General features: G+C 56.6%; 97 protein-coding genes, 1 tRNA gene and 3 pseudogenes. 54 read left to right on the top strand and 47 right to left on the bottom strand.

All coding sequences use genetic code 11. The features are described from left to right. Positions 1-87: 87 nt before the first annotated feature. Complete coding sequence (locus O77CONTIG1_RS17505) at positions 88-756, top strand: response regulator transcription factor (RefSeq protein WP_068513157.1); 669 nt, start codon at positions 88-90, stop codon at positions 754-756. A 70-nt stretch (positions 757-826) separates the two neighbouring features. Here O77CONTIG1_RS17505 and O77CONTIG1_RS24810 read toward each other — a convergent pair whose 3' ends face one another. Next, positions 827-1,045: a hypothetical protein gene (locus O77CONTIG1_RS24810; RefSeq protein ID WP_156435424.1), complete on the bottom strand. Its 219-nt coding sequence runs from the start codon at positions 1,043-1,045 to the stop codon at positions 827-829. A gap of 86 nt (positions 1,046-1,131) precedes the next feature. Beyond that, entirely contained in the window at positions 1,132-1,692 is a 561-nt protein-coding gene (locus tag O77CONTIG1_RS17510) for a hypothetical protein (RefSeq protein WP_068513160.1), read from the bottom strand. Positions 1,693-1,888: 196 nt separating this feature from the next. Between O77CONTIG1_RS17510 and O77CONTIG1_RS17515 the strand changes: the two genes are divergently transcribed. Continuing rightward, a complete protein-coding gene (locus tag O77CONTIG1_RS17515; RefSeq protein ID WP_068513163.1) occupies positions 1,889-3,190 on the top strand; it encodes an FAD-binding oxidoreductase in 1,302 nt (433 codons plus the stop codon). A 12-nt stretch (positions 3,191-3,202) separates the two neighbouring features. Here O77CONTIG1_RS17515 and O77CONTIG1_RS17520 read toward each other — a convergent pair whose 3' ends face one another. Further along, complete coding sequence (locus tag O77CONTIG1_RS17520; RefSeq protein WP_068513166.1) at positions 3,203-5,410, bottom strand: CHASE2 domain-containing protein; 2,208 nt, start codon at positions 5,408-5,410, stop codon at positions 3,203-3,205. Positions 5,411-6,349: 939 nt separating this feature from the next. Here O77CONTIG1_RS17520 and O77CONTIG1_RS17530 point away from each other — a divergent pair. Next, a complete protein-coding gene (locus O77CONTIG1_RS17530) occupies positions 6,350-9,022 on the top strand; it encodes a M1 family metallopeptidase (protein WP_084782803.1) in 2,673 nt (890 codons plus the stop codon). A gap of 144 nt (positions 9,023-9,166) precedes the next feature. Beyond that, a complete protein-coding gene (locus tag O77CONTIG1_RS24815) occupies positions 9,167-9,313 on the top strand; it encodes a hypothetical protein (protein ID WP_156435426.1) in 147 nt (48 codons plus the stop codon). 154 nt (positions 9,314-9,467) lie between these two features. Here the strand turns inward: O77CONTIG1_RS24815 and O77CONTIG1_RS17535 are convergent, their stop codons facing one another. The 3 genes from O77CONTIG1_RS17535 to O77CONTIG1_RS17545 all read right to left on the bottom strand — a co-directional run bounded on the left by O77CONTIG1_RS17535 (position 9,468) and on the right by O77CONTIG1_RS17545 (position 14,047). After that, positions 9,468-11,231, bottom strand: coding sequence for a ribonuclease J (locus O77CONTIG1_RS17535; protein ID WP_068513171.1), 1,764 nt, complete (start codon positions 11,229-11,231; stop codon positions 9,468-9,470). Between the two features lie 831 nt (positions 11,232-12,062). Then, positions 12,063-12,956: a 4-hydroxy-tetrahydrodipicolinate synthase gene (gene dapA, locus O77CONTIG1_RS17540; protein WP_068513174.1), complete on the bottom strand. Its 894-nt coding sequence runs from the start codon at positions 12,954-12,956 to the stop codon at positions 12,063-12,065. 32 nt (positions 12,957-12,988) lie between these two features. After that, entirely contained in the window at positions 12,989-14,047 is a 1,059-nt protein-coding gene (locus O77CONTIG1_RS17545; RefSeq protein ID WP_197673222.1) for an aspartate-semialdehyde dehydrogenase, read from the bottom strand. 356 nt (positions 14,048-14,403) lie between these two features. Here O77CONTIG1_RS17545 and tig point away from each other — a divergent pair, with 356 nt between their 5' ends. The 4 genes from tig (at position 14,404) to O77CONTIG1_RS17565 (ending at position 19,698) form a co-directional block, all read left to right on the top strand. Continuing rightward, on the top strand, positions 14,404-16,068 hold the full coding sequence (gene tig / locus O77CONTIG1_RS17550) for a trigger factor (protein ID WP_084782804.1): 1,665 nt from the start codon (positions 14,404-14,406) through the stop codon (positions 16,066-16,068). A gap of 740 nt (positions 16,069-16,808) precedes the next feature. Beyond that, positions 16,809-17,429 carry an ATP-dependent Clp endopeptidase proteolytic subunit ClpP gene (clpP, locus tag O77CONTIG1_RS17555; protein ID WP_197673223.1) on the top strand — a complete coding sequence of 207 codons (621 nt, stop codon included), beginning with the start codon at positions 16,809-16,811 and terminating at the stop codon, positions 17,427-17,429. A 9-nt stretch (positions 17,430-17,438) separates the two neighbouring features. Beyond that, entirely contained in the window at positions 17,439-18,785 is a 1,347-nt protein-coding gene (gene clpX, locus O77CONTIG1_RS17560; protein ID WP_068513176.1) for an ATP-dependent protease ATP-binding subunit ClpX, read from the top strand. 40 nt (positions 18,786-18,825) lie between these two features. Further along, positions 18,826-19,698: an alpha/beta fold hydrolase gene (locus O77CONTIG1_RS17565; RefSeq protein WP_068513180.1), complete on the top strand. Its 873-nt coding sequence runs from the start codon at positions 18,826-18,828 to the stop codon at positions 19,696-19,698. Between the two features lie 22 nt (positions 19,699-19,720). Here the strand turns inward: O77CONTIG1_RS17565 and O77CONTIG1_RS17570 are convergent, their stop codons facing one another. Further along, the gene (locus tag O77CONTIG1_RS17570) at positions 19,721-20,563 is read right to left on the bottom strand and encodes an SWIM zinc finger family protein (protein ID WP_068513183.1); all 843 of its coding nucleotides are present in this window, start codon (positions 20,561-20,563) and stop codon (positions 19,721-19,723) included. A 102-nt stretch (positions 20,564-20,665) separates the two neighbouring features. Between O77CONTIG1_RS17570 and O77CONTIG1_RS17575 the strand changes: the two genes are divergently transcribed. Beyond that, a complete protein-coding gene (locus tag O77CONTIG1_RS17575) occupies positions 20,666-21,031 on the top strand; it encodes a DUF760 domain-containing protein (protein ID WP_068513186.1) in 366 nt (121 codons plus the stop codon). Positions 21,032-21,099: 68 nt separating this feature from the next. Here the strand turns inward: O77CONTIG1_RS17575 and O77CONTIG1_RS17580 are convergent, their stop codons facing one another. Then, complete coding sequence (locus tag O77CONTIG1_RS17580) at positions 21,100-22,335, bottom strand: HhoA/HhoB/HtrA family serine endopeptidase (RefSeq protein ID WP_068513189.1); 1,236 nt, start codon at positions 22,333-22,335, stop codon at positions 21,100-21,102. Between the two features lie 393 nt (positions 22,336-22,728). On the opposite strand from O77CONTIG1_RS17580, the gene O77CONTIG1_RS17585 reads away from it, so the two are divergent. The 3 genes from O77CONTIG1_RS17585 to O77CONTIG1_RS17595 all read left to right on the top strand — a co-directional run bounded on the left by O77CONTIG1_RS17585 (position 22,729) and on the right by O77CONTIG1_RS17595 (position 25,811). Further along, positions 22,729-23,745, top strand: coding sequence for a LysM peptidoglycan-binding domain-containing M23 family metallopeptidase (locus O77CONTIG1_RS17585; protein ID WP_068513191.1), 1,017 nt, complete (start codon positions 22,729-22,731; stop codon positions 23,743-23,745). Between the two features lie 148 nt (positions 23,746-23,893). Next, positions 23,894-24,892: a Sll0314/Alr1548 family TPR repeat-containing protein gene (locus O77CONTIG1_RS17590; protein WP_225894608.1), complete on the top strand. Its 999-nt coding sequence runs from the start codon at positions 23,894-23,896 to the stop codon at positions 24,890-24,892. 160 nt (positions 24,893-25,052) lie between these two features. After that, positions 25,053-25,811, top strand: a complete 759-nt coding sequence (locus O77CONTIG1_RS17595) for a class I SAM-dependent methyltransferase (RefSeq protein ID WP_172799719.1) — start codon at positions 25,053-25,055, stop codon at positions 25,809-25,811. Between the two features lie 141 nt (positions 25,812-25,952). Here the strand turns inward: O77CONTIG1_RS17595 and O77CONTIG1_RS27130 are convergent, their stop codons facing one another. The 4 genes from O77CONTIG1_RS27130 to moaC form a co-directional block, all read right to left on the bottom strand. Further along, a complete protein-coding gene (locus O77CONTIG1_RS27130) occupies positions 25,953-26,120 on the bottom strand; it encodes a DUF3181 family protein (RefSeq protein WP_286132381.1) in 168 nt (55 codons plus the stop codon). Further along, positions 26,081-26,263 (bottom strand): DUF3181 family protein, encoded by a 183-nt coding sequence (locus tag O77CONTIG1_RS28440; protein ID WP_410503472.1) that lies wholly within the window; start codon positions 26,261-26,263, stop codon positions 26,081-26,083. Before O77CONTIG1_RS28440 ends, O77CONTIG1_RS27130 begins: the two co-directional genes overlap by 40 nt. A gap of 81 nt (positions 26,264-26,344) precedes the next feature. Beyond that, the gene (locus O77CONTIG1_RS17605) at positions 26,345-26,614 is read right to left on the bottom strand and encodes a 2TM domain-containing protein (protein ID WP_068513199.1); all 270 of its coding nucleotides are present in this window, start codon (positions 26,612-26,614) and stop codon (positions 26,345-26,347) included. Positions 26,615-26,774: 160 nt separating this feature from the next. Then, entirely contained in the window at positions 26,775-27,281 is a 507-nt protein-coding gene (gene moaC / locus O77CONTIG1_RS17610; RefSeq protein WP_068513202.1) for a cyclic pyranopterin monophosphate synthase MoaC, read from the bottom strand. Positions 27,282-27,328: 47 nt separating this feature from the next. Here moaC and O77CONTIG1_RS17615 point away from each other — a divergent pair. Beyond that, positions 27,329-27,402, top strand: a tRNA-Arg gene (locus O77CONTIG1_RS17615). Between the two features lie 162 nt (positions 27,403-27,564). Here O77CONTIG1_RS17615 and O77CONTIG1_RS17620 read toward each other — a convergent pair. The 4 genes from O77CONTIG1_RS17620 to O77CONTIG1_RS17635 all read right to left on the bottom strand — a co-directional run bounded on the left by O77CONTIG1_RS17620 (position 27,565) and on the right by O77CONTIG1_RS17635 (position 31,185). Then, positions 27,565-27,990 carry a hypothetical protein gene (locus O77CONTIG1_RS17620; protein WP_068513205.1) on the bottom strand — a complete coding sequence of 142 codons (426 nt, stop codon included), beginning with the start codon at positions 27,988-27,990 and terminating at the stop codon, positions 27,565-27,567. After that, a complete protein-coding gene (locus tag O77CONTIG1_RS17625; protein ID WP_068513208.1) occupies positions 27,957-29,243 on the bottom strand; it encodes a hypothetical protein in 1,287 nt (428 codons plus the stop codon). The genes O77CONTIG1_RS17620 and O77CONTIG1_RS17625 overlap by 34 nt, the downstream gene beginning before the upstream one ends. 167 nt (positions 29,244-29,410) lie before the next feature. After that, the gene (locus O77CONTIG1_RS17630; protein ID WP_286132382.1) at positions 29,411-30,655 is read right to left on the bottom strand and encodes a HetZ-related protein 2; all 1,245 of its coding nucleotides are present in this window, start codon (positions 30,653-30,655) and stop codon (positions 29,411-29,413) included. Positions 30,656-30,915: 260 nt separating this feature from the next. Continuing rightward, a complete protein-coding gene (locus O77CONTIG1_RS17635) occupies positions 30,916-31,185 on the bottom strand; it encodes a hypothetical protein (protein ID WP_084782807.1) in 270 nt (89 codons plus the stop codon). 398 nt (positions 31,186-31,583) lie between these two features. On the opposite strand from O77CONTIG1_RS17635, the gene gatB reads away from it, so the two are divergent. From gatB to O77CONTIG1_RS26325, 5 genes are all read left to right on the top strand, one after another. Then, complete coding sequence (gene gatB, locus O77CONTIG1_RS17640) at positions 31,584-33,062, top strand: Asp-tRNA(Asn)/Glu-tRNA(Gln) amidotransferase subunit GatB (RefSeq protein WP_068513213.1); 1,479 nt, start codon at positions 31,584-31,586, stop codon at positions 33,060-33,062. After that, positions 33,055-35,724 (top strand): chloride channel protein, encoded by a 2,670-nt coding sequence (locus O77CONTIG1_RS17645; protein ID WP_286132383.1) that lies wholly within the window; start codon positions 33,055-33,057, stop codon positions 35,722-35,724. The genes gatB and O77CONTIG1_RS17645 overlap by 8 nt, the downstream gene beginning before the upstream one ends. A 207-nt stretch (positions 35,725-35,931) precedes the next feature. Continuing rightward, the gene (locus O77CONTIG1_RS26315; protein WP_225894609.1) at positions 35,932-36,444 is read left to right on the top strand and encodes a CHASE2 domain-containing protein; all 513 of its coding nucleotides are present in this window, start codon (positions 35,932-35,934) and stop codon (positions 36,442-36,444) included. A gap of 123 nt (positions 36,445-36,567) precedes the next feature. Beyond that, a complete protein-coding gene (locus O77CONTIG1_RS26320) occupies positions 36,568-37,398 on the top strand; it encodes a CHASE2 domain-containing protein (RefSeq protein ID WP_286132716.1) in 831 nt (276 codons plus the stop codon). After that, complete coding sequence (locus tag O77CONTIG1_RS26325) at positions 37,323-37,904, top strand: adenylate/guanylate cyclase domain-containing protein (protein ID WP_156435431.1); 582 nt, start codon at positions 37,323-37,325, stop codon at positions 37,902-37,904. The genes O77CONTIG1_RS26320 and O77CONTIG1_RS26325 overlap by 76 nt, the downstream gene beginning before the upstream one ends. Before the next feature lie 89 nt (positions 37,905-37,993). Here the strand turns inward: O77CONTIG1_RS26325 and O77CONTIG1_RS28095 are convergent, their stop codons facing one another. The 4 genes from O77CONTIG1_RS28095 to O77CONTIG1_RS27135 form a co-directional block, all read right to left on the bottom strand. After that, positions 37,994-38,332, bottom strand: coding sequence for a hypothetical protein (locus O77CONTIG1_RS28095; RefSeq protein ID WP_317134131.1), 339 nt, complete (start codon positions 38,330-38,332; stop codon positions 37,994-37,996). Then, positions 38,263-38,973, bottom strand: coding sequence for a methyltransferase domain-containing protein (locus tag O77CONTIG1_RS17655; RefSeq protein WP_317134132.1), 711 nt, complete (start codon positions 38,971-38,973; stop codon positions 38,263-38,265). The genes O77CONTIG1_RS28095 and O77CONTIG1_RS17655 overlap by 70 nt, the downstream gene beginning before the upstream one ends. Before the next feature lie 241 nt (positions 38,974-39,214). After that, positions 39,215-39,541, bottom strand: a complete 327-nt coding sequence (locus tag O77CONTIG1_RS17660; protein WP_068513220.1) for a hypothetical protein — start codon at positions 39,539-39,541, stop codon at positions 39,215-39,217. Between the two features lie 302 nt (positions 39,542-39,843). Further along, a complete protein-coding gene (locus tag O77CONTIG1_RS27135; RefSeq protein ID WP_286132384.1) occupies positions 39,844-39,966 on the bottom strand; it encodes a hypothetical protein in 123 nt (40 codons plus the stop codon). 63 nt (positions 39,967-40,029) lie between these two features. On the opposite strand from O77CONTIG1_RS27135, the gene O77CONTIG1_RS27140 reads away from it, so the two are divergent. The 3 genes from O77CONTIG1_RS27140 to O77CONTIG1_RS17670 all read left to right on the top strand — a co-directional run bounded on the left by O77CONTIG1_RS27140 (position 40,030) and on the right by O77CONTIG1_RS17670 (position 43,473). Beyond that, entirely contained in the window at positions 40,030-40,161 is a 132-nt protein-coding gene (locus O77CONTIG1_RS27140; RefSeq protein WP_286132385.1) for a hypothetical protein, read from the top strand. Positions 40,162-40,419: 258 nt separating this feature from the next. Further along, complete coding sequence (locus O77CONTIG1_RS17665; protein ID WP_286132386.1) at positions 40,420-40,887, top strand: phycobilisome protein; 468 nt, start codon at positions 40,420-40,422, stop codon at positions 40,885-40,887. Between the two features lie 396 nt (positions 40,888-41,283). Further along, positions 41,284-43,473, top strand: a complete 2,190-nt coding sequence (locus O77CONTIG1_RS17670; RefSeq protein ID WP_068513225.1) for a hypothetical protein — start codon at positions 41,284-41,286, stop codon at positions 43,471-43,473. Between the two features lie 60 nt (positions 43,474-43,533). Here O77CONTIG1_RS17670 and selD read toward each other — a convergent pair whose 3' ends face one another. Together selD and lepA are read right to left on the bottom strand one after the other, a co-directional pair. Further along, positions 43,534-45,897, bottom strand: a complete 2,364-nt coding sequence (gene selD / locus O77CONTIG1_RS17675) for a selenide, water dikinase SelD (protein WP_068513228.1) — start codon at positions 45,895-45,897, stop codon at positions 43,534-43,536. A gap of 2 nt (positions 45,898-45,899) precedes the next feature. Then, entirely contained in the window at positions 45,900-47,705 is a 1,806-nt protein-coding gene (gene lepA / locus O77CONTIG1_RS17680; RefSeq protein ID WP_068513232.1) for a translation elongation factor 4, read from the bottom strand. A gap of 800 nt (positions 47,706-48,505) precedes the next feature. Here lepA and O77CONTIG1_RS28100 point away from each other — a divergent pair. From O77CONTIG1_RS28100 to O77CONTIG1_RS17700, 4 genes are all read left to right on the top strand, one after another. Next, positions 48,506-48,898 carry a hypothetical protein gene (locus O77CONTIG1_RS28100; protein WP_286132387.1) on the top strand — a complete coding sequence of 131 codons (393 nt, stop codon included), beginning with the start codon at positions 48,506-48,508 and terminating at the stop codon, positions 48,896-48,898. A 153-nt stretch (positions 48,899-49,051) separates the two neighbouring features. Beyond that, positions 49,052-50,893: an ATP-binding protein gene (locus O77CONTIG1_RS17690; RefSeq protein ID WP_068513235.1), complete on the top strand. Its 1,842-nt coding sequence runs from the start codon at positions 49,052-49,054 to the stop codon at positions 50,891-50,893. Positions 50,894-50,974: 81 nt separating this feature from the next. Continuing rightward, on the top strand, positions 50,975-51,181 hold the full coding sequence (gene thiS, locus O77CONTIG1_RS17695; protein WP_068513238.1) for a sulfur carrier protein ThiS: 207 nt from the start codon (positions 50,975-50,977) through the stop codon (positions 51,179-51,181). Between the two features lie 267 nt (positions 51,182-51,448). After that, positions 51,449-52,429, top strand: a complete 981-nt coding sequence (locus tag O77CONTIG1_RS17700; protein ID WP_315874827.1) for a DUF1517 domain-containing protein — start codon at positions 51,449-51,451, stop codon at positions 52,427-52,429. A 39-nt stretch (positions 52,430-52,468) separates the two neighbouring features. Here O77CONTIG1_RS17700 and O77CONTIG1_RS23760 read toward each other — a convergent pair whose 3' ends face one another. Then, positions 52,469-53,830: a TIGR04283 family arsenosugar biosynthesis glycosyltransferase gene (locus O77CONTIG1_RS23760; RefSeq protein ID WP_172799720.1), complete on the bottom strand. Its 1,362-nt coding sequence runs from the start codon at positions 53,828-53,830 to the stop codon at positions 52,469-52,471. Between the two features lie 226 nt (positions 53,831-54,056). Here O77CONTIG1_RS23760 and O77CONTIG1_RS17710 point away from each other — a divergent pair, with 226 nt between their 5' ends. Both O77CONTIG1_RS17710 and O77CONTIG1_RS28105 read left to right on the top strand, forming a co-directional pair. Next, positions 54,057-54,539, top strand: a complete 483-nt coding sequence (locus tag O77CONTIG1_RS17710; RefSeq protein WP_156435433.1) for a hypothetical protein — start codon at positions 54,057-54,059, stop codon at positions 54,537-54,539. Positions 54,540-55,205: 666 nt separating this feature from the next. Further along, positions 55,206-58,799 carry a DUF4912 domain-containing protein gene (locus O77CONTIG1_RS28105; RefSeq protein WP_068513249.1) on the top strand — a complete coding sequence of 1,198 codons (3,594 nt, stop codon included), beginning with the start codon at positions 55,206-55,208 and terminating at the stop codon, positions 58,797-58,799. A 15-nt stretch (positions 58,800-58,814) separates the two neighbouring features. Here O77CONTIG1_RS28105 and O77CONTIG1_RS17720 read toward each other — a convergent pair whose 3' ends face one another. Together O77CONTIG1_RS17720 and O77CONTIG1_RS17725 are read right to left on the bottom strand one after the other, a co-directional pair. Beyond that, entirely contained in the window at positions 58,815-59,408 is a 594-nt protein-coding gene (locus O77CONTIG1_RS17720) for a hypothetical protein (protein WP_068513252.1), read from the bottom strand. A gap of 136 nt (positions 59,409-59,544) precedes the next feature. Continuing rightward, complete coding sequence (locus O77CONTIG1_RS17725) at positions 59,545-59,739, bottom strand: PCP reductase family protein (protein WP_286132389.1); 195 nt, start codon at positions 59,737-59,739, stop codon at positions 59,545-59,547. Positions 59,740-59,902: 163 nt separating this feature from the next. On the opposite strand from O77CONTIG1_RS17725, the gene glpX reads away from it, so the two are divergent. Both glpX and O77CONTIG1_RS17735 read left to right on the top strand, forming a co-directional pair. Next, on the top strand, positions 59,903-60,943 hold the full coding sequence (gene glpX, locus O77CONTIG1_RS17730; protein ID WP_068513255.1) for a class II fructose-bisphosphatase: 1,041 nt from the start codon (positions 59,903-59,905) through the stop codon (positions 60,941-60,943). A gap of 162 nt (positions 60,944-61,105) precedes the next feature. After that, positions 61,106-61,867, top strand: a complete 762-nt coding sequence (locus O77CONTIG1_RS17735; protein WP_068513259.1) for a cobalt-precorrin-6A reductase — start codon at positions 61,106-61,108, stop codon at positions 61,865-61,867. Between the two features lie 51 nt (positions 61,868-61,918). On the opposite strand, the gene O77CONTIG1_RS17740 is transcribed toward O77CONTIG1_RS17735, so the two are convergent. From O77CONTIG1_RS17740 to O77CONTIG1_RS17750, 3 genes are all read right to left on the bottom strand, one after another. Further along, a complete protein-coding gene (locus O77CONTIG1_RS17740) occupies positions 61,919-63,169 on the bottom strand; it encodes an ABC transporter substrate-binding protein (protein WP_068513260.1) in 1,251 nt (416 codons plus the stop codon). Positions 63,170-63,293: 124 nt separating this feature from the next. Continuing rightward, complete coding sequence (locus O77CONTIG1_RS17745) at positions 63,294-64,553, bottom strand: GNAT family N-acetyltransferase (protein WP_317134133.1); 1,260 nt, start codon at positions 64,551-64,553, stop codon at positions 63,294-63,296. A 63-nt stretch (positions 64,554-64,616) separates the two neighbouring features. Continuing rightward, positions 64,617-65,270, bottom strand: a complete 654-nt coding sequence (locus O77CONTIG1_RS17750) for a RibD family protein (RefSeq protein ID WP_286132390.1) — start codon at positions 65,268-65,270, stop codon at positions 64,617-64,619. A gap of 499 nt (positions 65,271-65,769) precedes the next feature. Here O77CONTIG1_RS17750 and O77CONTIG1_RS17755 point away from each other — a divergent pair, with 499 nt between their 5' ends. After that, positions 65,770-67,779, top strand: a complete 2,010-nt coding sequence (locus O77CONTIG1_RS17755; protein ID WP_197673224.1) for a sensor histidine kinase — start codon at positions 65,770-65,772, stop codon at positions 67,777-67,779. An 88-nt stretch (positions 67,780-67,867) separates the two neighbouring features. On the opposite strand, the gene O77CONTIG1_RS17760 is transcribed toward O77CONTIG1_RS17755, so the two are convergent. After that, positions 67,868-68,572 carry an ROK family protein gene (locus O77CONTIG1_RS17760; RefSeq protein WP_068513269.1) on the bottom strand — a complete coding sequence of 235 codons (705 nt, stop codon included), beginning with the start codon at positions 68,570-68,572 and terminating at the stop codon, positions 67,868-67,870. Between the two features lie 618 nt (positions 68,573-69,190). Here O77CONTIG1_RS17760 and lnt point away from each other — a divergent pair. Further along, the gene (gene lnt / locus O77CONTIG1_RS17770; protein ID WP_084782808.1) at positions 69,191-71,011 is read left to right on the top strand and encodes an apolipoprotein N-acyltransferase; all 1,821 of its coding nucleotides are present in this window, start codon (positions 69,191-69,193) and stop codon (positions 71,009-71,011) included. Here the strand turns inward: lnt and O77CONTIG1_RS17775 are convergent. Further along, positions 70,956-71,372, bottom strand: a complete 417-nt coding sequence (locus O77CONTIG1_RS17775) for a DUF4359 domain-containing protein (protein WP_068513275.1) — start codon at positions 71,370-71,372, stop codon at positions 70,956-70,958. The genes lnt and O77CONTIG1_RS17775 overlap by 56 nt on opposite strands. 347 nt (positions 71,373-71,719) lie before the next feature. On the opposite strand from O77CONTIG1_RS17775, the gene O77CONTIG1_RS17780 reads away from it, so the two are divergent. The 5 genes and pseudogenes from O77CONTIG1_RS17780 to O77CONTIG1_RS17800 all read left to right on the top strand — a co-directional run bounded on the left by O77CONTIG1_RS17780 (position 71,720) and on the right by O77CONTIG1_RS17800 (position 77,314). After that, positions 71,720-73,468 carry an ABC transporter ATP-binding protein gene (locus O77CONTIG1_RS17780; RefSeq protein WP_068513277.1) on the top strand — a complete coding sequence of 583 codons (1,749 nt, stop codon included), beginning with the start codon at positions 71,720-71,722 and terminating at the stop codon, positions 73,466-73,468. 90 nt (positions 73,469-73,558) lie between these two features. Then, the gene (locus tag O77CONTIG1_RS17785) at positions 73,559-73,951 is read left to right on the top strand and encodes a hypothetical protein (RefSeq protein ID WP_068516800.1); all 393 of its coding nucleotides are present in this window, start codon (positions 73,559-73,561) and stop codon (positions 73,949-73,951) included. Between the two features lie 464 nt (positions 73,952-74,415). Next, positions 74,416-74,994, top strand: coding sequence for a hypothetical protein (locus O77CONTIG1_RS24835; RefSeq protein WP_156435435.1), 579 nt, complete (start codon positions 74,416-74,418; stop codon positions 74,992-74,994). Positions 74,995-75,047: 53 nt separating this feature from the next. Then, positions 75,048-76,152: pseudogene (locus O77CONTIG1_RS28445) on the top strand (ISAs1 family transposase). A 196-nt stretch (positions 76,153-76,348) separates the two neighbouring features. Then, positions 76,349-77,314 (top strand): transposase, encoded by a 966-nt coding sequence (locus tag O77CONTIG1_RS17800; RefSeq protein WP_084781952.1) that lies wholly within the window; start codon positions 76,349-76,351, stop codon positions 77,312-77,314. A 201-nt stretch (positions 77,315-77,515) separates the two neighbouring features. On the opposite strand, the gene O77CONTIG1_RS17805 is transcribed toward O77CONTIG1_RS17800, so the two are convergent. The 5 genes from O77CONTIG1_RS17805 to O77CONTIG1_RS28120 form a co-directional block, all read right to left on the bottom strand. Beyond that, the gene (locus O77CONTIG1_RS17805) at positions 77,516-79,033 is read right to left on the bottom strand and encodes a cryptochrome/photolyase family protein (RefSeq protein ID WP_068513283.1); all 1,518 of its coding nucleotides are present in this window, start codon (positions 79,031-79,033) and stop codon (positions 77,516-77,518) included. 15 nt (positions 79,034-79,048) lie between these two features. Continuing rightward, positions 79,049-79,333: a DUF3082 domain-containing protein gene (locus O77CONTIG1_RS17810; protein ID WP_225894610.1), complete on the bottom strand. Its 285-nt coding sequence runs from the start codon at positions 79,331-79,333 to the stop codon at positions 79,049-79,051. Positions 79,334-79,614: 281 nt separating this feature from the next. Continuing rightward, complete coding sequence (locus O77CONTIG1_RS17815; RefSeq protein WP_068513288.1) at positions 79,615-81,744, bottom strand: patatin-like phospholipase family protein; 2,130 nt, start codon at positions 81,742-81,744, stop codon at positions 79,615-79,617. An 80-nt stretch (positions 81,745-81,824) separates the two neighbouring features. After that, positions 81,825-82,544 (bottom strand): 4-(cytidine 5'-diphospho)-2-C-methyl-D-erythritol kinase, encoded by a 720-nt coding sequence (gene ispE / locus O77CONTIG1_RS17820; protein ID WP_317134134.1) that lies wholly within the window; start codon positions 82,542-82,544, stop codon positions 81,825-81,827. Next, positions 82,544-82,750 carry a hypothetical protein gene (locus O77CONTIG1_RS28120; protein WP_317134135.1) on the bottom strand — a complete coding sequence of 69 codons (207 nt, stop codon included), beginning with the start codon at positions 82,748-82,750 and terminating at the stop codon, positions 82,544-82,546. Before O77CONTIG1_RS28120 ends, ispE begins: the two co-directional genes overlap by 1 nt. 393 nt (positions 82,751-83,143) lie before the next feature. Between O77CONTIG1_RS28120 and O77CONTIG1_RS17830 the strand changes: the two genes are divergently transcribed. From O77CONTIG1_RS17830 to minE, 6 genes are all read left to right on the top strand, one after another. Then, positions 83,144-85,909, top strand: a complete 2,766-nt coding sequence (locus tag O77CONTIG1_RS17830) for an AAA family ATPase (protein WP_156435437.1) — start codon at positions 83,144-83,146, stop codon at positions 85,907-85,909. Between the two features lie 476 nt (positions 85,910-86,385). Next, a complete protein-coding gene (locus tag O77CONTIG1_RS27160) occupies positions 86,386-88,311 on the top strand; it encodes a CHAT domain-containing protein (RefSeq protein ID WP_084782809.1) in 1,926 nt (641 codons plus the stop codon). A 56-nt stretch (positions 88,312-88,367) separates the two neighbouring features. Then, positions 88,368-89,507, top strand: a complete 1,140-nt coding sequence (locus O77CONTIG1_RS17840) for a hypothetical protein (RefSeq protein ID WP_068513300.1) — start codon at positions 88,368-88,370, stop codon at positions 89,505-89,507. A 302-nt stretch (positions 89,508-89,809) separates the two neighbouring features. Next, on the top strand, positions 89,810-90,607 hold the full coding sequence (gene minC, locus O77CONTIG1_RS17845) for a septum site-determining protein MinC (RefSeq protein ID WP_068513302.1): 798 nt from the start codon (positions 89,810-89,812) through the stop codon (positions 90,605-90,607). A gap of 191 nt (positions 90,608-90,798) precedes the next feature. Beyond that, positions 90,799-91,605, top strand: coding sequence for a septum site-determining protein MinD (gene minD / locus O77CONTIG1_RS17850; RefSeq protein ID WP_068513305.1), 807 nt, complete (start codon positions 90,799-90,801; stop codon positions 91,603-91,605). A gap of 65 nt (positions 91,606-91,670) precedes the next feature. Beyond that, a complete protein-coding gene (gene minE, locus O77CONTIG1_RS17855; protein ID WP_068513308.1) occupies positions 91,671-91,943 on the top strand; it encodes a cell division topological specificity factor MinE in 273 nt (90 codons plus the stop codon). A 561-nt stretch (positions 91,944-92,504) separates the two neighbouring features. On the opposite strand, the gene O77CONTIG1_RS17860 is transcribed toward minE, so the two are convergent. Further along, the gene (locus O77CONTIG1_RS17860) at positions 92,505-93,437 is read right to left on the bottom strand and encodes a YihY/virulence factor BrkB family protein (protein ID WP_068513310.1); all 933 of its coding nucleotides are present in this window, start codon (positions 93,435-93,437) and stop codon (positions 92,505-92,507) included. A 261-nt stretch (positions 93,438-93,698) separates the two neighbouring features. Between O77CONTIG1_RS17860 and O77CONTIG1_RS17865 the strand changes: the two genes are divergently transcribed. Then, positions 93,699-94,466: a hypothetical protein gene (locus O77CONTIG1_RS17865; RefSeq protein WP_068513313.1), complete on the top strand. Its 768-nt coding sequence runs from the start codon at positions 93,699-93,701 to the stop codon at positions 94,464-94,466. Between the two features lie 81 nt (positions 94,467-94,547). Here O77CONTIG1_RS17865 and O77CONTIG1_RS17870 read toward each other — a convergent pair whose 3' ends face one another. The 4 genes and pseudogenes from O77CONTIG1_RS17870 to ndhC all read right to left on the bottom strand — a co-directional run bounded on the left by O77CONTIG1_RS17870 (position 94,548) and on the right by ndhC (position 97,360). Next, positions 94,548-95,453, bottom strand: a complete 906-nt coding sequence (locus tag O77CONTIG1_RS17870) for an SPOR domain-containing protein (RefSeq protein WP_068513315.1) — start codon at positions 95,451-95,453, stop codon at positions 94,548-94,550. 289 nt (positions 95,454-95,742) lie between these two features. After that, complete coding sequence (locus O77CONTIG1_RS17875; protein WP_068513318.1) at positions 95,743-96,276, bottom strand: NAD(P)H-quinone oxidoreductase subunit J; 534 nt, start codon at positions 96,274-96,276, stop codon at positions 95,743-95,745. Then, positions 96,269-97,003, bottom strand: coding sequence for an NADH dehydrogenase subunit K (locus O77CONTIG1_RS17880; RefSeq protein WP_068513321.1), 735 nt, complete (start codon positions 97,001-97,003; stop codon positions 96,269-96,271). The genes O77CONTIG1_RS17875 and O77CONTIG1_RS17880 overlap by 8 nt, the downstream gene beginning before the upstream one ends. Then, positions 96,994-97,360, bottom strand: a pseudogene (gene ndhC / locus O77CONTIG1_RS17885) (photosynthetic/respiratory NAD(P)H-quinone oxidoreductase subunit C). Before ndhC ends, O77CONTIG1_RS17880 begins: the two are co-directional and overlap by 10 nt. A gap of 241 nt (positions 97,361-97,601) precedes the next feature. On the opposite strand from ndhC, the gene O77CONTIG1_RS17890 reads away from it, so the two are divergent. Then, entirely contained in the window at positions 97,602-98,243 is a 642-nt protein-coding gene (locus tag O77CONTIG1_RS17890; protein WP_068513328.1) for a hypothetical protein, read from the top strand. Positions 98,244-98,398: 155 nt separating this feature from the next. Here O77CONTIG1_RS17890 and O77CONTIG1_RS17895 read toward each other — a convergent pair whose 3' ends face one another. Next, a complete protein-coding gene (locus tag O77CONTIG1_RS17895; protein ID WP_068513331.1) occupies positions 98,399-98,647 on the bottom strand; it encodes a hypothetical protein in 249 nt (82 codons plus the stop codon). Positions 98,648-98,761: 114 nt separating this feature from the next. On the opposite strand from O77CONTIG1_RS17895, the gene O77CONTIG1_RS28125 reads away from it, so the two are divergent. Then, positions 98,762-100,378 (top strand): AAA family ATPase, encoded by a 1,617-nt coding sequence (locus tag O77CONTIG1_RS28125; protein WP_197673225.1) that lies wholly within the window; start codon positions 98,762-98,764, stop codon positions 100,376-100,378. Positions 100,379-100,408: 30 nt separating this feature from the next. On the opposite strand, the gene O77CONTIG1_RS17905 is transcribed toward O77CONTIG1_RS28125, so the two are convergent. Beyond that, positions 100,409-100,729: a DUF1825 family protein gene (locus O77CONTIG1_RS17905; protein WP_068513336.1), complete on the bottom strand. Its 321-nt coding sequence runs from the start codon at positions 100,727-100,729 to the stop codon at positions 100,409-100,411. Between the two features lie 346 nt (positions 100,730-101,075). On the opposite strand from O77CONTIG1_RS17905, the gene hpsU reads away from it, so the two are divergent. Together hpsU and O77CONTIG1_RS17915 are read left to right on the top strand one after the other, a co-directional pair. After that, the gene (hpsU, locus tag O77CONTIG1_RS17910; RefSeq protein WP_084782810.1) at positions 101,076-101,759 is read left to right on the top strand and encodes a hormogonium polysaccharide biosynthesis acetyltransferase HpsU; all 684 of its coding nucleotides are present in this window, start codon (positions 101,076-101,078) and stop codon (positions 101,757-101,759) included. Positions 101,760-101,939: 180 nt separating this feature from the next. Then, positions 101,940-103,277 carry an SLC13 family permease gene (locus O77CONTIG1_RS17915; RefSeq protein ID WP_068513339.1) on the top strand — a complete coding sequence of 446 codons (1,338 nt, stop codon included), beginning with the start codon at positions 101,940-101,942 and terminating at the stop codon, positions 103,275-103,277. A gap of 16 nt (positions 103,278-103,293) precedes the next feature. Here the strand turns inward: O77CONTIG1_RS17915 and O77CONTIG1_RS17920 are convergent, their stop codons facing one another. From O77CONTIG1_RS17920 to O77CONTIG1_RS17935, 4 genes and pseudogenes are all read right to left on the bottom strand, one after another. Next, complete coding sequence (locus O77CONTIG1_RS17920; protein ID WP_068513342.1) at positions 103,294-104,529, bottom strand: protein kinase domain-containing protein; 1,236 nt, start codon at positions 104,527-104,529, stop codon at positions 103,294-103,296. A 67-nt stretch (positions 104,530-104,596) separates the two neighbouring features. Continuing rightward, positions 104,597-105,612 (bottom strand): annotated as a pseudogene (locus O77CONTIG1_RS17925) (IS4 family transposase). A gap of 79 nt (positions 105,613-105,691) precedes the next feature. Beyond that, complete coding sequence (locus O77CONTIG1_RS17930) at positions 105,692-106,138, bottom strand: protein kinase domain-containing protein (RefSeq protein WP_317134136.1); 447 nt, start codon at positions 106,136-106,138, stop codon at positions 105,692-105,694. Between the two features lie 457 nt (positions 106,139-106,595). Beyond that, on the bottom strand, positions 106,596-107,126 hold the full coding sequence (locus O77CONTIG1_RS17935) for a 2TM domain-containing protein (RefSeq protein WP_084782811.1): 531 nt from the start codon (positions 107,124-107,126) through the stop codon (positions 106,596-106,598). Positions 107,127-107,161: 35 nt separating this feature from the next. Between O77CONTIG1_RS17935 and O77CONTIG1_RS28450 the strand changes: the two genes are divergently transcribed. Together O77CONTIG1_RS28450 and O77CONTIG1_RS17940 are read left to right on the top strand one after the other, a co-directional pair. After that, positions 107,162-107,548, top strand: coding sequence for a pentapeptide repeat-containing protein (locus O77CONTIG1_RS28450; RefSeq protein ID WP_084782812.1), 387 nt, complete (start codon positions 107,162-107,164; stop codon positions 107,546-107,548). Positions 107,549-108,001: 453 nt separating this feature from the next. After that, a complete protein-coding gene (locus O77CONTIG1_RS17940; RefSeq protein WP_156435439.1) occupies positions 108,002-108,469 on the top strand; it encodes a hypothetical protein in 468 nt (155 codons plus the stop codon). Positions 108,470-108,907: 438 nt separating this feature from the next. Here the strand turns inward: O77CONTIG1_RS17940 and O77CONTIG1_RS17945 are convergent, their stop codons facing one another. Beyond that, complete coding sequence (locus O77CONTIG1_RS17945) at positions 108,908-109,966, bottom strand: peptidoglycan-binding domain-containing protein (RefSeq protein WP_084782813.1); 1,059 nt, start codon at positions 109,964-109,966, stop codon at positions 108,908-108,910. Positions 109,967-110,299: 333 nt separating this feature from the next. Here O77CONTIG1_RS17945 and O77CONTIG1_RS17950 point away from each other — a divergent pair, with 333 nt between their 5' ends. The 5 genes from O77CONTIG1_RS17950 to O77CONTIG1_RS28135 all read left to right on the top strand — a co-directional run bounded on the left by O77CONTIG1_RS17950 (position 110,300) and on the right by O77CONTIG1_RS28135 (position 115,237). Continuing rightward, on the top strand, positions 110,300-112,027 hold the full coding sequence (locus tag O77CONTIG1_RS17950) for a diflavin flavoprotein (RefSeq protein WP_068513359.1): 1,728 nt from the start codon (positions 110,300-110,302) through the stop codon (positions 112,025-112,027). A 54-nt stretch (positions 112,028-112,081) separates the two neighbouring features. After that, entirely contained in the window at positions 112,082-112,663 is a 582-nt protein-coding gene (locus O77CONTIG1_RS17955; RefSeq protein WP_068513362.1) for a Uma2 family endonuclease, read from the top strand. A gap of 106 nt (positions 112,664-112,769) precedes the next feature. Continuing rightward, positions 112,770-113,315 (top strand): phosphate-starvation-inducible PsiE family protein, encoded by a 546-nt coding sequence (locus O77CONTIG1_RS17960; protein ID WP_068513364.1) that lies wholly within the window; start codon positions 112,770-112,772, stop codon positions 113,313-113,315. Positions 113,316-113,501: 186 nt separating this feature from the next. Beyond that, on the top strand, positions 113,502-114,545 hold the full coding sequence (locus tag O77CONTIG1_RS28130; protein WP_317134137.1) for an FprA family A-type flavoprotein: 1,044 nt from the start codon (positions 113,502-113,504) through the stop codon (positions 114,543-114,545). 38 nt (positions 114,546-114,583) lie between these two features. Beyond that, positions 114,584-115,237 (top strand): flavin reductase family protein, encoded by a 654-nt coding sequence (locus O77CONTIG1_RS28135; RefSeq protein WP_317134138.1) that lies wholly within the window; start codon positions 114,584-114,586, stop codon positions 115,235-115,237. The last annotated feature ends 106 nt before the right edge of the window (positions 115,238-115,343 follow it).

The following is a 115,343-nucleotide window of genomic DNA, read 5'->3' on the forward strand; positions in this document are numbered from 1 at the left end:
AAATCTCTCAATACACGTAGATCTCCGCAAAAGATACGCAAAAGGAACTTGTGATGCTGTTGGCAGGGTTGGAACTGGGTAGATGACATGAAACGCATTTTGATCGTAGATGACGACGTAACGTTGCGGACAGCGCTCACCCGATACCTGCAAAATCAGGGCTACTTGGTGCAGGAAGCCCGTTCTGGGCTGGAAGGGTTGACCTTGTTTGAGCAGCATCCGCCCGATCTGGTGGTGTCGGATGTGCTAATGCCAGAAATGGACGGGCTAGAGTTTTGCCGCCGCTTGCGGGCCAGCCGCACGGGTCAACTTGTTCCTTTTATCTTTCTCTCTAGCCGCAAGGAAGTGGACGACCGGGTGCAGGGTCACCAGATGGGCGCAGACGACTATCTGGCAAAACCCTTTGAGCCGAAGGAGCTAGTCGCAAAGATTGAGGCGCAACTGGAGCGATCGCGCCGGATTCACTCCGAAATTGTGCGGCTGATGCAGCAGTCGGTCAGTGTTAGCGCTGCGGGGGGCGATCGCCCTGCCACGCCGACCCCCCTTCCCCTCACGCCAGCGGAGGAAAAGGTGTTTGCCGAAGTGATCCAGGGCTATACCAACAAGCAAATTGGCGAGCGCCTCTTTGTCAGCCCGCGCACGGTGCAAACTCATCTCAGCAATATTCTCAGCAAGCTGGAGCTAGAAAACCGTTCGCAGCTCATCCGCTATGCCTACGAGCGGGGGTATCAGCCGCCGGAGTCCGCAGAAGAGTGATGGAGTTAGTCCTGAGAGCCATCCTGCAAAGCCAGTTGCTCTATCGCCTCATTCCTGAATCACGTCTTGCTCACAGCCGTAACACGATTTGACGGGCGATCGCCCATTGCAGCATTCGCCTGGGAGTACTGGCTTTGCGGAAAAATCTTGGGGTCGGAGGGAAGCGTCCCAGTAGGAGTCGCCCAATCCCTTTGAGGCGGGCCTTGAGGCGAATCCCAAAATAGCGCGATCGCCAGAGGTGTCCGGTTCTCGCGTAGAGGGGGCGAAAGGCCAGGGGGCCCGCCAGCACATCGGCGCGGTGGATGCCGCTGATACCGTGCTGGCGATGCTCTGGGTTGGGGGGATACCGCCGTGTTTCGCCGTAGTTGCGAAAAGCTAATGTAGTTTTTTGAAGCCGTGCGATCGCAGGTATTTATCCACCTCAGAGTCGAAATTGAAATAGCCCGTGCCGTGATGCTTGTGCACCCAGTCAGCCAGGCCACAAAGGCAGCGGGCGGCAGCAGGCGTGACGACGTAGGCCACCAGCGAGGTCGAAAATCCCTCGGCAAAGCCGTCAGGACTGAGGCTATAGATCTGTGCCGCGCAGGTGTAAAGCCAGCAGAGTCCGGTGGAGGGCTGAGACAGATCCATCGGCAGCGGCAGAGACGACATCCCAACCACGGGCACAAAATCTGCTTCCACAATCAAGGTCGGGTGGGGTTCCGCTGCTGCCTGCACCCACGCCCGACGGTGGTTCATCATGCAGCAATAGATGGCGGCGTAGGAATGGGTATCGGGCGATCGTTCATTGCGAAATAGCTTGACCTGCCAGCCTTCATTGGCCAGCGCTTGCTCTAGCAGCTCAGTCTCTTCCCGATACGCAATAATAAAAGCTTGCTGAATCTCATCTTTGAGCAGGGGCGGCTGAGTCACTGGGCTGGCAACATCATGAGTCATGGCACGAGTCATCGTCAGAATTACGCTCTCAGTCCTGGATGACAAACCTGTAGACGCAATTCATAAGAAAAGGAGCGGGGTTAGACTTGCCCTAAAAAACCAACGCTGCAAAAACGACCCCTCATGGGAGGATGGTCAGCGGGTCGTTTGCATGGCCTGATCATGAAGCATTTCCTGGATCTGTTACCTGGATTTTATGAGCAAATTTGTCCCCAGTCTCCAATCTCTGGTCGGCGCTGAGCAACTCTCGGTTTGGGAAACGGTCGCGCCAGCACTGAAGGCGCAACTGTCTCAGGCGATCGCCCCTGGTGGCATACCCGAATGCATTGTGGAGCCAGATTCGCCCGCCCAGCTTGCCGCTGTGGTGAAAGCATTGCACGCGCAAAAAGGGCGATCGCTCCCCTTCGGCGCGGGCACCAAGCTGCACTGGGGCGGCGTATCAGACAGCATACAGGTCGGCATCAGCACGGCCCGGATGAGCCAGCTCATCGACCACGCCGCCGGAGATCTCACCGTCACCGCGCAGGCCGGAATGCGGCTGTCCGACTTGCAGGCGCACCTGGCGCAGCAAAATCAGTTTTTGCCACTCAACCCGTCCTACAGCGACGCAGCCACCCTCGGCGGCATCATCGCTACTGCCGACAGCGGCTCCCTGCGCCATCGCTACGGCGGCGTGCGAGATTTACTGATTGGCATAACCTTTGTGCGGGCGGATGGCGAAATCGCTAGGGCGGGCGGGCGCGTGGTCAAAAACGTGGCGGGCTATGACCTGATGAAGCTGTTTACCGGTTCCTGGGGCACGCTGGGCATCCTTACAGAAGTCACCTTTCGCGTCTATCCCTTGCCCGAAGCCTCGAAAACGCTGGTGTTGACCGGAGAACGAGAGGCGATCGCCCGCGTCACCCAGGCACTCCTCTCCTCAGCGCTTACCCCAGTTGCGGTGGAACTGGTTGCCCCAGTCACGATGCAGCACCTGGGTCACACCGGGCTGGGACTGGTCGTGCAGTTTCAGGGTCTTGCCGTTTCGCTAGATGCCCAGGCCACCCAGTTCCGCCAGTTTGCCCAGGCCGCCGCTCTCATCGAGTCCACCTACACCGACGCTGCTGAGGCATCCTTGTGGCAAACATTGCAAGCTCTGTGGGAGACCGCTCCTTCCCTTACCTGCAAAATTGGAGTCTTGCCCAATCAGGCCGCCGCAACCCTGGAAAAAATTGCCGACCAGTTTCCCTCGCTGTCCTACGGCACGATTTACGCAGGCAGCGGACTGGGGCTGCTGCGGTTCGCTGACCCGCCCAGCACCAGCCACCTGCTTGATCTGCGCCGTCTCTGCGAAGCCCAGGGTGGCTTCCTCTCCCTCCTGTCCGCCCCCGTTGACCTGAAACAGCAGATCGACGGGTGGGGCTATCCTGGCAATGCCCTTGAACTGATGCGCGGCATTAAGCAGCAGTTCGATCCAGACAGGCTGCTGAGTCCGGGGCGGTTTGTCGGCGGTATTTGATTTCTCACAACCTTACGACGCTCTCTTCTCCACCTCTACAGGCAGCGCATACTGCCGCTTGCCAGCCTGCTTAGCCTGATACATGGCCAGGTCTGCTTGCTTGAGCAGGGTTTCGGGGTCGTCGCCGTGGGTGGGGTAGAGGCTGATGCCGATGCTCGTGGTGACTAGAATTGACTCGCCTTCTAGCGCAAAGCTTTGGGATAGCGTATCGAGAATCTTTTCGGCAACGCGGGTCACGTCTTGCATATTGGGAATGGCCGGTAGCAGCACCACAAATTCGTCGCCGCCAAACCGGGCTACGGTGTCGCTATTTCGCAGGCAGCGCGAGAGGCGCTGAGCCACGGCTTTGAGCAGCAAATTGCCCATTGCGTGGCCGTAGGTATCGTTGATGTGCTTGAAGCCGTCCAGATCCAGGAACAGAACTGCCACAAGCTGGTCATGTTCTTGGGCCCAAAGGAGTGATTGCAAGAGGCGATCGCACAGTAGTTGGCGATTGGGCAATCCTGTCAGGCTATCGTGGTAAGCCAGATGTTGCAGGTGATATTGCGCCTGCTTTAGCTCGGCGTTAGAGCGCACCAATTCCGCAGCGGTGCGGCGCAGTTCTTCTTCCATCTGCTTGCGCTGGGTGATGTCTCGAATCACGCCCACCAGGAAGGTATTGCCCGCAGCGTCTTTGTGGAGCGATCGCTTCGTCGCCGTCAGATAATGCGCCCCGTCAGCGCTGGTAAATTCCTCCTCGCTCTCGCTGTCGATGCCCGTTTCAAATACCCGCTCATCGTGCTGCCGCAGGAAATTGGCCTGGTGAGGCGGGAAAATGTCGTGGTCGGTTTTGTCGAGCAGCGTTTCAAGCGGATAGCCCACAAAGCGGCAGAAGGCCTCATTTAGCACAATCCACCGCCCTTGGCGATCTTTGACAAACACCGGGTCGGGAATCGTGTGGATAACAGAACTGAGAAACTCTTTAGATTTTTTCAGTTCCTCTTTGAGGTAGGCAATGTAGCTGGTCATCACACTGCCAGACCCCACCAGCGCCAGCAGGGGCGGCACCAGCGGAATCCACCAGCCCTGAAGAAATGCGAGGTAGCAACTGCCCAATAAAAGGCTGCTGGCACCCAGGAAGGAAAGGGCCAGCTTGGCGGGGTGGCGAAATCGCCAGCTCATCCCTGCACCCATCAGCGACCAGCCCAAAATCCAGATCCATTCCAATGGGGAGATCCAAACCTGTAAGGGCGATCGCCCCTTTAGCGCTGCATCCAACAGTTGGCTGACGAAGTTAGCATGGAGCGCTACTCCAGGAATGCGCTGCACGGTGCCGTTCATTTCCCGGCTATAGGAGTTAAAAAAGAAATCATTCAGGCTTTCGGCGGTGGAGCCAATCAGCACGATGCGATCGCGCATCAGCGCCGGATCGACCTTGCCGTTTAGCACTTCAGTCAGCGACACCGTGCGGTAGCTAGAGCTGCGCGTATTCGCCAGAATTTGATAGCCCCCATCGTCGGCCCGCACATAGCCGCCATCGTTGCGCCCCAGCCGTCGCAACACCGACTGCCCCAGTTGCACCTCGGCAGGGTTGTCGGGCGCGGGCTGGGTGCTGATGCCCCAGTCTTGCAGATACAGTAGCGCCAGCTTCAGCGCAAAGCTGCGGCGCAGTTCACCGTTCACGCCCCAATACAAAATCACCCGCCGCACCCGGTTGTCGATATCGGTTACGACATTGTTAAACCCTACTTGCCCCGCTTGCTTTAGCAGTTTGGGCGGCTCTACACCCGGACTCGTCGAGTCAGCGATTTTCTCAATGCCGATGAGATTTGGCGTGGTGCGAAACACTGCCTTGAGTTCGTCGCCGCCTTCGCCAACCGAAAATTCGCGGTAGATGTCCAGTCCAATGGCGCGGGGCTGGTAAGACTGAATTTGCCGCAGCAGATTGGCCATGACCCGATCGGAAATGGGCCAGTCACGCAGGTTTTGGATATCGGTATCGCTGATGCCAACGATGACGATGCGCTCATCCACGGGATCGGCTGGACGCAGGCGAAAGGCGCGATCCAGCGCTGCCAGTTCCAAAAATTGCAGCCCACCCAGCCAGCGCAGCCCCAGCACGCCACCTGCCACGGCGATCGCCGTCAGCCAGATACGCCGCTCTCGCCACAGCCGATGGCTGCCCCGCTGGAGGTTAGACAACGATTTTGACTTCAGACGGTTTGCTTGACGCAGCAACATTGCACTTAGATCAGCAGATGGGGCAGAATGCAGGCTGATTGCGGGGGATGCACCATTCCAGACTTTAAAGTGCCCTGCGATCCCCTGGAAATTGCCAGAATTTTGGTAAAAAATTTGTCAGCATTCGCAGAAAAATGTGAAGGATCAATGAAGGGCGATCGCCCCCTTGACAAATCAACAGCTATACTCTTTGGCTACGAAACGATCTCATCACTGGTTTCCCGCGCTAATCTAAGCAATAGACCGGACGAGCCTGAAGACATTTCGGGTTAGGCAAGGGCGTGGAAACTACGGACACTGCCTGCCGCCAATCTGTGCCAATGGCTTTCGCTGACCTCCGTATCAACCCATACGGACTTCATCTGTGCGTAATCTGTGCGTAATCTGTGCGTAATCTGTGCGTAATCTGTGCGTAATCTGTGCGTAGGGCTGCCTTGCGGGATTTGCCTCCCCAATCTGCCTTGCCAATGGGTTTCCCTGATCTGTTTTTCAGATTTGAGCTTCTAGACTTGCCTTCCAAGCTGCGATCGCTCGTCTTGTTGGCAAAGGTCTGGCAGAGCTTCAGCAGAAGGGGTGCAGAGCCTCAGCAGAGCGTCAGCAGGGGGATGCCAGGTGGGGCGATCGCAAGGGGTGCATCCAACTTTTGTAACCCTCACTCTAAAGTCCTATCCCAAAGCGGCAGAGGGACTTCCAATCCGGCTCCCCTTCTCCCGTTTTGGGAGAAGGGGCTGGGGGATGAGGGCAAACTTGCAGAACTGGGATGCGCCCGATCGCAAGCGCTTCTGTTCCTCCCATTGCTTCCTCCTATTGCCACGTCAGATGCCATCCTGATAGTCTGTCTCGAATTAAATTTGCCCCGAATTTGCCTCAAATTTGCCTCGTCCTTACCCAGACCCGATTCCCTCACACCCTCGTCGTTGCATTTTCCAGGTTGATTGCATGTCTCAGTCCTTTCGCCGCACGATCCATCAGTCTGTCTACCAATCTGTCTACGCCACCGCCCTAGATAATAATGGCTACCGCTCTTTCGAGTTGCCCGGTGCCCGACCCCACTACAACCCCGATCGCCCTGGACAGGTCGAGCATATTGCGCTAGATCTGGATCTCGATCTCGCCCACCAACGCTATGGCGGCACCTGCGCCATTCGGCTCAACCCAGTGCGAAACGGCATTGAGCGGCTGGCGCTGGATGCGGTCAAGCTAGACATTCATTCCGTCAAAGCAGGCAAGCACAAGCTGCACTTTGATTACGATGGCGAACAACTCCAAGTCTCCCTCAAAGACCCCACTCGCTCCGGCAAGCCCATCACACTAGAAATCACCTACAGCAACGACCACCCCCAGCGCGGACTTTACTTCATCGCACCCGACCAGCACTACCCCCAAAAGCCTGTGCAGGTATGGACTCAGGGCGAAGATGAAGACTCACGCTTCTGGTTTCCCTGTTTCGACTATCCGGGGCAACTCGCCACCAGCGAAATCCGCGTGCGTGTACCAAAACACCTGTTGGCAATTTCCAACGGCGAACTGCTGGAGACGATTGAAGACGGAGACAGCAAAATTTACCACTGGTTCCAAAAAGAGGTGCATCCCACCTATCTGATGACGCTGGCGGTGGGCGACTTTGCCGAGCTGCGCGACGAGTGGCACGGCAAACCCGTCACCTATTACGTCGAAAAAGGTCGGGAGGACGATGCCCGCCGCAGCATGGGCAAAACGCCCCAGATGATCGAGTTCTTTAGCCAGACCTTTGGCTATGCCTACCCCTTTCCCAAATATGCCCAGGTCTGCGTTGATGACTTTATCTTTGGCGGCATGGAAAATACATCCACCACGCTGCTCACCGACCGCTGCCTGATCGACGAACGCGCCGCCATCGACAACCGCAGCACCGAGGCGCTCGTGGCTCACGAACTGGCGCACCAGTGGTTTGGCGATTTGGTGGTGATTAAGCACTGGAGCCACGCCTGGATCAAAGAGGGCATGGCCTCCTATTCCGAAGTGCTGTGGACGGAGCATGAATACACCGCCGACGATGCCGCCTATTACCGGCTGAACGAAGCCCGCAGCTACATTTCTGAAGACAGCGGCCGCTATCGTCGTCCGATTGTGACCCACGTTTATCGGGAGGCGATCGAGCTATACGATCGCCATCTTTATGAAAAAGGCTCCTGTGTATATCACATGATCCGTCGGGAGTTGGGGGATGAAGAATTCTTCGATGCAGTTCGCACCTTTGTCAACGACAATGCCCACAAGACTGTGGAAACGGTTGACCTGCTGCGGGCAATCGAGAAGGCGACCGGGCGCAATTTGCAATTTTTGTTCGATCAATATGTCTATCGCGGCGGACATCCCAATTATAAGGTGTCCTATAGCTGGGATAGCGACAGCAAGCTGGCAAAGGTAACGGTGGTGCAAACCCAGGCAACCGACGGCGACACCGATCTCAAGAGCGACTTGTTTGACCTAAAAATCCCCATTGGCTTTGGCTATGCCAAAGAGGAAGAGGACAAAGGTAAGGACAAGGCGGCCAAACCCTTGGCGACGCTCAAAACCTTCACCGTGCGGATTCATGAGCGGGAACAGTCCTTCTATTTTCCGCTCGACGAAAAGCCGCAGTTCGTCAGCTTTGATGTCGGCAACCACGTTTTGAAAGAGGTGACGCTGGACTATGGCGTGGCAGAGCTAAAGGCGCAGTTGAAGCATGATCCTGACCCGGTTTCTCGGATCTATGCGGCGATCGCCCTTGCCAAAAAAGGCAATCTGGAAGCCGTGAAAGCCCTGGGTCACGCCTTGGCGCACGATCCGTTTTGGGGCGTGCGGGCAGAGGTGGCCGCAGAACTGGCTTCAATCAAGCTGGATCAATCGCTAGAGGCACTGCTAGAAGGGCTAAAGGATGCCGATGCGCGAGTGCGACGGTCGGTCGTCGAAGCGTTAGCCCAGATAAAAACCCAGGAGAGCTATAAGGCAATTAAAACCGTAGCCGAGAGGGGCGACCCCAGCTACTACGTAGAGGCCGCAGCGCTGCGATCGCTCGGCACGGTGGCTGCCAGCCCGCTCAACGGCAAGTCCAAAGAAGAAAAGGTAATCAAACTGTTTCGAGAGGTGCTGGACACCCGTGCCGGGTGGAACGAAACGGTTCGCAGTGGGGCAATCGGCGGCTTGAGCAAGCTGAAAGAATCGACAGCGGCGCTGGAGCTAATTTTGGACTACACGGCGATGGGCACACCCCAGGCGCTCCGACTGGCCGCAATTCGGGCGCTGGGGCAGGTATCCCTTGGGCAAGAAAAGCCCCAAGTCGAGCGTATTCTCGATCGGCTGGGGGAACTCTCGGACGAGTCCTTCTTCTTGACTCAGGTGTCCGTAGTCATGGCCCTGGGGCAAATGCAAACCACCCGCGCCGCCACAGTGCTGCAATCGCTGGCAGACCGCACCCCCGATGGTCGCGTCCGCCGTATTGCCGAAGAAGCCGTGCAGCGGGTGATGAAAAATGCGGGTCAGGATCAGGCTGTAAAGAAACTTCAACAAGAGCTGGATCAGCTCAAGAAGGACAATCAAACGCTCAAGAGCCGTTTGGAAAGTTTGGAGGCAAAGGCGGCGAAGGGATAGTCTCGGTTTTCACTCTGAAGCCACTGTCCGGAATTTCAAAAGTATGGGGTTTTCCCCTGCTTCCATCTGCAAAGTGGGCTGCCTATAATGGCGTTTATCTAGGTTAAGAGTCCCACCTAAATAAGCCTTCTGGGGTGCGTCGTTATGGAGAACCAGAACCCACCGTTTGCACAGCCCGCTACGCTGATCGATCCGTCGGGCGATCGCCCAAAAAGCCTGAAAACCAACCCGTTCACAACCTACCGCGATCCACAGACGGGTCGCTGGATCGTCGTTAAGCCCACTGGCTAGAGCGCTCAAGATTTTTGAGTTAAGCGCATCTGCCTAAGTCACTGGGGTTGATCTCTGTCAAGCAAAAGAGGGACACAGTTGATAGGTGATAGGCTGCGTCCCTCTTCGTCTTGCTTTATCTGACGAACTGATCCGCCGTCTAATCGCTTGTCGTCTAAGAAGCCACCTTTTCTGCCTCTAGCCGGCGAGTGCCGTTGGACACAGAAACGGGCTTAATTGGCGTTTGCATCAAAAACACCAGTAGCGGACTCCGTTGAAACTCGCGGCGCAACTGTCGGCGCAGTTCGGCTTCCAGCGTCGCCTGTAGCTTCGTCCAGTCCACGTCAATTTCGCCATCGCCAAAGTTGTGCGTTACTTCTTTCCAGCGATCGCTCAGCACGGTTTCTAAGGTTTGCACCACAGAGCGCTCCAGTCGAGATTTCTCGACGGAGGTCACTACCCCCCGCAAGTGGATTGCAGGCACAGACACCAGCTCGCCATTCCAGCCAATCGTCGCGGCGATGGTCACCACGCCATCTTCCGCAAGCTGCTGCCGCTCCTTCAGCACGCGCTGATGCACCACACCAGAGCGTGAAGAATCCACCAGTTCAATTCCCGACGGCACTTTACCCGCTACTCGAATGCTGTCCTGGGTCAGTTCCACCACGTCCCCATTGTCAATAATCACCATATTCTCGGCGGGAATGCCCATGCTCTGGGCGGTTTCCGCGTGCTTGACGAGCATTCGATGTTCGCCATGAACGGGCAGGAAGAATTTCGGTCGGGTCAGCGCCAGCATGAGCTTCTGGTCTTCCTGTGCGCCGTGTCCCGAAACGTGGATGCCCTTGTCACGGCCATAAATCACGTTTGCCCCCTGCATCATCAGCTTGTCGATCGTGTTGACGACAGCGATGGTGTTGCCAGGAATCGGGTTCGCCGAAAAGATCACCGTATCCCCTTTTCGGATCTGGATCTGCTTGTGCTCCCGATTAGCAATCCGGGTCATCGCAGCCATCGGTTCACCCTGGGACCCCGTACTCAAAATCAGCACGTTCTCATCGGGCATTTTGTTGGCCATATTGAGCGGCACAAACAAATCGTCCTCGCACTGGATGTAGCCCAGTTTTCGGGCGTGGGCAATGACGTTGAGCATCGAACGCCCCAACACCGACACGACGCGCCCATGTTTTTTCGCCAGTTCCAAAATCATGTTAACCCGATGCACCGACGAAGCAAAGGTGGTGACAATCAGCCGTCCCTTTGCCTGACTAAAGTGGCGATCGAGATTGGGAAAAACGGAGCGCTCAGATGGCGTGTGTCCGGGTACCTCTGAGTTGGTCGAGTCGCTAATTAGGCACAGGACACCCTTCTCGCCATGCTCTGCAAGACGCTGAATATCGAAGTATTCGCCATCCACAGGCGTATGATCAAATTTGAAGTCTCCGGTATGAATCACAACGCCCAAGGGGGTGTGGATTGCCACGCTGAAACTATCCGCAATGGAGTGGGTATTGCGGATATACTCTACCAGGAAATATTTGCCAATCCGCACCATTTCACGGGGGCGAACGGTGCGTAGTTCCGTGCGATCGGCAACCCCTGCTTCTTCCAGCTTGTCTTCTAGCAGCGCCATTGCCAGACGTGGCCCGTACATTACCGGAATGTCAAACTGCTTGAGATGAAAGGGAATGCCGCCGATGTGATCTTCGTGTCCATGCGTGACAATCATGCCCTTGATTTTCTGGCGATTTTCGCGCAGGTACGTGGTGTCAGGTAGCACGATATTTACGCCGTGCATCCCGTCTGTGGGAAACGCTAGACCCGCATCTAGCAGCACAATTTCATCGGCATACTCAAACACACAGGTGTTTTTACCAATTTCATGAAGCCCTCCCAAAGGAATAATTTTGAGGGCGGAGTTTTGGTCGTTTTGACTCATGTAGGTCCTTGATCTAGATTTGGATTTGAAACTTTGAAAAGTTGAAGAAAGAGCGGCAGCAGTCAATGTATTTGTCTTTGGTGTGTCCCTTTTTTGATGGATTCCTTAAGTTCTGAGATTTTCTGAAACCAAAAGTGAGGCTGCGCTTGGGCGATCGCACGTCACTGAACGGGCGCTTTAGCCTTTCTCAAGAAGAGCAAAAAGGTGGGTAGAAATATCGAAAAGATTGGAACATTTCAAGGCTAGGGGCATTTTCTTTTTCGACTGGAGCTTTTATCAAAGTAGCTTTTAATGATCGTTTCAATGCGGTTTCTTGACTTAATCTTTAACCTGAATAGCTGAAGCGAGAAAATCTAATTTGAGATGGTAAAAGAGATGGTAAAAGGCACTAGTGGGGGCACCTAATAAGCCTGCAAGCTATCAATAGAGAGCCTTGTTGGGGCTTCTCCTGAAAGACATTAATTTCAGCAGCTATAGCCTGATGTTAGAGGCGTGGGACAATCCTCAGCTTGTGAGACTGTAAAGCTCTTAGCTAATTGATATTCAGTTTTCAAGAAATCTGAGGAAAATGGCTTGGGCGATCGCCCACAAGTCAAGGCTGACTAGGTGCGGTTGCAAGGGGTAATCGGACTATCAATCAATGGCAGAATCCTGCTGCAAGCTCTGTCCCAGTTTCCTAGCCCCACATCTCCACTTAAGCCTAAATTCGTCCTTAAACCCTTTGCCTAGGTGCCGCCCTGTAATAAGAATCTGCGATTAGTCGGGCAATGCCAATTCGCTACTATCAACTGTCTCGACTATCACTCGCCTACAACCCACTTCTCGCAATGGTTATGCTTTTGGAACTAGATGCAAGTCTGACATCACCTGGCTCAGCAAAAACTCCGTTGCCTCTAGGTCATCCGCCAATGGTAACCGAGCATCGCCAACTTTCCAACCCTGGAGCCTGAGTGCAGCCTTGATCGGAATTGGGTTTGTAGTCACAAACAGCGCCTTAAACAGTGGAAAGAGTTTGAGATGGAGCTGGATTGCGTGCTGAACCTGCCCTTGCTCGTAGGATTGAATCATCTCTTGGAGACTCAGACCCACTAAATGGCTAGCAACGCTGACCACACCCTGCCCCCCTATCGACAGCATAGGCAATGTTAGAGAATCATCGCCAGCGTAAATACCGAAGGACATCGGGGTAGAGCGCCGAATCTGGCTCACTTGGTCAAGATTACCACTTGCCTCCTTAACTGCAACCACGTTAGGCAGTTCGGAAAGCCGAACAATGGTTTCAGCAGAGAGATTTTGCCCTGTTCGTCCCGGAATGTTGTACAACATGATTGCCAGATCGGGGCAGGCCTCGGCAATTGCCCGAAAGTGCTGATACAACCCTTCCTGGGGCGGCTTGTTGTAGTACGGGACGACTTGGAGCGACCCATCTAAACCGAGCTTTTCAGCTTTCTGAGTGGCGGCGATCGCCTCTTTGGTAGAGTTCGATCCGGTTCCCGCTAATATCTTAGCGCGTCCAGCCGCCGCTTTCTGCACGACTTGAAACAGTTGATACTCTTCATCCCAGCTTAATGTTGGCGATTCGCCCGTGGTGCCGCACACAACCAGCCCATCGCTGCCGTGGGTGACGAGGTAATCAGTCAGGGCTTCGGCGGCGGCATAGTCTACCTCGTCATCCGAGGTAAAGGGTGTCACCATGGCCGTAATGACTCGTCCAAACATGGTCATAATCGAGTGTCTAGCTCCAGGATTCAGAAATGCTAGCTCTGTGGCGTGGCGATCGCCCGTTCCGCCGGACGCAGCCAGTTTTTCTCAATCAGCAACTCGGCAATTTGCACCGCATTGAGCGCCGCTCCTTTGCGGATCTGGTCGCCACAGATCCAGAGTTCTAGCCCGTTGGGATGGGAAATATCCTGACGGATGCGTCCGACCAGCACCTCATCTCGCCCAGTTGCGTCCATCGGCATCGGGAAATAGTTTGCCTGCCAGTCTTCCACCAGCTTCACGCCAGGAGCCTGGGATAGAATTTCTCGTGCCTGATCGGAGCTGAAGGGTGCGGCAAACTCTAAGTTGATTGCTTCGGAATGGGCCCGCAAGACCGGCACCCGCACACAGGTCGCAGAAATCCGCAACCCTGGCTCTGAAAAGATCTTGCGGGTTTCGTTTACCATTTTCATTTCCTCCTCGCAGTACCCGTTTTGGGTCATGGGCGAGTTGTGAGGAAACAGATTAAACGCCAGCGGATAGGGCAAAACTTCTGGCACAGGCGCTTTGCCGTCTAAAATGGCTTGGCTCTGAAGCCGCACCTCTTCCATCGCCCGCGCTCCGGCTCCACTGGCGGATTGGTAGGTCGCCGCTATGATGCGCTGGACGGGCTGCACACGATGCAGTGGGTAGACCGCCACATTCATCAAGATGGTCGTGCAATTGGGATTGGCAATGATGCCAGAATGCTCGGCCGCAGCACCGGGGTTGACCTCTGGTACCACAAGGGGAACCGTTGGGTGCATCCGAAAGGCGCTGGAGTTGTCGATCATCACTGCGCCAGCAGTCACAATCCGATCTGCCCAAGCTTTGGAGGTGGAGCCGCCGGCCGAGGCCAGCACGATGTCGATATTGTCGAACGCGCGATCGCCCACCGCTTCTACAATCAGAGGCTCTCCCTGAAACGTGAGCGGCTGTCCAGCCGAGCGGGGAGATGCCAGCAGCTTCAAATCAGCCAGCGGAAAGCGGCGCTCCTCTAGCAGGCTCAGCAGTTCTGTTCCGACGGCTCCTGTCGCCCCCAAAATGGCAACTCGATAGGATTGCGACAAACTCATTTCCTCCAGTTTTCGGTCGTGTAAACCATCTCAAAAAGCGCACCTGGTTCAGTGAGTGCAATGACTTCAGTTCGTGCAATTAGAAGATTCACTGTTGAGTATGCCTTAAGCCAATGCCCTAGCGATAGACGCTTATAGAATTTCAAGACAATTCACAGCAAGAAAAGCAACCATATTAACCTAATCTGCTTTTTCAGCTTGCTCAAGACAAGGCACTCCAGCATGACCTGAGAGACAGGTGTGAATGTCAAGGGGGTGTCAACAGCAAGATGCAGATTGAGACAGAATCCGCTACGATAGCTAATTGCGACGATACCGAACGGGCTGCTCTGAACAACGCTGCGAGAAATTATCGAATGAAAGTTACCCAGGAAAAACTCCCGGCCAGTCGGCTTGGGCTAGAAATTGAAATTCCCTCCGAGTCTACTTTGCAGGCCTACGAAAAGACCCTGCAACAGCTGATCCGCAATGCCAATATTCCTGGGTTCCGCAAGGGGAAAGTGCCGCGTCAGGTTGTTTTGCAGCGCTATGGCAGCCGCAGTATCAAGGCGACTGCCATCGATGAGCTGATTGAAGATGCGCTTCGTCAGGTGATTGAGCAAGAGAAAATCGATGCGTTGGGAAATGCTGAGCTGCGATCGCCCATCGAAGACCTGGTAGAGCAATATGAACCGGGTCAACCGCTGACGGTTTCGCTGGCAATTGACGTTGCACCAACCGCAAAGCTAGAGAATTACAAAGGGCTAACGACTCAAGCCGAAGAAATCCTCTACAAACCGGAAAAAGTTGACGAGGTTCTTGAACGCTATCGAGAGCGATCGGCAACGCGAGTGCCTGTCGAAGGTCGTCCGGCTCAAGCGCAAGACATCGCCGTGATTGACTTTACAGGTCAACTTGTGGGCGATGAGCCTAAGGAGATTCCAGGCGGTAGCGCTACCGATTTTGAATTAGAACTGTCTGAAGGACGCTTCATTCCTGGATTTGTGGAAGGCATCATCGGAATGTCGGTCGGAGAGACCAAGGAAATCGAGACGACGTTTCCTGAAGACTATTCGCAGGCAGAACTGTCTGGCCAGCCTGCGGTGTTTACAGTGACGCTGAAGGACTTGAAAGAAAAGGAACTGCCGGAACTAGATGACGATTTCGCGCAGGACATCAGCGAGTTTGAGACCTTGGCGGAACTGCGGGAGTCGCTGGAAAAGCGCTTCCAGGACGAGGCCAATGACAAAACCAAGGCAAACAAACAAGAAGCATTGCTCGAAGCGCTGGTTGCCAATCTAGAGGTTGAATTACCAGAAACCCTGATTCGCCGCGAGGTGGATCACATGATTACCCAGACCGCAATGCGCTTCAGCGAACAGGGCATGGACATTAAGCAAATGTTTACACCCGAAGTGGTGAACATGATGCGACAGCGATCCCGCCCTGAGGCGATCGCCCGTCTCCGGCGCACGATGGCTCTGGGCGAGGTAGCCAAGCAAGAGTCCATCACAGTAGACGCTGCTGAAGTCGAAGCAAAAGTTGAAGAAGTCTTAAAGGAGCTGGACGGGCAGTCTATCGACCGCAATCGCCTGCGGGAAGTAATTGAGGAAGACCTGATTCGCGACAAAATCTTTGAGTTTTTGGAAGCCAATTGCACTGTGGAACTGGTTCCCGAAGGAACGCTGGTGAAAGAAAAATCAGTGGAAATGGAACCCACGCAAGACGACGCAACCGACACAGCCACTCTATCTAGCACCGAGGATGCCGTAGATGTTGGCGCTAAAGCCGAACCCGCCCTGGCAGAAGAACCCGCTAGCACAGAGGCAGCGGTAGAAGTCGTGGCAGAAGTTGATGCTCCCGCCACACCCGCCGAGAAGACGGCCAAATCGACTCGCTCAAAATCAGCCAAGTCGGCAGCAGAATCCCCAGAAAGTGCTAAATCAGAGGCGATCGCCGAGGTTGAAGTGACGGAGGAAGCAGCCGCCAAGCCCGCTGCCCGCAAGCGCAGCACTCCCAAGTCCAAAAAAGATGAGGGTTGATTGAGCAATACTAAGCATTGTGTCGATTTCTCGCTTTAGTCGCCGTTGAGTTTCAGCTTCATGCGGTTTTGAGGATTTCGGCACTTTTACAGAAAGTAACAGTCCCCATCCATAACGCCCCTAAATCTATGGATCCTCTGGAGATTGCCTACCCGTCTCCTGCGACTTAGGGCATAATGACGGGTATGGTACTCCCAATCTATTCGCTGCCAGGTTTAGCGTGTTTTTGTTGAGTTTAGCAAGGGCGATATCGCTGAAATCTATGAGTTCAATTTCTCAGTTCAATTTCTCAAAAGCTTGGGTGAATTTGACTCTTGAATAGCGCCTCAGGGTAAGTGTTCCTTGGCGGCACGCCTCTGGTCATTAGAACCTAAACGCAACGGTTAGCAGAGACAACAGGAGAAATTGATGGATGAAGCGACTATCCGTAGACTGATTCCGGGACAACACTGATCAAGCAGCTTTATGCGGTCAACCGTCGTCTTTGCTGGCTACCCTGAATTAGAAGCTCAGCAGCCTCTTCTTACCTCTACCCTGTACCGCATAGCCCGCCCGTCCTGACTCAGCCCGCTTTGCAGAAGCCTCCTCAGACGCTCATTCTTTCCTAACCTTCTGGAATTCAAAAGTTCTTTCAAGTCGCTGAATGGTTTTGTATGGTTCTGCCTCATTTTTCTAGATCCGATGCTAGCAGCAATCTCGTTGGGGCTGTTTCGTCTCTGTCCCCACACCCCCTTGACGTGATGAACACCATTCCGATGGTGGTTGAGCAGTCTGGTCGGGGTGAACGAGCTTTTGACCTCTATTCCCGGCTGCTTCGAGAGCGAATCATTTTTTTGGGCACTCCTATTGATGACAACGTTGCAGATTTGCTAGTTGCTCAGCTTCTTTTTCTAGATGCCGAAGATCCCGAAAAAGATGTGCAAATTTACATCAACTCGCCGGGTGGCTCAGTCACAGCAGGCATGGCCATCTACGACACGATGAAGCAAATTCGCCCCGATGTTGTTACGATTTGCTACGGTTTGGCCGCTAGCATGGGCGCGTTTCTGCTGTCGGGAGGCACCAAGGGCAAGCGTCTATCCCTGCCCAGTTCCCGGATCATGATTCACCAACCGCTGGGAGGTGCCCAGGGGCAAGCTGTGGATATTGAGATTCAGGCAAGAGAAATTTTGTATCATAAGCGAACGCTGAACGAGTTATTGGCACAGCATACGGGGCAGCCTCTTGAACGCATAGAAGCGGACACAGAGCGCGACTTCTTTATGTCTGCTGAAGAAGCGAAGGCCTACGGGTTAATTGATCAGGTTGTTTCTCGGCCAGGGATATCTGATGCCAGAGAGACCCTCTCCGCAGTGAATTAAGAGGCGACCATGTCAAAATACGACTCTCATCTGAAATGTTCGTTTTGTGGTAAGTCGCAAGAGCAGGTTCGCAAGCTCATCGCTGGCCCAGGGGTCTACATTTGCGATGAGTGCGTGGACTTGTGCAACGAAATCTTGGATGAAGAGCTGTTTGACTCTAGTTCCACCGTGCCCCAACCCTCGCCCCGCCGAGAGCAGCAGCCTGAAAAGCGGGCCGCCCGTGCGCCACGCCTCTCTCTCAGCCAAATTCCCAAGCCCCGCGAGATTAAGAAGCACCTGGATGAGCATGTCATTGGCCAGGACGAAGCCAAGAAGATCCTCTCGGTTGCGGTGTACAACCACTACAAGCGCCTCAGCTTTGTGCAGAGTAAGGCTGCGAACGGTGGGAAGGCAGACGATGCCGTTGAGCTGCAAAAGTCCAATATTTTGTTGATTGGCCCGACGGGCTGTGGCAAGACACTGCTGGCTCAAACCCTAGCGGAGATGCTAGACGTGCCCTTTGCGGTAGCTGATGCAACGACTTTGACCGAAGCAGGGTATGTCGGCGAAGATGTGGAGAATATCCTGCTGCGGCTGTTGCAGGTTGCAGATCTGGACGTAGAAGAGGCGCAGCGTGGAATTATCTACATCGACGAAATTGATAAAATTGCTCGCAAGAGTGAAAATCCCTCGATTACGCGAGATGTGTCGGGGGAAGGGGTACAGCAAGCCCTGCTAAAAATGCTGGAGGGGACGATCGCCAATGTTCCTCCCCAAGGTGGGCGGAAGCATCCCTATCAGGACTGCATTCAAATCGACACCAGCAACATTCTCTTTATCTGCGGCGGCGCGTTTGTTGGGCTAGAGAAGGCTGTAGAGCAGCGAATCGGCAAAAAGTCGATGGGTTTTGTGCAGCCGGGGGACGCACAGCAGTCTAAGGATAAGCGCACGGCGGATGTGCTGAAGCATTTGGAGCCGGATGACCTGGTTAAGTTTGGGCTGATTCCGGAGTTTATCGGGCGCGTTCCGGTGATGGCGGTGGTGAACCCGCTGGATGAGGATGCGCTGGCTGCTATTTTGACGGAACCCCGAAGCGCGCTGGTCAAGCAGTACCAGAAGCTGATGAAGATGGACAACGTGCAGCTTGAGTTTAAGCCAGACGCGATTCGGGCGATCGCCAAGGAAGCCTATCGCCGCAAGACTGGGGCCCGCGCCCTCCGCAGCATTGTGGAAGAACTGATGCTCGACGTAATGTACGAGTTGCCCTCACGCAAGGACGTGACGCGCTGCGCCATCACTCGCGAGATGGTCGAAAAGCGCTCGACCGCAGAGTTGCTGCTGCACCCATCTTCCCTACCCAAGCCCGAGTCTGCATAGATTTTTCAGGTTAAGGGGTTGCGAGGTCAGAATTTACCCGATGCCTTACTGCTCGATTCGCGGTGTTGATCACTATTACGAATGGATTTGTGAATCCGGCTCAGCACCGTCTGGAAGCCGTCCCGTACTGGTGTTTTTGCATGGCTGGGCGGGGTCTGCCCGCTATTGGGAATCGACGGCTCGACGGCTGGTGTCGCAATATGACTGTTTGCTGTACGATCTGCGGGGATTTGGGCGATCGCGCCTGCCCCGCCCCATTCCAGAAGACGTAGCCGCCCTTGGTTATGAACTGGAGACCTATGCTGACGACTTGGCGCTGTTGCTGGATTCTCTCGGTGTGGAACGAGTAACGCTGAATGCTCATTCCACCGGAGCATCGATCGCCGTCTTTTTTCTGAACCAGTACGCTGAGCGAGTCGATCGCGCCATTTTGACATGCAGCGGCATTTTTGAATACAACAAACGAGCGTTTGAAGCCTTTTACCGCTTTGGGAAATATGTGGTGGATTTTCGCCCCGGCTGGCTGCGCTACATCCCGTTTGTAGATCAAATGTTTATGGCGCGGTTCCTGCGTCGTTCGATTTCGGCGGGCGATCGCCGGGCGTTTCTGGCCGACTATCTCGATGCCGACTACGAAGCTGCCCTGGGCACCATCTACACTGCCGTCAGCAAAAAGGCTGTGGACGTGATGCCGCAGGAATTTGCCCGCCTCACGGTTCCTACGCTGCTAATTTCCGGCGAATACGACCAGATTATACCTGCCTCGATGGGGCAGCAGGCTGCCAGCCTGAGCGATCGCATCACCCACCGCATCATCGCCGAGACAGGACACTTCCCCATGCTGGAAGATGCAGAAGCCTATATGGAAACCATCGAGGCATTCCTGAACCAGACGCTCGAACCCGTTGCTTAGCGTTGTGTCTCGGCTTGCAGACTTAACTCTCTTCTGGCTGGGTTCCAGCCGTCATCGCAGACAGCACGGCCTGCTGCGCCACCTGGCTATAGAGGCTGCGGAGATACTCATTCACCGCATGGGCAGAAACCGACCCCGACGTGCCGCCATCAGAACGTAGCGGCATCTGCCCCAGCAGATCGAGGACAGTTTCAGAACTAGGCGGCGGCGCGATGACCACCAGCGATGGCTCTAGCTGATGATCATACTGCCAGAAGGTTTGCAGGGCGATCGCCGAAGATGTAACCACTGGTGGACTGGGCGTTTCTTCTGGCGGTGGCACATCGGGACTGGCGCTACGAAGCCGACGCAGTTCGCTGATAATCTGCTCCTTGGTGCGCCCCCGCAACTGAAACAGCACAAAGGGATCTTCACTGAAGCGATCGCCCAACACATAATACACCGCCCCAATGTGCTTGCAGGGATTCGCCGGGTCCGGGCAAGAACAGCGGCTGTGGATATCAAACTTGGTAAACGGGAACAGGCTCAGCCCATTAGCCGTGAAAACTTCTTCAATATTCTGCGGCATCTCGCCCGCCAGCAGCTTGGCAGAAAAGATCGCCTGCTGAGACAGCGATTCAATCACATACTGCCACTGCTCATCATCAAACGGATCGAGGGACAGCGTGACTTTGTATGGCTCTGGCGCAGTGCCCTGAACTCGCGCATGAACCTTCGCGCCGCGAAATTCAATGGATAACACATGGCCTTCGCGAGCATAGTTACGGGCGCGGGCCAGGCGGCGCACCCAGCCAAATGACTCCAGCACATCAATCCAGCGCTGGGCCCACCATTCCCGACTTGGCTGCGCGTCATACTGAGTCATGGTCTAATGCAAGTTCCGTAATTTCCCTTAAGGAGCATTGTCACAGGCGCAAATATAAATGTAACAATAGGATTCAATCTTATCGTGACTTCCTGGGTTCCTATGAACTTTGACCCCGACAGCACCGAACTGTTTGGCAGTAGCGCCGAAGAGATGCAAGCCAACGAACTGTTGAAGTATCTCCAGCACCAGTCGCCAGAGGTGCTGGCGCGAGTGGCCCGGTCTGTCAGCCCAGAAATCAAAGACATCATTTCGCAAAACGTGCAGGGGCTTGTCGGGATGTTGCCCTCAGAAGCCTTTAACATGCAGATTACAACCGATCGCGACAATCTGGCGGGGCTGCTTGCCTCTGCCATGATGACGGGCTATTTCCTGCGACGCATGGAGCAACGCATGGAGCTAGAAGTCAGCGTGGCTGATGCGTTTGGCTCGTTTCGCGATAGCGGCGATGAGTCGTCCGGCAGCTAGCATTTGGTGTTGCTCAGTGGGTTGAATCTGTGGGTTGATTCTGGGAGTTAATTCTGCCGATTCTGCGGTTAATTCTGCGATCGCGGCAGGGTTGTGGGTCGCACGCCAATTTCCAAAACCTCACCCTCCCGGTTAATTTCTAGCGCCAACAGATCGCCGATTTTGCTACCATCCACCTGCTCCTGCACGTCGGATGCAGTGTAAACAGGAACGCCACCCACCCTCAGAATCACGTCTCCGGGCTGAAGTCCAGCCGTGGCAGCGGGGGTATTTTCCAATACCTGGAGAATGAGAACGCCCCGATCGACCGCGAGCTTTGACGGATCGAAGGGCGGGTCTTCGACGTTTTGCTGCAATTCTTCCTTGAGCGCTGGGGTGAGGTTGGTCATTTGAATGCCCAAAAACGGATGCGCGACCTGTCCCGTAGCAAAAAGCTGGTCGGCAATTCGCTTGACGGTTTCGATCGGGATGGCGAAACCCAGCCCCTGCGCGTTGGCGCGAATGGCCGTGTTCATACCAATGACCTCGCCTTGGTCGTTGAGCAGCGGGCCGCCGGAATTGCCGGGATTAATCGCTGCGTCGGTTTGGATGAAACGAACCCGCCGATCGGGGCTACCGACTTCGGAACTGGAGCGTCCCGTAGCGCTGATGATGCCCGCCGTCACCGTGTTGTCCAGTCCCAAAGGATTGCCGATGGCGATCGCCCATTGTCCCGGAACCAAGTTGGTCGAGCCGCCCAGCGTCACAGTTGGCAAATCGGTCGCATCGATGGCGATCGCCGCCACATCTGTCACCTCATCTGCCCCCACCACCCGTCCCTCAAACTCGCGCCCGTCCCTTAGCGTCACACGCACCGTGTCGGCCCCCTCCACCACATGGGCATTGGTAATAATTTGCCCACTAGCCGAAATCACAAAGCCAGACCCGGTTCCCCGCCGCAATCGCTCCGGAGCGCTTGGGCCCTCTTCGCCAAAAAATCGACGAAAGAAGGGACTAGCTCCTGGTGGAACCCGGCTCACTGTGCGGGATGCATCAATCCGCACCACGGCTGGGCCAACGCGCTCTGCGGCAGCCGCAATAAAGTTGTATGGCTGAGCGCTGGAAACACTCGGCGGCGCAGGCGGCGATTCGTTCGCCACAGGGGCCAGGGACGGCGGCACGTTGGCAGGGCTGCGATTGGGCAAAGGCTGAGGGGTGCGGACGGGGCTGAACGACTGCCAAGTCGCGTGTCCGGCCATGCCCAGACTCACACCCATCACCAGCACGGCGGCGTACATGCCCCAAGATTTCAAAGATTTAACCATGAGACGGAGTTGAGAAGCAGTGACGAGGGAATCGGGCGGGCAGAGATTTAGGCGGAATGCTGTGGGGCGACTGCGTAAAGATTTAACGATACAGAGCGATTCTAAAGTAACCGTCAGACGGGTGCTTCGTCTTGCCTATTAGGGCGATCGCTTCCAGCGTAATCTTTCTTGGATTTTTTTGCAGGGAAGAATCTAGGAAATCTCTCGCAAGAGCGGTTTGTGGCTGGCTAGGATGGAGACATTTGAGCCGGTTTTTGAGCCAATCTGGGTTCGTCCTGAGGCAGTTGAACGATTTCTTGCGGGCTGCACCCACCAGAAATCGTCCAAAATCAGAAAACCGATCACAGGTGCTTAAGTCCTGCTGGTGAAACGTTGGTTAGAGAAGGGTTGTCCATGAGCGAGAAATTTCAGGCATATCGCAAGCGCCGGGGCGCTGATTTGGGTGGGATGGTTTTGCTGGGATTGGGGGTCATAGGTATGAGCCAAGGGGCGATCGCCCAATCCAGTCTGCCAACACCTTCCTCAGCCTATGCCCTATTAATTGCCCAATCTGCCGATGCACCCACCGACTCGCTCTGCCCAGCGCCGGTGCTGTCCCGGCTAACCCGCTATCAGACCCGTGCCGGAGACACGATCGCCAGCCTTGCCCAGCGCCACAACCTGACAGCAGAAACCCTGATTGGCATGAATCCGGTGCTGCGGCAGGGCAATCCGCCAGTGGGCACTAGTCTGCTGATTCCGCCGATCAACGGGCTGCGGGTAGAGGTTCCGACTGGACGCACCTGGCGCGACCTGGCACAGCAATATCGCGTGCGGGCAGATGTGCTGTTTGAGGCAAACGGCTGTCGCCCGCCGGGTCGGGTTGCTTTCGTCCCCGGTGCAACGCTATCTTCGGCGAACCCAGCGGCCGGAGGTACGGCAGCGGGGACTGCGGCCGATCCTAACAACCGCCCCAGAATTACTAGCCCCGATCGGGCGGCGGCGATTCTGAGAACCCATCCCCTGGGTAGCCCAACGGTGGCGCTGGTGATTAAGGGCTATGGCTGGCAAATCGATCCGCGATCGGGGCAGGTCGTGTTTAACAGCGGCGTAGACCTGGCAGCCAGTGAAGGAAACCCGGTGGTGTCAGCGGGTGAGGGCACAGTCGCCTTTGCGGCCAATCAAGGAAACTACGGCAATCTAGTCGTCGTCAACCATCCCGAAGGGTTGCAAACGCGATACGCCCAGTTGGGGACGATTCAGGTGCAGGTGGGGCAGCGAGTGCAGGCGGGCGATCGCCTCGGCACGGTTGGTCGCAGCGCCCCTGATCAGGAACCCCTGCTGCGGTTTGAAGTCCGCTCCAATTCTGACCTGGGCTGGGTCGCCCAAGATCCAGGCCTCTATTTTCAGGACATGCGAGTAGGACAGTAGGGAACGCTCTGGCATCTGCCCAAAACAGTTCGTACACTAGAGCAGGGTTCGACTGTAGTGGTTTTAACACTTTAGTAAGCTTCGCAAGTATCTTTGCAAGTAGCTTTTGCAATTAGTGGTTTTCACAATTTCTGGAGATAGGTAAGCTATGTCGATTGCAGCGGTTCTCGTCTCGCGCCAGAGTGGCGGTGTCCGCAATTCCCAGCCTGGTCGCCAAACGGGGCGATCGCCCTCAAAGCAGTTTTGGCGATCGCTCGGTTCGGTGGCCGGAGGGCTGGCGATCGCGCTTCACAGTCTGGCCCTACCCGCCCTCGCTGACCCGTTTCGCAGCACCAACCCCCGCAACATCGACCGCACCACCGAAGCCGCCTTCACCGCCATGTTTGCCGAGGGTAACTACACTCAAGCAGCCAGTTTGCTGGAGAATGCCTCGCGCAATGAGCCGCTGGCCCACGCCCTGGTCGCATCGCTGGCCTACCTGAACCGGGATTGGGATACCTTGCGCGATCGCGCTACCCAGACTCGGCGATCGGCAGAACGGCTGATGCAGAGCGATCCACTCCGGGGCAACATTTACCGAGCAGTGGGACACTTCCTGGAAGGCGGGTATGCCGTCTCCACCCAAAGTACCGTTGCCGCCACGCCCACCGTCCTCCGCGAACTTCAGCGGGCCTTCAGCGCCTTGGGCGAGGCCGAACGCATTGCCCCCGACGACCCAGAGCTAAATTTGGTGAAGGGGTACATCGAACTGTTCCTGGCGACGAACTTGCCCTTTAGCAGCCCAGAACAGGCTTTGGAAAAGCTGGAAAATTTTGCCGGGCCCGAATATCTAGCGCAGCGGGGAATCGCCATCGGCTATCGGGATCTGGAACAGTTTGAACCCGCGATGGCGGCGGTTGACCAGGCCCTCGCAGATACGCCTGACAATCCCGATCTTTACTATCTCAAGGCACAGATTCTAGTACGCCAGGAGAAGTATCGTGAGAGCCTGGAGTTCTTTCAGCGGGCGCTGGAAAAAGAAGACCAGCTTCCCCAACGCCACGCCAACCAAATCGCCTGGGAGGCCTGTCGTGCTGAGAGCGTGGTCGAAGGGTTGCGAGATGGTGTGAGCCGTCAGCGCTGCAACCCGCTGCTGCGTCGTCGCTAGCCGGGGTTTGGGTTAAGATTGGGCTGGTTCGTGGCTTAGGGCGATCGCTCGTCCACCAGATCTTCTAAAATCTTCCTGAACGCCGTCGGTCTAATTCCTGATCCTTTGCCATTTACCCGTGGCCCTTATTCCGTGGCTCCTATTCCGTGGCTCCTATTCCGTGGCTCTTATTTTCAAAGACTATTTCTCGCGTCAGGCGAGCCGCTACGCGAAGTATCGTCCGGGCTATCCCGATGAGCTATACGCCTACCTAGTCAAAACGGCAACAAGACACGACGCAGCCTGGGATTGCGCCACCGGCAATGGGCAAGTTGCGATCGGGCTGGTGCCCTATTTTGAAACCATCTACGCGACGGATGCCAGCGCCAGCCAAATCGCCAACGCCTTTCCCCACGAGCGAATTCAGTATTCGGTTGCGCCCGCAGAGGCCAGCGGCCTGCCCGACCACTGCGTAGACCTGATCACGGTCGGGCTGGCGCTGCACTGGCTGCCGCTGGACGGGTTCTATGCCGAGGTGAATCGCGTGGGCCGGCCGGGCGGCGTGATTGCGGCCTGGTGCAGCGATTTATTCCGGGTTGCCGAGGCCACACCTGCCGTGGCCGCGCTGATCGACGAACTCTACGCACTCATCCTGCCCATGCAGCCGCCCGAAGTGCAACTCGTGCATGATCATTACCAGACAGTCCCCTTTCCGTTTGAGGAACTGCCCGCGCCCACCTTTCGCCAGACCGTGCAGTGGACTCCGGAGATCATTTTGGGCTGCGTTTCTACCTGGTCTGCGGTGCAGCGCTATGCCGACGCAGAGGGGCTGGGACGGGTTGCAAGAGTGGGGGCGATCGCCCTCTCTTCTGCCTGGGGTGATCCAACGATTCCCAAAACCGTCTGCTGGGATATTTTTCTACGAGTCGGGCGAATATAGAACCGGGACAAGACTTGTTAGACAAGACCTTTAGAGACAAGACCTTTAGACAAGTAGACATAATAGACAGGTAAGATGCTGGACGGGCAAGGTGCAGAGCCTACAGCCTGTTTATGCCTACAGCCTGTTTATTCAGATGATTCAGAGCTTTTGCTGAAACGCTTCCACAATGTCCATCAATTGGATTTGGGACTGCACAGGCAACAGATCTAGCAGAGAAACTTCGTGCTTGCCGCCGCCCAGCTTGACAGGAATGCCGCGCAGAATATCTAGCACCTCGTCCTCAGTCGGCACGCCTTTTTCAAGCAAGGGGATAAAGCTGCTCTGCCAGGGGGGGTGTTGAGGTGAGCATCGCGGAGATACAAATGCCACTTAGCTACGTCGATGTACACCTCTTTGCCCAGTTCTGCGGCCAGGGCCTCGATGGCTTCGGAAGAATTGGAATACGCCATGTCTACGCCGTATTGATGAATGGAATGAAAAGTTCGGTCAGGGTCGTAATCGGTTTGGAGGTGCCTGTTTCAAGACACACCTCAAGGGGACTTTGCGTTGGGCTTGCTCACCGGGCCAGAGTAGTCAGCGATCGCAAAGATATAGACCCCATGCACCACCAAGGCCGCCAGCCACAGCCCGCTAAACCACACGGTCCAGGGCCAGGCTTGAGCTTGCACGAGTCGAAAAAACCACACGCCAGAGTTGACCGCAATAAACACTGCAACGTGGGTGGCAAAGGTCATGCGGTCGTCCAGCTTACGAAAGGCGGGGTCGTTGCGGTCGGGTTCGCGGGGCCAGCGGGGAGGCATATAGTCATCCGAGTGAACATCCAGCTTTTATTGTACTGGTGTGACTGTCTACTACAGCGGTTTTGCAGCGAGTGCAGGACGCAGGGAACCGAAACTCTGGTCTCGTTGGGAGAGTGCGTGTCTCACCCCGTCCAAAACTGCTGCATTTCCCCAATCCAGGCTATTGCGCCGCCTGGTAATCGCCCGATTTGCCGCCCGTCTTGCTGAGCAGGCGAATGTTTGTGATTTGCATGGATTTTTCTAGGGCTTTGGCCATGTCGTAGAGCGTCAGTGCCGCAATCGAAACAGCGGTCAGCGCTTCCATTTCTACGCCAGTTTCGGCTTTGAGGCGCACCTCAGCGCGGATATCGTAACCCGGCAGGTCTAGATTGGGCGTGATCTGAACGTCTACTTTTTGCAGGGGCAGTGGGTGGCACAGGGGAATCAGGTTGGCGGTTTGCTTGGCAGCCATAATGCCTGCCAGCCTGGCCGTGCCTAGCACATCGCCCTTGGGCGCATTGCCCGATTCAATTGCTGCAAGGGTTTCGGGCTGCATCTGGATTTGCCCTAGGGCGATCGCCATCCGCACGGTTGCTGCCTTAGCCGACACATCCACCATGTTTGCTTGCCCGGTTGCGTCCAGATGGGTCAGGTTGGGCAGAGATTTTTCAGCAGAATTTTGTTCCATGAGTCAGACTCTGTTGATGTCGTGTGATAGTATAAAGTTTCTGGCAGGGGCCTGTAGCTCAGTGGACTAGAGCACGTGGCTACGGACCACGGTGTCGGGGGTTCGAATCCCTCCTGGCCCGTCAGCAAGTGGAGTGAGCCAAAGCAGCTCACTCCATTTTGCTTTCTTTGGCTTTCTTGAATTGCCAATTTTGGAGAAAAGCGCAGAAAAAAGCATGCAAAAGTTTACCCTTTGGTTCTGCTTCATCTACGCCCTACCTTAATGCCCTGCTGCCTGCGTTTACTCAAGGGGGCGCATCTTCTGACGAATCAACAGGTTCTGGTTGCAGGCTGTCTACCTGTTCCTCAATGGTCTTGATAATTTGGCTGAGGGCGGGCAGCACCTCCAACTTCGCGGCGACCATGCCCGACTCTAGACGAGCGCGATCGCGGATTTCGTTTAGCTTGGTCTGGAGTTGTCGGGCAATTCGTAGGGCATCTCGCTCTAGCGTGGCAATTTGCTGCTGCTGATAAAACTTCAGCGCGGCCCCGCGCAAAATTTGCAGCGTCGCCTCTTCGCCCTGTTCGGTGGGGATAAAGCGGAATCGCAGTAGTAGGCGCGTCCGCTCGTGTAGTCGCTCGATTTCGACCTGGCGGGGCTGTTCGACTGGCACCAGCGGCAGCCCAGCAAGCTGCTTCAGTTCAGCAATAATGCCTCGAAAATGACGCAAATCCAAGCGGTCAATGACGGATTGCAGTACCCCGTTTTGGCTCCAGAGGATGCGCCCCATAGCGGGGGCTGATGCTCGAAATAGAGCCGTCCAATACCCCCGATCAGGACTCGTCCCAACAGTTCTTGCAACAGTTCTGGCGGCGGCAAGGTGGCCAAGGTTTCCGCCGGACGGCTGAGATGGTTTAACTGGATGACGAGCGGCGGAATCGGGGTCATGAGTTGCGTGGGCACTTGGGGCGGCTGCTCGACGTTGATGAAGGTTGCGAGATAGTCTTGCAGGGTTTCTAGAGGAATATCGGGGGCGATCGCCGGGGTGGGCAACGGCTCTTCCTGCCTCTGAACAGCGGAGATGGATTCTGCTAACTCGTCTTCACCCAAAAATACCGCCTCGGAGGGTGGGGCTTCGGCACTCCGCTTTGCCGTGGGTGGGGACGAAACCGGATTCTCTTCGGCAGAATCGCGGCTTAGCGCCACCTTGGGTTCATCGTGAATTGGCTCTGGTCTTGCGTCAGCCTGTGATGCACTGGCTACATCGGAAAGCGAGTCCAGATCTGGAAATGGCTCAAAGGGATTGTCGGGCGATCGCCCTTCTGGCTCTGCTGCAAGAGCGGGTTGAACGGGTTCCGGCTGAACAGGTTCCGGGGCTGGCTCTGGTGCGGCGGGTGGCGTGCCCGAGGGCGCATAGATCGGCCGAAACCGGGGCGGCGCAAGCTCCTGGCTCAAATCTTCTGGGCTATCGACCACCAGCGTTGGCTGGGTGTTGCGGTCTAGCTTTTGCTCGGTGCGGATGCGGGGGGCGACTCGTGAACGACGATCGGCTTCGGCTTTATCCCTGGTATTGGCGCGATCGCCCAAACGGTCTGTCTCTTCTATGCCAGGAGGCGGACTGGGCTGGGCAGCGCGGCTGCCCGTATAGTGCAAATAGGCAGAAAGGGCAGCCTGGAGCGCATCGGACGAAATCGGCTGGGGCTGGGGATAATAGTTGTGGTAGGCGATAATACGGCGCACATAATCTGCGGCCGGGTTGTCTTCGGGGTTGACCATGCCCAGCAGCAGGCAGTTGTCTTCCAGCTTTAGCGGCAGCACTTGATAATACAAACACGCCTCAAAGGGCAAGATGCCGTCAATCAAGACAAACATCTGCTGGAGGTCTAGCGACTGCGCGAGGCTGCCTGGAAAATGAGACAAAACCGACCGATACTGAGCGTCGGCAGATGTTGCCCCGACTTTTTTGTTGAGCGGGGAGGTCATAAAATCGCACCGTTCCCAATCTTTAGGGATTGACCATGATTGATCATGATGGAAGCGAGCCGCTTCCAGCACCCTGGGCGGTTTGTTCACTCAAGCATACCCAGTCTTGCTGCAAATCGCCATCCGCAAGCCGCCAGCCTGCCCTGCCTGCGTTTGCGGCGGATGGCTCAGGCCAATTCTGAGTTGTCGGAGTCGTCAGACTGGGACGAGTTTCGCAGGCTGTGGGCAGACAGGTAGACCTTGACCCATTCTCCAGTAATTTGGTTCACCTTGAGATTGCGATGCTGGGCGATCGCCTCGGCGGTTTTCCAGGTTTTGAAATCCTGCACCAACTGCTGCTGTTCTGGGCTGAGGGCGTTATAGAACTCATCCCACTGATCAGGCGCAAGCCCCAGGTTATTGTCTACCGAAGTGCCCAGCCAGGTCATGACCAGTTCGGATTCAGCCTTGACAGCGAACACGCGCAGGGCGTGATAGCTAATTTTTTCCCGCAGTCGATAAACCTGCTTGACCGGAACCCCCAGCGCCGTGGCGATCGCCTCCTGCGACTTGCCTTGGAGATGCAGCCGTAGCCACTGCGCTGCCAGCGGATCAACCTCTTGGCTGAGATAGTTCAGAAAAGTCTGCTTGACCTCGTCGCGTAAGGCCTGCTGCTCTTCCCAATCGCGCTGCTGCTCATACCGGCTGAGCGCTTGAGAATCGAGCAGGCTCATGGCGCTGTCGCTATCGTCGGGAGCAATTTCCTCCGATACCAGCCGAATCAGTTCACCCGTCGGAACCTGGGTCATGCCGCCGCGCTGGGTGCGCCGCAGATAGTTGACAAACCGATAGACCAGCAGCGGCTGATTGCGAATCGGGCGCAGGCAATACTCCTCAATGCTGGCCAGCATCAGTCCGTCTCGCAGGCGGGGCTGGGTGGTGCAGCGAGCAATCCACTGCACCTGCTGGCGAATGTAGGTATCGTTTTGGATGAGTTCCTGAATCACTTCTTGCAGCACATCCATGACGCTGCGATGGCGATCGCGCGATAGCGCTACCCAGGTGCGGACTTTGCTGCGAATCAGGAATAGGCTGCTGAGGCGCTGTAGCAGGTTTTTGTAAGCCTGATCTGGCCGGACTCCTAAATAGCGCTGCTGCAAGATGCGATAGCGATAGTCCATCGCCTGCCGCGCCACCATAACTTGCACTGGGGTCATCTCATCAAAGCGCTCCGGCGCATCACCCAGCAGCCAGTGCAAGATTGCGTCCTGAAGGGTCGTGGGCTGGTCAGGATAGTCTTGCTGGAGCCGCGCCTGCCACTCGCGTTTTAGTTCCTCCGACCTCGACTCAGCCGTCGTCATAGCAATGTAGTCCTCAGTGCTGGCTTTCGTGCAAGCTTCGGTGCTGGCTTCCATGCTACTAGCTTTGACCATATATCTTGCGCTCCCTCGCTGATTGCTGGGTAGTTCGATCGGCTCCGCCGACCGGGTGTGTGACGATTCAACCTTTCCGCAACCATTTCATATTTGTCGGGTCAGTGTCATCACCCATTTAGGTACTCCAGACTCACCCAGGGCGATCGCCCTACAGGATTTTTGTCAAGTTTCTGGCGCATTTTTGACCCATCCCTGACCCATCCCTCGCATATTCCCAACATGTTCCTGGCATCACCAGGTCAATCCAGCAGAATTCCTCAAGTCGATTCGGGGTCTTCTTCAATTGCTGCCACCAGCCGTTGCAGCGTATCCGTCAACTGAGCCAGTCGCTCTAGCGTAGCATCCTGATTTTCTGCCAAGGTTTGTACCGTATCGCTCAAGGCGAAAATCTGATAGCCCTGCTGCTGCACCTGCTTGGACAACGTATCCATATGTCCCGTTAGCTGATCAACTGTTTCCGTCGTTGCCAGGACGGCTTCTCCAATTTCCCGCACCAGCGCTTCCAATGATGACGATTCAGTACTCACGTCCCTCTCCAAACACACGCCACAAACCAAACACACGCCACAAACACAAAATCATTCGACAAGACCATTTGACTGACCCTTGAAGCCTGAACCTGAAGCTCGGACAATCAGCTTAGACGACCAGCCCCTTGCCTAATCAGCTTGGACAACAATATATACCATCCTTATCGCCTCCCCCACCTCCTATCCCGCATTCTGCCCCGCACTTTCTCGCTTTTGCAAGGGATACAACCAGGCATTGGCTCAAACCTCGAACCTGATGAAGTATAGCTATCCTAAATGTCTTATCTGATTCCCAGTACACGTGAAGTGCCGATTTCTGAAATGGCTTGAGAGAGTGAGGCGCAACGATACAATAAATCATCAGAGGATTGGAACTGGATTTTCCAGGATTTTCTATGACCACCATCGCCACCAAGACCCAGTACGAAGCCGTTATCGGGCTGGAAACACACTGCCAACTCAGCACCGAAACCAAGATTTTTTCCAGCAGTTCGACTGCCTTTGGCGCTGATCCCAACACAAATATCGATCCGGTGTGTATGGGGCTACCGGGGACGCTGCCGGTGCTGAATCAGAAAGTGCTGGAATACGCGGTGAAGGCAGGTCTGGCGCTGAACTGTCAAATTGCACCCTACAGCAAGTTTGACCGCAAGCAGTATTTCTACCCCGATTTGCCGAAAAACTACCAAATTTCGCAGTATGACCTGCCCATCGCCGAGCATGGCTGGCTAGAAATCGAGCTAGAAGAAGAGGGACAGCCTGTTCGCAAACGCATCGGCATTACGCGGCTGCACATGGAAGAAGATGCGGGCAAGCTGGTTCACGGCGGGAGCGATCGCCTCTCTGGGTCTACCTTTTCGCTGGTGGACTACAACCGGGCGGGCGTGCCGCTGATCGAAATCGTGTCGGAACCCGACCTGCGCTCTGGAGCAGAGGCGGCAGAATATGCCCGCGAACTGCGCCGGATCATGCGCTATCTGGGCGTATCAGACGGCAACATGCAGGAAGGTTCTCTGCGCTGCGACGTGAACATTTCCATCCGTCCTGTGGGATCAGAAAAATTTGGCACGAAGGTGGAAATCAAAAATATGAACTCCTTCAATGCCATCGAGCGGGCAATTAACTACGAAATTGAGCGGCAGATCGAGGTGCTAGAGGCGGGCGATCGCCTCGTCCAAGAAACGCGCCTGTGGGAAGAGGGCAGTCAGCGCACCATCAGTATGCGGGTCAAAGAAGGCTCCAGCGACTATCGCTATTTCCCCGAACCCGACCTCGGTCCCATCGAAGTCTCTGCCGAACAGCTTGCCGCTTGGAAGAGCGAACTGCCGGAACTGCCCGCCGCCAAGCGCCGTCGCTACGAAGAAGACCTGGGGCTATCGCCCTACGATGCTCGTGTGCTGACGGACGATCGCGCGATGGCGGAATACTTTGAGGCGACCCTGGCCGCAGGCGCACCCGCCAAACAAGCCGCCAACTGGCTGATGGGCGATATCAGCGGCTATCTCAACACCGAAAAGAAAACCCTGGCTGACCTGCCCCTGACTCCCGAAACGCTGGCGGAAATGATCGGGCTGATCGAATCCAACACCATCAGCACCAAAATTGCCAAAGATATTCTGCCAGACCTGCTGACTCAGGGCGGCTCCGCTAAGGCACTGGTGGAAAAGAAGGGGCTGATCCAGATTTCTGACCCGGCTGCAATCGAAGCGGCGATCGCCAAGGTACTGGAAGCCCATCCCGCCGAACTGGAAAAATATCGCAGCGGCAAGAAAAACATGCTGGGCTTCTTCGTCGGTCAGGTGATGAAGCAAACCGGTGGCCGCGCCGACCCGAAGCTGACGAATCAGCTCTTGGTGAAGCAGTTGGATGGGTAGCCCGGCGGCTATCACCGCTATTCCGCGCTCTCCCTCATTCCAAATTCTTCAAATGCGCTGGATCAATGTGCGCTGGATCAATGGCTCCAAACAGTTTGCGATCGCGGAAGCCTGCGTCATTGGTCTAGTTTCAGGGCTGGCAGCGGTCATGCTCAAACAGAGCGTGGGCTGGCTGGGCGGGTGGCGGGTGCAATGGTCGCACCAGTTTACAGACTGGCTGGTGCTGCCGCTGGTGGGGTTGGTGGGCGGCGGGCTGGCGGGGCTGCTGATCGAGCGGCTGGCTCCGGAGGCGGCGGGCAGCGGCATTCCCCAGGTGAAGGCGGTGCTGGCCAATGTGGCGATCGCCCTCAATGTCCGTGTGGCCCTGGTCAAGCTGGTCAGCGTTATCCTGACGCTGGGCGCGGGGCTGAACTTGGGTCGCCAGGGCCCGACCGTGCAGATCGGTGCAGCGCTGGCCGCCCAGCTCAGCCAGTGGATTCCCACCTCGCCAGAATATCGTCGCCAGCTCATCGCATCGGGCGCGGCGGCAGGATTGGCGGCCGGCTTCAATGCCCCCATCGCAGGCATTTTGTTTGTGGTGGAAGAGTTTTTGCAAGATTTCTCCGGGATTACGCTGGGCACGGCGATTTTGGCATCCTTTGTGGGCGCAGTTGTGTCGCGGGTGCTGGGCGGTCGCAGCCTCAGCCTGGATCTGGGCATGACTTCTTATGAAGCGACGTTTTCGCTCTACGACGTGCCGCTTTTTCTAATTTTGGGGCTGCTGGCGGGGCTGCTAGGCTCGCTGTTTAGCCGAGGCATTTTTGTCAGCCTGACGCTCAACCGTCGGCTCCCGCTGGGGTTGCCAGGGCGAATTGGGTTGGCAGGGCTGCTGTCTGGGTTAGTCGTATCGCAACTGCCCGACAGTTTCCGAGACAATACAGGGCTGCAAGATCTGCTCAGTGGCGGCAACGCCGCCTGGTACTTGCTGCTGCTGGCCTTTGGCGCAAAGTTTTTGCTGACGCTGGTGGCCTACGGGTCGGGTGCGCCAGGAGGAATTTTTGCGCCGTCGCTGATTTTGGGGTCGGCGCTGGGGGCGCTGGTGGGCATTACGGGCAGCGGCTTGGAATCACTGCTGGGGCTTGCACCGCATGTCAGTCCAGCCAGTACCTATGCGCTGGCGGGGATGGGCGCGTTTTTCAGCGCGGTGACGCGGGGCCCGGTGACGGCGATCGTTATCGTGTTTGAAATCACCGCCAATTTCAACCTGGTGCTGCCGCTGATGATTGGGTCGGGCATTGCCTATCTGGTGGCGCAACGACTGGTGGGCAGTTCGTTCTATAGCCGCCTGCTGGAGTGGAACGGCATCCAGATTCAGTCGCCGGGAACCCAGCCCGCGCCCTGGCAAAAGCTAACGGCGGCAGCGGTGATGCAGCGGCGGGTAGAAACGCTGTCGAGCAGCCTGTCGCTGGATGAGGCGAAACAGGCCTTTGCGCGATCGCACCATCGCGGATTTCCGGTCGTAGACAACGGACGGCTGGTGGGCATCGTCACCCAGAGCGACCTGTCGGCTCCAGAGCGGCAGCCTGCCAATCCTGCGGCTGCAACCCTGTCAGACATGATGACACCGCAACCCGTAACCGTCCGCCCGTCTGACTCGCTCACCCATGTGCTGTTTTTACTGAATCGGTTTAAGGTCAGCCGCTTGCCCGTTACCGATGGACAAAAGCTGGTGGGCATTATCACCCGTGCCGACATTATTCGCGCCGAGTCTGATCAGCTCACGGGCGAGTCGCTGCAACTGGGGCCGCGTCCCGCCCCCTCTTACGAGGTCTACCGGACGCGATCGCCCGCCACAGGCCGGGGTCGGCTGCTGCTGCCCGTCAGCAATCCCCAGACGGCTCCGATTTTGGTGAAACTGGCGGGGGCGATCGCCCAGGCGCGGGGCTATGAACTGGAGGTGCTGCACGTCATTCTGGTGTCGCGGGCCCATCCGCCTTCGGAAACTGCCGTCCGCACCACCCAGGCACGACGATTGCTGCGGCAGATTGAGCATTTGGGGCAAAACTGGCAGGTGCCGGTGCATACGCAGATTCGTGTAGCCCACGACGCAGCGCAGGCGATGCTAGAGGCCATTAAAGCGCGGCATATCAACCTGGTTCTAATGGGCTGGAAGGGCAGCACCAGCACGCCAGGGCGTGTGTTTGGCACGGCAGTGGACACGCTGATTCGGCAGGCTCCCTGCGACGTGGTGCTGGTGAAGCTGGGCGAAGAGACGAGGTTCAATCACTGGCTGCTGCCGCTGTCGGGTGGGCCCAATGCCCAATATGCCCTGACGCTGCTGCCTGCACTCACGAGCCTCAGCCCTGACCCCAGCATCAAGCTTTGTCAGGTGTTGCCTGTAGACGAGCCGCTGGCGGATCTGTCGGTGATGGCGGCGGCAATGGACGAACTCCGCCAGCGGGTCAACTGTTCCATCACTACCCGCCCGATTCGGGGACATTCCGTGCCGGGGGCGATTTTGCGGCTGGCGTGGCAGGAACCCTGCGACGTGATTGTGCTGGGGGCTAGTCGCGAAAGCCTGCTGCAACAGGCGCTCACGGGCAATATCCCAGAAGCGATCGCCCGCAGCAGCGATTGCACCGTGATTCTTGTGCGAGCGGCGATCGCCCCAGAAGACCCCTGATGCAAATATCCAGGCACACAACCAAGCTAGAGTGATGCTTTGGGAAGAATGATCCCTTTGGAAATGGTGAAAACCAAGTGCGTTTGGGATTAATAAAATCGGTGACGTTAGGGTGCGGTTTTCTCAAGTTACAAACTGTTTCATTGACTGGTTTATAGTCTTCAGCAGTCTTTTCTTAAACCACCCGTGAGCGCTTCACCCTCTTCTTTGACAAAACTTTGGAACGCTTTTTGCTCCAGCGGGTTGAGCGGCCTGAAGGCGGCTACTCTGACGGGTTTGACTGTGACTGGGCTGGTGTTGGGGCTGCGGCAGGTGGGCGGGCTGGAACCGCTGGAACTGCGGATTTATGACCGGATGGTGCGCCTGCGATTTCGGGACGGATTGCTTGGCAATTCACCCGATTCGCCCGACCCGCGCCTGCTGGTGGTGGAGATTACCGAAGCGGATATCCAAGCGCTCCAGCGGTCTACACCGTCGGATGAAACGCTGGCCCAGGCGATCGCCCAGCTTCAGCAATATCAGCCCCGCGTCATCGGGCTAGACCTGCACCGCGACGTACCCCAGGAGCCGGGTCACGCCCAGTTGCAAGCTCAACTTCTGGCCCCAAACCTAGTCGCGATTACCAAACTGGGCGAGTCGGCGGGCGATTCGCGCAGCGATCCGTCCCGGAGTCGCATTCCACCCGCCGGGGTTGCCCGCCGAGCGCGTCGGGTTCAATGATTTTGTGATTGATCGATCGCGATGGGGTGATTCGCCGCAGCCTGCTATACGCCCACACCCGACACCGAAACCCATACGTCCCTGTCGCTGCGGCTGGCGATCGCCTACCTGAAGCCAGACGGCATCCGCCCGCGCCCCAGCGCCGCCCAATCCCGACGATTTGCAGCTTTGGCGCGTCCGCTTTTGTGCCGCTACAAGCCCAACTCCGGAGCTTACCAGCGCCTCGACAGCAGCGGCTATCAAACCCTGCTAGACTATCGCGCCCGCCAAAATCCGGCTCGCCGCGTCAGTTTGAGTCAGGTCTTGGCGCAGGACATTTCGCCAGAGTGGGTGCAGGACAAAATTGTGTTGATTGGGATGACGGCTCCCAGCGGCAAGGATTTGTTTTACACGCCCTTTAGCGCGGGCGAGGAGGTGAGCCACCAGATGCCGGGGGTGATGATTCACGCCCAGATGGTGAGCCAGTTTCTCGATGCTGCCACCGGAGCGCGATCGCCCTTCTGGTTTTGGGCAGAGTGGCAAGAGTGTCTGTGGATCTTGGGCTGGGCAACGGTCAGCGGGGCGATCGCCTGGAGCGTGCGCCATCCGATCGCGCTGGGCCTGAGCAGCGTGGGGCTGCTGGGGCTGATTGCAGGTGCTGGCTTTGGGCTATTTTTGCAGCAGGGCTGGGTGCCGACGGTGGCTCCGGCGATCGCCTCGATGATGGCGCTGGGCACGATCGTCGCCTACCGAGCGCAGCAGTCGCACCGCCAGCACCCAGATGGTGATGACGCTGCTGGGGCAAAACACCTCCCCCCGAAATTGCCGACGCGCTGTGGAATGCCCGCGATCGCCTGCTGGCCTCAGGCAAGCTGCCGGGTCAGCGGCTGGTCGCCACAATGCTGTTTACCGACATCAAAGGGTTCAGCACCATTTCTGAGCAAATGCCGCCGGAGGCGCTGCTGGAATGGCTGAATGAATATCTCGAAGCCATGACCCACGAAATTCAGCAGCACCACGGCATTATCAACAAGTTCACGGGCGACGGGCTGCTGGCGATTTTCGGGGTGCCCATGCCCCGCGTGGAGGAGCGCGAGGTCGATGAAGATGCCTATCAGGCGATCGCCTGCGCCCTGGCAATGGGCAAGCGGCTGGAGCAGTTAAACCAGATCTGGCAACAGCGCGGACTTCCGCCGATCCAGATGCGGGTGGGAATCTTCACTGGCCCCGTGGGTGGTGTGGGCAGCCTGGGCGGCAAGGAGCGAATGGAATACGGCGTGATTGGCGACAGCGTGAACACGGCATCTCGGCTGGAAAGCTGCCTCAAGGATCGCCAGGTCGATCTCTGCCGCGTGTTAATCGCTGAGGAAACGCTGATGCATGTCAAAGGCAAGTTTCAGGTAGAATCCTGGGGACCCTTAGCGCTCAGCGGCAAACAGCAGCTTGTGGAGGTCTATCGGGTGATTGGCTACGCAACGTGAGATTTTGGATTTTAGATTGGCGATTTTAGATTGCTGATCCGGGGATTACATCCAGGGATGGGGCAAGAGTTCGCTCAGCCGGATGTGATTCAAAGCTTTGAACCTATGTCCCCAAACCCTTTAACCTCTTTACGGACAGCGCGAAACATCCCAAAGCGGCACAGCCCCACGCCAAACGCCAGCCACATGAGCAAAATGGTCGGCACTTCTCGCAGCGATTTGATCAGGCCGGGAATGCCGAATTTCACCAGACCGGCGGGTCGCGCTACGCCCTGCCAGATCGAGTCGGGCCAGGAGGGCAGCGTTTCCTTTGACCAGTCGGCGGTGGTGACGGGGCCGTCGGTGAGGCCTGTGGCTTCTAGCAGTTCCGAAAACTCCTCGATACTGGCAAATTTTGGGTGCGACCACTGATCCAGCAGTTGTCGCATGACGATGCGCTCCCCAGAGATTCAGGGGGAATTTGGCGGTCGTCGCGCTGGTTCCAGTCGGCGACGACCAGCACGCCGCTGGGTTTCAGCACGCGCATCAGCTCTTTGGCAAAAATTGCTTTGTCGGGCATGTGTGGCCCGGCTTCCACCGACCAGACGACATCGAAACTGGCATCGGGAAAAGACAGCGCCATCGCGTCGTCTACCAGAAACTTGGCGCTGAGTCCGGCGGGTGTGAGTTCCTGCGCCCGCTTTACCTGCTGGGGGCTGATGGTGATGCCTGTGACGTTAAAGCCGTAGTCTTGCGCCAGGATGCGGCTGCTGCCGCCGATGCCGCAGCCCACGTCGAGCAGGGTGGAGCCACGCGGTAAGCGATCGAGTCCCCCCCAGCGCACCATTTCATGCACAAAGTCGGCCTTGGCTTTGAGAAAATCTTTGCGGCGCGGCGGGGAGCCGTAGTGTCCCAGATGAATATGTTCACCCCAGTAAAATTCCAGGATGCCGTCCTGCGTCCATTCGTCGTAGGAGCGGGCGACGGAGTCGCCAGACTGGTAGCGGCGGGCCGTAAGCAGGTAAAGAATTAAACCAAGGGCGGCGATCGCCCCGGTCGCCAGAAGCATCAGCGCAAAGAATGAACCCATTGAGAATCCGACCCAAACGACTATGATGAAAACTTGGATGAAAACTTGTGGATGAGAACGGGTTGAACCCTGATTCTTAATGTAACAAGCTTTAACAAACGACAGGATTGATCAGACCAATGGACTCGATGGATTCTCTGAACTGGGTGATGGGCGGGCTGGCCGTGGTGATTTTGATCGGCGGAATGCTGATGATGTTTACGACGGTGTTTACCACCAAGCGATAGAAGGATTGCGGCCGCTATCCATCGCGGCGATGTACCCGAAATTCTTGCTCTAGCGTGGGTAGCTCGATGGTGTCTTGGGCAAGCTGGGCGATCGCCTCCACGTCTGCCAGCTTTTCTCGCAAAATCTCGACCCGATCTTGGAGGCGGGCGCGAATTACCTGCGGCCCGGCGCTGACGCAATCGCTACAGGCTTCGCCACAAATCACGCCCTGGTCGTTGTAAATCACCGCCAGCAAGAGCTGGTTTGAGCCGCTACGAATGGGACGCGACTCGCGACCGCAAATCGAGCAGAATACTGGAACGTTGCCAAAATAGATGCTTTGTTCCCAAACGATCTTCACAGGCTTAACCTCGATTGCGTGGCGCTAGATGGCAGAATCGGGCAGGTCTTAGGACGGTCAGAGCCAGCAGAGCCAGACTGTAGCACCCGCCCGAAGACTCGATACGGCGCACTCGTTGACAGGTTGACAGAGCGGCCCCCTCAATTCATCCCTAGTTTGTGACCAAAAGCCTAGCCTTGCTGTTTGGTTTAAGGATGTTTTTTGAATCACAGATTTGGGGGTGCAGACCGTGAGACGTTTGAAAAATGGCTACAAAAATTGCCTCACAGGCCAGGAATCCGGTCGCTGTAAGGCAAGGACAGTTAAACGCTACTTTTAGTGTGGGGGGCGATCGCCCTCATGACCTCGGTCGCTGTGCCGATTTTTTGGGTGTCCTGGGGCGCGATCGCATCTATCTTAGGGAATAGTCTGGTGATCTGGGTCACAAGTTGCCCTCCGAGTCCGGCGCGATAGCCCCAAGGCTGAAATCAGGCAGAAGCAGCCCAACGTTGCTTTATTTTCTGGGTTTTGAGGCTTTTGAGAGAAGAGACTGGGGGCGATTGGGCGGCGATTGGGGGGCGATTGGGCGGAGATTGGGCGGCGATTGGGGGGCGATCGCCCAAAGTCCCTCCTGGAATTAGCTTTACAAAACGTTATTTTGTCATGCGTCCTGGGCAGATTAAATACAATCAGGTCTCTACAGCATCTTCTTTCAGGGTGAGGCACGCGCTGCCCTCGCGGGGCAAGGGATTCTTGTTTATCCGCGTACCTCACTAGCTTCAAAAACGCCGTAGCTGCATCTAGCAGAGCTTCTGCGGTTGCTGACCCATTGATTCTTTCGCGTTTTCCCTTACTTCATCCTGAACCAATCCTGCGAAGAACCCTCTATGCTTAGCCAGATGAAACGCCTTAGCTTGGAGACCGAAGGCCAGTATGCAACTGATGCAGACCTACAATTTTTGCGAGACTATACAAAATCCTACGGGCTGCGACTCGAAACTTATCAACGCATCCAGAGTGTAGAGGCGCTGCTGGTGAACCAGGTTCAGCAGTACATGATGAGCAAAGACCCGACTCTGTTTCAGGGCGGCGGCACTGACCTGACCACCAAGTGGAAGCGGGATACGGTGCGGGTGCTGCGCTATTCTGCGGTGGCGATGCTGCTTAACGATCCAGAAACGCTGCAAGAGCGCTTTTTGCTATGGTTTCAAACCATCATGCGGGCCTTTGGCGCACAGCGAAGCTGCAACGCGACCTATGAAGCCATGCAGTATGTGGTGCGACAACACCTGACCCCAGTGCAAGCCAGCCTGTTTTGCCCCATTCTAGAAATCAACCGGCATCTGCTTGGCGGCAATCCTGCTTAAGCGACATAAATCAAACCAAAAGCTTCAAAGCGTAAGCTTCCTGGGCGAGTCGTTGGGCTAACGGCTTGTAGAGGGAGCTTCTTTCATCTTTGCGACCGCTTTTTTGCAACAAGCGGCGCTAAGGGGTCGCGCTGAGCATCCTGTCAGACCAAGGGGATTGTTACGAAGCGAAATGTTGCCAATCCTGAAGTGGTTGGCTAAATCCTGTAAATTTCAAAAGACGATTGCCCAAAAACCGTGGTTTTTTGTTTCGGGGGCCACGTCCACCCATTATTAAAGAATATATTGTAGAGAATCAGAAGTAATACGGATGCTTCGTGGGGCTGTTGACTCAAGCGGCTGTTAACTCAAGCGACTGTATGCTTTAGGTGATTTTGACTGGGGTGAGGGTTCGCTATGCCAGTGAGATTTTGTGAGTTGCGATCGCCCGAAGGGGGCGCGGATGGGTTTGGCATGTACCTGGGCGGGGCTGGACAGGCGGGTGGGCTTGCACCAGATACGCTCATCAAGCCCCGGCCCAAGTCTTGGCGATGGCTAATTGTAGGGCTGACAAGCTGCGCGGCTTTGGGCGGCGTGGCGGCATCGGCGCTGCTGTGGATGCTAATGCTGCCGCCCGCACCCGATTGCAAAACAGGGTCGCCACTAGCTCCCGATATGGAGCGGCTGTTTTGCGCTCAGCAGGCGGCTCGATCGGGTGAGCTGAACGAGCTACTGTCGGGTCTAGCGCTGATTGAAACCTGGACTCCAGAACACCCCCTCTATCAAGAGGCGCAGCGATCGGTTGAAGAATGGTCGAAGGGGCTGCTGGTGATCGCCCGCCAGAAGATGAACGCCAGCGATTTGCAAGGTGCAGTGGAAATTGCCCGCAGAATTCCTAAGTCTAGCTCGGTGCGGGCTGATGCAGAGGCGGCGATCGCCACCTGGCAGGGCATTTGGCGGCAGGGCGAGGCGCTGGTAGCGGCCGCCCAAACCGCTATGAAAGAGCAAGCCTGGGGTAACGCCTCGGAGGTGATCCGAGATCTGGGCGAGATGAGCCATCCCTACTGGGGTAACCAGCGGGCCCGGGCGCTGTCGGAACAACTGCTGGTAGAGCGCAAGGCAAGACAGCAGTTTGCCGAGGCTCAGAAGGCTGCCCAATCAGGTAAATTGCCCGATTTGGGCAAGGCGATCGCCCAAGCGGGGCGGATTGACAAGGGCAGCTATGCTTGGGGCGACGCTCAGCCCATGCTGAACCAGTGGAGCGATCGGCTGCTGGGCGCGGCCTTCCAGCTTTGGAAGGAGCAAAAGTTTGATCAGGCGATCGCCCTCACCAAGCAGGTGGAGGTCAATCCCGGCCGGGCTGAAATGGCGAAGGATTTGATCCATCTCAGCGAGGCGCGGAAGCTGGCTGTTTCCACCTGGACAAACTGGGTCGCCACGCCACAGCACGTCATAAGCATGATGGAGGCTATCTCTGCCGTGAAGCAGATTAAGCCCACTAGCGCCTACTATGCCCAGGCGCAGAGCAGTCTGGCAAGCTGGCAGATTCAGCTAGACGGATTGCGGCAGTTGCAACTGGCGCAGATGACAGCGGGCGTGGGAACTGTGGAGACGCTGAAGACGGCGATCGCCCAGGCCGAAAAAATTCAGCCAGGACACCCGCGCCGCCTCCAGGCGCAGACGATGATTGCCCACTGGCACCGCGAAATCGAGCGGCTGGAGGATCGACCCATTCTGGCGCGGGCGCGGCGGCTGGCTACTGAGGGCACGGTTCCCTCGCTGCAAGCGGCGATCGCCCAGGCCGGGCAAATTGCCGACGGTCGTGCGTTGCGAGGCGAAGCGCAGGCGTTAATTCGCGACTGGACGCGCCAGATCCAGGTGATCGAAGACCAGCCCTATCTCAACCTGTCGCGGACGCTGGCGCGACGCGGCCGCCTGCGAGAGGCGATCGCCGCAGCGGCACTGGTGCGTCCCAATCGGGCGCTGTATCCCCAGGCGCGGGCTGCGATTCGAGATTGGCAGGCCGAGCTAAATCGCCTCAACTCCTCGCCCATGCTGCCGGATCGCCCTATTCCTGGCCCTAGCCCAACCCTGGAACCTCCCGTCGGAGGCAGCCGATCGGGGGCGATCGCCCCTGCGCCAGACGCTTCACTTGACGAGACAAAAGAGCCGAAATATCGCTTGCCGCAAGCCCCCACCCGCAGCACTCCGGGTCAGCCTGCGCCATCGGGCAACCTCCCCCGCCCATCTGTGCAAACGCCCATCGCGCCCGAATCTAGCGCTACGCCCCAGCCTGAATCCACGCCCAAGGATATTTCTGGACTGACAGAACCCGAAGCGCCTCAGATTGTGCCACCTGCGCCGCCTGCGCCGCCTGTGAACGTTGCGCCGCCGCGCGTCGTAGAGCCGCCGCCGCGTGTGGTAGAGCCGCCACCTCGATTTGAGCGTCCCCAGGCAGCGCCCGTGCGAGAGGCTCCGCCCGAAGCCGCTCCGGTTCGCGGGGAACGTCCCGCCGCGCTGGAATCAGTCCCCATGTCGCCGCCTAGCGAACCCGGGCCCCAGGCGATGGAGCCAGAATCCGCCAATTTCACCGAGTCGCAATCCTAGCGCTGCCGCCAGACATCGTTCCTGGGTTGGGAAATTTGGCGTGTCGATTGGCTTGTTTGCCTAGATCAGCCGAACAGAGCGTTGGCTCCAGCCTTGCGGAGCAACATCGCCCTCTGAAGGAACAACCCGGGCGATCGCTCTGGCTTCGGTATACCCAGCCTGGTGAAGTGCCGACAGACAAGCCGGGGCTGTTTCTGCTGGCACGCAGCCTAACAGCCCGCCAGCGGTTTGTGGGTCAAACAGGATGTCGGCTGGAATTTCGGACGAGCGCAACTGAGACACCTGCTCCCAATCCTGCACCCAGCGGGCCGCCGCCAGGTTTTGTGGATGCAGGGAACTGCGGAATCCCTGATGCAACGTTTCTGCTGCACCGGGCAACAGCGGCAGTGCCGACAGATTTAACTGTACGCCCACAGGCTCCGATGCCCGCAGCATTTCCACCAGATGCCCCAGCAGCCCAAAGCCCGTGACATCTGTGCAGGCGTGAGCGCCATGCGCCCGAAAGATAGCCGCCGCTGCCTGGTTCGATTGCAGCATCGTGGCGATCGCCCCTTCGATCCAGCGGCCCTTCGCCTGCCGCTGCATGTCTGCGGCAAACAGCGTGCCCGTGCCCAGGGGTTTCGTCAAAATCAGCACGTCACCCGGTCGCAAGCCGCCCTTGTGCAGCAGGTGGGACGGTTCCGCCAGTCCATTGCAGGTAAAGCCTAGCGCCAGCTCTGCCCCTTCGACGGTATGCCCGCCAATCAGCACGGCCCCAGCCGCGTGGAGCGTTTTGGTCGCGCCCGCCAACAGGTGAAATAGGGTTTCTTCCTGCTTGGCATCGGTGGCGTAGGGCAACGTGGCGATCGCCAGCGCACTCTGGGGACTCGCGCCCATCGCAAACAGGTCGCTCAGCGCATGGTTCGCCGCAATCTGTCCAAATACGAACGGATCATCCACCAGCGCCCGAAAGTAGTCCACCGTTTGCACTAGCACCTGCCCAGCGGGTATCTGCACCACCGCCGCATCATCCGGCGCATCCAGCCCCAGCAGCACGTCCTCCCGCCGCAGCTCCGGCAGTTCCGCCTGCACCCGTTTTAGTGCGCGGTCGAGGGTTTGGCTGCCGATTTTGGAGCCGCAGCCAGCGCAGTGGGGAGTGTTGGGGTGTTGGGGTGTTGGGATAATGGAGAGAGGGGGAGAGGGAGGGAGGGGGAGAGGGAGAGAAGGTCGTGTCTTGTTCTTCAACCCCCAACCCCTAACCCCTGACCCCTCATCTCTCATCTCCGGTAAGTCCGAGAACTTCTCCATGAAACGGCGATCGATGCGATCTTTCCAGTTCCAGAGCCAGGGGGTGGGGCCGAGGTGCAGCGGACCGCGGGAGGCGACGGCGGCGCGATCGCCCAGGCCTACCAAAATCAAAAACTCTTTTTGTGGCACGAAGGGCTTCAGCGGGTTGCCCAGGACGGCGCGTTGCAGATTTTCAAACAAGGGCTTGCCCTGGCGCACGGCAAACACGCCCGCTTTGGGTCGCGGATGGTGAACCATCGTGGCGACATCGCCCGCCGCGAAAACCTGGGGATGGGAGGTGGATTGCAGACAATCGTTGACCTGCACAAAGCCGCGATCGTCGGTTGCCAAGCCGGATTCCTTCAGCCAGGGTGCGGCGGCAGCTTGCGTCACCCAGAAGGGGCGATCGCACTCGATCCAGCGTCCAGACTCGCAGCGCAATCCGTCCGGCTCCACGGCTGCCACCGTTTCGCCCAAATGAAGCTGAATGCCGCGCTGAGTCAGGATTTGCTGCATCTTGCGCCGCATTCCGGGGCTGCGCTCTGGCAAAATCTCGCGGCCGCGATGCAGCAGATGCATCTCTAGCGGCGTGTCGGGATGGCCCGCCTGCTGCAAAACCCGTCGCAGCCGCGCCTGCACATTCAGCGCCAGCTCTACGCCGCCCGCACCGCCACCCACAACGCCCAGCCGCAGAGGGTTCTGGGGCTGTTCGGACACCTGCTGAACGATCGCCTCCCACTGCGCCAAAAATTGCGAAATCGGCTTCACAGGGATGGCGTGTTCCGCAGCACCGGGAACCGTGGACACAGCGGGCGTGCTGCCAATGTCGAGGGAGAGCCAGTCGAAGGCGATCGCCGGATGTTGGGCACACAGGACTCGATTTTGCGCCAGGTCTAGCCCAATCGCGCGATCGCCAATCAGCCGCGCCCCGGCAAAATTCGCCAGCGGTCGCAGGTCAATGTGGCACTCGTCGAAGTCGTACAGCCCCGCCACGTATCCCGGCAGCATCCCCGAATAGGGCGTGTGCATCACGTCGGTAATCAGCGTCAGCCGCACGCCAGGAATCGGGTTCATGCCCCACATCCGCAGGGCGATCGCGTGGCTGTGTCCGCCCCCGATCAGCACTAGGTCTTGCGTAATGGGCGTGGGCGCTTCCAAGGTTATTGCAGCTTCAGCACTGCCATAAAGGCTTCCTGGGGCACATCCACCGTGCCGATCGCCTTCAGGCGCTTCTTACCCTTGGCTTGCTTTTGCAGCAGTTTCTTCTTCCGGCTGATGTCGCCGCCGTAGCACTTCGCCAGCACGTCTTTTCGCAAGGCCGGGATATGTTCACTGGCCACCACGCGGCTACCGATGGCGGCTTGCAGCGGGATTTTGAACTGGTGGCGCGGAATCAACTCCTTCAGCTTTTCCACCAGTGCCTTGCCCACGTAGTACGCCTTGTCCCGGTGAACAATGGTCGCTAGCGGGTCAACCGGGTCGCCATTGATCAGGATATCCAGCTTCACCAGGGGATTTTCGCGATAGCCGATGAGGTGGTATTCCATGCTGGCATAGCCGCGCGATCGCGACTTCATTTGGTCAAAAAAGTCCGTCACCACCTCCGCCAGCGGCAGTTCATAGGTCAGCGTCGTGCGCCCCTGGGTCAGATATTTCATATCTTTGAACACGCCCCGGCGAGACTGGCTCAGCTCCATCAGCGGGCCGACGAATTCCTCCGGCGTGATCATGTCCACCTGCACGTAGGGTTCCTCAATCGCCTCGCGCTTTTGGGGATCGGGCAGGTGGCTGGGGTTGTCGATATAGACCTCGCTGCCATCTAGCAGGCGAACCTTGTAAATCACCGATGGAGCCGTGGTAATCAGATCCAGGTCGTATTCGCGCTCCAGTCGTTCCTGCACAATTTCCATGTGCAGCAGCCCCAAAAAGCCACAGCGGAATCCAAAGCCCATCGCGCTGGAGGTTTCGGGTTCGTATTGCAGTGCCGCGTCGTTCAGCCGCAGTTTTTCGAGCGCTTCTCGCAGGTCTTCAAACTCATCGGCATCGGTAGGGAACAGTCCGCAAAACACCATCGGCTTGGCTTCCGTATAGCCAGGGAGCGGTTCCTTGGCTGGAGCCGTCGCCAGGGTAATGGTGTCGCCCACTCGCGCATCGGCTACTGCTTTGATGGCAGCCGACAGATAGCCCACTTCGCCCGCGTGCAGTTCGTCTACCTGGATTTGGTTGGGCGACAGCACACCCAGTTCGTCGATTTGGTACTCTTTGCGGGAAGCCATCAGTCGGATGCGATCGCCCTTCTTCAGCGTCCCGTCCATCACTCGGAAGTACACAATCACCCCGCGATAGGAATCGTAGTAGCTGTCGAAAATCAACGCCCGCAGCGGCTCCTGCACCGTGTCGCGGGGTGGTGGCACCAGATGCACTATAGATTCTAGAATCTCGCTGATGCCAATGCCTTCTTTTGCCGAGGCGAGAATCGCGCTGCTGCAATCCAGCCCGATAATTTCTTCGATTTCTCCCTTGACCCGATCTGGCTCTGCCCCCGGCAGGTCGATTTTATTTAGCACCGGAATGATTTCCAGATTATGCTCCAGCGCCAAGTACACATTTGCCAGAGTTTGCGCTTCAACGCCCTGCGACGCATCCACCACCAGCAGCGCCCCTTCGCAGGCAGCCAGAGAGCGCGACACCTCATAGGAAAAGTCTACGTGCCCCGGCGTGTCGATCAGGTTTAGCACGTAGTCCTGACCATCTTCGCCGCGATAGTTCATCCGGGCGGCTTGAAGCTTAATCGTGATGCCGCGCTCTCGCTCCAGATCCATATTGTCGAGAAATTGCTCCTTCATTTCTCGATTGCTAACCGTGCCCGTCGTTTGCAGCAAGCGGTCGGCCAGCGTGGACTTGCCGTGGTCGATGTGGGCAATGATGGAAAAGTTGCGGATGTTGGAGACGGGAACGTCGGTCATAGACGCAAGGCATCAAGGGGTAAAAGGGGCGGCAATGCTTAGAGGAACCGCAAGAGAAACCAGGCAGTGAATCGCCCTTAAGGCATACCGCTTAAGATATTGTAATGCTTCTCTCTGCCGGACGCATCGGCAGTCCCTTGAGTCGTCTTGGGTTTCGCCGCAGTTGGGAGGAACCAGATGACCTATGATTTGTAAATAGATCAAGATAGGTCAAGTTGTAGCGTATTGTTTATTGTTTTACGCTGCAAGGCGGCCTGTAGAGACAGTAGCCTTTGTAGGCAGTTTAATTCAGGGGTGCTTGGGAAGAAGGGCGATCGCCCCTCGTTTAAGAACCAGAATCTTTAAGAGCCAGCATCACTTAGAAAAGTGGGTGCAGCTTTCTGGAGTCGGGTGCAATAGAGGTGTAGTAAACAGGTCTTGAGCGGAGTAGATGGTTGTTCCAGAACTATCAAGGGGGCTTGACCATAGGGGACTTTTCTGGATACAAACGCTCTCGCTTGCGAAAGACTCTTGCTAGAAGCCAGACGAAACGCCGCTTCCTCTGCGGCTTGCCATCGCCAAGACTCAAAATCTAAACCGAGATTTACACCAAGCTCTACATCAAGCTTTACGACTCAAGATTTACAATTCAAGCCATTAAGTTCACAACTCACAACATTAGATTCCCTGTACAAAACGATTTAGGGCAGAATTTACTGTAAGTCGGTAGATTCTCATCCTGGAAGGGTGTCTGTATAGGCGAACCAGGCGATATCAGCGACGGAACACATTGCGGAACGGTGAGAGAGCAAGACAATTCTATGAGTGACCCTGTTGTGGAATCTAATGTGGCGAAAACTGATGGCGTGAAGACTGATGGCGTGAAGACTGATGGTGTGAAGACTGATGGTGTGAAGACTGATGGTGTGAAGGCTCAGGCCGGTGTTCAGAGTTCGACTCAGGAGGCGATCGCCCCCACAGACCCGCCACCCGCCGTCAGCCCCAGAGTGGCGGCTGGAAACAAGGTCGATTTGTCAATCCAGATCGACGCTGAGCTATTGAATCAGATTGGGCATCTCACCAGCGATCCGAGCAAGGTGATTGAAGTTGCAGTCCGTCAATGGCTGCGGGGAGGAGCCTCGCGGGACGACGACCTGACGCGATCGCTCCAGCGCAATCCGCCCGTTCCCCCCCGTGGAGAATGGAACGACTAGCCAACTGCTGTAGGAATCACGGATTTGCTTTAAAAGCCGTTGCAGATAGCCTCTGCGACAGGCTACGTTAGGCGAAGATACTTGCTGAACCTGATTCCAAGAACATTTTGCGCGTTTGAACTCGTTTGAACTCACTGTCTCCGATGCACGCTGATGACCTTGTCTGAAGATTCTTCTAGTTCTGTCGTTGGCCCGACAGATGTAGGGATTGCTAGGCGACCCGGCGGCCCGCTCCAGAAACCGCCCTCCATTGGTGATCTCATCTTCATACAAGACGCTGTGGGAACCTACCTCTCCTTCTCCTGGAAGGACGCAGCTCGTTACGGACTAGGTTCCACAGAGCTGGTGGGTCGGCCGATTGAGGAAGTCGAGTTTGCGCCAGCCGCCCTTGCGCCCTACTTGCAGCGGATTCGTATGGTGCTTGATTTGGGCAGCCCCGATGGGTTTTCCTACTTGTTTCGCTGTGGCGGGCAGTATCTCGTTTTTGACCTCGCGCTCAGCCCCATTCTGCAAGTCAACGCGCTGCCTTCAGCAGTCATCGTCACGGGGCATCTGCTCTATGCCTGCACCGATGACCAGGCCCACCGGCTGCTAGAATCGCCCCCTTGCTTCAGCACGCTCCGGGGCAGGGGCTCCATCTTTTATCAAAAGGCACTGACTCGCGTTGCCTGGAATATCCGCCATACGCTTGACCTCGATACCATCTGGCAGCAAACCGCCAGTGGACTGGGTGAAACGCTCAACCTGAGTCGCTGTTGGGTGTGTGCTTACCCCGCTGAAGAGGGAAAAGCGCAGATCATGGCAGACTATCGGCAAGATGGGGTGGTGGATTGCGTCGGGCAAATGCTAGATTTACCGCACTTTCCCTACTTGCAGCAGGCCGTTTCCACGCTCCAACCCGTTAGCACCACGCAGATTGATCAAGAAAGCGGCAGGGAGATGGCAATTTTGGCGATCGCCACCTGCCACGACGGCCAGCCCAACGGACTCCTCGTGCTGTATCAAGACGATGAAGCTCAGGTGTGGAGACAGTCCGAAATCGAGCTAGTTCAGGAATTTGCAGAGCAGATTGGAACGGGGCTGGCCCATGCTAGTCTGTACGCAACGAGCCGCCGCCAAGCCGAGCGACTGATGCAGCAGTATCACGACCTCGAAGAGAGCCGCCGCCAGGCCGAAGAAGCCTCCCGCCTCAAGAGCGAGTTTTTGGCGAACACGTCCCACGAGCTACGCACCCCGCTCAACGGCATGATTGGCTTCCTCAAACTCATCGTAGACGGCATGGCGGATGATCCCGAAGAACAGGGCGAGTTCATCGAAGAAGCCTACCGCTCAGCGGTAAACCTGAACGATATCATCAATGACATCCTGGACATTGCCAAAATCGAAGCAGGCAAGCTCGAAATCGAGATTAACCCGGTCAAGCTCGATGACCTGATGGACGATGTGGAACGCTTTATCCGTCCGCAGGCCGAACACAAGCACCTGAGCTTTAGAATCTGCAAACCCGAGACGCGAGATCCAATCATCCTAAACGGCAACTATCAGCGCCTCCGCCAGGTGCTTCTGAACCTGTTGGGCAACGCCATCAAGTTCACCCACGAAGGCGGCATCACCGTTACCACCGACATCCTGCCCCGCCAGTCTGACCAAGACAAAGGCTATGCCAAGATTAGCGTCGCCGATACAGGCATTGGCGTTTCGCTAGAGAAGCAAGACCGCCTGTTTCAGTCCTTTAGCCAGGTAGACGGTTCCCGGACGCGGCAATATGGCGGCACAGGGCTTGGTCTGGCCATTTCCCAGAGGCTTGTAGAAGCGATGAAGGGTGAGGTGAATTTCTACAGCTTGGGCGAGGGGCTGGGGTCTACCGTCACCTTTACTGTGCCGCTCCACCAGCATCCGGTGTTAGTCGCCCGGCAGTCCGAAGAGGAAGACGTGAATCTAGCGGATTTGGCATACCTGACTGACTTAGATCCAGACCTGGATGAGATGGAGTAGCTATCGACGGGCGATCGCTTCTAGCCCTCTGCGGTAGCATAACTCTATCTTCTGGGTCGTTTTTCATCTCATCGTTAAGCTATGTCGATTACGCTTCAGGTCAATGGCGAACCCCGCACCTGCGAGCCAGATACCTCACTGCCGCAGTTTTTGGAGCAACTGGGCATGAATCCGCGTCTGGTGGCAGTGGAGTATAACGGCGAGATTTTGCACCGCCAGTTTTGGGAACAGACTGTGATGCAGACGGGCGATCGCCTGGAAATTGTCACCATTGTCGGCGGCGGCTGACAGAAGCAGGCGGTCTCTGTCAAAATTTCGGGCGATCGCCCCTGGTTTTTCAAGTACGGTCATCCCCCCTGAAAACAGCCTCTAGCCGCCCCTGTCTAGAAACAGAGCGCGTTACATTAGAAATATCGATTGGCTGTGTAACGTTTTCTAAAGCTCTGCAACGTCAGCGCTGCAAATCTTAGCTCTGCAAACTGCACAGCCTGCCCCACGGGTTTTGCCCAACCATTTACAGGAGGGCTGGAGGCAATGCGAAGGTTCTTTTCTCAAGTGTGGCGGCCTCTGCTTCGGCCGCTTGTAGTTTTCTCTCTGATTGCAACGTTAGTATTTGGCAATGCGGGCAGCGCTCTGGCCCTAAGTCGGAGCGGCGGCCGCATCGGCGGCGGCGGGTTTAGCGTGCCCAGCCGCACCTATACCAGCCGTCCGGCTCCGTCCTATGGCGGTGGCGGCTACTATCCTGGTGGTTATCCTGGCGGCGGCATTGGGTTTCCGCTGGTGTGGGGGCCGATTTTCTTTGGAGGCGGTGCAGGCAGCCTGTTCACCATTCTGATTTTTATCTCGCTTGCATCATTTATCGTGCGGAGCGTTCGAGCCGCGCAGTCTGATGCGAATGGCTATGACGACCTGGGCTATGGCGCAGTGTCGCCCACGGTTTCGGTGTCCAAAGTTCAAGTAGGGCTGCTGTCTGGCGCTCGCGGCTTGCAGGCAGACCTAGATCGGCTGGCAAAAACGGCGGATACGGGTTCCAAAGAAGGGCTGACGGAGGCGCTGCAAGAAACGACGCTGGCGCTACTGCGGCATCCCGAATATTGGGTCTATGGCGGCACGCAGTCGGCACAGTATCGCCTGGAGGCGGCTGAGGCACAGTTTAATCGACTGGCGCTGGCGGAGCGCAGCAAATTTAGCGAAGAAACGCTGTCGAATGTCAACCGCCAGTTGCGGCAGGCAGAATCGGCTCCTGCGGCGTTGGCTACAGTCGATACGGGTGAGCGGGTGGCGACCGAGCAGCCTACGGAAATTCAGACTCAGGGCGAATATATCGTCGTGACGCTGCTGGCGGCGACGCTGGGCAAGCTAGATCTGCCCGTGGTGAACTCGACGGATGACCTGCGTCGGGCGCTGTCGCAGATGGGGTCGGTGTCGAGCGATCGCCTGCTGGCGCTGGAAATTCTCTGGACCCCCCAGGTGGAGGGTCAGACCCTCTCGTCAGATGAGCTAGTCGCTGAGTATGCTGATCTGAGATTGGTCTAGCTAGCCTGTAGATAATGGGATACGTTAGGGGTTGAGCCTTCAATCCCTATTTTTTTTACGAATTTTGAAGGGGGCTGGCAGCAATTTTTTTGACCGCGATCGCCGATAGAACCGAGTAATTCTCTCTAGAGGCACGCCCAACCCAGCGGCGATCAGCACGCCCTGATTGATCAGTGTCGTCTGCCACACCCCCAGCGCTTCCCACCGCCGCGCCGAAGTCGATACCACTGCTGGGGCGATCGCCACTTTGCCCAACATCTGAGCCTTTCGCACCAGCTTCAGATCTTCCAGAATCGGCACCTCTGGAAAGCCGCCCAGTTGCCAAAAGGTGTCTGTTCGCAGAAATAGCGCCTGATCGCCGTAGGGCAGGCTGAACCAGCGCGATCGCCAGCGCACCCCCCGCTCCACCCAGCGCAATCCCGGCAAGGTTCCGTCAATCGACAGGTCAAACGCCCCCAGCGCCACGCCCGGTTGGGACAGGGTTTGCTGCACCAGATTAGAAAAATCTTTGGGCAGGCGCGTATCGGCATGGAGAAACAGCAGCGTTTTGCCAGTGGCGGCGGCGGCTCCGGCGTTCATCTGGCGGGCGCGGCCAGGCGCGGAATGGACGACCGTCGCGCCGTGTTGCTGGGCGATCGCCCGCGTATCGTCCTGGCTGCCGCCGTCTGCCACGATCACTTCCAATGTGCCAGAGGGCGATAGGGTTTCCAGCAGGCTCGGCAATTCTGCGGCTTCATTCAGCGTTGGAATGATCACGGAAATCACCTGCTCCCGCAGCGCTTCCCACACGGGCAAGTCGGCAGCCGTGTCGATGTCTGTCAGTGGGTCAAGCGTTGCTATAGAGAGATGAAGGGCTTGAGCGATCGCTATGGTCTGGGCAAACACGCGCTCAGTGCCCCAATCAATTCCCCTGAATAAATCTGCAACCGGCTGCCGCAGCCCGATGAGATAATAGCCGCCATCGGTGGCTGGCCCCAACACTAGGTCATGGGTCTGCAACGCGGTAAACGCCTGCTGCAAAATCGCGGAATCCACACTGGGACAGTCTGCGCCAATCACCACCACCCGCTCGGCTCCAGTGGCGATCGCCCGTTCCACCGCACTCAACAGGCGATCGCCCAAGTCTCCCGACGGCTGCGGATATAGCGCCCAGGACGACCCCAGCCAGTCTGTCATTTGCGCTGCCTCGCCCCCCGAAAACCAAATTTCTGCTGAAATAGGACGGGTCGAATTCTCCGCCGTCGGATACAGGAGGGGCCGGATTTGCCGCAGCACCTGCGCGGTCATCTGTCGCTGAAGCTGGGCGGCTCTGGTTTCTCCCAAATGCGGAATGAGGCGCGTTTTCGTGGTTCCTGGTTGAGGATAGCGCGAAAAAAGAATTAGATGATCGGCAAGAATCACGGCTAAAAATTCCAATTTTGGGGTGAAATGTTAAGGGGCGATCGCCAAGATAGCGAGGCAAAGAGTCTCCTAGAAAGGCAGGCGAGAAATGCTGTAATGACCAGATAGAAAAGATTCTCCCGATCCCTCCTCAGTCTAGGTCGTCATCCATCGAGCTTTGGAAAAAACTTGTCGTTTGTACTCTGAAATGAGCTAGGATGTTGGACAAAATTTGAGGGAATTTGCCATGGGCTTCAGGTTTAAGATATTGGCTGGACTGCTCACCCTGGCAACGTCGGGTGGGGCGCTAGGATCAGGGGCGATCGCCCAGACTGTCACTTCAACCCGCAGCGCAGACGACATCCAAACACTCCAGCAAGCGTTTGAGGACGCTTACTATGGTGCCAGTGGCACTTTCTTTGGCAACCGGGGCATCGTCAACTCCTTCACCTGGTTCCTTGGCCCCTTCCCCGAAAACAACATCATCACCGATGCGCGGCAGGTGCATCGACTCTACGTGGACGCTTCAAACCAGCAAAACCTGGACGGCCCCACCATCCGCACTGCCGACTTGAACAATCCCTTTGACACCTCGCTGCTGCTGCTGCCTCCCTCTCAACCTCTGCGGCCGATTCCTGCGGGCCCCCAGTTTCCGCCCTTCAGCCAGGGCGTTCCAGGAGATCCCCAGCCTGCGCCGCGTCCAGCGGGCCCGGTTCGAGGACTCTGGTAGCATCCTGGAAGCAGTCCGGGTAAAGCAGGTTGGACAAAAAGAGATTGGACAGAAAGAGATTGGATAAAGCTGGGCAAGCGAAGGTTTCGCCTGTGATGAGTTCGCCTGTGAATTGATTTACCTGTGATTGATTCTGGCTGATAGCCGTTCTCAATTGCCAGTTTTCAATCAACTGCCAGTTTTCAAAACGAGTTGCAGCAAGCCATGTTGCCGCAAGTCATGATGTAAGCGCCGCGCGGTTATATGTTCAGCGTGGCGCTTTTGCTTGTTCTGCAAAGGTTTTCTCGACAGTTTTTAGTCTGATTCCCGGCGCTTGCCAGGCTCAGGCCTATCGCTTATCCAGCGATGCTGCTTGTATAGGCAATTCTTATCAAAAATCGGCGTGGACTATGCATCTCAAAAGAAATACGACAAACTAAGGGAAACTTGTCGGTTCGTCTAGTACCCCGCGAAACAGAGGCGGCACGAGAATCCCTTGATTTCTCTTGCTCAAAGGCTGAAACGCTTGTATGGGAAGGAACTGGGCGATCGCCCACCTGATGAGTATTTTTACTTCAAATTGTCTTCTTTATTAACTTCTGATAAGAAAGAGGGCTATATAATTAACACGTCTTTTGCAAAAATTAACCTAAAAAATTTCTGCTCACGTCTAGGCTGCCCTCAACAATGCTGCGAAATCCAGAAACATCTTTTACCCTGCTAGTCCTGCTAGTTGCCCTCGGCGGCGCTCCTGGTTTGCTTGGACTGCGGTGGGTAGTTCCAACGCTGGCACAATCTACGCCGCCAGAATTTCCGCTGCCCGCCAGCGTTCCGGCAGACACCTCCGTTAATATAGACGGCTCTGCCAGCATGACGCTGATTAATGAAAGTCTGAAGGCCCGCTTTGAGGAGCGCTACCCTGGCACCCGGGTCAACCTTGTCGCAGGCGGCACAGACGCGGCGCTACAGGCCTTACTGGCTGGAGATCTGGATCTGGTGGCAGTGGGGCGCGACCTGACCCAGGCAGAGCGGGATCAGGGATTGGTAGAGGTTCCTCTCAGCCGAGAAAAAATTGCCATCATTGTGGGCGCAGGCAACCCCTTTGCAGGCGACCTGACGTTTGAGCAGTTTGCTCAGATTTTCCGGGGTGAAATTACGGATTGGTCGCAGGTTGGTGGGCCGCCTGGGCCAATTCGCTTTGTCGATCGCCCGGTCTTCAGTGACACCCGCCAGTCGCTTAGTAATTATTCAGTATTTCAGGAAGCGCCTTTTCAAACGGGTAGCAATGCTGAACAAGTTGCGACAGACGACACGGCAGCAGTGGTGCAGGCCCTTGGGACGGATGGGATTAGCTACGCGATCGCCAATCAGGTATTGAACCGAGGCGACGTAAAGATCGTGCCCATGCACCAGACCTTGCCCACCGATCCTCGCTATCCCTTTTCGCAGCCAAGGGGCTACGTCTATCGCGGCACACCGACTCCTCCCGTGCAGGCATTTTTAGGATTTGCAACCTCGGAACCCGGTCAAGAAGTGGTAAAAGAGGCGCGTGAACAAGAAGCCACCGCAGTTGCGCCAGCGGCTCCGGTCGCGCCAGTGCCCGCCACCCCCAGTCCCGTGCTGGATGCCGCGCCCGCAGTCGTCGCCCCGCCGCCGAGGAGTAATCAACCCGAAGGGCTGCTGCCCTGGCTGGCGCTGCTGCTGCTAGGAGCTTTGCCTTTCTTGCTAGGGCTATTTCGGCGGCGAGAGGCGGTGGCTCCAGTTGCGCCGCCGCTGCGCCCAGTGCCGACTGTCGCGCCGCCCCGCCAGATTCCTGCCAGCCGGATTGTGCTAACCCCGCGCAATGCCGAAGATGCCTATGCCTATTGGGAAGCGCCAGAGGCTCATAAAGCAGATCTGAAGCGCCAAGGCGGACGCGATTTGAAACTGCGGATCTACGACGTGACGGATATTGACCTCGATCGGCAGCCTGCCCACAGCGTTCAGGAATATGACGTGGCTGAAACTGACCAGGATCGGCATGTGCCCATCATGGCGAGCGATCGCGACTATCTTGCAGAAATTGGCTACACCACCAGCGACGGACGCTGGCTCAAGCTGGCCCGATCCAACTCGGTGCGCGTGCCCAGCATCTCGGCTGCGGCTGAAGCGGCTCCCGCACCTGTCGTAACCCCCGTCGTGCCGCCTGTGGTTGCTCCGATTGTGCCGCCTCCAGCAGTATCCGTTTCTCCGACAGTACCCGCTCCAGCGCCTACCCCAGTGGAACCCGTTATCGATAAATCTGCTGTGGATGAATCTACTGTGGATGAACCTGTTGTAGCAACGCCAGAGCCAAAGACCCCCACTGTGCCGCCGATTGCTGCGGCTTTGGGCACGGGGGCAACGCTGGCAGCAGGGGCGGCTGCGATGGCAGCGCTGGCCAAGGAAGATGACCAGTCTGCTGTTGAAGCGGCAAAGTTTGACGTGGGGCAAACAGATCTGTCGGCTGAGCGGCTGGCGGATGTAGACACGAATCTACCCGATTTGCCTGATGGCTACGGCGAGAGCCGAATTGTGCTGATGCCTCGCGATCCGCAGTGGGCCTACACTTATTGGGATGTGCCCGATCAACACAAGGCACTACTGCGAGGTCAGGGCGGACAGCGGCTGGCGCTGCGGCTATACGACGTGACCGATATTGATGCCAATAGCCAGCGTCCCCACAGTGTGCAGCAGTACGACTGTGACGAGCTAGCCCGCGACTGGTATTTGCCCATTCCGGTGAGCGATCGCGATTATTTGGTTGAAATTGGCTATCTCACACCAGACGGGATGTGGCTGGTTCTGGCAAGATCCAATGCGGTTCGCATTCCGCCAATCTACCCGTCCGACTGGTTTGAGGATCAGTTTATTACGCTGGGTTGGGAGGAAGACCGGCGCGGCAAGACCTTCCTGCGGCTGATTCCACCCGGGCGACGAGTGGCAGACACGGGCAACCCCATCTACGACGAGATTTTTGACATGGCCGAGTCTGCCGAGGCAATGCGTCTGGCAGGTTCGCTCTATGGCTCCATGCAGCAGGTTCCGGCCTCGGTGCAGGGTTCCCATCAGATGGAATCGGGCGCAGCGCTCAGTTCTATGCAGGCCTCTGGGGCAGCCATTAGCAGCTACGTCTACTCAGAATCAGGGGCAGCGCTGAGTTCCATGCAGGCCTCTGGCGCAGCCATTAGCTCATTTGTCTTTTCGGCTGAAATGGGTCAATGGTCGGGGAAAACTGAGTCCGGCGTGGGCCTATACACCGAGTCGGGTGTGGGTCGATATACCGAATCGGGTGTGGGCATGTCCGGCGTGGGCATGTCCGGCTTAGGTCGATACACCGAGTCCGGCGCGGGCATGTATACCATGTCGGGCGCAGGACTTTATACCGAGTCGGGCGGAGCACTTTACACGATGTCGGGTGTGGGCATGTACACCGAATCAGGCGTGGGTCGATATACCGAATCAGGCGTGGGCATGTCCGGCGTGGGCATGTACAGCATGTCGGGTGTGGGCATGTCCGGCGTGGGCATGTACAGCATGTCGGGTGTGGGCATGTCCGGCGTGGGCATGTACAGCATGTCGGGTGTGGGCATGTCCGGCGTGGGCATGTACAGCATGTCGGGTGTGGGCATGTCCGGCGTGGGCATGTACAGCATGTCGGGTGTGGGCATGTCCGGCGTGGGCATGTACAGCATGTCGGGTGTGGGCATGTCCGGCGTGGGCATGTACAGCATGTCGGGTGTGGGCATGTCCGGCGTGGGCATGTACAGCATGTCGGGTGTGGGCATGTCCGGCGTGGGCATGGGCTATCCGGGGCCGATCAGCTATGCACGGATGTCGGGTGTGGGCCTGTACACCGAGTCCGGTGTGGGTCTGTACACTATGTCGGGGGCTGGCATTTACAGTCTGTCAGGGGTTGGGGTGCCCAATTTCTCTGGCATTGGCATGTCTGGGGTGGGCTTCTTTGGTTCCATGCCGCCGATTCGGGCGCGGAAATTCTGGCTGGTGGCAGATGCAGAGCTGATTATCTACGGCGCGACGGAACCAGATGCTTCTGTAACCATTGCTGGGCGACCTGTGAAGCTGAATCCTGACGGTACGTTCCGCTTCCAGATGTCGTTTCAGGATGGCATGTTGGACTTCCCGATTTTGGCGGTGGCGGCGGACGGCGTTCAGACCCGCGCGGTTCACATGCGGTTTAATCGGGAAACACCAGAACGCCGCACTAATACAAAGGACGAGGCGATGGATCAGCCCTACTAGGGCTTCTCTGGGGGTTCAGCTTGATCCTGTGGGCGGGCGATCGCCCCGTCTCTGATTCTGGGCTGCCTGGGCGGTCTGCTCAGAGACGCGCTCATAGAGCTGTTCAAGCTGCTGAAATAGACGGCTGCTGCGGTCGATGTCGGTTTCGCAGCCGCGAATCTCTTCGGTCTTTCCGTTCGGGTAAAACCGATAGATGGCTTCTGGCCCATCAACGGCCAGCAGGCAGAGGTTTGGGATTGGATTGCGGACATTTGCCTCGCTGCGGATCTGGTCAAAATCGGCGCGGGCAATGCGCGATCGCAGTTGTTGCAGGGTTCCTCGGCGGATGCGTCCGGTGGCGCGATCGTCGACGCTGTTGGCATAGCGGTAGCTGCCATCCTGGTAAATGGTGACTTCTGAAAAGCAGCCTGGCGGATAGCAGAAGCCACCCTCGCGGCGAACCGTGACTAGGGGCGTGCTAGTCTGACTGGTTGGACTGGTCGGAACCGAACCATCTTGAGCAATAGATATTTGAGCAGTAGATAAGGGAGCAGGTGGCTCAGCGATCGCGGCGCTGGCGATCGCCAGACACAGTCCTACAACACCAACTGTCAATGGCCGAGTTTTCATCCCGAAACCCTCACAGAAACTCAATACTGCTACCTTAAGTTCCCGCTTGCTTCGGAGTCGTTGAGTTACTAAAACTGAAACTTGCAGATCTCCGCAAGTTCAGACCAAGTTCAGACGATGTTGCACCTTCAAGACGCTACTTCGAGCCAAACTTTGCTTTGGCCTGTTCGTAGACCTCTTCGGTGATCTGCGTCATGCCGGCCTCTTCAGCAAATTTCTCGATCTTTTTGCGAGCGGCCGGACGCACAAAAAAGGGAATTTCCTTCAAACGGGCCTCGGCTTCAGGAGTCCAGGCGATCGCGCTACTCATAGAAATGGGTTCCACCTGCATTGTTCTGCCCTTCTAGTTTAGGCGCATCGGGTGGGTGGATTTGCAGGGTCACCTGATCCCTAAAATCTGATCCCTAAATCCCGATCCCCTTGTCTGATACACTTTTGACAAGAGGTACACGTCGCTCAAACGACGAAAAATCAAGCAGTTTGGAGGGTATCCGGTGGAAAGTACACTCGGTTTGGAAATTATCGAAGTGGTAGAGCAAGCGGCGATCGCCTCTGCTCGGTTGATGGGCAAGGGGGATAAGAACGAAGCCGACCGGGTCGCTGTAGAAGCCATGCGCGAACGGATGAACAAAATCCATATGCGCGGACGGATCGTGATTGGTGAAGGGGAGCGCGACGAAGCGCCTATGCTCTACATCGGCGAAGAAGTGGGCATCTGCACCCGAGAAGATGCGGCGGCCTTCTGTAACCCCGACGAACTGCTGGAAATCGACATCGCCGTTGACCCCTGTGAGGGCACCAACCTCTGCGCCTACGGTCAGCCCGGTTCGATGGCAGTGCTGGCGATTTCCGAAAAGGGTGGCCTGTTCAACGCGCCCGACTTTTATATGAACAAGCTGGCTGCGCCTCCTGCCGCCAAAGGCAAAGTCGATATCCGCAAGTCTCCGACTGAAAACCTGAAGATCTTGGCAGAATGTCTAGATCGGGCTATTGACGAACTCGTGGTGGTGGTGATGAAGCGCGATCGCCACGACGCGCTGATCAAAGAAATCCGCGAAGCTGGAGCACGTGTCCGCTTGATCACTGATGGCGACGTATCGGCCGCCATCTCCTGCGCCTTTTCAGGAACCAATATCCACGCGCTGATGGGCATTGGCGCTGCGCCCGAAGGCGTAATTTCTGCGGCGGCGATGCGGGCCCTCGGCGGTCACTTCCAAGGGCAACTCGTTGCAGATCCCGCCGTGGTCATGACCAAAGAATGGGCCAACAAGACCCTAGAGGAAAACATCGCCCGCCTCAAGGAAATGAACATCACCGATCCCGATCGGGTGTATGAGTGTGAAGAACTGGCATCGGGCAACACGGTGCTGTTCGCCGCTTGCGGCATCACCTCCGGCACGCTGATGGAAGGCGTGCGCTTCTTTAAGGGTGGCGCACGGACTCAAAGTCTTGTCATCTCCACCCAGTCCAAAACCGCCCGCTTCGTAGACACCATCCACATGGGCGACAACACCAAGCATTTGCAACTGCACTAAGCTGCAAATACCCGTCGCTCAATAGCTGCGAAAGAGTCAGGTTCCTATCTGGCTCTTTTTTGCAGTTCGAGTGCAGTTCGAGTGCAGTTCGAGTGCAGTTCGAGTGCAATTCAAGTGCAATTCAAGTGCAGTTCAAGTGCAGTTCAAGAGAGAGTTAGAACGATGCTCTGGCTCATCGGCGGCACGCAGGAAAGCGCAATGCTGGCGCGAGATCTGGTTACCCAGGGGATATGCTGCGTGGTGACGGTGACGACAGCGGCGGCGCGGCGGCTCTATCCAGACACCGAACGCTGTCGTGTGTGGGTCGGCAAGCTGACCCCAGAAACGGTGGGCGAGTTTTTGCAGATGTACTCAGTTCGCGCCATTCTGGATGCGTCTCACCCGTTTGCGGCGGCGGTGTCGGAACTGGCGATCGCCACTGCTGCTGACCTGCACCTGCCCTACCTGCGCTTCGAGCGATCGCCCGTGGAAGGCGTTGCGTCGGGGGAATGGGTCTTTCCCAATGTTGAAGCCCTGCTAGAGAGCCATTTACTGATCAACGAGCGGGTCTTGTTGACCATTGGCTATCGCTATTTGCCGCTATTTCAGCCGTGGCAAGATCGCGCAACTCTGTTCGCCCGCATTTTGCCGTCACACCAAGCGCTGGCAGGGGCGATCGCCGCTGGGTTTACCCCGGATCGGCTGATTGCGCTGCGCCCGCCTATTTCTGCGGCCTTAGAAAAGGCGCTCTGGCAACAGTGGCAAATTTCCCTTGTGGTGGCCAAGGCATCTGGCAGTCCCGGCGGCGAAGACATCAAGCGTCAGGTCGCTGCCGATCTCGGTATCCAGCTTGCCACCATTGCTCGGCCAGCGCTGGCCTATCCCCAGGTGACGAGTGACTGGGCGATCGCTCTGGACTTTTGCCGGAGGGCACTGGCGCAATAGATGCCAAACAGCACTGGAGCCATGAGGCGCTGGGCTGACCTGATGACCCTCTCACTCTGCCCGCCCAAACACCCGATCCAGTCGTCGCTGGGCTGTGTCGATGGCCGCTGTGGGCGTATTCTGGTTCAGCAAGACGGATTCTACAGCCCGGCCCAGCGCATCGGAAATGCGGTTATAGCCCGGAACAATGGGGCGCGATCGCCCGTATTGCGTCTGGTCTAGAAACACCTGCACAGCGGGCTGTTGGGCAAGGAAGGTCTGATAGTCCTGGCTCTGGCGCGATCGCAGGTTGACGGGCAGGTATCCAGTGGCGATCGCCCACTCGGTCTGAAACGCCTCACTCAGCACATATTCGCCAAAGACCAGCGCAGCCTGCTCGCGCGTCGGGGTGGAGTGGAAGAAAAACAGATTTTCGCCGCCCGTGCTGGTGGCGGGCCGCAGGCCGGCCGGAATCGGCATCACGCCAAACTCTGCACCCACCTGTCGAAGCTGCCCCAGGGTCCACGGCCCAGTGAGCTGCATGGCCACCCTGCCTGCCAGAAATGCGTCTAGCTCATAGCCCCGCTCTGGCTGCGAAAGAATCGCGGAGCCATCGTTTACCAGGTCTTGCCACAACTGCAACGCGGCGATCGCCCCCGGTGAAGCCACCTGCACTGCCCCCCGTTCTGCCACGATTTCTCCACCGCCGCCCCAGAGAAACGGCAGCCACATAAATACCGTCCATTCGCCCTTGCCCAGCGGCAGCAAGAGGCCGTGCTGATTTTTTTCGGGAATCGTCAGCGCCTTTGCCACCTGGCGAAACGCATCCCAAGTCTGGGGCAAATCGTGAATGCCCGCTGCCGCAAACAGGCTCGGTCGATAAAACACACCGACGTTATTTGTGCCAAAGGGAATCGACCAGGTTCGCCCTTCCCACTGCATTGACTCGCGCAGCGCTGAGTCAATCTCGGCGGCGACGGGGGCGGTGGAAAGCCAGTCATCGAGCGATCGCAGTGCCCCCAGTTCCACCAGTTGCCCCGTAATCATCGGCGCATACCACAGCATATCCGGGGCTGCATCGCCCACCACCGCCGCCAGAATCTTGGGGATTTGCTGGTCGCCCTGCCCTACATATAGCGCCTCCACCTGAATCTGCGGATGGGTTTCGTTAAACCGCTCCACCAATTGCTGCAACACATCCCGATTGGCGGGCGGATTCACCCCGTGCCACAGCGTCAGATGCGTTATGCCATCGGTCGCCGCCGCAGGCTGGCAACCTGGCAGCAACAGGAGGCAGGTGAGCAGAAAGGCGAGGAGGCGCATGGGGAAGAGGGAAGAGGGAAGAGGGAAAAAGGAAGAGGGAAGAAGGAAGAGGGAAGAAGGAAGAGAGAAGGTGATTCGGCTGTTTATGGGGTGCTGCTTAACCCTCTATTGCTCTCACACTCCGTTACTCAGTTGCTTTCCCGGACTGCCGAAAGGGTAAATCTGCATTGATTGCCTCAATCTCCTGCTGTTCTAGCTCGTTGACTTCCTGGATGTAGTGATTCAGGATTTTCGACAGGCGCGGTTCATAGAAGCGGTGCAGGGAGTGGTTTGGCGTGGCGGGGAAGCCGCGACGCTTTTTGTGGCGGCCGCCTGCGCCGGGGTCGAAGGTCTGGATGTTGTGGGCGATCGCCCATTCGATCGGCGTATAGTAGCAGGTGTCGAAGTGCAGGTTCTCAATCTCTTGCAGCGACCCCCAATAGCGCCCGTATAGCTGATCCCCTTTGGTAAAGCAAAGCGACATGCCAACGGGGTGCTGCGGGTCTTGCTCGGCATAGGCCGCAACCATCACCGTGCGGTGGCGATAGGTGGGATGAAGCTGCTCAAAAAACTGGCGCGTCAGATACTTGCTGCCCCACCAGCCAAACTTGTCGCAGGTGTCGCTGTAGAAGCGATACATCAGGCTGTATAAAGCCTTGGGGATGTCGTCTCCGGTGTGAACCCGCATCGTTAGTCCGGCGGCAGCGACGGCTTTGCGCTCGCGCTTGATGTTGCGGCGCTGGTTAGCGTTGAAGCTGCCGAGATAGTCGTCAAAGGTCTGGAAGCCGTGGTTTTGCCAGATATAGCTGTGGTGCAGCCAGGGGCGGAAGCCGTGCGGCTCGATCATCGGTCGCCAGGTCGGGGCAGCATAGAGAAAGTGGCAGCCCGAAATATTGTTGCTGAGGCAAAACTGGTCGATCGCCCCCACCATCAGCGCCGTCAGTTCCGCTTCGTCTTCTCCGGGGGCGATGAGAAAGCGGTAGCCCTCCGCTGGGGTAAAGGGCGACATGCCCAAAAGCTTGGGATAGTAGGCGATTCGCAGCCGCTGCGCCAGTTCTGCCCACTGGTGGTCAAAGACAAACTCGCCGTAGCTGTGGCCCTTGAGATACATCGGCGCGGCGGCAATTAGCGTGCGATCGCGCCAGAGGGTGAGGTGATTGGGCAGCCAGCCCGCCTTGGCCGTGGCGCTGCCAGAGCTTTCCAGGTTGTGCAGCCAGTCCCATTCCAAAAACGGCGTTTTGAGCGGCAGTGCCAGTTCGTCCCAAGCAGCCTGGGGCACTTCGGCGATCGCCTGAATCCAGTTCACAGTAAGGCGGGGGCGAGTCTGTTCGGGCATTTTGGATTTTGGATTTTTGGATTTGGGATTTGGGGCGTTCAGGGCGGGGGGACGGAGGGCGGGTTTCATTTCTAGCGCTTGATCACGCCAGCGCCCGCCATGCCGATACGAAACATCTCTTTACAACGTAGATCAATCTTTCGCTCGATGCAGGCGATAGTGCAGAAAAACTTCTTGGGCGATCGCCTCCACAGAGAGCAGTTGCAGGCGGGGGGCGGCAGTTTCTAGCCAGCCGGGGCCGCCGACGGGGGTCGGGGCGGTGCGGCCGCCCAGCAGCAGCGGACAGACGGTAATCCAGAGGTCGTCTATTGCATCGGCAGCAAGCAGCGCGGCCACCAGTTCGCCCCCACCGCCCAACACCAGACGGTGAATGCCCAACTGGAACAGCAGCGGCAGGGCGATCGCCCAATCCAGCCCGGTCGGGGTTTCTGGCAGGGCAAACACCTGGGCAAATTCAGGCCCCGCCCGCCAGCGGTCGGCCCCAGCAGCAGTGGTCAGCAGCCAGCGGGGCACGGGCTGCTTGAAGAACTTGAGATGCGCCTCGAACTCGGCAGTGCGAGAGCAGACGATATGGACGGGCTGGGGCGATCGCCCCTCTGCCTGTCGCCGTTGGAGCAGGTCGGGATGGGTGATGGGCAGCGTTGTACCGTAGGCCCGCAGCGTTGTTGCGCCAAACAAAAAGCCGTCTGCCTCAGCCAAGCGGGCTTCCAGATGGGCTTTATCGCGGGCAGAGCCAAATCGGGCGGGCGATCGCTCCACGTCTGCGATCTTGCCATCCAGACTCATCGCCAGTACAACCGTGATAGAGGGCCGTGTGAAAGACGAGACAGACGAGCATGGCGGCAGTTCTGGTCTGTTGCCTAATATCATGAAAGAGCGTTCTAAAAATCTGAAAAATATCTGAGATTCTGAGAAATTAGAGACTTGGTTTGCAAACCCCGCAAATTAGCTTTTCAGTGGTTACAGCATTGTCTTGCAGGTTCTTGCAGGGTGAAGTACGCGCCGCCCTAACGAGTCCAAGGATTATTGACCATCCGCATCCCTCACCAGCTTCAAAAACGCTGTAGCAAGCTGGGCTGGGCCATTGAACTCGGTCATCGAATGGGAGCGGCAGCTTAAGCAGCAGATTACAATCAATCGCGCCTCCAAGTATTTCCGTTAAGGTGGCTCAACTTTATGAAGACTTTAAGAAGTTTGTCTGGACTGAACAAATCCGCGACTGGGTCAGAAGTAATCAAATATTAGTGTTTTAAAGTGGAGTATGCCCTTTAGGTCGGGAATCGCTATGCCTGGTGGTCAGCCCTCCTTCCGCCGCTTGCTGCTGATGCGAATCTTGCTGCTTAGCATTCCCATCTTGCTGTTGGGGGTGGCAGTGACATTTCGCAAGGCCCGCACCAGCCTCCTCGAAACAGCGCGGCAAAACCTGACCGAGAGCGCGATTCGCAAAGGCAGCCTGATTCGCAGCAGCATCCACTCGCTGCAAACCAGTCTGGCGATCGCCAGCCAGACCGAAAGCCTGCGATCTGGGGATATGGCTCAAAGCCAGCTTTTTTTAGAAGAATTGCTACCTCAGCTTCCGGGTGCCCAATGTTTGCAGTTGACAGATCTGTATACTTACCAAGTCGTGGCAAGTACCTGCGGCAACGCCCCAATCAAGTCGCTCGATGGCCACCCCTGGCGCTACCAGCCCGATCCCAGTGCTGCTAATCCATTCCAGGAATCCGTCTTGGACACCCAGCCACGACAGCGCGTGCGCCAAGACCCGCTGAATAGCCAGCTTGATCTGGTCATCAGCACGCCCGTCTACACGAGCGACGGCCGACCGCGCTATGGGCTGACGGTGCAAACGGTGCTGCGACAGATTGAGGTGGCAAAACCCTGGTCGCTGCTAGGCTATACGACGGTGATCGACCAGGACGGGACGTTCCTATCGCACCCGTTTCCTGAAAAGGTGGGGCGCAATATTGCCGAAGAGGGCGATCGCGATCGCTTTGAAAACATCCTGGAAAACACCGCCAGAGGGGATGGCGCAGTGCGCCACTTGTTCAACTTTTCGGGCGACAGCACCGAATGGCTGGCAGGCTTTACACCCGTTGAAGTCGCCATCAGCCCCACTGAAAAACGCATCTGGACGGTGCTGGCCGTTACCCGGCTTGACTACGCGCTAGAGGGGCTAAAGTCCATCAGCCAAATCCTGGCGCTGCTGACGGGTGGGCTGCTCACAGCACACATGCTGGCGATGCTCTACATTGCCCGCGATATCTCTCTGCCCATCGAAAAGCTCGGCAAATACGCCCGCCATCTGGATCGGCGCGATGTTAAAGCTCGAATGCCCAAAAACTTTCAGGTGCGCGAGCTAAACCAACTCGCAGAAGTGCTAAACAGCATGGTCAGCCGCTTGGAAGATCGTGCCAACGAGCTAGAGTCGGCCTGGCAAGAGGCCGAAGCCGCCAACCAGCTCAAGAGCGAGTTTTTGGCGACGACCTCCCACGAACTGCGAACGCCGCTCAACGCCATCATCGGCTGCATTCGGCTAGTGCAAGACGGCTACTGTGACACCCGCGAAGAGGAACTGGATCTGCTGGAGCAGGCTGATAAGGCAGCGATTCACCTGCTCAAAATCATCAACGACCTGCTAGACATTCGCGGCATCGAGCAGGGCAAGCTGCGGCTCTTTCTAGAAGTAGTGGATCTGCGGCAAATCTTGAGGGAAGTGCTGGAGCTACAGGCGGTCGAAATTCAGCGAAAGCAGCTCCGGCTGACGGCTCCTGATCTCGATGAGCAAATTTTGGTGCGGGCTGATCCGGCACGGCTGAAGCAAGTGTTGCTGAACGTGGTGTCCAACGCTGTGAAATTTACTGACGCAGGTGGCATCACAATCGACATCCGCCGCAACCAAAAGTCCGAGTTTAGCAAGCTAGTCAGCGACGGGGTTGCCCTCAACGGAGACGGCAGAGATTTGGCAAACCCCAACACCCGACCCCAAGACTGGATTGTGATTTCGGTCAAAGACACGGGCATTGGCGTAGACCCAGAGCAGCAGGACAAGCTGTTTAGCCCGTTTGTGATGGCGGACGGCTCCACCACCCGCAAGTTTGAGGGGACGGGGCTAGGGCTGGCAATCTCGCGCAACCTAGTGGAGCAGATGGGCGGCACGATTGACCTCTACAGCGAGGGACTGGACAAAGGCACGACCGTCGAAATCACCTTGCCTGTGGTGGATGATTCCCAGACCTCAACCTTTGACCCTGAAACCAAGGCAGACAGCGCAGAGCGCATTAAGGTGAACTCGTAAGGCTGTCTGAAAATTTTCTGTAATTTTTCCGTAAATTTCCTGCAATTTTCCCTTCTGCACTTTGCGACCCCTCTGCGGTTTGCAGATTCTAATCGCGCCAGAGGGCAATGCCGCCTAATAGTCCTGCAATATTGGGCACGGCCTTGGCGCGAGGCGGCAGCGTGAAGTTGATTTCCTTAGCGTTGCCGCCGCCGAGGTAGAGATAGTCGTAGTTAAACACGCGCTGCCATTGGGCGATCGCCTTTTCTAGCCGTTCGTTCCACTTTTTCTTGCCATCGTCGTCAAACGCAGCGCGACCCAGTTGCTCTTCATAGGTCTGCCCCTTGCGAAACTCATGGTGTCCCAGTTCCAGATTGGGCACGAGTCGCCCATTCAGGAACATTGCTGAGCCGACTCCTGTGCCCAGTGTGATTACCATTTCTACACCTGCTCCGGCGATCGCCCCCAAGCCCTGCATATCGGCATCGTTGATCACGCGCACAGGCACTTGCAGCTTGTCGATCAGCACCGTTGCCAGGTCAAAGCCAAGCCAGTCGGAGTGGAGGTTGGCGGCCGTTTCGGTGATGCCGTTTCGCACCACACCTGGAAAGCCGACAGAAACTCGGTCAAAGGTTTTGCCACTGGCCAGGCCGAGGATGCCTTGAATCATCGGTTCTGGCTTTGCGGGGTCGGGCGTGGAAATGCGATCGCGCTCCGTTATCGGGTTTCCTGCTTCGTCTAGCACCATTACTTTGATGCCGCTGCCGCCGATGTCTACTGCCAGGGTATAGAGGGGTTTCGTTGTCGCTGTCATGTTGCCTGCTGATCCTGATGAGCAAACTATAGAGGCTGTTTGCGGGCCAAGGCGGCGAATTTAAGGAACTTTGAAAAGTTGGCGCGAACCTTGGCGACCACTGTTGCTCAGCATTTAAGCCTGACCGCCTCAGGCGGCATGGGGATGGGCGATCGGCAGTGCGGGCGCATCCATCGGCTGCCAGCCATACTCGGCAGTAATGCCCGGATATTTATGATGAAATTGGTTCAACAGTTCGCACAGCGTCGCGGCGATCGCCCCTGACTCCAGCGCTTGCTGCTGAAATCGGGCGTATTGTAGATAGGTCAGCAGACTACAGCGTTTTTGAAGCTAGTGAGGCACACGGATGGTCAATAAGCCCTTGCCTCGTGAGGGCAGCATGTGCCTCACCCCGCAAGAAAATGCTGTAATGGCACCCGTCAGCGTCAGTTGGTCAAGTTCTAAATCCAAGTTCTAAATCAGCATTCACAGGGAAAACTCCTTCGTCAAAATCGCAGATGCAGGATACACCGATGGTCTTGATAAAGTAATCGAAAATCTGAATGAAGATTACGCAAAGCGTTTCAGAAATTCCCCCTCTGGGGAAGCCGATTGGCTGAATCTTGCCTGTTTTTGCCCATGCCGACCCTTTTGAAGCTGTTTGGCAACAATCGCCAGCCGATCGCCGAGGATCGCTCCCACCGCATCCGGGGGCTGGTCGCCCTGCTCGGCGGTCTGGCGATGGGCTGCACGGTTGCACCTGTGAACGCCTGGTGGCTGGCCTGGGTAGCGCTGGCTCCGCTGTGGGTGATGATGAGGGGGGGCGATCGCGCTTCTACACCCGATCCTTCTCAGTTTCCCCTGCTAGGGGAGACGGTTGAATGGGGCGACTCCCGTAGAGATCGCTTCGCGAATCGCGCCTTGCTCCCAATTCTCTGGGGCATGGGCTACCACAGCCTTGCCCTCTCCTGGATTGTGGATTTGCACCCGCTGACCTGGATGGGGATTCCCTGGCTGGGCAGTGTGGCGATCGCCCTTTTCGCCTGGGTGTTCATTACCCTCTGGGGCGCAGCCATTCCCTTCACCTGGAGTCTGGGGTTTTCCCTGGCCACTCGCTTGTTTCGCCCGACCCTCCAATCCGCCTACCCGCCCATCCGCCCGCTCCCTCGGATTCTGACCGGAACGGCCCTCTGGTGCGCCACCGAAACCCTCTGGAGCCATAGCCCGCTCTACTGGACTTCCCTGGCGCTGACCCAAAGCCCACACAACCTGCCAATTTTGCATCTGGGGCAACTGTCTGGCCCGACGGCGGTGACGGCGGCGATCGTGGCGGTGAACGGGCTGCTGGCAGAAAGCTTTCTGGCGTGGCGCAATCGTCCGCAGCAGGTGTCGGCAGCACCGGAGCGCGATTCGCAAAGCGATCCCTACGGGAATCGGCCTGTCCCAGATTTCCGAGCAAGGGCAGGTCGATATCTGGCGCTGGCGCTGGCGCTGCTGGCGGCGACGCATCTGGGCGGCTGGATGCTGCTGCGACAACCGCTGGCAGATCGGCCCGACCAAGCGCTGACGGTGGGGCTAGTGCAGGGCAACGTGCCGACGCGGATCAAGCTATTTGAAGAGGGCGAGCGGCTGGCGCTAAAACGCTACACGCAGGGCTACCACACCCTGGCGGATGCAGGCGTAGATCTGGTGGTGATGCCGGAGGGGGCGTTTCCCTGGGTGTGGGTGGGCACGGCGCAGCAGGCGCGGCATCCCCTCTATCAGGCGGTGCTGGCGCGGGGCGTTCCGGCGATTGTCGGCACGGTGGGCTGGCAGGAACGCCGCATGACTCAAAGCCTGTTTGCACTCGCTCCCAATGGCGAGATTGCCGGACACTACGACAAAGTGAAGCTAGTGCCCCTGGGCGAATACATTCCCTTTGAGGAGGTGCTGGGGCGCGTGGTGGGGCGGCTGTCGATCATCGAGGATTCGATGCATCCAGGGCACTTCGAGCAGCGGTTTGATACACCAGTGGGACGGGCGATCGCCGCCATTTGCTATGAATCTGCCTTTAGCTATCTGTTTCGGCAGCAGGCGGCGGCAGGCGGCGAATATATCCTGACTGCCTCCAACAACGATCCCTACCCCCCGCCGCATGATGCTGCAACACCACGCCCAGGACGTGATGCGGGGCGATCGAGGGGCGATCGCTGGGCAGTGCGTGTCACCAACACGGGCCTGTCGGGCATCGTGAACCCGCACGGAGAAACGGTCTGGCTATCGGGCTATCAAACGCTAGAAACCTACGCTGCCCCCATCTATCGCCGCCAGACCAAAACACTCTATGTCCGCTGGGGTGACTGGCTGCTGGGGCTGCTGCTGGGGCTGAGTGCAATTCGCGAAGCGATCCCTATGGGAATCGCCCTTATTGTTCCCTGGCTTCGTAGGTTACAAAGTTTCCCAAAACCCCCACCGTCTTGAACCGATATGCAGGCAGCAGTTGTGGCGGCAAAAAAGAGCGAATCTCCGCAGGCAGCAGCCGATGGGCAGATAGGTTCGTTTGATACAGGCTCAGCACGCCGTAGTTAGAGCGCTGCGTATTGTCAGAAATCATCTCCCGCAGGTCGTCCTGATTGTCTGCAACCAAGTCAGCGCAGACATCTTCCAGGTCGATGCCCAGCACATCGGGCGCATCGGGACATACTTCCCGATTCAAATACTCGGATAGACGAGCCGTGGCGTACTCATCGTAGGCCGCTTCCCCCGGATTCGTCGCTGCCATGCCAATGCCCACAGCGGCGATCGCCAGCCCAATCCAAATTCCAATCGATCCGCGTTTCATACGCTCCCTTACCCATGCGTGCCAATGCGTTCCAGACCTATCCCGCTAGCCTAGCGTAGATCCCTGACTGATGCCTGTCGCCCCCATTCCAAGGATTTCAATCCCACAGGGCGATCGCGCCGATGCCCCCACCCGGCAATTACAATTGGGCAATGACCATAGGGACGCTGGCGGAGGGCAGAGAGTTTCGAGCCAAAAAAGAGTTGAAGGTAGAAGCTACGCACCTCATCCTCATACCAATTAATTCTTGTATACGAAGGAAACTGCTGGAAGCCTTGCAGACGCTTGACTAGCAATCCAAAATCCCAAAATCCAAAATCCAAAATCGACCTCTCCCTCCCCCCAACATGGCCATCTCTCGTTTCCAAAAACTGCGCCAATACCTCCGCCCCCACTGGCGACTGGCCGCAGGCGGTATTCTGGCGCTGCTCCTAGTGAATGGCATCGGGGTCTATATTCCGCTGCTGCTGCGGTCGGGCATTGACGAGCTTCAGCAGACCTTCAGCTTTGGCCGGGTGACGTTCTACGCGGGATGGATTTTTGCCCTGGCATCGGTGATGTGGGGAATGCGGATTTTGTCGCGGGTCTGGCTGTTTGGCGTGGGGCGGCTGGTGGAGTTTGACCTGAAGCAGCGGATTTTTAGCCACCTGCTGACGATGGAGCCGGCTTATTTTGCTGAGAATACAGTCGGCGACCTGATCAGCCGGGCCACCAGCGATGTGGACAACATTCGGCGGCTGCTGGGGTTTGCGGTGCTGAGTTTGGCAAATACAATCTTTGCCTATGTGCTGACGCTACCCGTGATGCTGAGCATTGACGTACGGCTGACGGTGGTGGCGATCGCCATTTACCCGCTGATGTTTTTCCTGGTGCATCTGTTTAGCGATCGCCTGCGAAACCAGCAGCTAGAAGTGCAGCAGCGCACCTCTGACCTCAGCGACCTGATTCAAGAAGACATCAGCGGCATTGCGCTGATCAAAATCTATGCCCAAGAAGAAAACGAGCGACAGGCTTTTGCCGAGCGCAACCAAAGCTTGCTGAAGGCAAACCTGGCGCTGGCCCGCACCCGCACGACGCTGTTTCCCCTGCTGGGCGGCTTGGCGAGTATTAGCCTCTTGGTGCTGCTGGCGCTGGGGGCGGGCGAAATCGCCAGCGGGCGCATCAGCATTGGCGATTTTCTGGCGATGCTGTTATACGTCGAGCGGCTGGTGTTTCCCACGGCGCTGCTGGGGTTCACGATTACGGCCTATCAGCGCGGCGAGGTCAGCATCGACCGGGTGGAATACATTCTGGCGGAGCAGCCCAAAATCGACGATGCGCCCGACGCGATTCATCTGCCCCGGTCGGAGGTGCAGGGTTGGCTGTGTGCCGACCACCTCAGCTTTACCTATCCGGGCGCGACCCAGCCTGCGCTGGATGGGGTGAGCTTCAAGATTCGACCGGGCGAAACAGTGGCAATTGTTGGCCCGATTGGTTCTGGAAAATCCACGCTGGCCAATGCATTGCCACGCCTGTTGGACATTGCGCCAGGACAGGTGTATCTCGATGGCTACGACATTACGCAAATTCGGCTGCGCGACCTGCGGGGGGCGATCGCCTACGTGCCCCAGGAGAGCTTCCTGTTCAGCACGACGATTAAAAACAACATCCGCTACGGCAATCCCAAGGCCGAGCAAGACGAGGTGGAAACCTCCGCCAAGCAGTCGCAGATTCATCCTGAAATTCTCAACTTTCCGCAGCAGTATAAAACCATCGTCGGCGAACGCGGCATCACGCTCTCTGGCGGACAGCGGCAGCGCACGGCCTTGGCCCGCGCCCTGCTGATCGACGCGCCTGTGCTGATTTTGGACGATGCGCTGTCCAGCGTGGACAACCAGACCGCGACGGAAATCCTCACCAACCTGCGAGAAGGAACTCAGCGCAAGACAGTGTTGTTCATCACGCACCAGCTCTCGGCCGCGGCCCTGAGCGATCGCATTCTGGTCATGGACAGCGGGCGCATTGTGCAATCAGGACACCATGCCGAACTCCTATCGCAGCCAGGTCTATATCAGACGCTCTGGGAACAGCAAAAGTTAGAAGAAATTCTCCAATGAAATTCTTCAGTTAGGAGTCCGCAAAATTGCACAGAAGTTTACAATCATTCATACTTGTTAATGTACTGGCCCATCTCCCAAAAATTCTCCATGCTGAGCGAACTGCTGCCGTTCCGACTGGCGATTGACCCGACCACCGTTGCGGGCGTGGGGCTGTGGGCGCTGGCGCTATACCTCGGCTTTTCGCCCGTCAGCGACTGGGTGATGGATCAGATTAGCCGCTGGCTGAACTTCGCCGAGCGATCGCTCTACACCTCCCAAGCCGAGTTTGAGCGCACCCGCGCCGCCCGCGAAGCCCAAAACAGCTTCTACGCCTCGCTGCTCAGCGTGATTCCCTTTGTAATTGCTGGTGCGGGACTGAACTATCTGAGCGACGTGAGCCTGGGGCGCAGTTGGTCAATCAGCATGGGCATTTTGTCGGTCATCGGCGCAGGGGTGTATGAACTGGGGCGACGCGACGGCCAGGCCTCAGATGAAGAATAGAAGTTGAATCGCAGCCTGAAACCTTCAATCCGTGCTTTGATTTGCGGCCTGGAGGTTCTTCAGCATTGTCGAGTAACGCCATGGTTTCGCTAAACCTCGGACAGAGCCATAAGGCTTTTAGAAGCGTTTCATAGTTCGATTCAGCAGCGACCTATTTCACTATCTCCAAGTTCTGGGATGATTCTGTCCCTGCCAGATTCATCTCGTCATTCAACAACACCGATGGCAGCGCTGGGAGAAATCTCTCGGTTTTCGTTCGCCCGTACTCATCCATGCAGCTTATGTTCGATGTGTTCCCACGTGCCATCGACCTGTCAAGCGCGAAAGTATGTCAAGCGCAAAAGTAATGGTAAACCGTACTTCCCATGCCTCCTTGAACTTTCACAAATGGCTTGGGATTGCTACATTAACAGCATCAACAAGTGAAAGGGCTGCATATGAATTTTTCTACTCTCCCGTATCCAGTGAATTTTGTGGTTAAGTATTCCGAGAAATGGTCTGATCTGTTTCGTTCTCCTGAATCCTCAATCCCTGACCCCAACACCTTATGTACTCGTATTCAAACTCTTGAAGACTGTTGGGTCGTTCTCACCTATTTGCACTTAAAGCGCAGAAATCTCAATGTATTTATTTCTGATCGCTTTATTCCCGAAGAAATTTGTGTTGTTAGTTCTCCTGATCTGGGTATCCGAGATCTGACTTTTAATTCCTTTATGGTTGGTTGTCGTGGTGATGGCTCTAAGCCTGTGCTTTGTGATATGGCAATAGTGCAAAACAGAGCCAACGTGGAATCAGCAGCCGACATATTCATTCCCCATTGGCCTCAACCGGGCTTGATACCAAGGCTAAAGGAGCGAGGTAGTACCATCGAAAATGTTGTATTTAATGGTTACGAAATCAATCTGTATGCACCCTTTTGCTCTTCAGAATTTCAGCGAGAACTAGAGAATCTTGGGGTAAAACTCGTTATTAATGGCAGTCCTAAGAATGGTCCTGTCATGTGGCATGATTACAGTACTAATGACAGGGCTATTTCATTCTAGTCAGAGGCGATTGTTTCTCGTAAACTTGCAATGTCGCTCTTTCCTGCCCTGCCATGACGACGCTTGCCATCCTGGAAGCCTTTGCTCATCTGCCTGACCCTCGACGTGGAGCGGGACAAAGGCACAATCAAGCCTTGTGTTTAGCCTTGTTCACGCTTGCGGTTGCAGCAGGTTGTCGCGGCTTCTTAGCCATTGGTGATTGGCTAGAAGCGTACCATGACGAGTTAGTCGAACTGTTTGCGCCGCCCAAAGGACGCTTGCCCTCTTACAGCACCATCCGGCGAGTGCTACTGAACGTGGATTACTCCCAGTACTCCGCCTGTCTCGCCAAGTTCTTTGAGATTCAGCCTCAGGTTGGCGAGATGATAGCAGTCGATGGCAAGCACTTACGGGGTTCTTATCAAATCGCAAGTGAGCATTGTACAACTGAGCCTCATCCTGCGATCCAATTGGTGAGTGTGTACTTGGTTGAGCGGGGCATTATCCTCGAACCGTTTGAGGTCGAGCGCAAGAGTAATGAAATTAAGGTCTTGCCCGAATTGGTGAAACAGTTTGCTCAGTTTGGCGTAGTGTTTGGCTTTGATGCGATCAACACCCAAAAAAAGTTGTCAGCAAATTGTTGAGAGCGGCAATCACTATTTGGGTGCGCTCAAAGGGAATCATGCAGGCTTGCTCAACGACATCGTGGCGCATTTCCAACCGGAGGAGACCTACAGCGAATCGAATCAAGGGCATGGACGACTTGAGCAGCGAACGGTCAGTATTTGTCGTAGTTTGGCGGGCATTCGTCCCTGGGCAGGACTGTGTACCTTGATTCGGGTGACTGCCACGCGCACCTTGCTCAAAGGCAATTATGAAATCGTCGGCAAGCCAGAAACGCGCTACTACATTTCATCATTGAGTGAAACAGCACAGCAATTTGCCGAGCGGATTCGAGCTTACTGGGGAGTGGAAAACAAAGTGCATTATGTGCGTGACGTGACTCAGGGCGAAGATGCTTCCAGAATTCGAGTGGTGCCATTACCGCAACTTTGGACAATTGCCCGCAACCTGGCACTCAACCTCTATCGTGATTTAGGGTTCCACAACATGGCTCAAGCACAGCGTCGTTGTGGCTTCAGCCTCAAGCAATTGAAGTCTATTTTTAGAATGAAATAGCCCTGGTACTAATGATTTGGTTTTAGCAGTCCGTGATTTAACCGAGAAAGATGCTTTGGGGCAGAAGTGTTGAAAAATAGATTAAGCGACGAAAAAAGGGACAGAATGCACAGAAGTGTTGAAAGATAGATTAAGCGACGAAAAAAAGGGACAGAATGCAGTATTCTGTCCCCTAGTAAACAAAAAATGATGCCTGATGATAGCCTCATTTCCGAAGCTTGTCAAATCGATCTTGATGCAGCTTTGTCCGCATGACTATCCCGTTTTGAACTCGCGCTTGTTCTTTGAAATCTGGTTGACCTTTGTGTTGGACAAGGGCTTAACCAGCATGAGAGACTTATTTTACCGCCTAAATCGTACAGGTGTTGAGGTCGATATATCCACCTTTTCTAAAGCTTGCAAAACTCGAACGGATGGGCACTTTTGTCGAATCTATGCACAGTTGATTGAGCAAGTAAAGCGCAAACAGCCGACCGCGGCTCAGATACTTTTTCCGATTGATTCAACCATCGTTACACTTACCAGCAAGCTATTTTGGCTGCAAGGATATCACCAAGTTAAATTACTGAATGGAATCAACTTAGAGCAAGGATATTCGAGTGAATGCTTGATTCATTTTGGGCAAGGACATGATGCAAAGTTTGCCGATTCGATTAGCACGATGATTCCCGAAAACGGCATCGGCATCATGGATAGAGGCTTCGCAAGCTGGGAATTTCTCGACCAAATGAGTCTCACTCAAACAAAGTTTGTGGTGCGAATCAAGAACAATATGAAGACTGAACTTGACCACGACCGTTACCGCGTGGTTTGGTTCTGTGATTTGGAGAGTCGGAGCGAGTTTCGTCTGGCAACTAATGTCAATGAGATGAGCGACGAAGAAATCAGTGATACCTATCGGCATCGTTGGCAAATTGAGGTGTTATGGAAGTTTCTCAAGATGCACTTAAAGCTCGATCGTCTCATCACCAAGAATGTGAATGGGGTGAGTATTCAGATTTATATGGTGCTCATCACGTATTTAATCTTATTGTTAATCGAAATTCCAGCATTCTATGGCAGTGAATTGCTCGACAAGTTTCGGTATTTACAACTGGAACTGAGCCGTCGCTGCTCAATGGTTCATTGGAGCTACGATCTGCTGCCCGAAACACTCGTATGACTCTTGTAAGCTAAAATGTAAAGTTTTCTATCTGGATTCAACACTTCTGACCCATGTCTTGTTCTAGCTGTTGTCTAAATATCCACCCAAAACCTTGAAAAATCATCCCAACCTTGTAAACACCTTGGCTTGCAGTTAGATTAAATCTAGCTTTACTCATCCTGATTGACTAGATAAACAATGAGGTAGTTAGTGTCCAATTTAAACTAGATAAGAATGCTGCTCGTGCCAGTCTTTGGCGTGTTGGCGGATGGCTTGGAGTTCTTCGGGAAGCATCTTGTCCAGGTTGGCGAGGATGAGGTTGATGCGGCCCTGGGATTTTAGCTGGGCGCGGTGGCGATCGAGGAAGTCCCAATAGAAAAAGTTGAACGGGCAGGCGTTTTTTCCGGTGCGTTGTTTGGGGTCATAGCGACAGCCCTTGCAATAGTCGCTCATCTTGTTGACGTAGTTGGCAGAGGCGGCGTAGGGCTTGGAGGCGAGGATGCCGCCATCGGCGAACAGGCCCATGCCAATCACGTTCGTCTGCATCACCCAGTCGTAGGCATCGATAAAGGCGGCGTGGAACCAGTTCTCGACTTCCTGCGGCGAGAACCCGGCAATCAGCGAAAAGTTTGCCAAAATCATCAGCCGCTGGATGTGGTGGGCGTAGCCCGTGCGCTCGATCTGGCTGAGGGTTTGGCGGAGGCAGTTCATCTCCGTCTGCGCCGAGTCCCAAAAGAAGGCGGGCAGCGGCTGAGTGTGCTGAAACCAGTTGCGCTGGGCGTAGTCTGCCTCGACGTAGTGATACAGCCCGTACATATACTCGCGCCAGCCCAGCACTTGGCGGATAAAGCCTTCCACGCTGCTGAGGCTGAGGGATTGCTCGTGGTAGGCGCGTTCGGCGGCGTGGATTACCTCCAGCGGACGCAGCAGCCCCAGGTTCAGGTAGGGCGACAGCAGCGCGTGCCACATGGTGTCTTCGCCCGTCACCATTGCATCCTGGTAGGGGCCGAAGGTGGGCAGGCGCGTGGCAATGAAGTAATCCAGGACTTGCAGCGCGTGCGATCGCCCCACGCCCCAGCGAAACGGCTCCAGCTTGCCGTAAGTGGGAATGTCGAGATCTCGCACCTGCTGCATCACCTCGCGGGTGATGTCGTCCGGCTCAAACTCCAGCGGCGCGGGCGGGTTCAGCTTGCCCTTGGGCGGCTTGCGATTGTCCTTGTCAAAATTCCACGCGCCGCCAACGGGCTGCTTGCCCTCCATCAGCACGCCAAAGCGCTGCCGCCCTTCACGATAGAAATATTCCAGCAGCAGACTCTTCTTACCCTTCGCCCATTGGGCAAAGTCGCCATCTTGCCAGAGGAAATGGTTATTGGGCAATAGGTTCAGCTTGCAGGGCAGATCGAGGGACTGGATGAGATCCCGGAAAGGGCGATCGCCCGGCATCATTACCCGCAGTTCCGTAATCCCGTTCGCCTTAATCCACTGGATCAGCGGCGGCTCAAAATCCTCAGCGGTTTCGTAGGTGACAGGCCAGCCTGCCTCGCGCAGTTCTGCCGCAAAGTGGCGCATGGCAGACCACACCAGCACCAGCTTTTGCTTATGGTACGGGCGCAACCGCACCCAGTTGAGCGATTCGATCAAAATGACAGGCGTGCTGGCTGCCTCATCCGCACAGCTTTGCAGCGCCGCCTGTTCCTGCCAAAGCTGATCGCCCAACACCCAAACGCCGATAGTCATGGCTTGGGAAAACCCTTATGCATCCGACTGCTTCGGTTGCAACAATAGCTGAATCCCCAGCGCCGCCAGCCCCACCGTGGCAATGCCAAACGTCACCAGCGCCAGGCAGCTCATGCCCAGCACCAGCGTCCGCACCGCCGAGCCGATGCTCACCGCCAGCGAATTGCCCGTGGGCAGCGGCTTGCTGGAAAAGGTGCTGTGGATCGACAGGGTGAGGTAGTAGAGAGCAGTGGCGATCGCCCCTGAAATGGCAGCCCCCGTCCAGCAGCGCAGGGGGGTCGGCGGGGTCTCATCTGCCACTAGGGGGAGAGGCTTCTTTTTAGCAGTCTCTTGAACAGGGTTAATCTCTGCCATGTCGCGAACCTCACTTGAGCCTTGCTAGTGATGATCTTACAGGATGGAACGAGAAGGAGAAGATGGGAATCTAGTGCAGTGTCACGGTTTAGTTTTAGGGTGATGCCTCGGCTCGTAGTCAGCGCTTCAGCGCTAAAGCGCTGACTACCAACCTAAGTTCTAGCTGTGACATAGCACTAGACTCGCCCCCTCATCTCACTGCCCCTTCCTCCCTCCTGTTGGCTTCCCTAAAGCTCCGGCATTGTCCGCAGCACGGTCTTTGGCTGCGGGAGCTTCTCATCCAAGGCAGGGGCACACGCCCAGAAAGTCGTCACCGACTGGCGCATCCGCTCAACGCATTCCCTGGCCTTCTTGGCGTGGATATCGTCAGGATAGGCATAGGGATAGCTGGCGTGGTGGGTCGTCAGCTTTTCATAGTCGAACTTTTTCGTAGAAAAGGCGACGGCTTCGAGTTGCGTCAGCCGTTCTTCCAATAGCCCCATCAGCACCCGAAACCGCACCCACTGGTGATCCTCAAAGTTAAACTCTCTAATGAGCTTATTGCCCGCAGATTTGCCCTTGTTCATCACCCCCTCAATCGTGGCCTTGTCCATTGCCAGATTGAGGCCGCCTTCGTCATGGGCCAGGCGCACCTGAGCAATCCGTTCGCGATAGCCGGGTAGCCCGGCCAAGCTGGTGTCGCGATAGTTTTGTGCGGTCTGGAACATCTGCCACGCAAAGGCCAGCAGGTTGGACTGCAAATCGACCCATTCAGGAGCCTGACGATCGTTGGGGCGTGGCAGGAATACATCTTGATTCAGCACACGGCCGCTTTCCTGCGATCGCTCTTCTTGCAAATTGGGCGAGTTGGGCGTGACGCTCAAATAGTCCGGGTTGATCGTGCGCGTCGCGCCAGTGCCAAATCCGGGTCTGGCTTGCAGCGCGTCTTCCGACACCGACCCCAGGTTGATGCCAAAGGTCGGGCGCGTGGGCAGCCACGAGTCAAAAAAGTGAATCGGGAAGTTGCTGCAAATGCCGCCATCGCTGAACCAGTTTTGCTGCAAATCTTTGGAATTTTTCGTCAGGTCTACTCTGATCACATCGCCCGATAGGTGGCGATTGAGGCACGACTGAGAAACCGTGTAGAGCGGCACTGCGCTAATCAGAACCGGGAAACTAAGGCTCATGCGTGTCGCCACAACCACGGGCAGATCGTCTGCATCGGGCAGAAAGTAATAGCCCTTGGGCAGGTCATACTGCGGACGCTGACCCGCCTTCTCGACCAGATGCTTGACCACGTTGCTCGGAAACAGCCTGCTAAATTCCTCCGCCTTAAAAATAAAGCGATGATCGGGTTCAAAGGGCAGTGTGTAGGGGCGATTGTGGCTGAGATTGGAGGTGACCACGCGCAGGTCGATGTTGTACTTACCGTTGTCGCTGTCGGGCAGTTCTCCATCTGGCAGGGGCTTCTTTCGCAGGTCGCCAAAGGTGAGCGGTCGCCCGGTTTTCTCCAGTCCGGCCAGATTGTTGAGGTTGACGCTGAGCCAGTCCGTCAGCGCGATGGGGTCGGGGTTTGGCCCACTGTTTCCTTCTGGAATATGTCCGGTGCAAATGCCAAACAGGTTCGCGGGCAGCATTTTGAACAGCGCCGTGTATAAGTCCACCGCGCCTGCTGCCAGCGTGCCCACGCCCAGCAGCCGATCTAGCAGAATGAACATCACCGCCAGCACGCCCACGCCCAGCAGATAGTCGCCCAGCGCCACCGTGTTGCCCGTCAGCCAGCCCGCAATGCCAAAGGCGATCGCCGCCAGAGTTCCCAGCACCAGCGCCAGCACCGCGCTACCCAGCAGCCCCCAGAGGGTTCCCTTGCGGGCGCTGGCGGGGCTGGTGCGGCGGGTGATGTCGAGCAATTCCTGTATCCGCTGGAGCCAGGATTTTTTGGGTTTTGCGCCTTGGGCACTGGCGGCTCGGCTCGATTTGCCTGTTTTGGGGTCGGGCGTGATGCCCAAAATTGCCATCAGCGCGTCCATCAATGGCTTCAGCGTCGGTTCTGGCTGAAACAGGCTGAGCAAGAATCCTTCTTGGCAAAGCTGTTGACTGAGCGCATCAAGTCGGTCGAACCCACTGGGCTTGCCGTCCCAAGGCGTTTCGCGGCCAAACTCGGCGGCGGCTGTCATCGCAGCGGCGATCGCCCCAGCGGAGGTTCCCCCCACGCTGCGAAAGCGATACTTCCCCTCGCCGGCCAGTTTGCAAATTGCGGGCGGATAGACAATGCCGCTGGTGATGCCGCCTTTCATCACCAGGTCACATTCGCGTTCTGGATTGAAATAGCGGGTTTCAGAGGCTTCAGATGCAAACGATGGTTGGGCTTGGGACATGGATCAACTCCTTAAAGGGGGCATGGAGAGCGCCAGACAGCGCTGTTCCTTCATACCCATCCAATACCCCAAATTTCGGACTACGGTGCCAAATGGATACCTTTTGCAATCAACTGGCCCACCCAAATTTCCAGATCTGGGTCGGGCTGTTGTTCGCGCAGGGCCGCCGTCAGCGCCTCGGCTTTTTCCGGAGAGTGCGCCAGCCCAAACACCGTAGACCCCGACCCTGACATCAGTGCCCCCGCCGCCCCCAGATCGAGCAATTGCTGCTTGAGGGCGGCCACCTTGGGATGGTCGGGGAACACCACCCGCTCAAAGTCGTTGTAGAGCAACTCAGGGATTTTGGAGCCGTTGCGCTGGGCGATCGCCCCCACCATCGGCCCCGCGTGAACCCGCTCTAGCCGCTGTCGCAGCGTGTCGGTATCGCGGGCATAGGTTCCTTCAAACCGCTGGCGATAGGTTTTGTAGGCCCAGGCGGTAGAAATCGGCAGGCTGCGATATTTTGCCAGCACCACCCAGAGATAATCCACACTGGGCAGCGGGTCTAGCTGTTCGCCCCGTCCCGTGGCGATCGCCGTTCCACCCCCAATGCAAAAGGCCACATCCGACCCCAACTCGGCCGCCAGTTCTTGCAGTTCTATCTGGGTCAACCCCAAACCCCACATCAGATCCAGCCCCACCAGCACCGCCGCCGCATTGGTCGAGCCGCCCGCCAGCCCCGCGCCCACAGGAATCCGCTTGTGCAGCGCTATATCCACCCCGCCAAACTGGGCGTAGGCCTTGGGAAACCGCTGCGCCATCAGCCTTGCGCCTTGTGCGCCAGATTGTTCTCATCGGCGGGCACCTCCGGCGAGTCGCAACTGAGGCGAAACTGCTCGATGCCATTTGCCCGTAGATCCACCCGATCCGCCAGCGACACGCTCTGCATCACCATCGCCAGTTCGTGGTATCCATCGGGGGCGATCGCCAATGATTTCCAAATAAAGATTGATTTTGGCCGGGGCAATTAGAGAATAAGAGCGCATTCTAGGGGGTTGGGGGGGTTCGGGGATACCCCCTGCTAAAGTGAACAAATGAACTAACTACTGATCCTGGCGGTTTATCCTGGCCATTGAAATGGCCATTGAAAGTCGATGGGCAGAACCCTCCGCAAATCCAGTAGGATGTGTTAACACCAGCGGAACGCATCAAAGCCTTGTGGGGCAGTGCGTTACGGCTACGCCCACCAGCACCCTACAAGACTCATCTTCTCATTATCTAGCGCCGGGGGAATCGGTCTGACTTCCGGTTCCCTGGCTTCCGGTTCATCAGCTCCGCCCTCGTTTCCCCGCAGTCCCGTACTTCTTCGCATTTCTCCCTTCGCATTTCTCCGCATCTCTTTTTTCCCGCCGCTGCCACCATGCAACTCCTCAGCCTCACCCTGACCAATTTCAAATCCCACCCGCGATCGCCATGTGGTGTTTCAACCGGGGGACAAACGCGATTTGCGGAGAGAATGGGGCAGGGCAAGACGAGCATTCTGGAGGCGATCGCCTGGACGCTGTTTGCCTATCAGGGGCCCTATCGCAAAGAGGATCTGATTCGCAACGGCGAAAAAAGTGCCCAGGCAAGAGTTGCCTTTGTCTCGCGGCAGGACGGGCGCACCTACGAAGTCGAGCGCTGCACCACCAAAGGCTACGTCATTTACGACCCGCAGCTTGGGCAAAAGCTCCCCTATCGCAACCTTGAGGCAGAGGTGATGCCCTGGCTGCGGCAGCAGTTGGGCGTGGCGGGCGGCACGGATTTATCGCAACTGTTTGCCAACACCATCGGCGTGCCCCAGGGGACGTTTACCGCCGACTTTTTGAAGGCGACGGAAGACCGCAAGCGCGTCTTCGACAGCATCCTCAAAGTCGAGGAATACAAACAGGCAAACCAGAAAATGCTGTCGCTGGAAAAGTATGCCAAAAGCGAGGTAGAGACCCTGGAGCGCGACATTGCCCGCTATGAAGAAGCGCTTCAGGCACTAGAGGCGACCCAGCAGCGTCAGCAGACGGTGACCCAGGCGATCGCCACGGCCGAGGCCACGCTGACCCAGCTAGAGGCACAACTCCAAACCCTGCAAGTGGAAATGGAGGCGCTAGCAGCCCAGGTGAGCCAGGTGCAGCAGGCGGAACTGCGGCTGCAAACGCTGACAACACAGATCGAGGCTCAGCAGCAGGCCAATCAGGTGCTAGAAGCTTCGGTGCAAAAGGCACAGGCCGCTTTGACCCAGTGCGAATCCCATCGCGCCAGCTATGCAGCTTATCTCCAGGCAGAGGCGACGCTGCAACAGTTGAATGAGCAATTGAAGCGGCGATCGCCCCTGGTCAAACAGCGCGACACGCAGCAGCAAGCCCTAACCGCCGGACAGGCCGAACTCACCCGCCTGAGCCTGCAACTGGAAGCCCTGGCGCAAGCACAGCAGCAGTTGCAGGCGCTCCAGCCGGGAATCGCTCAGCAGGCAGAACTGGAAGCGCAGCAGGCCGCAGTCGCGGAGTCGCTGAACCAGCTTCAGGCGATGCGGGTAGAGGAGCGATCGCTCTTGTCCCAACAGGGAAAGCTGCAAGAAGACTTGGCGGATCTTGCCCAGGACATTCAGCGACTGCAAGCCTTGGCCGAGAACTTGGCGGATGTATCCAGCCTGGAGCAGCAGCGCGATCGCCTGCAAACCCAACTCAGCCGCCTCGAGGCGGCCCGCCAGTTTGAGGGCGAGTTGCAAACCCTGCTGACCGGGGCAGAGCAGCAGCGCGATCGCCATCGGGCACAAGCCGCAGCCGCCCTAGACACCTTACGCCAGATGCAGGCGGGAATGCCCCTGCTGGCGACCGATGCCGTGGATGCCGTGCTGCAAGCGCTCCAGAGCGGCATTGACCTGAATGCAGAGCTACTAGGCAACATTCGAGCCATTCTGACCGATCTGGCCGCACAGACCGACGCAGAGACCATTCGTAAACAGATTCAGCAGGCGAAAAAGGCAATCGACGCGGCCTATCGCCAGCGGGCAGAAGTCGCCAATTTACCCACCCAGCAAGCGCAGCAGCAGCGGCTCCAGGGCGAGTTGCAGCAGGCTCAGTCGCGGCTCCAGCAGCTTCAGCAGGCCCTCCAAACAGAAACAGCGACCAAAGAACGACGATCGCACCTGATCCAAGCCCTTAGCGACCTGGGCGATCCACGGGGGCGCAGCCAGCTTTTGCAGCAAGACCTGGCGCAGCAGCCGACGCTCCAGGCGCAGTATGAGCGGCTAAAAGACTCGCAGGCAGACGCAGCAGCGGCGATCGCCCAACTGGATGCCCAGCTTGCCGAGTTCGCCGATCTGGAAACCCAGATCGAGGCGCAAACCGCAATTCGCCAGCAGCACCAGGCGGGCTACCAGCTTTTTCTGCAATCGCAAACGACGGCAGAACAGTTGCCCAGCCTGCAACAGCAACTCCAGGCGGCGATCGCCCAAGTCGCCACGCTACAGTCCGAACGGGCCCAGGTGCAGACCGAACTGGCCGCACTGAAGCAGCATTATGACCCGCAGCGCTGGCAGCAGGTCGAAGCCGACTACCGCGCCAAACGCAGTCAGGCAGACCAGATCAGCGGCGCACTGCCGCCCCAGCGACAGCTCTTGGCAGAGCTAGACCGCAAGCTGGCAGAACTAGGGGCGATCGCCGCCCAGCGCGACCAGGCCCAGCACGACCTAAAGCAGCGCAAGCACAACCATAAGTTCATCGTCTTTGCCCGCAAAGCCTACAAAGACGCGGGCCCCCGCATCACCGCCCGCTATGTGCAGCAGGTGTCTCAGGAGGGCGATCGCTTGTTTCGGGAGCTAATGAACCGCCCCAACCTGTCGCTGGAGTGGACGGCGGAATACGAGATTCTGGTGCGTGAGGGAGGCTACACCCGCCGCTTTATCAACCTTTCGGGGGGCGAGCAGATGTGCGCGGCGCTGGCAGTGCGGCTGGCGCTGCTGCGGGTAGTGGCAGACCTAGATGTGGCCTTTTTCGACGAACCGACGACCAATATGGATCGACCCCGGCGCGAGAGTTTGGCCGAGGCGATCGCCAATCTCAAGTCCTTCCGTCAACTCTTCGTCATCAGCCACGACGATACCTTTGAGAAAGTCACTGAAAACGTAATTCAAATTACCCGCGAGGATTAGTCGTTAAACGTAACTTTAAGCGCAACTTTTTGGGCACAGGCTGCGTCTAACCAATTGGGCATTCCAGATGTCACGGGCACTCGGAGGGTTGGCGGGGATAGTTCCACAAAACAGGCGGATCGCTCACTCACCAGCCGTCAGAAATGGCTTCGTCGGGCTAGATGCGATTCTGTCGCGATGCCTCACGAACAGCGCTATTCTGGATCTAGAAGCAGGGACAAACTACCACACGTTTCATCAAGCGGCTTGCTCAGCACGACGGTTGGCTAAACTGGGCCACCTCAGGCATTACAGCGCAATCTCTGGCGCGTCGTTGGGCAAACAGCACGAGCTATCTCGCGATGGGCTTTTCTACGGGTGCGTTCGCCCCAAGTGTGGGTCACACAGGTCTCCTGGCTTCTAGAGCTTTGGCTAGCGATCGCCCCACATCAGATGGAAAGCCCCGATCCATCACACATTAGGGAAGCGCTACAGCCGTGACTCAGGAGTTTCATCTTTCCGTAACCCCTGTGGGCAATGATGAGTATCTGGTGCGAACCGAGCGGGTTGCGCCAGGGGTGCCGCTGGCGGAGGAGCAACTCCGCTGGACCGTAGAGGAATGGCTGGCACTGGCAAGGCAGTTGATGGATGACCCGCTGCTGGGACTGCTGCGGGGGCATGGGTTCTATCGGGTGGGTGGATTTGAACTGCCGCGTCGATCTGAGTCTGAGAACGAGCTGCCCGTCAGCCTCACAGAACTGGGCGAAACGCTGTATCACTCGCTGTTTCAGGGGACGCTGCGAAATAGCTGGATGATTGCGCGGGGCATCGCCCAACATCAGGGCGAAATGCTGCGGCTGCGGCTAGGGCTGAAGGGTTCTCGTCTGCCCCGGCTGCCGTGGGAGGTGATGAACGGGGGCGATCGCGACAGTTTGGGCAACCTACGGCATCCCATCGCCACGGGAACCGATGTCGTGTTCTCGCGCTTTCAGACGGGCATTCAGATTATGGGCGGGCGATCGCTCCGCCCCCTCAGCCCGACTCAGCCCGTCCGCATCCTCATGGTGGTCGCCACGCCCACCGATCAGGAGCGGCTAGAGCTAATGCGCGAAGCCATGCATCTGCAAGAAGAACTGCGGCGACCCGTCGGGCCAGGTCTGGAGGGCTTGGGCATCCATCCCCGATTGGAACTGACGGTGCTGGAGCAGCCCGGCCGCGAAGAACTAACCCACGCCTTGGAGCAGGGGCATTTCCATATCCTGCACTACGCAGGCCACAGCAATCTAGGCGCATCCGGCGGCAACCTGTACCTGGTCAACTCGCGCACGGGACTGACGGAAACCCTCAGCGGCGACGACCTGGCCGGGCTGCTGGTGAATAACGACATTCGTCTGGTGGTGTTCAATTCCTGCCGGGGCGCACACACCGCCGTTCCCGCTGCTGGAATGCCTGCCGAAGCCCAGCCCGCCCAGGACACGCGCAACCTGGCCGAAGCGCTGGTCAGCCGGGGCATTCCCGCCGTGCTGGCGATGGCCGAAAAGATTCCCGATGACGTAGCGCTGACGCTGACCCGCCTGTTTTATCGCAACCTGCGGCGGGGCTTCCCCATCGACCTCAGCCTCAGTCGGGCGCGGCAGGGACTGATCTCGTCCTATACCTCCAACCAGCTCTATTGGGCGCTGCCGGTGCTGTATCTGCACCCCGCCTTTGATGGATACCTGGTGTCGGGCGATTCGCGAAGCGATCCCTGCGGGAATCGCCACCACATGAATCCTGCTGATCGGTTGCAGCAGTTCCCCCCCTCCTATGACTTGCCCCTATTGGCAGGGGAGGAGCCGTCTTTGGTGCTGTCGTCGTCGGGTCTGCCAGAGCCAGATTTGGAGCCAGATGAAGACTTTGAACTCATTTCGCGGGCGGTGCTACTCGATCACGACTGGGCCTCGCCAGGGCTGGAGTTCGACAATCCGTTTCATTTCGATGCGCCCGTCGCCACCGAAAACCCGTTTGATTTTGACTTTGCCAGCAGTGGCAGCCTGGTAGAGGTGCAGCCCACCAGCAGCGAACAGCTAGACGAGGCGGCAGAGTCCAGACTCGCCCAGTGGCCGATTCATCATCCGGGTGCTGGCTTATTTACCCTCGGACGGTATGACCAAGAGCCATCTGCTCCAGCAGAGGGACTGGGTACGGCGGATCAACCAGCAGCAGAGGGGCGATTCGCGAAGCGATCCCTAGGGGAATCGCCTGTGGAACTTCCCGGCGGCTACCTGGGTCGGCTGCTGGCACAGCACGCGGCTCCGGCAGACCACAGCACCGCCCCAACCTCCCTCAGTCTGTCTTCTGCCCCTGCTCCCCAGCAGAATGAAATGGCGAATGCCACCAATGCCGCAGACTTGTTGCAGCAGCTAACCCCCCCGCCCCGTTGACCTGATGAACGTGGCCACCGACGCGACCCCAGGATGCCCGCCCGGTCGATGCGCCCGTGTCTCCAGCGGCGACCTATCGGTGGCTGGCTAGCCATGCGCCTGCGACCTCCCCGGAGTCTCCAGAAGCGGCTGCCCCACCGCAGAATTCCCAGCCAGATTCCCAGCCAGATTCCCAGCCGGATTCCCAGCCAGAGTCTCAGCAGCAGACGGCTACACCCCAGGATTCTCATCAAGCGATTACGCCTGTAGACACGATTCCCACGGCCGACCGCATTCCGGCGCTGCGGGACAACCGGGCAGCCCATCCCGCTCGCAAACCTGGCCGACTGCAAAAGCAGCACATCCTGCTGCCGCTGGCGGGTGCAGGCGCAATGGCGATCGCCCTCTCCTCGTTTCATTACACGATGGGACTGCTCCGCCGCGAGCCGTCACCCGCTGATCTGCTGCCGCCGATGGACAGCGCCTATACGCCCAGCACGCCGCCGATGCCCGTTGGCACGACTGAAACCAGCCAGCTGGCGGGCGCGGCTATTTTGAACCTGAAGCGGGAAAACCTGCCCGAAGCGGAACAGGCGATCGCCCAACTGCTGGATCAAAATGCGCTGCTGGATGCCAAAGTCGCCCTCGACGCAGTGCCCTCCGAATGGCGCAATGCCAGCTATCCCGAACTGATGTTTTTGATGGGGCGACTGGGATGGCAATGGCAGCAGCAGGAGGGAAATATTTACAGCGTGGACGACGTGCAGCGGTTTTGGAAACTGGCGGCCGAAGGACGGCCCGATGCCGCCGCCTACTGGAATGCGCTGGGCTTTGCCCACTATGCCAAGGGTGAGTCGGTAGACGCGGCGCGAGTCTGGTGCCGGGCGGCGGCGCTGATGCTGGCACAGCCGATTCCCGACTCCGTAGACGCAGCAGACGACCGCGCCGCTCTCAACTGTCCGCCGCCGATTCAGTCTGTTACCAATCCCGAAGCGCTGACCGCCTATGCTGGAGTGGCGCTGGCCTTGCAGCAGGCAGCCCTCGACCCCAAATTTTCTCAGGGTGCAACCGAGCTACTGAAACAGTCTGCCGCGTACTATCAGATGGTCATGCTGAGCAATCCAGCCAGTTTCGATCAAACGGCGCTGGCAAAGAACTGGCTGTGGACTCCCGCGACGCTGCGCGACTGGGCGGCGCTGGGCAGTCGGCGACCTTAGCCGCGGTGACTCTGCACCCTGTAGACCCTGCAACCTGTGAGTTTGCCATCTACGAGTCTGCAACCTGTGAATCTGCATCTGTGAGTCTGCATCTACGAGTTTGCTATCTATGCGTCTACAATCTGTGCGTCTGCAACCTGTGGACTCTACGACTTAGGGAGACTCTGCGGCGTAGGTAGACTCTGCGGCTTAGGCATCGAGTGCGCTACCCTATCCTGCGAAAAACATTTTCCGAATCTCGCTCCCGCGACTAATATGGATAGTTATTTCGCCCTGTTGCATAATCGTCATCCTTTGGGTTCATGACTTCTGACTCCTCCCCCGTGTCTACGGTGTCGGCCCTGCCCCAGCCCCCTGCCGATGCCGCCCATCCCAATTCGCAGGTTCGCTTTAAGAGTGAAGGCGGCCGCCTGCTGCTGATGCTGCCGCCGGAAGGCGAGAGCGAATTTGCTGTAAGCTGGGGCGACCTCTGGCAGCAGCTCAAGCAGCGACTCAGTGCGGGCGATCGCTTCTGGCAGCCAAATACCTCCGTGCATCTCATCGCGCGCGATCGCCTGCTAGACGTGCGTCAACTCCAATCCATTGACGAAGCGCTGACCCAGGAGCAACTCTGCCTGAAACGGGTCTACACCAGCCGTCGGCAAACAGCGGTTGCCGCAGCAACGGTCGGTTTTTCGGTCGAGCAGCACGCGCCTGTTACCCATCTCAATGCCCCCGCCGAAGCCACTGGGCAAGCGCTGGCAGAGCCGCTCTATGTCGAAACAACGGTGCGATCGGGCATGGAAATCCGGCATCCGGGCACAGTGGTCGTGCTGGGCGATGTCAACCCTGGCGGCTCAATCGTCGCGGATGGCGATATTGTGGTGTGGGGCACGCTGCGCGGTGTAGCCCATGCGGGCGCATCGGGCAATCCCCGCTGTCTGATTATGGCGCTGCGGCTAGAGCCGACCCAGCTCCGCATCGGTGAACAGCTAGCCCGCGCCCCTGAAAAGCCGCCTGAGCAGTTCTATCCGGAGGTGGCCTACGTGGCCTCGGAAGGGATTCGCATTACTCGCTCGGCAGATTTTTCAAAGCTGCGGCTGTTAGCGCCCAATGCCTGAGAAATCTGGACTTGGGGGTTCTGCACAAGATAGTTCGCCAGAGCAGCGCAACTGCCGATTACAGCTAGACTGCATAGATTGCAATAGATTGCAATAGATTGCAACAGACAGGGTTCCGATTTTACCCGCACACGGTTTCATTCGTTCAGAGTTGACTCAAACAGCTTATAGGAGCATTAGGGGCGATTTTCATGACTCGGATTATTGTCGTCACATCGGGCAAGGGCGGTGTTGGCAAAACCACGACGACTGCGAACCTGGGCATGGCATTGGCCAAGCGGGGGCGGCGGGTCGTGGTGATTGATGCAGACTTTGGACTCCGAAATTTAGACCTGCTGCTGGGGCTAGAAAATCGCATTGTTTACACCGCGATGGAGGTGATTGCAGGCGAATGTCGGCTGGATCAAGCGCTGATTAAAGACAAGCGACAGCCCAACCTGGCGCTGCTGCCTGCGGCCCAAAACCGCACCAAAGACGCGGTGAATCCTGATCAGATGAAGCAGCTCATCGAAACGATGAAGGAGCAGTTCGACTTCATCCTGGTGGATAGTCCCGCAGGCATTGAGATGGGCTTTCAAAATGCGATCGCCGCCGCCCAGGAAGCGCTGATCGTCACCACGCCTGAAATCTCCGCCGTGCGCGATGCCGATCGGGTCGTGGGGCTGCTAGAAGCCAACGACGTGCGAAAGCAGCACCTCATCGTCAACCGCCTCCGACCCTCAATGGTGCAAGACGACCTAATGATGTCGGTCAGCGATGTCCAGGAAATTTTGGCCATTCCACTACTGGGAGTGATTCCGGATGATGAGCGCGTGATTGTGTCTACGAATAAGGGCGAACCGCTGGTGCTATCGCAAAAGCTCTCGCTGGCGGGCTTAGCGTTTGACAACATCGCCCGCCGCCTAGAAGGTGAAGTGGTGCCCTTCCTCGACTTCACGGCCAGCCATGATGACCTGCTCTCTCGCATCCGCCGCATGTTCCGCAGCCCTTCGCGATAGCCAGTGCCGCCCCTCCTAGCACGCGGGTTTCTCTCCTCACCCTCTTCCCCAGTTAGCCCTGCCCTATGCTCAGCGAACTTCTCGACCGCCTCTTCCCTCGCCAGCCCGAAGTGTCTAGCCGCGAAACGGTAAAGCAGCGTCTTCAGCTTGTGCTTGCCCATGATCGCACGGATCTGCCGCCCGCCACCATCGAGAAGATGCGCCAAGAAATCCTGGAAGTAGTGTCGCGCTACGTGGAGATTGATCAAGAGGGGACGGAGTTTATGCTGGAAAATAATCAGCGGGCGACAGCGCTGATTGCAAACTTACCGATTCGTCGAATTAAGTCGGATGTTTGATATAGATTTGATCGCTTGGATTTGAGCGCTTGATTGAATCGCCTGCCTGTTTCTGTTATTTCGACTAGCAATCGTTACCAAACGTTAGGAAATCGGCTCAAAGTTTACATAAAAGCGCCGCAGGTAAACTTTGGTTTCATTAACTTGATTTCATCTCTAGATCGTCTATCCTTAATCTTGAAGCTAATAGGTGATCTGGCTTTTAAGAGCGCTTCATCTGCTGGCTTCCCTGGCAGATTAACAGCCAAGTTCACACGTTCACTACAGAGGTAAAAGCGCTGTTTATTACAATCTGTCTCGTCCAACCCAACAGCACCCAACTCAAGAACTGAGATTTTCCCATCTGGCAACACAGGGAGTGTAATCACATCGACCGAACTTGAATGAATTGATTGAATCAATTAGTTGAACCAATTAGTTGAACCAGTCGAACAAATCGTTCAGTTTTGATGTCTGTGAGGCTCTACGAAGTGGCTGTGAAAAGGGGAAAATAAACGGTAGAGAGGCTGGGTGCTGTTGGATTTTAAAGTATTTTCCCCCAGGCTTTCTATTATTTTTCTATCATTCTAGCGATTGCTCTGGCTGTGGGTCTGCGTTTCGCCGACTGCCAAAAAGCTGGGCATACACATAGGTTAACTCGCCGCCCAAAAAGAAGACCTGGCTGGTGAGATAAATCCAAAACATTAGCACCATGACCCGGCCCACGACTCCATAGGATCGAAAGCGATCGCCCACCGACAGCACACTGTTATGCACCAGATATTGCAGCAAGAGTAGCATTCCTGCGGTGAGCAATGCCCCCAGCCAAACATCCCCCCAAGTGACATTGGTAGAGGGCAAAATCCGAAACAAAATCATAATGATCAGCGCCAGGATCAGAAACGAAAAGAGCGCCTGAAGCGCCCAGACAATCTCTACCGAATCAATCCCCAACGGCTCTAGAAAAGCGCTCGTGCCGCCCGTTTTTTCTAAAAGCTCCAGTCCAGTTTGGACTAATAAATCGGAGACCAGCGACACAAACAGTAGCGGCGCAGTGCCAATCACCAGCATCACAGAAAACGCTTTTTTACGCAGCATCACCCGCAGGATTTTCCAGGGGCTTTGGCCGGGCTCTGGCTGAAACGCAACGCCCCAGATTTTATCAAACGCGCGATCGAGGGAATAGAAAAAGTTGCTAGCGGCAACCAGCAAGAACACTAGACCCAATAGCCCAATGCTGAGGCTGTCTTGCCCTGGCACAAGGATCGAACTCTCGACGATGCGGTAGGCTTCTGAGGGCAGCGCCTCCTGCAACAGGGTTTGCAGGCTGGTGTAAAGTTCGGCATTGCGACCGAGCAGCGACCCCAATAGACTGAGCGACAGCAGCAACAGGGGAAACAGGGAAAACAGTGCGTGGTAAGAGAGCGTCGCGCCCATATCCAGGCAATTGTCTTTTTGCCATTTCAGGACAGCTAGAAATAAAAGCTGAAATGCCTGAGAAAAAGGGTTTTTCATGCGGAAACTTGCGGGTCTGGGTGGGAATGTCCCAAATTTTAGGGTTCAGCGGTCTATCACCTAACGTAAGCTTAACAAGCGACTCCATTTGTCACGCATCTGGGCGAAGAGAGCGCAACCGACATCCGAAAATATAGTACAATTGTCCTATATTGATGGAGGAGAGGTTGGGCTGCCGAAGCAAAGATACCCTCCGGTTTGACTGGGCGGCGATCGCCTGTAATCTAGACTCATCCATCCTCGCCTGCGAGAGACTCATCTATGGCTATCATTGCTCTAAAAGCCTGGTATTTGCGAGAATACGAGCCAATTCGCGAGGTGAAAAAGCGCCCTCATGACCTCCGCCTCAGCAAGAACAGCTTGCTCAAGTCGGCGCTGCGGGCCGATTTTCTCGACGACAGCGCCGAGGTGCGGGAAACGGAGTGGTTTCAGCGCTATCTGGATGGTGACACGGTAGAGTTCTACATCGAGGGCAGCGGCGGCTATGCGATCGCCAATATCGACCTGATCAGCCACGAAATGTATTTCGTCAAGCAGGATTCGCTGTCGCAGCTTGATCCGACTATTTTTCTGTGCTATCAGACGCAGTTTGATGAATCTAGCGACCTGCTGCGCGAGGAGTTGCAAACCTTTATTGAAAAGTTCAACGGGCGATCGCGCATTTCCCTTACCCTGGAAGAGTCGCACCGCCTGACGGATGGACCCGCCCGCCTCAGCAGCAGCCTCATGCGGAAGATTCGCAAATCGCTGCTGTTTATCGCCGACGGCACGCCGATTCTGCATCTAGACGGCACGCCGCCGCAACTGATTCCCGACCCCAAGGTTTGCGTTGAAATTGGCTACGCCCTCCAGAGCAAGCGCTCGGAGCAGATTTTGCTGGCGCAGATGGAGCGCTCGGACGTGCCCGGCCAGTTTCCCTTTGACCTGCCCAGCACCAGCCGCCTGCCCTTTCGCAACAAGGCCGAACTGCGAAAGCTGCTGCCCCAGGCGCTAGAGTCCCAGCTTCAGCGGTTCAACCTGACAGCTTAAGCGTAATGGCTCAGGCCTTATGGTTCAGGTGTAATGGCTCAGGCCTAATGGCTGAAACGACGGTTTAAGCGCAAGGAGCGATTATCGCTCGTAATGCACCCGCGCATTTAGCCCGAAGTCGCGGAAATAGCGATTCCAGCGCTCGGCGGCGCTGCGTCCCGAAAAGGGCCCCACCAGCACATGGGGGCCGTGGGGGCGATCGCGCTCCTGCACCCGCCCTGCCACTGGAAAGCCCTCGCTCAGCAGCCGCACCTGCTCACTCACGCGAGACAGACTGCCAGACGAGCCAGGAATCAGCACGTAGTAGCCCCGACTTCGGTCGGCAGTTCCATAGTCGTAGGCAGGGGCGGGCTGTGGCTCCAGCGCTGGATATTGCCCAAAGGGAACCTCTGCGGGCGGCGCAGGCGGCAGCGGGTCGAGCGAGGCCTGGGCGGCATCGGGATAGATCGTTTGCACCGGAGCCACGCCGCCCGACACGGCTACGACCTGTGCAGTAATCCCCTGCGCCGCTAGTGCTTGCACCTGCTGCGATGCCGTCCACTCCTCTCCAAACACACCCGCCTGAATCACCTGCTGCCCCTGATAGGACTGGAGTCCAGCGCCGGGGGCAACTTGCTGCACCTGAGACAGCAGCAGCGGACTGTTGCCATTTACAATAACCACGTACTGCTGGCCTGAAAATTGGGCCGTGCTTGTCCCGCGCCCGTCTGACCCCACGGCGGCCCCCGGTTGCGGATAGAACGTTCCAGCTCCTGCATCCGGTGGCGGCGGCAGCCCATCTACGATGCGCTGTGCTATGCGCTGGGGCTGCACTACAGAATTTGGATGCATCTGCTCGGTTGGGCCTGCGCTGGCAGACGCTGCAACGCCCACACTGCTGCCTAGGGCGATCGCCCCCAGCACCAGCCGCGCCCAGATCTGTCCCTCTGCTAAACGCCCAGAGCGCAGATCCGACCGATGCCATAGAGAAAAAAACGATGCCGTCATAAGCTTGCAGAAGTGAGGGGAACGAATGGGCGATCGCGCTACAGATAGCGGACAAAGGGCGATCGCCTCCTAGATATCGATTTTTGCCCGCAAGTGTAGCACGGGAATTCTAAGATCAATCAACTTTTTGATAATCAACTTTTTATCAGGTTTTTATCAGGGCGATCGCTCTAAAATATCGCACAGCAAAACGCCTGAGTGCAAAAGCTCCCAGGCGCGAAACAACCAGTTATCAAGCCAGTCATCAATTTAGACAGCAAGCTTGAACAGCTAAAGCAGGACAATCCGCCTAGTAAGCATCTTGCAATTCAAAGAAATCGGGCGAAATATAGTCCTTCCGCAAAGGGAAACCGACCCAATCTTCCGGCATCAAGATGCGCTTCGGGTTAGGATGCCCTTCGTAGACAATGCCATACATATCGTAGCTCTCGCGCTCCTGCCAGTCAGCCCCCTTCCAGATCCAATAGACCGAAGGCACTCGCGGGTCTTCACGCGGCACAAACACCTTCACGCGCACCTCTTCCGGGCGATCGACGTTATCGGCAATCTTGATTAGGTGATAGGTGCTCACCAAGTCTTCACCCGGCCCCGCGTCGTAGGCCGCCTGACACTGCAAACAGTTGAACCCGTAGGCATACAGCGCCGTCGCAAACGGGATCAAAAACTCGCGATCCACCTTTAACACTTCCACGCCCAGATGATCCGGCTCCAGCGCCTCATGCTCAAAGCCGTTTTCCGCCAGCCACTTAGACACCTTGCCAACTTCGACAATCGGCGCAGCTTCAGGGGTTTCTTGGGGTGCCGGAGTTGTTTCTTCAGCCACGATCTACGCCCTCCTTCTCAGCTTCCAACGCAGGCGATATCGGCATTCCAAATGCTTCAGCCAGTTCCTTCGGCGGAGCCTTGCGCGTGTCCGCCTCCAGGTACTTCCCAGTCAGAATCGGCGACACTTCCTTCATGCCGTGGGAAATGGTGTAGTAGCGGTGGGTTTGCGCCACTTCGCCCCGTTCTGCCAGCGCTTCGCTAGAAATTTTCTTCCGCAACTTGATGATGGCATCGATGATTGCTTCGGGACGCGGCGGGCAGCCAGGAATGTAGACATCCACCGGAATTAGCTTGTCTACGCCGCGCACTGCCGTTGGCGAGTCCATGCTGAACATGCCGCCCGTAATCGTGCAGGCTCCCATCGCAATCACATACTTCGGATCGGGCATCTGCTCATAAAGCCGCACTAGCGCCGGAGCCATCTTCATGGTGATAGTGCCAGCGGTAATGATCAGGTCGGCCTGGCGCGGACTGGATCGCGGCAACAGACCAAAACGGTCAAAGTCAAACCGGGAGCCAATCAGCGCCGCAAACTCGATAAAGCAGCAAGCGGTTCCATAGAGCAGCGGCCAGAGGCTCGACAGCCGTGCCCAGTTGTATAAATCATCAACTGTGGTCAGAATTACGTTTTCTGAAAGATCCTTCGTGACCTCTGGGCGGCCGATGGGGTTTTGCAGCCCTTCTAACAAGTTCTTAGGTTCTGTTGTGCCAGGATTCATGACCATTCCAGTGCTCCTTTCCGCCACGCATACACAAGACCAACAACCAGGATCGCAATGAAAATCAGCGCTTCCACAAAGGCTAGCAGCCCTAGCTGGTTAAAGGCGACCGCCCAGGGATAGAGAAACACCGTTTCCACGTCAAAAATGACGAACACCAGCGAAAACATGTAGTAGCGGATGTTGAATTGAATCCAGGCTCCGCCAATTGGCTCCATGCCTGACTCATAAGTGGTGCGCCGCTCCACGCCAGCCCGCTTGCTAGGACGCAGCACCCCAAGACAACCCTAGCGCTAAAACGGAACAATGCCACAGACGATAAGGAATCCTAGAAGGGTATTCGTAGCCGCTGAGAACAAACACGAGGGTCACCTGCCACTTGAACAGCTTAAGTGCGACACTAGGATGCAGTTTTGCATGTGCAACCTAGTGAAACGTCAGGATTCGATAAGCCGAATCTCTGATAATGTTACTCTCTTTTTTACATTGTTGTTTTGAGAGCCTGAACTGTTTGCAAGGATTCGGTTTTGTTTGACTACCCTTCAGAAATTTGAATGGTTTGATTCAGGCTCTCGATACGGCCTCTTGATAAGGCGCATTGCTCATGGCGGGTCTAGATTTGCTGATTATTGTGGTGTACGCGCTGACGCTGGTTTACGTGGCGCGGCAGGCGCTAGGCGAGATGGAAGACTGGGCGACGGTGCAGCTTGACCAAAATGGATTGAAGGAAGAACTGACCCGCGCCAATTTACAGGGCAAGGTCAATATTAATGTGGGGCTGAAGCCGCGCTACGGGTTTGAGCCGATCTCTGAGCTGGCTCTGAGCATCAGCAATGCATCACCCGTGCCGATTTATGTGGACTGGGACCGGAGTTCGCTGACTAATTTTCAGGGGCGATCGCGCCGAGTCATCCGAATTACGCCCAGCATGAATCTCGACCTCTCTCGCCCGCAAGTCTTTAGCGTCATTGCACCAGGCAAGTCCCTCAGCGAACGGATCGTGGCAGAAGACATGCTAAAGCGCACATCAGAAGGCATTTTGCAGGTGTCTGCGCCGCTGGTCGACCTAGGTGCAGCACGAGGACTGCCCGACGACGGCAAGCTAGAGTTTTCGCTGCGGCTGTTGCTGCTGCTGGTAGAGCAGGAGCGCCAGGTCGATGACGACGTAACCACCCACGCCGTTCTCTGTCGCTTCATCGTCCGCCGCATTCCCTGGAATCACGACATCCCCTGGCTCCGCCGATAAGCTAGCGTCCAGGCAAAATCATAACTAGTGCAGTGTCATGGTTTAGTTTTAGGGTGATGCCTTGGCTCGTAGTAAGCGCTTCAGCGCTAAAGCGCTTACTACCAACCTAAGTGCTGGCTGTGACTTAGCACTAGCTGTGTTTCAAGTGCATAGTGCTAGCGCTCTTGCGAGCTGAGTTTTTTGGATACCCAACTAGCTATGCCGCTGAGGATTGCGCCTGCCATGAGGATGCCGATCGCGGGGGTAAAGACGGGTTCCCAGAGGGAATACCATAGGTCAAAGCCAAGGGGGAGATTCAGGGATTTGCCGAGGAGGGCGATCGCAAACCAGGCAAAGGCAAACAGCACAAAGAATAGATTTGCCATCAGCGCCAGGTTTAACCACTCCAGAAACTTTTCTTTCATCGCTAAATGCGTTTACAAATGCGTTTACAGCCAATTTTTTGCCCATCCTAGCAGGTTTGCGGCCGCCGCTATTCGCAGCAAACGATTAAGATATCTACAGCTTTTCCCGACGTTGTGCCACCGTTTTCCCGGCGTTGTGCCAACGTTGCTAAGACGGTTTCTCTAGCGGCCCAGGAGGATTCTGTGGATTTTCGGCAAATCGTTGGCTTTCGGCAAGTGCGGCAAGACGTGACCGACCTGCACAAATCCCTTGCGCCATTGCTCAAGCACGACTCCCGCCTCGCAGAAGTTGCCCTGACAGATTTTGCCAAAGTGGTGCAGATTTGCAGCCGCAGCAACAAGGAAATTGGGTCAGCAGAACTGCTGGCCTACCTGATGATGGACGCGCTAATCCGCGACGACAAAGACACCCTCAGCATTGCCAATAGCAAGTGGGAGTTTTCCAGCGACGATCGCCTCAAGTATCAAAAAATTACGCTGCAAACCATCCTGGATCGGGTCAAAGCCTCTTCTCAACCCGATCAGCTCAGCTTGCCCTCGCTGGTAAAAAAACTGGATGAGGAAAAGGGGACGGATTTCCTCGGCGAAGCAGTGAATGTGATTTATAAGTTCGCGCAGGTGGTGGCTAAGGCAGACGACGTGATTTCCATGCAGGAAATGGAAGCGCTGTCGAAAATTTGGCAAGGGCTGCATAGCATTGCTCCTTTAGAAAGCTACGAAAAGGGTCTAGCCAGTGCCCTGCCAAGGCCCCTGTCTCAGACCACAGGCGGCCCTGACCAACCGCCCGCTGACTCCAGCACCCCAGATGCAGCGGCAGTGCCAGAAAAAACACCAGAGGAACTTGACGAGATCTTGCAGAAGGCGCTGGCAGAGTTGGATGAACTCGTCGGCATGGACAATATCAAAGAAGAGGTGAAAACCCTGACCAATTTCCTAAAGGTGCAGAAAATCCGGCAGGAGCGCGGGCTGGCGCAAACCCAGGTGTCGCTGCACTCTGTGTTTTGCGGACCACCGGGAACCGGGAAAACAACTGTTGCCCGCATCATGAGCCGGATTTTTCAGGGGTTAGGCTTTTTGAAAAAGGGGCATCTGATCGAAACCGATCGCGCGGGGCTGGTGGCGGGCTATGTGGGGCAAACGGCGAAAAGGGTGGATGAAGTGGTGACCTCAGCGCTGGATGGGGTGCTGTTTATCGACGAGGCCTATGCGCTGGTGCCCCCAGAAACGGGCAAGGACTTTGGGCAGGAGGCGATCGACACGCTGCTGAAGCGAATGGAAGACTATCGCGATCGCCTCGTGGTGATTGTTGCGGGCTACACCGATGAGATGTCGGTGTTTATCGAATCAAACCCAGGGCTGAAGTCGCGCTTCAATCGCTATTTCTATTTCGATCATTTCAAGCCGGAAGAACTGCTGGCAATTTTTGAAAATATGGGTAAAAAGAACCATTTCACCCTTACGCCGGAGGCCCGCGATACGCTGTTGAAACGCTTCGAGGCGCTGTATGTGAAGCGCGATCGCACGTTTGGCAATGGGCGCACCGTCCGCAACCTGTTTGAAAAAACCATCGAAAAGCAGGCCAACCGCCTCGCAGTTCTCTCCAACCTCACCGACGAAGTGCTGACCACGCTGCTGCCCGAAGACATTCCTACCGAACAAGCCAGCATCCACGCGGACAAGGTGGATTGGCAAGAACTAGCATCTCGCGAGAGCGGTGAGAATCAAGGTTGAGGCACACAACCTCTAACCTTTAACTAACCTTTAACCCTTCTCTAGCTCCGCTTTCATGCGTTCTAGCGTCGCGTGCATCTGGTCAAACATTTGCTGGGGCGTGATGCCAAATTGACCGAGGTGGGTTTTGAGCTGCTCGACGGTCATTTGTGCGGTGAAATCTTCCGACAGTTCAAAGCGCTTCATAAAAATGCGATAGCGCTCCATCATCGATTCCATCTGCTCAATGTAAATCTTTTTTCCTTCGCGGTCAAACTTGCCATAGCTCGACCCCAGTTGCATCAGCGATTGGTAGTCTTCAAATAGCTGACGTGCTTCTTGTTGAACGATTTCAGAATCGAAAAATCCCATTTTCAGCCCCACCTTCCGAAAACTGAACCAAAATGCTGAACGATATCGACTTCAATGTTCAATGCAGGTTGCTGAGTACAAAAATCGGGTGCAGAAACTTAGCGCCAAGTGGCGACATCTCAGGCTGCACCGTAAACAGCCGATTTACCTTACATCTTACGGCAGAAGCCAGGGACGGCTGAAGTGCGGAAAACGCTACTTTAGAGACGCAGACTGCTGCGAGTTTGGCGGCGTTTCTCGTGGGTGTTTTGCGGATTCCCATCAGTTTCGTCGTTGCCGATCGCACGCTTTTGAATGGCAGGATTTCGCGATGCCCGACTCCAGGTTTGAAGGAGAGGAAGACTCAATGGCAGGAAAAAAACAAGATTCTGCTGAGTTGAGCAACCCGATACCGATTGAGTCAGCGGCAGTACAGAGGCCAGGGGCAGACGGGGAAAGGCTAGAACCTGTGCTGGATGCGCCGCCCTTGATAGATTTGCGGCAATATGACCCACGGGGTTTTGTGCGGGGGCGGCCCGGCTGGGTGGTGATGCTGTGGTGGTTGGTGCAGGCGATCGCCTTTCCGCTGACGCTGCATAGCCACCATGCGCCGCGCCGCGCCCTGCTGCGATTGTTTGGGGCAAAGATTGGGCAACAGGTCACCATCCGCCCCACTGCACGATTTACCTATCCCTGGAAAGTAGAAATTGGCGACTATAGCTGGATTGGGGATGACGTGGTGTTCTATAGCCTTGCCCCCATTCGGGTGGGAACGCACTGTGTCATTTCCCAAAAGACGTACCTATGTACCGGCAGCCATGACGTGACCGATCCAGCCTTTGGACTGGTTACTGGGGCGATCGCCATCGGCAATGGAGCTTGGGTCGCCGCGGACTGTTTTATCGCGCCAGGGGTCAACATTGGGGCGAATACCGTCATCGGGGCCCGCAGCGCTGTGTTTCACTCCATGCCCGCGCAGACCGTATGCTGGGGGTCGCCGTGCCAGGTGAGGGGCGATCGCCAAATTTTGCCCAAGCCCGAATTACACTAAGCCAAGTGTCCGAAAATTCCCTGGTCTCCCGCGTCCCAAAAAACACGTCCTCTGTCCCCTGTTCCCCTTGCGCCCAACCGTCACCTGAGGAGACACTTAAAGGCTGAGCTTTCATGCAGTCGTTCCCTGATCTCCGCTCCGGTTCATTGCCTACCACTTATCCATACAGGGAGAACAGCCTTGGAAAACACACCCGCAATTCTTGCTCTGGGCCTGTTTTGCACGGTTATTTTTTTGGTCATGACGGAGTGGATACACTTCACCATCGCCGCTTTTCTGGGGGCGCTGCTGCTGGTGTTTACCAACGTCATGACGCTCAACGAAGCGATTGGCTACATTGGCGCAGGCTATTCCACGATCGCCCTATTTTTTGGCGTGATGGTGCTGGTGCGCTCGTTTGAGCCAACCAAGATTTTCGACTATCTGGCCACTCAGATGGTCATTCTGGCCAAGGGCAAGGGCAGCCGACTGCTGCTGGCGATCGCAGGCATTACCTCCCTGGTCTGCGCCTTTTTGCCCAACGCAACGACGGTGATGCTGCTGGCTCCGCTGTTGCCCCCTTTGGCGGCCGACGTGGGCGTAGACTTTGTGCCGCTGCTGATTTTGATGGTGCTGGTATCTAATAGTGCAGGATTGCTGACGCTGGTGGGCGATCCGGCAACGTTTATTGTGGGCGATGCCATTAATATCAGCTTCGTCGAGTATCTCAGCCGATTGAGCCTGGGAGGGGCGATCGCCCTGCTCACCATTCTGGTCATGATGCCCGTCCTGTTTCGGCGAATCTGGCGCACCGAATTAACCAACCTCGACCAACTCCCCCACCCAGAAATCAATCATCCCCGTGTCCTGGCTGTCGGCACAATCATCGTTGCGCTGGTGCTGGTGTTTTTTGTCATCGGCGAGTCGCTGCCGGTTCCCGTTTCTCCGGCAGGCGTAGCCCTGATGGGAGCAGCGCTGGCCCTCCTGCTGGCCCACCACAGCAAGATTGATACGCTCAACAACATCCTGCGGGATGTGGACTGGAGTACGCTGATTTTCTTCATGTCAATCTTTGTGCTGATCGGCGGCTTGCAAAAGACCGGTGTCATCGGCGGCATTTCTGGCATCTTGGCAGCAGTTTTGGGACAAAACATTTTCCTGGGTTCCATCCTGCTGCTGTTTTTGGTGGGGCTATTGTCCAGCGTCGTGCCCAACATTCCGCTGGTGGTGGCAATGGTGCCCCTGCTGAAGCAATATCTGGTCAATGTGGGCATGGCAGGCCAAGAAGTGCTGGAACCGAGCTATGCGGGGCAATTTTCGCCAGAGGTACTGCCCCTGTTTTATGCCATGATGTTTGGCGCAACGCTGGGCGGCAACGGCACGCTGGCCGGCGCGTCGGCCAATATCGTCGCCGCTGGCATTTCCGAGCAGCACGGCCGCCGCATCTCCTTCAAGCGGTTTTTTCACTACGGCTTTCCGGTGATGGTGGCGCAACTAATTACCAGCGCTCTGTTTGTCACCGTGCGCTTTTTGCTCTGAGGTTTCTGCGACTCGCTCAGCCCGACAGGTCAACGCCGTCATCATAAAGCGATTCGAGCTTCATCAAAATCTTGGGCTTCAGATCTTCCAGCGCCAGCTTGAGCTGGGTTTTCGTGGTATTGAACTGGTTAAGTCCGGGGGTCATCTGGCCCATCGTCAGCCATTGCTTGAGCCGTTCACATTGAGCCAGTGCAATAGTCGAGGTCATTACGTTGGCACAGCGCTGCGGCTCCTCCTTGGCAAAAAACAGCAGACGATATTGCCCCGACTCGCTGAGCAGTCGCACCATCTGCTTTCCCTGTGGCGTTTTCAAGTCCAGATAGCAAGATAGCCAGCGTGCGCCTGCTTTGCGCGTGTATAGCACCGTCAGCCAGAGGAGCGACGGATGCGGCGCAGGAGCAAAGAGAAACTGATTGTAGCGGGTGCAGGCTTGGCGAGAAAAGATTTCCTGTTCTGAGAGCATCACCCAAATGCTAGGCAGCATTCCCTGGTCAGTCCGAATGGGATTGGGAAACGAGATGTCGCCGATGGGCTTGTTGGCGGGCCAAGAATAGGCTCGGCTAATCGTATCAGGAGACAGCGGCGGTTTGGTCTTAGTAACGGGCACTTTGTTGAGCGTGTCTCCGATGACCGTTGCCACGTTGAGTCCCGGAATATAGCGCTCCTCAAATGGCTTGAGCTGCTTAATCACCTCGTTGGCGCTTTGGGGGCGATCGCCCGGCGACTTGGCCAGACAGCTCATGATCAGCGTTTCCAGCGCCTTGGGCACCCGCAGGCTAGAATTAGCCTCGGTCAAGGAGCGCGGCGGCTGATGATGATGGGCGCGATACCAGCCGCCAAAACTGTGGGTATCCGCATTCAGCGGCATCTTGCCCGTCAGCATTTGAAACATCATCACGCCCAGGCTGTAGATATCAGAGCGAGCGTCTAGCTCGTGCCCCTCCATCTGTTCTGGCGAGGAATAGGCCAGCGTGCCCATGAAACAGTTGGTCTGGTTGCTGTCAGCCTGGAGCGTCTTAGCAATCCCAAAGTCCAAGATTTTCGCCACCTCGCCCATACTCGGGTCGCGAGTAATCAGAATATTGCTGGGTTTGATGTCGCGATGCACAATCGGGCAAATTTCGCCGTCAATGGGAATGCCCTCATGGGCACACTGCAAGCCCAGACAGATTTGGCGCGTCAGGTTCAAAAAGCTGGGCAGTGGCAGCGGCTGGCGCATGATGATTTCGCTCAGGCTATCCCCTTGGAGCAAAAGTGTTGAATCTTAAGATTTTCTTTTCTAAAAATAGACACACTAATCCTGTGGCAAGCTGGTTTTGTCAACAAAACACTAATTTTTGGAGCCAGTGGGCATAACTGATATTTTCACACATAAAAGCCTGTAAATATCGTAGCTTATCTAATACTTTGTTGCCAAATTCTTTCGGAATTGTCACCAATTGCAAAATCACATAAGCTACCAAACACGCATAAATCTGCATCTCAATCCCGTTCACATTCTTAGTAATTAGTCGATCTAGTTTCAGATGCATCTTCAGAAATTTCCAAAATAACTCTATCTGCCAACGCAAACGATAAAATTCGCTAATTTCCTCATTGGAAATGGTATTTTCTCCCCCTATCGGTAGATTCGTTGACAAGCGATATTCTGTTTGTGATTCTAAATCACAAAAGGCGACAACCCGTGCTTCAACTTGCTCCTTACCCGTGCCAATCAAGAAGTTGCCATTTTCTAGCATCTTGAGACTAATATTATTCTTGATTCTGACGATAAAGTAGCGATTCTCTTGATTCAGTAAATAGCGAATTCGAGCTAGGCTAAAAAAGCCCCGATCCATGACCCCGACACTATTATCAGGCACAGCATCGATCGTTTCCTTCCCATGTTTACTGTCATGACCTTGACCAAAGTGGATGAAAACACCCCCCGGCTCATGTGTCATTAAATCTAAACCACTAAACAGCTTTACTTGGTGAATACCCTGCGCCCGAGCAACTTGCTCGTCAAACTAACAATGGTTGAATCCAGCGGAAATAAAGTCAGCTTTGCAGCATCAATCTTATGCCTTTTGTGGAGTTCCTGCTTCAATACCCAAAAAAGATCATAAAGTATCTGGGGATCACGGTTCTTGCTGGCTTTAGAAAAAGTAGAAATCTTGACCTTGATGCCACGAATATTTAAGCGCTTGAAGACGCTCCTCATACTGCTTTGACTCTGATCGAGAACCAAGGAGAGCCAAATAGAAACAAATAGAAAGCTGTTGAGAACCGGATAGTCATCCGTGGCGAGGTGGCCCAGATGCTTTTTGACGATCTCAGGAAAGTTTGATATCATGATACTAACATTATTTTCTTTTTTATAGCCTCTAGTTTACACGATTAGGGGCTATTTTTTTAAACATATTTGCTATCATTCAACACTTCTGCCCTTGGAGGTACTCCATCACGTAGTAGGGAATTTCGTCTTCGTCTACGCCGTAGTCGGTGACCTTGACGATGTGCATACTCCGCTGTCCCAGCAGGGCGCAGGTGGTGGCTTCGCGCATGAAGCGATCGCGCATTTTCTGGTTCAGCAAGGTTTGCGACAAAAACTTGACTGCCACAGGCACCCCGCCCAGCAAATTGTTTTCCGCTTTATAGACTTTTCCCATCGCCCCCTGACCGAGCAAGCCTACAAGCTGATAGCGATTTTGAAGTATGCGACCAATATTCGGGTCTGACGGCATCCGACTCAAGGCTCCGATGAATTCGACCTGGCAAGGAGTAAGGGAGTAATCAGGAGAGGGGCGATCGCCCTGACCATACTTGCGGTTTTCAAACCGCTGGCTACTAAGGTCATTCGCAAGAGGGACTGGCTTCACAACGCTACAGTCAACCGCAGCTTGCTGACCCAAAAGGCTAGAGCGCCTGCCCAGCAAAGTAATGAACCCCGATCCAGATCCGCAAGACTTTTCCGCAAGACTTTGCAGAAACCCAGGACAACATAGGGCAGCGGCTGCACCAGAGAGCGCTGCCGAATCCTGCAAGAGAAACAACCGTATAGCGACGACCTGAATGCACGATGAACAAAGGACAGACGCTGTAGTCTGCGAAATTCACCAGATGTGGCGATAACTGTCATTCTAGCCAGTCGGTCGCGCTTCGGCGACCCCGCCACCAAGATTTTGAGCGGCCGATCACCAACAGCAGCTTGCCCATAACCGGCACTCAAAATTGGGAAAACTATCGCTAAAATTCCCACAAATCTTGAGAGTGCAACAGTTGATGCAGGCGTTCAAGGGTTAGCGTAAGGCTTTTGTTTCTTTATCAAAGAATATGCTAAAGCTTGAGCCAACGGTTCAGCAATGAATGCACGGAGCGCTTGAGGCGGTGGCGACGTTGCCACCTGCGAAAGGCCTCTTCGTAGCGATCGCCCGTCAGTCCATAGGTATTCCAGCCGTCCAGCGCCAAAAACATGCCCCAAAACAGCGCAATGTAGGGCACGCCCATAACGCTTGCGCCGCCACTCGCCAGCAGCGCACAGCCCGCCAAAAATCCGTTGACAATCAAATAGCGCGTGACTCGCCGCTGAAACCGCCCCTTCCGCGCTTGGTCAAACGCCTGCCGCTCCTGCATCTCACCGCTCTGCGCCCGCCACTCAATTTCGGCTGCGTGGAGTTCGCCGGGAGAAATCCCCAGTTCCTCTGCAATTTCCAGCAGTTGGGCACGAGTCAGATGCTCCACTGTGCCAGAAGATCGCGCCTGGCGGGCGATCGCCACCTGAAGGATATGCTGCACTTCGTCCTGGCTATAAAACTCCATCCTGCTGCCCTCGCCAAATCTCTCATCCGTCGCGCTCGCGTCAACCATGACCTGGGGCGAATCAAACGGCGAGCCTAGAGGAGATGCTGTACGCGGTTTCATGGAGCCATAACCTGGAGAGGAGTTGCCTTCTCTGTTATACGCAAAATACGTGCAGAATTGCAGCGGGGCATCCGACAGCGACAGGTGTGAATTTCCGTGCCACTTGGCGTTTAGATTGGAGTAGGACTTACGCACTTGCAATTAAGTTTTTTGGGCTTTGGACGATTTCTCGTGGGTGCAGCACACGAGAAATCGTCCAACTGCGTAACTCCTATTTGCGTAACTCCTATTTGCGTAACTCCTATTTGCGTAACTCCTATTTGCGTAACTCCTATTTGCGTAACTCCTATTTAAGTTCAGGCGTTCTACCAAATGACAAGTTTTTCTTTGTTAAGGTATTTCAAAAAGTTATTAAATTATTACTATGATTTTAATAGGAGACACTGAAGTTAAGCTAAGGCCGCAAGCCCGTATAATATGGCTAACCGATGCTAAGCGTAGCAAGCGCTACTGGTCTGGTTTCGCCTGCCGACCCTGCTCTTAGCGATGTGCCCTGAGCAAGTCGTGTCAACACATTCAGCTTTGACACTTGGCCTGGAAGTCTTTGCTCAAGAGTTTGCACTTCGAGAAACGGCATGGGGAGTTCGGTTTTTATGGACTTACTGGAAGCAGGTTCGCTTCTAGGGAACTGACGTTTTAGGGAACCATTGTGTTGGTGGACGGACTCTAGCAAAGGGCTTTTAAGGCGTTTAGCGATATCTGAAAGATTTTGAGAAACATTTAACCATCGTCGTTTTATAAGGAGTGCCTATCAGATGGAAGGTGCTGAGGTCGGTCAAAGCAATGGGCGCGGTGTGGCAAGTGCCCCAAAGGAGGAATCTGTGAGTGACGTGGCAAATACTGTGAAACCCGAAGAAACAACCCCTGCTGAGAATACGAGCGATGTAACGGCGCTTTCGGTGCAGCCGCGAAAGAAGGCAGGTGAACTGTCGGGATATGTGGGCGATCGCCCCGTGGGCCCTGCTCAGATAGAAGTCTATGAGAACTTCTCGGTGGCCGGTCTGCGCCCTATTGCCGCAGGCAAGCTAGAAATCTATGGCACGATTTTGAACAACCGCCCTATTGAAGCCAGCAGCCTGCAAGTTCTGGACGACGTGCTGCCGGGACAGCGGCCAGTATTTGCAACTGATCTACTGGTGCGCGACGATCTGACTTTGCCTGGTGGTCGCCCCATCGTCGCCAGTGATCCGCGCCTGCTCGAAGCCTCGCTGCTGCCCGGCGGTCGCCCCATTGCCTCCAACGATGTTGCTAACGAAACGGGCGACGTGCTGATGGGCTTCATCGACTAGCCCTAAGCCGCCAATAGCTCCAGGGGATAGAAACCTGGTTTTAGTGAATACTAGACGGCGTGTAGACAAGTGCTGCACGCTGTTTTACTTTGCGATGTGAGTGCATCCCACTTTTGTAGCCCTCACCCTAAACCGCTCTCCCAGAGCGGAAGAGGGATTTTGAACCCGGCTCTCTTCTTCCGTTTTGGGAGAAGCTGGAATAGTCCTCTGTAAGGTTGTCGAGGCTTGGTTTGAATCCGGCTCCCTGTCTCCCGTTTTGGGAGAAGGGGTTGGGGGATGAGGACGAATTTGCATAACTGGGATGCACCCTGCGAGGTTCCCTTCTCTTAGGCACAGCAACCACTGAAATTACTAGAAACCCTACAATAGAAACCCTACAAACGGTGGACTAGCAATCCAAAACCGCAAATCCAAAATCCAAAATCAACACAACCGCGCCTAAGGGGTCCAATCTCCCAGACTCAGGCCATAGTTTCGCTGCGCTTGCTCGATTGCCTGCTGAGTAGCCAAATCCATCACGCCATCCAGCGGCCCCTGATACAACCCCCGCTCCGATAGCTGCTTTTGCAACTCCAATACGCCTGCGCTGGGCGGCGGCAATACGGGATTGGGTGAGACTGGCGGGGCTGTAGCAATGGGGGGTGCGGTAGGGGCGATTGGCGGCACAGAGACGACCGGGCTGGCTAGGTCAACAACTCCGGGCGGTGGGGTCGTCACTAGTCCGGGCTGTTCGACAGGGGCGGACTGGACGGGCGGCGGCGCAGCGGTAATCGGCTGCGGAGAAACAGGCTGGGCAGAACCCTGAGGATTGGCTGAAGGTGTGGCGGGGGGGCTGGTTTGGGCGATCGCCCGGGGGGCATTTGCCAGCGCCGCCAAGGTCGCCGGCCCCGCGATGCCGTCTACTGCTAACCCCTGGGCCTGCTGAAAGGCCAGCACCGCCGCTTCCGTCTGGGGGCCAAAGGTGCCGTCCACTGTGCCCTGATAGTAACCTGCTATAGCTAGCCGCTGTTGCAGGGCCGTCACCGCTGGCCCTGCATCTCCCACTTGCAAAAGAGAATCGGACGACGAAGCCGCCCCCGACGCAGGACTCCCCGCACGAGCCAACGCCGATGCCGTCGCCGGCCCCACAATGCCATCAGCAGTCAGACCTTGCGCCTCCTGAAATTTAATGACTGCCTCCTGCGTCAGCGGCCCAAAGGTTCCCGAAATTGGCCCGCTGTAGTAGCCCAATTGCGTCAGCCGGGTTTGCAGTTGGGCGACGGCATCGCTGCTGTCGTTGAGTTGGAGCGTGTCGTCGAGGGCGGACTGACTGAGCCGAATCGGCTGCCCCGGGGTGGGTGATCCGGCTGCGGGCGATCCGACGGATTGCGCTAGGGAGGGGGAAACCGTGGCAAACAGGCTGGCGATCGCCACCCCTAGCCAAAACGCCAGAGAGCGAGTCGAGCCGATTGGGCCGCAGGCTGCAACGCCGGACTGTAGAAAAAGACGTAAGGACATGGCGAATGGCTAAAAAGCGCGTTAGAGGATGAGGAGAATCGCCGTCATTCTATGTCAATTTCTGAGAGCCGAAGCAGGAATTTTTGGAAGAATAGCGATGGCTAGTCGTGCAGTTCAGTCAGAAAAATTTATAAAACCTATAGAATAGATCATAAAATATAGATTTTATTAATAAGTAAGTTTACTTATTGAAAGTTTACAAAACCCTCAGGAGCGGGGTGATAATAGAGACAGGTTGCTTAACGAATTTTCGCAATCGACCACTATTAATCGACTTTTGCATCTTGCTATTTCTGGCAGAACTTTTGTTTATCACCCGGAGGTTCTAGGTATATGGTGGCTCTGGTAGACCGCGCCCAAAAGCGACTCACCCTCCAAACTGCGCCCCTCGCAGCAGACACGACCGCGATTCGCTCCCTCGACTGGGATCGCGATCGCTTTGACATCGAGTTCACTCTAGAAAACGGCACCACCTACAACTCCTTTCTGATTCGTGGCGACAAGGTAGCATTGATTGACACCTCCCACGAAAAGTTCCGCCAGCTTTATCTAGACTGCCTCACCGGGCTAATCGATCCCGCCGAGATCGACTATCTCATCATCAGCCATACGGAACCCGACCACAGCGGTTTGGTCAAGGACGTGCTGCAACTGAACCCGAAAATCACCGTCGTTGGCGCAAAGGTGGCGATCCAGTTCCTCGAAGACCTGGTGCATCGGCCCTTCGAGCGCAAGCTGGTAAAAAGCGGCGATCGCCTCGATTTGGGTCAGGGGCATGAGCTGGAATTCGTCTCTGCGCCCAACCTGCACTGGCCCGACACGATTTTCACCTACGACCACAAGACGCAGATTCTCTACACCTGCGATGCCTTTGGGATGCACTTCTGCGACGAGCGCACCTACGATGAAGACCTCGCGCCGCTAGAAGCCGACTACAAGCTGTATTACGACTGCCTAATGGGGCCCAATGCCCGTTCGGTGCTGGCAGCGCTGAAGCGGATTGGCGAACTGCCGGAAATTCAGACCATTGCCACCGGACACGGGCCGCTGCTGCGCCACCACGTCCCCGAAATGATGGATCTCTACCGCGACTGGAGCCAAGCTCAGGCTAAGGCGGCCACCACTGTCGCCGTGTTCTACACATCTGACTATGCCCACAGCGAACGACTGGCTCAGGCGATCGCCCACGGTATTAGCAAGACCGACGTGGCCGTGGAACTGGTGGATTTGAAGGTGGCAGAACCCCACGAAATCAGCGTGCTGGTGAGCATTGCTGCGGGACTGGTGATTGGGATGCCGCCACAGTCTGGCCCTGATGCAGTTTCTACCAAAGCCGCCCTCAGCACCATCCTGGCCGCGGCCCACGCCAAGCAAGCCGTCGGTCTATTTGAAAGCGGCGGCAGCGATGACGAATCAGTCTACCCACTGCGAAATCGTTTTCAGGAAATTGGCCTGACGGAGGCCTTTGTGCCGATTTTGATCAAGGAAGCGCCGACCGATGCAACGCTGCAACTCTGCGACGAAGCTGGAACCGACCTGGGGCAATGGCTAACGCGCGATCGCTCGATCAAGCAGATGAAAGCCCTCGACAACGACCTGGACAAGGCCCTCGGTCGCCTCAGCGGCGGACTGTACATTATCACCGCCCAAAAGAACGATGCCGCCAGCGCGATGCTAGCTTCCTGGGTCGCCCAGGCCAGTCTGGAACCACTGGGTATTTCCATTGCGGTGGCTAAAGACCGGGCCATCGAATCCTTCATGCATGTGGGCGATCGCTTCGTGCTGAACGTGCTGGAAGAAGGCAACTATCAGCCGCTCATGAAGCACTTCCTAAAGCGCTTCCCGCCGGGTGCCGATCGCTTTGCAGGCATCAAAACCTACCCCGCTGCCAACGGCTCGCCCATCCTGGCCGATGCCCTCGCTTACCTGGAGTGCGAAGTCGTCAGCCGGATGGAGTGCAGCGACCACTGGATCGTCTATAGCCGCGTAGACACGGGCCGCGTCTCCAAGCCCGACTCGCTGACGGCGGTTCACCATCGCAAAGTGGGTAACCATTATTAGAGACAACATTATTAGAGACAACATTAGAGACAACCCCTCTCACCCGAATCGTGAATGAACCTCACTCTCCACCTGGGAACGGCGATCGCACTGACCGACGAGCAGTTCGAGCGGTTGGCGCGGGCAAATCGAGATGTGCGAATCGAGCGGTCTGCAACAGGAGAACTGATTCTGATGCCACCCACAGGCGGAGAAACCGGAAACCGAAATCTGGAAATCATTACAGACTTGGGCATTTGGAACCGTGCGGCCAAGCTGGGCGTTGCCTTCGACTCGTCTACTGGCTTTCGGTTGCCCAATGGCGCAATTCGATCGCCCGATGCAGCCTGGATTCGACAAGAGCGCTGGGATGCCCTAACGCCTGAGGATCGCAAGCGGTTTCCGCCGCTCTGTCCAGATTTTGTCATTGAGCTTTGTTCCGAGTCGGACGACTGGCCCATGCTGCAAACCAAGATGCGGGAATATGTCGAAAATGGCTTGGTGTTGGGCTGGCTAATCGACCCCAGGACGCGACAGGTCGAGGTGTATCGGCGCGATCGCCCGCCAGAACGCCTGGAAAACCCTGCATCGCTATCGGAGGAAGGCCTTCTTCCCGGTTTTGTGCTGGATTTATCGGGAATCTGGCTGTTCGAGTAACTGAAATTTTGAATTCTACGTATAACTTAATTGAATGTAAAAACTCTTTACCTATAAATCAGGCTGAACTAAGGTGGAAAAAACCACCCAAGGCTGGAGGATTTCCATGCAAACGCCGCTTAAGTCTGATTCGGGCGATCGCCTCTCCTGGCTCACCCGCGATCATCTAGTTCACGCTCTCGAAACCATTCAAGACTGGATTGTCATTTCGCTCTGCGTAGGGCTGTTTAGCTTCATGGTGCTGCAAATTCGCCAGATGTTTCTGTCGCTGCTGCCGCCGCTCAATTTTCAAGAAGTCACCGCCGACATTCTGTTTCTGCTGATTTTGGTGGAGCTATTTCGGGCTGTTGATTATCTATATCTGCAAGAACAGCGCGTGTCCATTGGCGTGGCAGTTGAGGTTTCGATCGTGTCGGTGCTGCGCGAAGTGATTGTGCGCGGCGTATTGGAAACGTCTTCTACGCAGATTCTCTCGGCCTGCGCCTTTTTGGTGGTGATGGCGCTGCTCCTGGTAGTCAGGGTGTGGCTGCCACCCACCTTTGAGGGCATCGACCCAGAAAAGTTCGTGTCTAGCCGTCGCCGCGCTGCCTGGGGCGAGTTTCCCTCTCGGACTGGCGATCGGGCCACCCAGATGAGAGATACTAGCCCTTAGGCTCTTTCCTCGCGAGACGCTGATCACGTTTCTGAAGTTAGTTAGGTACGCGGGCAGTTGTAGGCTATTTGCTCTTTTGAGGCAGCGCGTACCTTTCTCCGCAGAGGAATGCTGTAGCCCAGCGCGATCTTCTTCTCTTAACCCTTTCTCGCTTGTCCCCAAACCTTGCCACACTAAGGATTTCCTATGGCTGAGCTAAGACCCAAAGACGTGCAAGTGGCGGAAGTCGGTGCAAATACTCTAGTGCTTCGATCGCGCACCTTTGACCGACTCAAGTTTGAGGTGGAATACGCCCGCCAAAAGGGAACCACTGCCAACGCCTACCTGATCCAGGCAGACCAGATTGCCCTTATCGATCCGCCCGGAGCCTCCTTCAGCGGGCTGTTTATCGAGGAGCTGGCGCACCATGTCTACCTCCAGCGGATCAACTATGTCATTCTCAGCCACGTCAACCCCAATCGGCTGTCTACGCTGAAGGACTTGCTCAACCCCGAAGTAGCAGCACAGATTACCTTTGTCTGCACCCGTGCCGCAGAGGTGGTGCTGCGGGAGTCGTTTCCAGAGCAGGCGCTGCGGATTTTGGTGGCAAATGCAGAGGAAACCCTCGACCTGGGACAGGGACACTGCCTGCACTTTATCCCCACGCCCACGCCGCGCCACCCCGATGCGCTCTGCACCTACGACCCTGCGACCCGAATCCTGTATAGCGACAAGCTGTTTGGGGCGCATGTGTGTGATGACGCGCTGTATGACGAACACTGGCGATCGCTCACCGATGACCGCCGCTACTATTTCGACTGCATCCATGCCGCCCAGTCTAAGCAGGTGGAGTCCGCCCTCGATCGCCTGGCCGAAGTCACTCAGTCGGCGCTGATTCTGGCTCCGGGGCACGGGCCGTTGGTGCGCTACAGCGCCAGCCGTCTGGTGTTTGACTATCGCTATTGGTGCGAGCAGCAAGATCAGCAGGACTTCAGCGTGGCACTGCTGTATGCCTCCGCCTATGGCAACACGGCCACGATGGCGGCGGCGATCGCCCGTGGGCTGACCCAGGCCGGCGTAACGGTGGCCTCGATCAACTGCGAATTTGCCGACCCGGACGAGATCACAGCAGCGATCGCCAAAACTGATGGCTTTATCATCGGTTCCCCCCACCTTGGCAGGCCATCCCCCCCAGCCAGATTCAGACCGCTCTGGGCATCGTCCTGTCTACTGCACCCAAAACTCGGCTAGCGGGCGTATTTGGCTCCTTTGGCTGGAGCGGCGAAGCAGTGGACTTGCTAGAGAGCAAGCTGCAAGATTCGGGCTATACGCTGGGCTTTGAGACGCTGCGGGTAAAGTTTTCGCCGACCGAAGAAATCTTGCAGCAGTGCGAAGCCGCCGGAGCCGAATTTGCCCAAATCCTGAAGAAAACCCGTAAAAGTCGCACCCTGCGCCAGCCCGCCGCCGATGCCCGCAGCGATCGCACAGAACAGGCCGTTGGTCGGGTCACGGGTTCCCTCTGCGTCATGACGGCAAAACAAGGCACCGCCGACATCGGCATCCTTACCTCTTGGGTGTCGCAGGCGACCTTCAATCCGCCAGGGCTGACCATCGCCCTGGCCAAAGACCAGGCCGAGGCGCTGCTGCCCGAAACTGGCGACGGCTTCGTGCTGAATATTCTCAAAGAGGGTCGCAACCTGCGCCGCCATTTCCAAAAGCCGATGCAGCCCGGTGAAGACCGCTTCGCGGCAGTAGCCCACCACCCCGCCAGCAATGGCTGTTTGGTGCTAGACGAGGCGATCGCCTATCTAGAATGCCAGGTGCAAAACCGGATGGAGTGCGGCGATCACTGGCTGATCTACGCCAGCGTAGACAACGGCAAAGTGCTGGAAACCGTGGGCGTGACGGCGGTTCAGCACCGCAAATCGGGAACGTATTATTAATTCCCGCTCATCCTCCAACGCCCGCTGCCCGTCAAACACCCCCCAAAACGCACTCCCGACATGATTTTCCGCAAGCGCTGCGCGTACCCATTCCGCAGCGGGTATC

The sequence above is a fragment of the Leptolyngbya sp. O-77 genome, from assembly GCF_001548395.1.
GTDB lineage: Bacteria > Cyanobacteriota > Cyanobacteriia > Elainellales > Elainellaceae > Thermoleptolyngbya.

What these genes read in the sequence shown, in the direction of transcription:
- dapA (WP_068513174.1), bottom strand. Translation starts at nt 12,956, where the DNA reads ATGACCATGTTTGGACGAGTCATTACGGCCATGGTGACACCCTTTACC.
- O77CONTIG1_RS17645 (WP_286132383.1), top strand. Translation starts at nt 33,055, where the DNA reads ATGGGTAGCCCGGCGGCTATCACCGCTATTCCGCGCTCTCCCTCATTC.
- O77CONTIG1_RS17710 (WP_156435433.1), top strand. Translation starts at nt 54,057, where the DNA reads ATGGGCTTCAGGTTTAAGATATTGGCTGGACTGCTCACCCTGGCAACG.
- O77CONTIG1_RS17805 (WP_068513283.1), bottom strand. Translation starts at nt 79,033, where the DNA reads ATGACTATCGGCGTTTGGGTGTTGGGCGATCAGCTTTGGCAGGAACAG.
- O77CONTIG1_RS17570 (WP_068513183.1), bottom strand. Translation starts at nt 20,563, where the DNA reads ATGACTCAGTATGACGCGCAGCCAAGTCGGGAATGGTGGGCCCAGCGC.
- O77CONTIG1_RS28105 (WP_068513249.1), top strand. Translation starts at nt 55,206, where the DNA reads ATGCTGCGAAATCCAGAAACATCTTTTACCCTGCTAGTCCTGCTAGTT.
- O77CONTIG1_RS28440 (WP_410503472.1), bottom strand. Translation starts at nt 26,263, where the DNA reads ATGGCGTATTCCAATTCTTCCGAAGCCATCGAGGCCCTGGCCGCAGAA.
- O77CONTIG1_RS17630 (WP_286132382.1), bottom strand. Translation starts at nt 30,655, where the DNA reads ATGGTCAAAGCTAGTAGCATGGAAGCCAGCACCGAAGCTTGCACGAAA.
- O77CONTIG1_RS17950 (WP_068513359.1), top strand. Translation starts at nt 110,300, where the DNA reads ATGGTGGCTCTGGTAGACCGCGCCCAAAAGCGACTCACCCTCCAAACT.
- O77CONTIG1_RS17750 (WP_286132390.1), bottom strand. Translation starts at nt 65,270, where the DNA reads ATGAGTCTGGATGGCAAGATCGCAGACGTGGAGCGATCGCCCGCCCGA.
- O77CONTIG1_RS17530 (WP_084782803.1), top strand. Translation starts at nt 6,350, where the DNA reads ATGTCTCAGTCCTTTCGCCGCACGATCCATCAGTCTGTCTACCAATCT.
- O77CONTIG1_RS28095 (WP_317134131.1), bottom strand. Translation starts at nt 38,332, where the DNA reads ATGCGACAACTGCTGGATCAGTGGTCGCACCCAAAATTTGCCAGTATC.
- O77CONTIG1_RS17945 (WP_084782813.1), bottom strand. Translation starts at nt 109,966, where the DNA reads ATGTCCTTACGTCTTTTTCTACAGTCCGGCGTTGCAGCCTGCGGCCCA.
- minE (WP_068513308.1), top strand. Translation starts at nt 91,671, where the DNA reads ATGCTCAGCGAACTTCTCGACCGCCTCTTCCCTCGCCAGCCCGAAGTG.
- O77CONTIG1_RS17815 (WP_068513288.1), bottom strand. Translation starts at nt 81,744, where the DNA reads ATGTCCCAAGCCCAACCATCGTTTGCATCTGAAGCCTCTGAAACCCGC.
- O77CONTIG1_RS17575 (WP_068513186.1), top strand. Translation starts at nt 20,666, where the DNA reads ATGAACTTTGACCCCGACAGCACCGAACTGTTTGGCAGTAGCGCCGAA.
- O77CONTIG1_RS26325 (WP_156435431.1), top strand. Translation starts at nt 37,323, where the DNA reads ATGCTGTTTACCGACATCAAAGGGTTCAGCACCATTTCTGAGCAAATG.
- O77CONTIG1_RS17535 (WP_068513171.1), bottom strand. Translation starts at nt 11,231, where the DNA reads ATGAGTCAAAACGACCAAAACTCCGCCCTCAAAATTATTCCTTTGGGA.
- O77CONTIG1_RS17880 (WP_068513321.1), bottom strand. Translation starts at nt 97,003, where the DNA reads ATGGTCATGAATCCTGGCACAACAGAACCTAAGAACTTGTTAGAAGGG.
- O77CONTIG1_RS17890 (WP_068513328.1), top strand. Translation starts at nt 97,602, where the DNA reads ATGGCGGGTCTAGATTTGCTGATTATTGTGGTGTACGCGCTGACGCTG.
- O77CONTIG1_RS17655 (WP_317134132.1), bottom strand. Translation starts at nt 38,973, where the DNA reads ATGGGTTCATTCTTTGCGCTGATGCTTCTGGCGACCGGGGCGATCGCC.
- O77CONTIG1_RS17895 (WP_068513331.1), bottom strand. Translation starts at nt 98,647, where the DNA reads ATGAAAGAAAAGTTTCTGGAGTGGTTAAACCTGGCGCTGATGGCAAAT.
- O77CONTIG1_RS17520 (WP_068513166.1), bottom strand. Translation starts at nt 5,410, where the DNA reads ATGTTGCTGCGTCAAGCAAACCGTCTGAAGTCAAAATCGTTGTCTAAC.
- thiS (WP_068513238.1), top strand. Translation starts at nt 50,975, where the DNA reads ATGTCGATTACGCTTCAGGTCAATGGCGAACCCCGCACCTGCGAGCCA.
- O77CONTIG1_RS17860 (WP_068513310.1), bottom strand. Translation starts at nt 93,437, where the DNA reads ATGAAAAACCCTTTTTCTCAGGCATTTCAGCTTTTATTTCTAGCTGTC.
- O77CONTIG1_RS17960 (WP_068513364.1), top strand. Translation starts at nt 112,770, where the DNA reads ATGCAAACGCCGCTTAAGTCTGATTCGGGCGATCGCCTCTCCTGGCTC.
- O77CONTIG1_RS17720 (WP_068513252.1), bottom strand. Translation starts at nt 59,408, where the DNA reads ATGAAAACTCGGCCATTGACAGTTGGTGTTGTAGGACTGTGTCTGGCG.
- O77CONTIG1_RS17775 (WP_068513275.1), bottom strand. Translation starts at nt 71,372, where the DNA reads ATGAAACGCGGATCGATTGGAATTTGGATTGGGCTGGCGATCGCCGCT.
- moaC (WP_068513202.1), bottom strand. Translation starts at nt 27,281, where the DNA reads ATGGAACAAAATTCTGCTGAAAAATCTCTGCCCAACCTGACCCATCTG.
- O77CONTIG1_RS17780 (WP_068513277.1), top strand. Translation starts at nt 71,720, where the DNA reads ATGGCCATCTCTCGTTTCCAAAAACTGCGCCAATACCTCCGCCCCCAC.
- O77CONTIG1_RS17760 (WP_068513269.1), bottom strand. Translation starts at nt 68,572, where the DNA reads ATGACAGCGACAACGAAACCCCTCTATACCCTGGCAGTAGACATCGGC.
- ispE (WP_317134134.1), bottom strand. Translation starts at nt 82,544, where the DNA reads ATGGCGCAGCGGTTTCCCAAGGCCTACGCCCAGTTTGGCGGGGTGGAT.
- minC (WP_068513302.1), top strand. Translation starts at nt 89,810, where the DNA reads ATGACTTCTGACTCCTCCCCCGTGTCTACGGTGTCGGCCCTGCCCCAG.
- clpP (WP_197673223.1), top strand. Translation starts at nt 16,809, where the DNA reads ATGAACACCATTCCGATGGTGGTTGAGCAGTCTGGTCGGGGTGAACGA.
- O77CONTIG1_RS17905 (WP_068513336.1), bottom strand. Translation starts at nt 100,729, where the DNA reads ATGGGATTTTTCGATTCTGAAATCGTTCAACAAGAAGCACGTCAGCTA.
- O77CONTIG1_RS28450 (WP_084782812.1), top strand. Translation starts at nt 107,162, where the DNA reads ATGCTGTACGCGGTTTCATGGAGCCATAACCTGGAGAGGAGTTGCCTT.
- O77CONTIG1_RS17665 (WP_286132386.1), top strand. Translation starts at nt 40,420, where the DNA reads ATGAAACGCCTTAGCTTGGAGACCGAAGGCCAGTATGCAACTGATGCA.
- hpsU (WP_084782810.1), top strand. Translation starts at nt 101,076, where the DNA reads ATGGCAGGAAAAAAACAAGATTCTGCTGAGTTGAGCAACCCGATACCG.
- O77CONTIG1_RS17690 (WP_068513235.1), top strand. Translation starts at nt 49,052, where the DNA reads ATGACCTTGTCTGAAGATTCTTCTAGTTCTGTCGTTGGCCCGACAGAT.
- tig (WP_084782804.1), top strand. Translation starts at nt 14,404, where the DNA reads ATGAAAGTTACCCAGGAAAAACTCCCGGCCAGTCGGCTTGGGCTAGAA.
- lnt (WP_084782808.1), top strand. Translation starts at nt 69,191, where the DNA reads ATGCCGACCCTTTTGAAGCTGTTTGGCAACAATCGCCAGCCGATCGCC.
- O77CONTIG1_RS17830 (WP_156435437.1), top strand. Translation starts at nt 83,144, where the DNA reads ATGCAACTCCTCAGCCTCACCCTGACCAATTTCAAATCCCACCCGCGA.
- clpX (WP_068513176.1), top strand. Translation starts at nt 17,439, where the DNA reads ATGTCAAAATACGACTCTCATCTGAAATGTTCGTTTTGTGGTAAGTCG.
- O77CONTIG1_RS17735 (WP_068513259.1), top strand. Translation starts at nt 61,106, where the DNA reads ATGCTCTGGCTCATCGGCGGCACGCAGGAAAGCGCAATGCTGGCGCGA.
- O77CONTIG1_RS17955 (WP_068513362.1), top strand. Translation starts at nt 112,082, where the DNA reads ATGAACCTCACTCTCCACCTGGGAACGGCGATCGCACTGACCGACGAG.
- O77CONTIG1_RS17505 (WP_068513157.1), top strand. Translation starts at nt 88, where the DNA reads ATGAAACGCATTTTGATCGTAGATGACGACGTAACGTTGCGGACAGCG.
- O77CONTIG1_RS17870 (WP_068513315.1), bottom strand. Translation starts at nt 95,453, where the DNA reads ATGACGGCATCGTTTTTTTCTCTATGGCATCGGTCGGATCTGCGCTCT.
- lepA (WP_068513232.1), bottom strand. Translation starts at nt 47,705, where the DNA reads ATGACCGACGTTCCCGTCTCCAACATCCGCAACTTTTCCATCATTGCC.
- O77CONTIG1_RS24815 (WP_156435426.1), top strand. Translation starts at nt 9,167, where the DNA reads ATGGAGAACCAGAACCCACCGTTTGCACAGCCCGCTACGCTGATCGAT.
- O77CONTIG1_RS17590 (WP_225894608.1), top strand. Translation starts at nt 23,894, where the DNA reads ATGTCGATTGCAGCGGTTCTCGTCTCGCGCCAGAGTGGCGGTGTCCGC.
- O77CONTIG1_RS17580 (WP_068513189.1), bottom strand. Translation starts at nt 22,335, where the DNA reads ATGGTTAAATCTTTGAAATCTTGGGGCATGTACGCCGCCGTGCTGGTG.
- O77CONTIG1_RS28100 (WP_286132387.1), top strand. Translation starts at nt 48,506, where the DNA reads ATGAGTGACCCTGTTGTGGAATCTAATGTGGCGAAAACTGATGGCGTG.
- O77CONTIG1_RS17745 (WP_317134133.1), bottom strand. Translation starts at nt 64,553, where the DNA reads ATGAAACCCGCCCTCCGTCCCCCCGCCCTGAACGCCCCAAATCCCAAA.
- O77CONTIG1_RS17510 (WP_068513160.1), bottom strand. Translation starts at nt 1,692, where the DNA reads ATGACTCATGATGTTGCCAGCCCAGTGACTCAGCCGCCCCTGCTCAAA.
- O77CONTIG1_RS17670 (WP_068513225.1), top strand. Translation starts at nt 41,284, where the DNA reads ATGCCAGTGAGATTTTGTGAGTTGCGATCGCCCGAAGGGGGCGCGGAT.
- O77CONTIG1_RS17755 (WP_197673224.1), top strand. Translation starts at nt 65,770, where the DNA reads ATGCCTGGTGGTCAGCCCTCCTTCCGCCGCTTGCTGCTGATGCGAATC.
- O77CONTIG1_RS17515 (WP_068513163.1), top strand. Translation starts at nt 1,889, where the DNA reads ATGAGCAAATTTGTCCCCAGTCTCCAATCTCTGGTCGGCGCTGAGCAA.
- O77CONTIG1_RS17625 (WP_068513208.1), bottom strand. Translation starts at nt 29,243, where the DNA reads ATGACCTCCCCGCTCAACAAAAAAGTCGGGGCAACATCTGCCGACGCT.
- O77CONTIG1_RS17585 (WP_068513191.1), top strand. Translation starts at nt 22,729, where the DNA reads ATGAGCGAGAAATTTCAGGCATATCGCAAGCGCCGGGGCGCTGATTTG.
- O77CONTIG1_RS28130 (WP_317134137.1), top strand. Translation starts at nt 113,502, where the DNA reads ATGGCTGAGCTAAGACCCAAAGACGTGCAAGTGGCGGAAGTCGGTGCA.
- minD (WP_068513305.1), top strand. Translation starts at nt 90,799, where the DNA reads ATGACTCGGATTATTGTCGTCACATCGGGCAAGGGCGGTGTTGGCAAA.
- O77CONTIG1_RS17935 (WP_084782811.1), bottom strand. Translation starts at nt 107,126, where the DNA reads ATGGTTGACGCGAGCGCGACGGATGAGAGATTTGGCGAGGGCAGCAGG.
- O77CONTIG1_RS17785 (WP_068516800.1), top strand. Translation starts at nt 73,559, where the DNA reads ATGCTGAGCGAACTGCTGCCGTTCCGACTGGCGATTGACCCGACCACC.
- O77CONTIG1_RS17800 (WP_084781952.1), top strand. Translation starts at nt 76,349, where the DNA reads ATGATAGCCTCATTTCCGAAGCTTGTCAAATCGATCTTGATGCAGCTT.
- O77CONTIG1_RS17740 (WP_068513260.1), bottom strand. Translation starts at nt 63,169, where the DNA reads ATGCGCCTCCTCGCCTTTCTGCTCACCTGCCTCCTGTTGCTGCCAGGT.
- O77CONTIG1_RS17865 (WP_068513313.1), top strand. Translation starts at nt 93,699, where the DNA reads ATGGCTATCATTGCTCTAAAAGCCTGGTATTTGCGAGAATACGAGCCA.
- O77CONTIG1_RS17565 (WP_068513180.1), top strand. Translation starts at nt 18,826, where the DNA reads ATGCCTTACTGCTCGATTCGCGGTGTTGATCACTATTACGAATGGATT.
- O77CONTIG1_RS17545 (WP_197673222.1), bottom strand. Translation starts at nt 14,047, where the DNA reads ATGAGTTTGTCGCAATCCTATCGAGTTGCCATTTTGGGGGCGACAGGA.
- O77CONTIG1_RS17725 (WP_286132389.1), bottom strand. Translation starts at nt 59,739, where the DNA reads ATGCAGGTGGAACCCATTTCTATGAGTAGCGCGATCGCCTGGACTCCT.
- gatB (WP_068513213.1), top strand. Translation starts at nt 31,584, where the DNA reads ATGACCACCATCGCCACCAAGACCCAGTACGAAGCCGTTATCGGGCTG.
- O77CONTIG1_RS17605 (WP_068513199.1), bottom strand. Translation starts at nt 26,614, where the DNA reads ATGCCTCCCCGCTGGCCCCGCGAACCCGACCGCAACGACCCCGCCTTT.